The following is a 113161-nucleotide window of genomic DNA, read 5'->3' as shown; positions in this document are numbered from 1 at the left end:
CGTGCAGGTTGCGGCACTGGCTCTTGTGGTCGGGAATCCGGTGTCCGGCATCGAATTCAAGCTTGCGGGTAATGGTCAACATGCTGCGTGTGGATCTTTAAGGAATCTGAAGAAGTTTATGGGTCTGGAGGCTGAGCTTCCATTTCGGGTTGGCGCGGCAGGTCTCGATCGCCAGCTGGAGGTTGCGGGCGGCCAGCGGGCCGTCCATCGCCTGCACATAGAAATGCTCGAAATCGAGCCCTTCATAGGCGGCCAGGTCTTGCCCGACCTGCGGGATGACGACCTTGATCTCGCTGCCTTTATGCACCGCCAGGGTCGAGCCCATCTTGGGGCTGACGCAGATCCAGTCCACGCCTTCCGGCACCGGCAGGGTGCCGTTGGTCTCGATGGCGATGGTGAAGCCGCGCGCATGCATGGCGTCGATCAGGGGACGGTCGAGTTGCAGCAGCGGTTCGCCGCCGGTGAACACCACGTATTTGCTGGCCGGATAAGTGGCTGGCCACAGGCTGTCGATCTCGGCCGCCAGCAGGTCCGCTTCCTTGAACTTGCCGCCGCGTTCGCCATCGGTGCCGACGAAATCGGTATCGCAGAACTGGCACACGGAGCTCGAGCGGTCGGCTTCGCGCCCGGTCCAGAGGTTGCAGCCGGAAAACCGGCAAAACACGGCCGGCCGCCCCGCATGGGCGCCCTCGCCCTGCAAGGTGTAGAAGATCTCTTTGATGCTGTAAGTCACGGTAAGCCTCTCGTCAACCTTCCATTATAGCGCGCCGGGCGCCGTGACGCTGCGGTTGCTGCCGTTCCACAAAACGTGTCGCATAACAGCTGCTTGAGAAGAAACAATATTCCTACAGCAGGACGGCGGTATGGTCCTACGGAATCTTCCGAATCCGGTAAGAGGGCGACTCATGAAAAAGTCTTCGGTTCTCCTAGTGTCGATGTGCTTGCTTGCTCACCGCGCCGAGGCCGGCAACGCGCATGCGCTGGTGCCGCTGCCCTGGCGCAGCGCGGCGCCGGAAGTGCTGGCCAGCATCATGGTCACGCTGGCCGCCCTGGTCCTGGCCTATATCGGCCTGCGCCGCAGCGTCACCAGCGATGAACGGGCGCGCGCGCTGCAGCACCAGCTCGAGGCCGAGCGCGAGGCGCGCTGCCAGGCCGACCAGGCGCTGGCCGACAACCACGACGTGCTGTGCCGCCTGGTGCGCCAGCACGAAGGCGTGCGCGAAGGCGAGCGGACCCGGATCGGCAGCGAGTTGCAGGCCGAGCTGGGCCGCCGCTTGTCGAGCCTGCGCGACGACATGGCGAGCCTGCGCGACTGCGCCCAGGCGACGCCCGCGCCGCTCCTGCTGGCCCGCGTCGACCGCGCGCTGGCCGGCATCGACGGCGCCATCCAGGCGGTGCGCGCCGTCGCCGGCGGCCTGCGCGGCGCCCATCCGGAAGACCGCCTGCGCCAGGCGCTGGAGCGCTGCCTGGCCGAGCATGCGCACCGCCACGGCCTGCGCTACCGCTTCGAGGCCGGCGTCGATCCGAGTTCGCGCGCCGGCCAGGACCGCGCGGCGCGCCTGGCCGTGTTCCGCGTGCTGCAGGACGTGCTGGCCGGCGCCGCGCGCAGGGTCGGACATGGCGGTGATGCGCAGGAGCGCGGGCACGAGCGTGAGCAGAAATGCGAGCTGCATGTGCGGCTGCTCGAAGGGGCCAGCACGCTCGGCCTCGAGATCGACGGCTGCGCCGGCTCGGTGGACGACGTCGCCGCCCTGCCCGCCGAGCTGGTCGAGCACATCCGCGCCATGGGCGGCGTGCTGCGCATGGTCGCCACCGGCGAGCGGCGCGCCCGCTGCTTGCTCTCGGTGCCGGTGCGCAGTGTGGTGCAAGATCCACTACGCAACTCCCTCCATGATCCGGTCCACGACCCGGCGCTGGGCGCGCCTGCCATCATGGCGAAGGTTGCCTGACGCGCCCAGCGTTGCAAAATGCCACCTCGCCATTGTCCTTGCTGAAAATCAATGGCGCGATCCTGCGCAGGTTGCAGAATCGGTCCCTAGCGGCAACTCACCGGTTGTCGCTCTCCGACACCGCAACCACAGAGGACGGCTCATGAGCGCACCCAGCACCGGCACAGGCCCGACAGCCCTGGTCCAGGACGTGGCATTCGTGGGGCAATTGATGGAAAGCCTGTCGGTGCCGGTCTTCGTGCTGGGCACCGACGCCCGCGTCATGATCTGGAACCGCGCCTGCGAGGAGCTGACCGGTGTGCCGGCGCCGGAAGTGCTCGGCACCGGCGACCACTGGCGCAGTTTCTACGAGATCCAGCGCCCCACCCTGGCCGACCTGGTGCTCAAGGGCCGGCGCGACGAGGTCCGGCCGCCCCCTGGCGTGGAGGGCCATTGTCCCGGTCCGCTGTCGATCGAGAGCTGGTGCGACATGCCGCGCGCCGGCCGGCGCCGCTACCTGGCGGCCGACGCCAGCCCGATCTTCAATGCCAGGGGCCAGCTGTCGGCGGTGGTCGAGACCCTGCGCGACCTCACCGACGCCAAGATGGCGCAGATCGCGCTCGAACAGCTGGCCACGCGCGACGGCTTGACCGGCCTGGCCAACCGGCGCTGCTTCGACGACACCCTGCATGCGGAATGGACGCGCGCGCTGCGCCAGATGCAGCCGCTGTCGCTGCTGATGGTCGACGTCGACAATTTCAAGGCCTATAACGATGCCCATGGCCACCTGGGCGGCGACGAATGCCTGAAGCGGGTGGCGCGCGCCGTCGCCAGCGAGATGCGGGCCAACGACCTGGTGGCGCGCTACGGCGGCGAGGAGTTCGCCGTGATCCTGCCCAACCAGTCGCTGAAAGGGGCGGCTATCGTGGCCGAGCGCATCCGCTGCCGGGTCGAACAGCTGCAACTGCCGTGCCGCTTCGCCGCCGGCCACGTGACGGTGTCGATCGGCGCCGCCACCGCGATCGCCGGGCCGGACAACCATGCCAGCCAGCTGGTCGCGATCGCCGACGCCGCCCTGTACCGCGCCAAGCACCTGGGGCGCAACCGCATCAGCCTGCCGATGACGGAAGCGGCGTAAAGACAAGCTTCCCTACGGCTGTTCATTCCTTGGTGGATAGACTATCCTTCGCGATTGTCTATTTCCCAAGGAGACATTGTGTTTCAATCGACCCTGTCGCGCACCACGCTCGCGACATTGATTTCCGGCGTGCTGGTGGCGGGCGCCGTCCATGCCGCCCCGGCCGCCACCGGTGGTGACGTGCTGCCCTTCAAGGCAACCGAAAAACTGCTTCCCAACGGCCTGAAGGTCATCGTGGTGCCGACCGGCTTCCCCAACCTGGTCTCGGTGCACATCCCGGTGCAGACCGGATCGCGCAACGAAGTCGAACCGGGCAAGTCGGGCTTCGCCCACTTCTTCGAGCACATGATGTTCCGCGGGACGCCGACTTACCCGCCGGAGAAATACCAGGAAGTGATCACGAAGGCCGGCGCGCGCCAGAACGCGTATACCAGCGACGATCTCACCAATTACTACACCACCTTCGCCAAGCAGGACCTGGAAACGGTGCTGAAGGTCTAGGCCGACCGCTTCCAGCACCTGTCGTATCCGATCGCGGCCTTCAAGACCGAATCGCGCGCCGTGCTGGGCGAATACAACAAGAACAGCGCGAACCCGATGTCGAAGCTGTTCGAGGTGCAGCGCGACGCCGCCTACACCACCCACACCTACAAGCACACCACGATGGGCTTCCTCAAGGACATCGAGGACATGCCCAACCAGTACGATTACTCGAAGGTCTTCTTCGACCGCTGGTATCGTCCCGAAAAGACCACCATCATCATCGCCGGCGACGTCGAACCGTCGAAGGCGATCGCCATGGTCGAGAAATACTGGGCCGGTTGGAAGCGCGGCGCCTTCACCTCGAACGTGCCGGTCGAACCCGCGCCGCGCGGCGCCCAGTACCGCCACGTGGCCTGGCAGACCCCGACCCTGCCGCTGGTGACGGTCGCCTGGCGCGCCCCGAGCTTCGTCGCCCGGCAGAAGGAGCAGGCGGCGCTGTCGATGGCGCTGTCGCTGTCGTTCGGGCGCACCTCGCCGCTGTACAAGCGCCTGGTGCAGGACGAGCAAAAGGTCGACCAGCTGTTCGACTTCACCCCGAACCGGGTCGATCCGACCCTGGCCACCATCGGCGCGCGCGTGAAGAATCCAGCCGACGCATTGATGGTGCGCGACGCCATCCTGCAGACGGTGGCGAAGCTGCGCGACGAACCGGTCAGCAGCCAGGAGCTGGAAGCGGCCAAGTCGGCCCAGAAGTATGGCCTGATCCGCTCGCTCGACAACACCGAGGCGATCGCCTCGACGCTGGCGTCCTACGTGCATTTCGAGCGCTCCTACGGCACCCTGAACGGGTACTACCGCGCGATCGACAGCTTGACGCCGGCCGACCTGCAGGCCGCCGCCCGCAAATACCTGGTCGACGACAGCATGGTGGTCATCACCCTGTCGCATGAGGCGCTGCCGAAGGGCATCGAAGCGTTGCCGAAGCTGGCATCGTTCGCGCCGCAGGCGGTCGATGCGAAGTTCGACGTGCTGGTGCAGAAGTCGGCCTTGCCGCAGATCCGCTTCAAGCTGCTGTTCGCCGCCGGATCGAGCCACGACCCGAAGGGCAAGGAAGGCCTGGCCGCCCTCACCGCCGCGATGGTGGCGGCGAGCGGTTCGCGCGAGCGCAAGATCGACGAGGTGACCAAGTCGCTGTTCCCGATGGCCGGCAGCTTCACCGAGCAGACCGACAAGGAGATGACGACCTTCACCGGCACCATCCACAAGGACAACTGGGACCAATTCCTCGGCATCGCCATGCCCCTGCTGGTGGACCCGGGCTTTCGCGAGGAAGATTTCCGGCGCCTGAAGGACGCCCAGCGCAACGCGCTGGTGCTGGACCTGAAGGACAACAACGAAGAGGAATTCGGCAAAGAGCGGCTGCAAGCGAATGTGTTCGCCGGCACCGGCTACGGTCATCCTGTGCTCGGCACCGTCGCCGGCATCGACGCCATCACCCTGGATGACGTGAAGGCCTTCTACGCCAAGGCGTATACCCGGGGCGCGGTGAAGGTCGGCATCTCGGGCGACGTGTCGGAAGCGATGACGGCCTCGCTCAAGGCGCAGCTGGCGCGCCTGCCGCAAGGCGCGGGCCTCCCCGTGACGGGCGTGCCGAAAGGCCGCATGCCGAATGGCCTGGAAGTGGAGATCGTCGAGAAGAACACGCGCGCCACCGCGATCTCGTTCGGCCTGCCGCTCGAAGTCACGCGCAAGCACCCGGACTTCGCCGCCCTGTGGCTGGCCAAGACCTGGTTCGGCGAACACCGCTCCTCGAGCGCCCACCTGTACCAGCGCATCCGCGAAGAGCGCGGCATGAACTATGGCGACTACGCGTATATCGAAGCCTTCCCGCGCGGGATGTTCCAGTTCTTCCCGAACCCCAACCTGGGCCGCAAGGCGCAGCTGTTCGAGGTCTGGATCCGCCCGGTGGCGCCGCAGAACGGCCACTTCGCGCTGCGCGTGGCGCTGCACGAACTGGGCAAGATGGTCGATGGGGGCATCAGCCAGGCCGACTTCGAGACCACCCGCGACTATCTGCTGAAGAACGTGTTCGTGATGACCGCGACCCAGGACCAGCAGCTGGGTTATGCGCTCGATTCGCAGTGGTACGGCACGCCGGACTTCACCGCGATGATGCGCGACGCCCTGTCGAAGCTGAGCGCGGCCGACGTCAATACGGCCATCAAGAAGCACCTGTCGGCCAGGAACCTGTCGGTGGTGATCATCACCAAGGATGCGGCCGGCCTGAAACAGGCGCTGGTGAGCGACGCCTTCTCGCCGATCAAGTACGACGCCAACAAGCCGCAGGCCTTGCTGGACGAGGACCAGCAGATCGGCTCGATGAAGCTGAACATCAGGCCGGAGGCGGTGACCATCACGCCGGCGGCGCAGGTGTTCGCCAGGTGAACCGGTAGAGCAACAGGTGTAGTGCCATGAAAAGCGGCGCCCGAGGGCGCCGCGTTCATTTCCCGAGGTGCGGGCTTAACGCATCATGCGATCCCAGCCGTGACGCACGGCCGATTTCATCTTTTCCCAGGTCGACTGGTCGGCCGGATAGCGGGTATCCCAGTCGCTGCGCAGGTCGGTCTCGACGTCGTTCCACGGACGGCCGCGGTACTTGTCGTTGAGCGCCATTTCCGAGCCGTAGCTGTAGGCCGGACGGTATTCGTCATAGGCCTCGCCGGTGGCGCCATACACCGAGTTCCAGTGGTTGCGGTAGTAGGCGTCGTTATCGCCGTCGGTCATGCGGTCCCAGCCGCGACGCACGGCGGACTTCATCTTGTCCCAGGTTGATTGCTCACCCGGATAGCGGCGATCCCAGTCGCTGCGCAGGTCGGTCTCGACCGCGTCCCAGCTGCGGCCGCGGTACTGGTCGTTGCGCGCCATTTCCGAACCGTAGCTGTAGGCCGGGCGGTACTCGTCGTACGAGCCGCCGGCGGCGCCGTAGGTCGAGTTCCAGTGGTTGCGGTAGTAGACGTCATCGTCGTTGTCGTCCGTCATGCGGTCCCAGCCGTGGCGGACGGCGTTCTTGACGCGATCCCAGGTCGACGGTTCGCTGGTGTCGCTGCCGGTGGTGCTGAAGTCGCGGGTGCCGTCGATGCGGTTGTCCCAGCCGGTGCGCAGGGTGCCCTCGACGTCGTCCCATGGCTGGTTACGATACATCTCGCTGCGGCGCATCTCGCTGCCATAGGCGTAGGCCGGCTTCAGTTCCTCGAACTTCGTGCCGCTGCTCGCATAGGTGCTGTCGTAGTGGCTGCGGTACTGGTCGTCGTCATCGTCGCGGGTCATGCGTTCCCAGCCGTGGCGCACCGCGGCCTTCATCTTTTCCCAGGTCGATGGCTCGCCGCCGGTGGCGTGGCGGCTGTCCCAGTCGCTGCGCAGGTCGGTTTCGATGTCGTCCCAGGCGCGGTTGGTGTAGCGGCCGCTGCGCGCGGCTTCGCTGCCGTAGCTGTAGGCCGGCAGGTAGTCGTCGTAGGACGCGCCGGTGGCGCCGTAGGTGGTGTTGAAATGGTTGCGATAGTAGGTATCGTCGTCGTACGAACCCATGGTGCTCGAGGCCGAACCGGCGCTGCCGCCCAGGCCCAGGGCGGCGTCCGACTGGCCGCGCGAGAAGATGCGCACGCCGCTGCGCTGCTTGTCCAGGCTGGCGCTGCCGCTCGCCAGCGAGCCGGTCTGGGTGTCACGCTGCAGCGAGTCGCTGCGGATCGACCCTTCCAGGGCAGAGCCCTGGATGGACGAGGTGCTGCCGGCCGATGCGGTGTTGCCCAGGTTCGAACCCTGGGCGGCGATGCGGTCGTTGTCCAGCTGCGCGCTGCCGGCCGCCAGGCCGCCCTGCTGGCTGCCGTCGAGCGGCGCATTCTGCAGCGGGTCGTCGCGCAGCGTCGAGCTTTGCAGCGAGGTGCCGCCGGTGGCGGTCAGGCCGTTGCTGCCCAGCGATTCCTGGTGGGTGCCGCCGACGGTCTGGCCCTGGTTCAGGGAGCCTTGCTGGAACAGCGCGCGGTCGCCCGGATTGTCGAGTTTGGGCGTCGAGGCCGCCTGCGCATTGCCGAGCGTACCCGACTGGGCCGACATCGACGACGATTGCTGCATGCCGGCGCTGCTGCCCATGCGCATGGCGCCGGCGCTGATGCCGCCCGCTGCGATGTCCGGGGTTCCGGTGGCGTTCTCGTCGATGTCGGTCGGGCCGTAGCGTTCGACGATGTCGGCCGCGCGCTCGACTTCCGGCAGCGAGGCGGCGACCACGGTCAGCACGTGGTGGCCACGGGTGACGGCGCCTTCGTAGCGGCTCACATGTTCCGCATTATCCGAACCAAACAGGTCGCTGAAGAAATTCTTGATGCTGGCGGTGATGCCGGTGTCACCGTCCGCGCTGCGTTCGGTGTCGAGGTCGGAACGGCCGGACACGCTGTCGGTCTGACCGGTCGGGTCGGCGTTGGACAGGCGGACGTCGGTACGGGTAAAGCCCGACGACAGCAGTTCGTTCATGGCGTTCTGCGCATCGGTGCGGTTGTCGAACACCGCGACAAGGGTATGTTGCATGGTCGTTCCTCCGAAAAATGGTGGTACTGGCGCCGGCGACGAGACTGCCGCTCGTTTGCGCTTTGTTGTCAAGATTACTCCAATACTGATGGGGCTCGCACACCATTGACCGTTGGAAAGATCATGTCAGAACAAGGCGAAATGCGGCGTCGGACCACCTACGGATGAGCACGTAGGCGCAGGACGACAGGGGGAGGAACGCCGGGCGGGCGCCCGGCATGGATAGCGCACCGGAGCCGGTGCGCCGTGCTCAGGCGAACGGGTTGTCGATGGTCTTGACCTCGGGCGGCGGCAGCGCGTCCGGCAGATCGCGCGCCTCGAGCGCGGCCACGATCTCGCCCAGCAGCGCGTGCAGGCGGCGCGCCTTGTCCAGCCCGGGCACGTCGGCGGTCAGGTCGACGTCGCCCGAGATCGTGATGCGGTCGACGCGGTTTTCCAGCATCAGGTCGCCGATGCCGGCGACGTCGGCTTCGTTGGCGAACGGGGTGAAGGAGGTCGGTTTCTTCTTGCTCATGGCGTTCCTTTACGATCGGTTCTTGCGCTGCTTGATCTTGGGCAGGCGCAGCATGCGTTCTTTCTGCTTTGCCGACAGGGACGGCAGCAGTTCGATGCCGACGATGCGCTCCAGCTCGGCGACCGGAACCACATTGATCGGCGCATCGGCGCGGTTTTCGGTGAACCAGGCCGCCGCCAGCTTCTGGCGCGGACTGTACACCACCTTGTACAGATGGCTCGGCACGATGACGTTGCCGACCTTTTTCAGGCTGGCGCCGAGGAAGGCCGGGCCGGTGATCACGTACAGCTCCCCTTCCTTCTTCGCCATGGTGCGCACCGCGCCCTCGATCGGCGCCCAGATGTGGCGGTTGTGGTCGCGGTCTTGCGGGACCATATTGGCCAGCGAAAAGCTCTCGCGCTGGGTGCGGCGGTCGGGCATATTGGCGTTCGGCGCCAGGTGGCCGCGATCGAAACCGCTGCGCGCGTAGTCTGACAGCTCGGCGCGCTGGCCGCGCGGCAGGCGCCCTTCGGCGTGGAACTTGTCGTCGCGGTCCAGGCCCTGGGCCCGCTTGAGGTTATCGGCGCGCACGTACTCGGCCGACCACAGCGGCGTGCGGGTCACGCCCGAATGCATGACGCCGAACACGCCGTAGCACAGCTCGCGCGTGGATTTCGCCAGTTTCTGGTTGTGGATCTCGGGCGCGCGGCCGTCGAGGTAGTGGACGGGACAGCTGTCGGCCTGCGCCGCGCCGGCGGACAGCAAGGCGCCGGCGACGGCGAGGCGGACAAGAAGTCTGCCCAGGGTGGAGCGAAGCATGATTGAACGGCAATGGTGAAGAAAGCGGGCATTTTAGCTGAGCAGGTGCTCCCGAGCATTAACTTTGCATCGATCGGCGCGCGCGACGATACCCATGACACTGCGCACGGGGTGCGCACGATTGCATGAGCAATTCCTCACGGAATGTTTTAAAATTAACGCTTTCTCAATAAGATTTTCCATTTGGGAAACAAGTTCGCCACGAATGACCCACCCGCCAATCCCGGAAGACCTACGCCGTTTCGTCCTGACGAGCGTTCCTTCCGTGCCCTTCCTGGAAGCCTTGCTGCTGCTGCGCGCCGACCCCACCCAGCAGTGGGAAAGCGCCATGCTGGCCAGCCGGCTCTATATCCGTGAGCGCGTGGCGGGCCAGCTGCTGTCCGATTTATGCAAGGCGGGCATCGCGCAGCCCTGCGATCCGCCGGCCGCCCACTGTTATCGCTACGAGCCCGTGAGCGACGCCCTGCGCGAGCGGATCGATCGCCTGGCCGAGCTGTATGGCCGGCACCTGGTGGAGGTCACCCACCTGATCCACTCCAGCCTCGAGCGTCAGGCCCAGCAGTTTGCCGACGCCTTCCGACTACGCAAGGACGAATGAGCGGAAGACGTGGCCAGCTGGGCTGTATGCAATACACTAGACGCAATAGTCAGACATAAAATCAGACGCAATGAGCGGGCGCCAGGCGCCGACAAGAATAATGAGCATACCTTCGGGACGATGTGATATATGGGCGAAGTGATCTACACCCTTTGCATGCTGACCTCGCTGACGTGCGCCGTGCTGCTGTTCGCCAGCTACCGGCGCACGCGCCACCGCCTCGTGTTCTGGAGCGGCGCCTGCTTCACGGGCATGACCTTGAATAATTTGTTGCTGTTGTTGGACAAGGTCGTGTTCCCGACCCAGGTCGACTTGCTGTGGTGGCGTCTGGCCAGCGCGCTGGTGGCCTGCCTGCTCCTGCTGTACGGCCTGATCTACGAAAAGGACTGAGGCGATGACCCATCTGCTGGCCGGCGCGATCGCCATGGCTTCCATCACCATCGCCCTGTTCTTCTTGCGCTTCTGGCGCGCCAGCGGCGACCGTTTCTTCCTGTATTTCGCCCTGTCATTCGCGATCGAAGGGCTGCACCGCGTGTATGCGGTATTGCGCGACGGCGGCGGCGAGGATTCGCCGCTGCACTACCTGATCCGGTTATTGGCCTATGGCTTGATCTTGTGGGCCATCCTGGAAAAGAATCTGCCGCGCAAAAAGCGGGGCCCGTGAGCGCCCGCACGCCACGCTCGCGTGCGCCCGGCGCAGGGGCGCTGCGCCATAATCGGACCATGTCTACCATTTCATGGAGGTCCACATGAGCGCTCCCGATCACTCTGACCGCAAGCAGGACGTTCCGGTTCCCGCCGGAGGCCAGGACAACCGTTCCGACAACCTGTTGCCGGGCGACGAAGGCGCCGAAGACGGCCGCTTCGACGTGGCCGAAGAAGTGAACCTCGACCAGCATTCCGACGAGGCGCGCCGCATCGGCCAGGCGCCGTCGCAGGGCATCGCCGACGCCGTTCCCGAGGCGCTGCGCACGCCGGTGCCCTCGCAGCAGGTGCCGGACAAATCCTGACAGGGGGCGCCGGCGCACCGAAAAAGCGCAAAATCGTTGACATGGCCCGGCGACACACTTAGATTGCCGAAATAACCATAACCAATTTTCCGGGCCAAGATGTCCCTGACTGACACCATACCGCACGCCAGCCACAGGCGTGTTCTTTTCATCTGCAAGCGCGCGATCGACGACCCGATCGTCAACCAGGTCTCGCGCGAACTGGACCAGGCCATCGTGCGGGCGACCACCCAGTCCGACGGCCTGGAACAGGCCCGCAAGGGCGATTTCGCCCTGATCCTGGTCGGCTTTTCGGGCGACGCCGAGGGCATGCTCGACACCATTCGCGCGGTGCGCGCGAACCCGCGCTCCAGCCGCACGCCGATCGTGGCGCTCGGCCTGCCGCAACCCCTGCCCTTCCCCCAGGAATTGCTGTACGACGCCGGCGCCATCGCCGTGCTTACCGAACCGCTCTCCCCCACGATCCTGCGCGCCAAGGCGCGTTTCTACATCGAGGCCTTCAACAGCCAGGAAGAGCGGCAGCGGGCGGAGACGGCACTGGAGCAGACCCGTTCGCGCCTGGAACGCATCGTCGAGGCCGCCGAGCTTGGCATCTGGTCGTGGGACATCCTGCAAGACCGGGTCCGGGCCGACGCCCGCATGGCGGCGCTGTTCGGGGTTGCAGAGGAGCGGCGCCTGGACGCGCCGCTCGCCACCTACCTGGCGGCCTTCCATCCGGACGACATCGAACCGACGGTGGCGCAGATCAATGCCGCGATCGACGGCGAAGGCCTTTATGCCGCCACCTACCGCATCCGGGCGGACGCCGGCGGCTGGCGCTGGATGATCGCGCGCGGCCACGTCGAGTATGACGACCATGGCGCGCCGTGCGAGGTGCACGGGGTGGTCATGGACGCCACGCGCCAGCGCGAGGCCGAGCAGCAGCTGCGCGCCACCGAGGAGCGCTACCATACCGTGTTCGACTCGATCGACGAAGGCCTGTGCGTGATCGACATGATCTACGACAGTGAAGGCCAGCCCTGCGACTACCTGTTCGTCGAGGCCAATCCGGCCTTCGTCAAGCATACCGGCCTGCTCGATGCGGTGGGCAAGACGATCCGCCAGCTGGTGCCCAACCACGAGCAGCACTGGTTCGACACCTATGGCCGGGTGGCGCAAACCGGCGAGGCGGTGCGCTTCGAGAACGAGGCGCGCGGCCTGCACCGCTGGTACGACGTGCACGCGACGCGGCTGGGGCCGCCCGAACGGCGCCGGGTCGCGGTGCTGTTTACCGACATTACCGAACGGCGCCGCTCCGACGCCGCGCTGCGGCGCATGGCGGCCGACCTGTCCGAAGCCAACCGCCTCAAGACCGAGTTCCTGGCCACCCTGGCGCACGAACTGAGGAATCCGCTGGCGCCGATCCGCAGCGGGCTGCAGTTCATCCGGCGCTCGCCCGCCGACCGCGAGGCTGTCAGCCGCGTGCACGACATCATGGAGCGCCAGCTCGACCACCTGGTGAACCTGGTCGACGATCTGCTGGACGTGGCGCGCATCACGCGCGGCCAGGTCGAGCTGCGGCGCGAGCGGGTCGAGCTGGCGACGGTCCTGACGGCCGCGGTCGAGACCAGCATGCCGCTGATCGAGGCGGGGCGCCACGCTTTCGACCTGCGCCTCCCTGACGAAGCCCTGGTGCTCGACGCCGACCCGACCCGCCTGACCCAGGTGGTGAGCAATCTGCTGAACAATGCGGCGCGCTATACGCCCAAGGGCGGACGCATCGCGCTCGAGGCCAGGCGCGATGGTGACGAGGCGGTGGTGACGGTGACCGACAACGGAATCGGCATCGCGCCCGAGGCGCTGGAAGAGGTATTTCGCATGTTCACCCAGGTCGGGCAGGCGCAGCAGCCAGGATCCGGCGGGCTCGGCATCGGTTTGTCGCTGGTGCGCAGCCTGGTCGAGCTGCACGGCGGCAGCGTGAGCGCATCCAGCGCCGGCACCAATGCCGGCAGCGTCTTCACGGTGCGCCTGCCGCTGCTCGCCGCTGCACAGGCGGCGCTCGCGGACCAGGACGGGACGACCGGAACGACGCCCGAGGCCGCGCCGACGGGGCGCAGCGTGCTGGTGGTCGACGACAACCGCGACGCGGCCGAGACCCTGGCCGCCCTGCTCAATATGATGGGCCACCGCGCGCCGGTGGCCAACGACGGCCGCCAGGCGCTGCGCATGCTGCCCAGCCTGATGCCGGACGTGGTGTTCCTGGACCTCGGCATGCCGGGCATGTCCGGCTACGAGGTGGCGACGGCGATCCGGGAAGACGCCCGCCTGGCGGGCATCCGGCTGGTGGCGTTGACGGGATGGGGCGGCGAAGCCGACCGGGCCAGGACCAAGGCGGCGGGGTTCGACCAACACCTGACCAAGCCGGCGACGGTGGAGGCGATCGAGGAAGTGCTCAGGCGGGTATGACCCCGCCTGTGCGGGGACGACGTGTCAGGGGCCAGGCCGGGTTCAAGCGGCCTGGATCCAATCAGCCGACCTGGGCCACCGGCAGCGTGTCCGCCGGCGCACGCACCGCTTCCTGGCTGTTGGCGAAGAAGCGTTCGACCTTGTTGCCCGGGACGGCGTTGCCGATCAGCTCATGCATGCGGCTGGCGGTCAGGTCCCACGAGGTGCCGGCCACCACTTCGCGCATGCGTTGCACCATGGCCTGGCGCGCGTCGTCGCTCAGCGCCAGCTGGCGCTCGCAGGCGGCGATGAAGTCGCCGTGCGACTCGGCGATCTCCACCACGTCGCCATACGGCACCTTGACGTCGGTGATCGGGGTCGACACGCATGGCAGCTCGGCCGCCATGTACTCCAGCACCTTCGTCGGGCTGATGAACTTGGTCGAATCGTTCATGGCGAACGGCAACAGGCAGACGTCCCAGCCGGCCAGGAACTGCGGCAGCTGGTCATAGGTGCGCTGGCCCATGTAATGGACGTTCGGCTGCTTCGGCAGGGTCGCCGGGTCGATCTTGACGACCGGGCCGACCAGCACGATCTGCCAGTCCGGATGGGCGTCGGCCATGCTCGAGACCAGGTCGACGTCGAAGCGCTCGTCGATCACGCCGTAGAAGCCCAGGCGCGGATGCGCGATATGGGCCTGGTCCGGGTGCGAGATGGCGCGATCCTGTGCCTGGCGGAAGTGCTTGGCGTCGACGCTGCTCGAGAAGCAGTGGGCATTGGCGTGGCGGTCGCGTTTCGACTGGTACAGGCTCGGGCCGCCGGTGAAGACGACATCGGCGATGTTCAGCAGCGCGCTTTCGCGCTGCAGCAGCTGCTTCGGCGCATTCTTGAACATGGCCAGCTCGTCCATGCAGTCATAGATCACCTTGGACGGCTTGAAGACCTGCAGCAGCGGCAGCGCCATCGGGGTGTAGAACCAGACGATCGGGGCCTCGTCCTTGGGCACCAGGTTGGCCAGCAGCGCCTGCAGGGTCGGCAGCTGGTCGTCGTGGAAGCCGAACTGCTGGATCGGCGTGTGCGGACGGCAGACGGTGATGTTCGGTGCGACGTCGGTCTTTTCCAGACGTGCCTCGCCCTCGGTGTGCATCGGCTCTTCGATGAAGAGGATGTTGTAGTGTTCGGCCAGGCGGGTCATCAGGTGCTGGGGACGCTGGAACACGAAATCCCAGCGGAGGTGGCAAAACACGATCAGGGTCGGCATGTCGATTTCCTTTCGCCTCGGCGGCGTTCTAGTAGTTGGCAAGTAAAACCGGACCGGTCCCTCTCTCTCTCACAAGGCCGTGGCGGCGCCCGGGAAGCCGGTCTGACCACGGAATCGTATCATGCAATTTTCCTAATATTTTCAGTTGTGCAGAGCAACATTGCACCAGATGTAACTAAATATTGCCGCCCTACTGCTGGGCCTCATAGGGAGAGTCCGTCTGGGAGGCAATTTTTTGTAAGGGGCCTCCTACACCAACACAGGAAAATCCACTACGAAAAAACGGCAAAAACTTTACTGTTTGCACTGAAATCGGGGGCCGAAATCGCCGGTTTACCGCCCCGACGGCCGAAATCGGGGGGGGCGGGGCGTTGCGGACGGTTCGAAAACGGGGCGTCAGGCGGGGTGATAAGGCTCGGCGCCTTCGGCGTGCCCGTCGGCGCTGAACCCGGCGGCAATCGATACGCCCTCCAGGCCGAGCGCCAGTAGTGCATCGCACAATTCGTCCACCTCGGCGGCCAGGTCGGCGGCCAGGTCGACCGGCTTCTCGACGGTGCCCCACGGCTGGCCGCCGTCGAGCGCATACAGGTTGGCGCGCAGAACCACGTGCTCGCCCATGTCCAGCGGCGCCACCGCGGCGTGCACCGCGTCCGGCGCCAGGTCCTTGGCTGCCAGCAGGCGCTTGGCCTCGGCCAGCACGCCGAGCGTCGCCAGTTCGGCCACGCCCTGCTCCTTGGCGCCGTAGAACAGGTCCTGGTACAGGAAGTTCAGCTCCAGGCGGTCCGGCTCGCGCGCGAGGGCTCGCGCCACCAGCGGGGCCACCGCCTCGGTCCAGGCGCGGTAGCGTTCCATGCGCGCCGCGAAATAGGCGTCGCTGCCCGCTTCGTCCTGCGGGACCCGGTAGAACGGATCGTCGGCGCGCTTGAGCGAGAAGCCGAGCAGGAAGCGCAGCTCGAGCGCCGTCTCGTCGGGCGCCACCGGCTCGCCGGTCCAGCCGCGCATGCTGGCCTCGATGGTCGGCGCCGGCTGCAGCTTTTTTTCGAGCAGCGAAGCGGCGGCTTCGCGCAGCATCTGGTGCAGCGTGCCGTAGGCGATGTGATCGATCTCGGCCAGGTCGTAGGCATGCTGCAGCAGCACCACTTTCGCGCCCTTGCTGTCCAGGCCGTGCTCCTGGAAGCTGGCCGAGAGACGCTCGAAGGCCTCGGGGTCCTGGAAGTTCTCGCGCCCGTCCAGGCCGCCGCGGCTGCGCACGAACAGCGGCACCAGGAACGCGTCGATCTCGACTTCCGGACCGTCTTCGCGCCGGATGCGCAGGGTGGCGGCTTCTTCTTCCACGCGCGCGCGCAGCAGGCGGCAGGCTAGCGGATCGGTGTAGCGCGCCAGTTCGATGGCCTCGTACAGCACCTCGTCGTGCTTCTTGCGGATCGCCTTGCGCACCAGGCTGGCCAGGGCCTCGGCCTGTTCGTCGCCTTGCGCCGCTTCGTCCTCGCGCTCGGCGATCTCGAGGGCCATGTCGGCCATCAGCCGCGCCTGGGCATCGGTGTCGGGTTCGCGCGTGTTGTTCGAGGTGCGGGGTGCGGGACGCTTGTTCTTCGGCATAGTGTGGACAAAATAGATGGAGGTTCGAGCCGGCATGGTAACACCGCCGCGCGGCCCGGCGTAGCGCCGCGGGCTGCAAGCGACGTGTCCCGGTGTTATGCTTCGGGCAAAAAACGAATCCAGAAAGTCCCCATGCTCGAACGACTCTTCAAACTCAGCGAAAACAAGACCAACATCCGCACCGAGATGATGGCCGGACTAACCACCTTCCTGACGATGGTCTACATCATCTTCGTGAACCCCTCGATCCTGGGGGACGCCGGCATGCCGAAGGAATCGGTGTTCGTCGCCACCTGCCTGGTGGCCGCCGGCGGCACCGCCATCATGGGCCTGTACGCCAACTACCCGATCGCGATGGCGCCCGGCATGGGGCTCAACGCCTATTTCGCCTACGCCGTGGTGCTCGGCATGGGCATCCCGTGGCAGGCGGCGCTGGGCGCCGTGTTCATCTCGGGCTGCCTGTTCATCCTGGTCACCATGGTGGGCCTGCGCGCCATGATCGTGGACGGCATCCCACGCTCGATGCGGGTCGCGATCACGGTCGGCCTCGGCATGTTCCTGGCCCTGATCGCCCTCAAGAACGCGGGCATCGTGGTGGCCAACGAAGCCACCCTGGTCAAGGCCGGCGACCTGCACCAGCCGGCCGCGATCATGGCGATCGTCGGCTTCTTCGCCATCGTGGCGCTGGACCGCCTGCGCGTGCGCGGCGCGATCCTGATCGGCATCGTGCTGGTGACGGTGCTCAGCTTCTTCTTCGGCGGGAACACCTACCAGGGCCTGTTCTCGCTGCCGCCGTCGATCGAACCGACCTTGTTCCAGCTCGACATCCCGGGCGCCCTCGCCGCCGGCATCCTGAACGTGGTGCTGGTGTTCTTCCTGGTCGAGCTGTTCGACGCCACCGGCACCCTGATGGGCGTGGCGCGCCGCGCCGGCCTGCTGGTCGAGGGCAAGATGGACCGGATGAACAAGGCGCTGCTGGCCGACAGCGGCGCGATCGTCGCCGGCAGCGTGCTGGGCACCTCGAGCACCACCGCCTACCTGGAAAGCGCGTCCGGCGTGCAGGCCGGCGGGCGCACCGGCCTCACCGCCCTGACCGTGGCCGCGCTGTTCCTGGCCTGCCTGTTCATCGCGCCGCTGGCGGCCGTGGTGCCCGCCTACGCCACCGCGCCGGCGCTGCTGTTCGTGGCCTGCCTGATGCTGTCCGACCTGGGCGACGTCGAATGGGGCGACAGCACCGAGAGCATCCCGGCCGCCGTCACCGCCCTGGGCATGCCGTTCACCTATTCGATCGCCGAGGGCATCGCCTTCGGCTTCATCAGCTATGCGGTGCTCAAGCTGCTGACCGGCCGCGCGCGCGAGGTCAAGCCGGTGGTGTGGGTGATCGCGGCGCTGTTCGCTTTCAAGATCGTCTACGTCGGCACCTGAGTCGCTCGATAAAAGTGACCGGTCGTTCGCGCCGCTACTGACTAAACAAGCGCCCATTCATGCCCGATTGCATCGCATCGCGCTGTCTTTGCGTTACAATGTCCGCCAACTCGCGGCTATCACCACGGTCGCGCACGATCCACGAACGATGGGCCGGTCGCCCTGCGCATGCCACGCGGTACGGCGCAGCCCATGCGACCGCATAGATGCTGATGAAACCATTTTCGATCCTGGCGCTGGCCCTGGCCGGCCTCCCCGGTGTGGCGCTCGCCGCTCCGGACCTTCCGCAAGTCGGCGACGTCCATGCGCCGCTCACCGTTGCGATGCCGGCGATTCCCGACGGCGGCTGGTTCACCTCCGCCGAACTCGGCGCGATCACGACCTCGGGCAATACCAACGGCACCTCGGTCACGGGCAAGATCGACGCCCGTCACGAGACCGCGCGCTGGAGCCATGAATTCATCGCCAGCGGGTACTTCAAGGAAGACGAGTACGAGGACGAGTTCGGCGAGCCCGTGAAGAGCCGCTCGGCGCAGCGCTGGGCCACCTCGGCCAAGGCCTCGCTCAAGCTGCTGGGCGACGGCCGCCGCGCCTTCGTGCTGGCCACCCACACCGACGACCGGTTCGGCGCCTATCGCAAGTATTCGACGGTCGGCATCGGTTACGGCTCGCGCTGGTACACGGCGCCCGACAAGACGCTCGACGTCGAGATCGGTCCGGGTTACTCGGTCGGCAAGCGCGACAACGAGGAAGAAGAACGCGGCATGACGGTGCGCAGCGCGGCCCAGTTCCGCTGGCAGGTCAGCCCATCGGCCTTCTTCGCCCAGACCGTCAGCGTCGAGAAAGGCACCGGCAACACCCACTCGGTGGCCGAAACGTCGCTCAGCACCAAGATCAACGGCAGCATGCAGATGAAGGCCGGCTTCAGCGTGCGCAACGACAGCGACGTCCCGGAAGACAAGAAGAACACCGATACCCAGACCTCGCTGACGATGGTCTATTCGTTCTAGGCGTTCGTCACCCGCGCCAGGTCATCGCCTGGCGCATCTCGCGGACGCCGCGCGCCTCGATCCGGATGCGCTTCTGTCAGGCGCCACTCGAGTTCCATGGCGGCGTCATCGGCGTGCAGGAGCGTGAAGCCCAGCGCCTCGTACAGCCGGCGTGCGGCCAGGTTACCGCTGCGCACACGCAGCGTGACGCGCGCGCGTTCCTCCTGCAGCGCGCGCAGGATACACCGGGCAATGCCCTTGCGCCGCGCGGCCGGCGCCACCGACAGGTCCACCACGCGCAGCGCGCCGGCCTCTTCGGCCAGCACGATGCGCGCTACCGGGCGCTCCTCTTCGGTCACCAGCCAGGTCTCGAGCGCGGCGAAGCGCCGCGCATAATCGTCGAGCTGCATGGCGCGCTGGTGGCGCGCGATGCCCTCGATGACGCCACGCGGGACCGGCAGCGCGCCGAGGTCGGGACGGGAGTCGAGGTAGAGCGCCTCGAGGAAGGCCTCGTCGTCGGCCGCGGGAGCACGCGCCGCGAGGCGTCCGAAGCTGCGCCCGCTCACCTGGCGGGCGACGGCGCCAGGTCCCTGGCCAGCGCCAGGGCGGCCAGGCTGATGAGCGCCGCGCCGCTCAGATAATAGCCGACGTATTCCAGCCCGTGGTTCGTGGCCAGCCACAGGGCGATATAGGGCGCCACCGAGGCGCCGAGGATGCCGGCGAAGTTGAAGGTGAGCGAGGCGCCGGTGTAACGCACCTCGGGCGGGAACATCTCGGCCAGCAAGGTGCCGAGCGGGCCATAGGTGAAGCCGACCAGGCACATGCCGAGGACCATGAACAGGGTCACCGCGACCCAGCCGCCGGCGCCGAACAGCGGCCCGTACAGCAGGCCGAACACGGCGATCGCGGCGCTCACCAGCATCATCGCGCTGCGCCGTCCGCGGCGGTCGGCCAGCAGCGCCGACGGCGGAATCGTGAGCGCGAAGAACACCACCGCGAACAGCTGCAGCACCAGGAATTCCTGGCGCGTGTAGCCCAGCTGCGCGGTGCCCCAGCTCAGCGCGAACACCGTCATCAGGTAGAAGATGACGAAGGTCGACAAGGCGGTCAGGGTGCCGAGCAGCAGCGCGCGGCGGTGGTCGCGCAGCACCGCCACCATCGGCACCTTGACCCGCGCCTTCTGGTCCAGCACCTTTTGAAAGTCGGGCGTTTCGGTGATCTTCAGGCGGATGTACAGGCCCACCGCCACCAGCAGGGCGCTGGCCAGGAAGGGAATCCGCCAGCCCCAGGCGAAGAAGGCTTCGTCGCTCATCAGCTCGCCCAGCAGCAGGAACACGCCGCCCGACAGGAAGAAGCCGATCGGCGCGCCCAGCTGCGGGAACATGCCGTACCAGGCGCGCTTGCCCGGCGGCGCGTTCTCGGTGGCGAGCAGCACCGCCCCGCCCCATTCGCCGCCCAGGCCCAGGCCCTGGCCGAAGCGGCACAGCGCCAGCAGCAGCGGCGCCGCCACGCCGATCTGGGCATAGGTGGGCAAGAGGCCGATCAGGATGGTCGACAGGCCCATCGTGAGCAGGGCCGCGACCAGGGTCGCCTTGCGCCCGATGCGGTCGCCGAAGTGGCCGAACACGGCAGAGCCGACCGGCCGCGCGAAGAAGGCGATGGCGAAGGTCGCCAGCGACTGCAGCACGGCCGCGCCCGGGTCGGCGGCCGGGAAGAACAGGCGCGGAAACACCAGCACCGCGGCGGTGGCATAGATGTAGAAATCGTAGAACTCGATCGTGGTGCCGATCAGGCTTGCAAACAGGACGGTGCGGGGTTTGTTGCCCGCCGCTTGGCTTTCCAGCGTGGCTTCGCTCATGCACCCGCCTGGGCCAGGGCCTGGCGCACCGCGTCGGCGTCGACCGGACGCACCACGCGCGCGACTTCCTGGCCATCCTTGAGCACCACCACCGTCGGCCACAGCTTGATGCGGAACGAGCGGCCCAGCGGGCGGCCGGGGCCGTCCTCGACCCTGATGTGGCGGGCGGCCGGATAGTCGCCCAGCGCCTGGTCGATCAGCGGCTCGGCGGCGCGGCAATAGCCGCACCAGTTGGCGCCGAAGTCGAGGGCGACCAGGCCCTGGGTGGCGTCGATGGCGCTGCGTTCGGGTTGGTTGCTAGCGTAGGGGGCAGCCATGGAGTCTCCTGGTTTATTGCTATTCGAATACCGCAAGCGTACCTCAAAACGCGCCGCCTGGCATGCCGGCGCGCCAGGCCGCGCTCTTGCCTGCCCCGATCGCCCCCTAGCGTGTGGCACCTAACGGAACCTGGCTCCCGAGGCTGTCACCCTGTGACTCATCGTCTTATCAGGAGCACATCATGTCGGATGACTTGAACAAACGCGGTCAGCAGGACCGTTCCCGCATCAATATGCACGAGGAGCACGAGGTGCGTTACTGGACCGACGCGCTGGGCGTTACACGCGAGGAACTGCAGCGCGCCGTCGACCAGGTCGGCGTGAGCGCCAGCGCGGTGCGCGAACACCTCGGCCGCTGAACCGCTTCCCGTTCGATCGCGCGGACCAGCCGCCGGCCGGTCCGCGCTCTCTATTGCCCGTTCATTTCCCTACCCTTTGCACCCAGACATGGAGCACACGATGGATATTCCGAAGCAACAGCAGCAACCGCCCGGCCATGAAGCCGAGCTGACCCCGCAAGCCGACCACGGCGAAACGAGCTACCGCGGATCAAGCCGGCTGCAGGACAAGGCCACCGTGATCACCGGCGGGGACAGCGGCATCGGTCGCGCGGTGGCGCTGGCCTTCGCGCGCGAGGGCGCCGATGTCCTGATCTCTTACCTCGACGAGCACGACGACGCGAAGGAAACGGCGCGCCTGGTCGAGGAAGCCGGCCGCCGCGCGATCCTGGTGCCGGGTGACATCGCCGACCGCGCGCATTGCCGCGCCATCATCGACAAGGCGGTGGCCGAATTCGGCCGCATCGACGTGCTGGTCAACAACGCCGCCTTCCAGATGTCGCACGACTCGCTCGACGAGATCCCCGACGACGAATGGGGCTACACCTTCAAGGTGAACATCACCGCGATGTTCCACCTTTGCAAGGCCGCGGTGAAGCACATGTCGCCCGGCTCCTCGATCATCAACACCACCTCGATCAACTCGGACAATCCCAAGCCCACCCTGCTGCCGTACGCCACCACCAAGGGCGCGATCGCGAACTTCAGCGCCGGCCTGGCCCAGCTGCTGGCGGACAAGGGCATCCGCGTCAACTCGGTGGCGCCGGGCCCGATCTGGACGCCCTTGATCCCGTCGACCATGCCGCCCGACCAGGTCGAGAACTTCGGCAGCCAGGTGCCGATGAAGCGCGCCGGCCAGCCCAAGGAGGTGGCGCCGGTGTTCGTGATGCTGGCGTCCGATGAAGCGAGCTATATCTCGGGGGCGCGCATCGCCGTGACTGGCGGCACGCCGATCCTGTAGACGGGCGCTCGATGGCCACTCTCCTGCGTACCCTGTTCCTCGCCGTCTTTCTGGTGCTGGCGTATGGCCTGCTGGAGCCCTACATCGAGCGCGCCCTGTACACCATGCGCCTGGCGGCCATGCCCAAGCCCCAGGCGCTGCCGGTGCCGGTCGAGGGCGTGCGTCCACGCGCGCTGCGCGACACCTGGGGCGGCGCGCGCAGCGAGGGCCGCAAGCACGAAGGGATCGACATCTTCGCCCGGCGCGGAACGCCGGTCGTGTCCAGCACCGAGGGCATCGTGACCCGGGTGGGCACCAACCGCCTCGGCGGCCTGGTGGTCTGGGTGCTGGGACCCGGCGGCCAGCGCCACTATTACGCCCACCTGGATGGTTATTCGGACGTCGAACCCGGCATGCGCATCGAGGCCGGCCGGGTGCTGGGCTATGTCGGCGATACGGGCAACGCCAAGGGCACGCCGCCGCACCTGCACTACGGCGTGTACGACACCGGCGGCGCCATCAACCCCTATCCGCTGCTGAAGGCCGATCCGGCCCTGATCGCCGCTCCGGCCTCGGCTACAGCTCCGGCGGAAGCGGCACCGGGACCGGCGCCGAGGTCGGCGGCGCGATAGGCGCGGCCTCGAGCGGCTCGATGACCTCGCTGGGCTCTAGCGGAAGGGGAATCTCGATCTCTTCGGGGCCGCCTTCCGGCGCCACCTCCACCGCCTCGTCGAGATAGATTTCCTCGGGCTCTTCTTCCTCCACGTAGCGGCGCGGCGCCGGCGCGCGCCAGCCGGGCAGCGTGGCCTGGGCGTCCAGGCTGCCGGCATCGAACGCGCCGCGGAAGAAGTCGCCCACCACCAGCGCCGCATTGTGGCCGCCCTGCCCCCAATAGCTGCTGCGGATAGTGACGCGGTTGTCGTTGAAGCCGACCCAGGCCCCGGCCACCAGGTTCGGGTGCATCATGATGAACCAGCCGTCCTGGTTGTTCTGGCTGGTGCCGGTCTTGGCCGCCAGGTCGCCGCGAATGCCGAAGCGGCTGCGCACCCCGTTGCCGGTGCCGCGGGTGACGACGCCGCGCAGCATGTCGATCAGCGCTTCGGCCGACTCGCGCGACATCGCGCGCTCTGGCTGGCCGACGCCGAAATCGGCGATCACATTCCCTTCGCGGTCCTCGATGGCGCGCACGAAAATCGGCGTGCGGTACTCGCCCAGGGCCGCGATGGTGGCGTAGCTGCTCACCATCTCGAGCAGGGTGACCGGGCTGGTGCCCAGAGCCAGCGAGGGCACCGCCTCCAGCCGGCTCTGGCGGATGCCCAGGCCCTGGGCCAGGCGCACGATCGGCCCGATGCCCACATCCTGGCTCACCTGGGCCGTGATCGTGTTCTTCGAGAACACCAGGCCGTCGCGCATCGGCATCGAGCGGCCGCTGTTGCCGTCCATGTCGGTGGGTTTCCATACGCTGCCGTCGTCGCCCTTGAATTCGAGCACCACGTCGCGGTAGGCCTGGTCGGGCGGGATGCCGCGCTCGAGCGCCGCGCCGTAGACGAAGGGCTTGAAGGTCGATCCCGGCTGGCGTGCGGCCTGGGCCACGTGGTCGTACTGGTCACGCTCGAAGTCGCGGCTGCCGACCCAGGCCTTGACCTCGCCGCTGGCCGGGTCGACCGCGACGAAGCCGGCTTCCAGGCGCGACTTGGCGCTCTTGAGTTCGTTCATGAAGCCGCGATCGGCCTTCAGGCGCTTGAGCGCGGCGGCCGGTTCCTCGCCCTCCTCGACCGCGTTGCGGTAGGCGCCGCTCTCGCGCACGAAAGCGTCCAGCACGCGCGCATTGGTGATCCAGTAGTAGGAGAACGGGGCGATGTTCGGGCGGATCGCGGTATAGGTGGCGGTGGCGGTCGAACGCGGCACGTTGGGGTTGGCCCATTCGACGTCGGCGATCGCCTGCAGGATGTCGGCCTGGCGCCGCACCGCGCGCTCGGCCGCCGCCTGCAGTTCCGGGTCGAGCGTGGTGCGCACCACCAGGCCGTCCAGCTGCAGGTTGTAGTCGTTCTCGTCGGCCCAGTCGAGCAGCCACTTGCGCACGTGATGGGTGAAATGGTCGTCCTTGCCGCTGCGGTCGGGCAGGCGCGCGAAGCGCAGGCGCAATGGGCGCTTGACCAGTTGCGCGTAGCGCTTGTCGTCGAAGGCGCCATGCTTGCGCATCTGGCCCAGCACCACGTTGCGGCGCGCCAGCGAGCGCTCGGGATTGGCCACCGGATTGTAGTAATGGGTGCCCTTGAGCATGCCGACCAGGGTCGCCGACTCCAGCACGTCGAGCCGGGAAGCCGGCTTGCCGAAATAGGTGCGCGCCGCCATCTCGATGCCGTAGGCGTTGTACAGGAAAGGCACGGTGTTCAGGTAGGCTTCGAGGATCTGGGTCTTGCTGTAGGTGTTCTCGATCTTGATCGCGGTGATCAGTTCCTTCATCTTGCGGTTCACGCTGCGCGCGCGGCCGATCTCTTGCGGGAACATATTGCGCGCCAGCTGCTGGGTGATGGTCGAGCCGCCCTGCGGGTCGCCCTTGAGGCTGGCCCACAGCGCGCCGGCCACGCGCTTGAAGTCGACGCCGTGGTGCTGGTAGAAGCGGTGGTCCTCGGTCGAGATCAGCGCCTCGACCACGTGCGGCGAAACCTGCGACAGCCTGACGCGTTCCTGCAGGCCTTTCTCGAAGGTGCCGAGCGGCCGCCCGCCGGCGTCCAGGATCACGGTCGGGCGCGAGCGGCTGACCTGTTCCAGGTCGTCGATGCCGGGGGTGAACGGGATCAGGATCAGGAGCCAGGCCAGGATCGCCATCAGGCCGGCGGCCAGGCTCCAGAGCGAGATCAGCGCCAGTTTGACCGGCAGCGGCCGGCCGTGCAGGCGCGCATGGGCGCCGCTCTTGAGGGCGCCGGCCCGGGTCGAGGCTCCGGCCAGCAGGCGCCGGGCGAGGCGCCGCGAGACTTGCTTGATGCGTTGTTGCACGGTGGGCGCGCTGTCCGCGGTTTCCGTGTTCTCGTTGTTCTGTTTCTGGTCCACTCGCTATTCCTGCCCTGATCAAGGTAACAATGTGGGCAAGTATAGCTGACCGCGACCGCCGCGACGGCACGGGACGCGCGCTGACGCGAGCGGCCTAGGCGGTGCTGGCAGCCGGCTCCACCCTCCCCGCGCGCAGCAGCGCCTCGACCCGCGTGGCCGGCTGCGGCCGGCTGTAGACGTGGCCCTGGACCTCGTCGCAGCCGCAGCCGCGCAGGTAGTCGAGCTGCTCGATCGTCTCCACCCCTTCGGCGATCACCTGCATGCGCAGGCCGTGCGCCAGCGAGATGATGGCGTCGACCAGGGCCGCGCCGTCCGGGTTGCCCACGATGTCCTGCACGAAGGAGCGGTCGATCTTGAGCACGTCCACCGGCAGGCGCTTGAGGTATTGCAGGCTCGAATAGCCGGTGCCGAAATCGTCGATGGACAGCTTGACGCCCATGCGCTTGAGGCATTCCATGGTGCGGATGGCGGCGTCGGCGTCGGCCATCATCATGCTTTCGGTCAGCTCGATCTCGAGCGAAGCCGGCGCCAGCCCGGTCTCGACCAGCACCTGGGCCACGGTGTCGACCAGGTCCGGCTCGGCGAACTGGCGCGCCGACAGGTTGACCGCGATGCGCAGCGGCCCCAGGCCGGCGCGCTGCCAGCGCCGGTTCTGGCGGCAGGCGGTGCGCAGCACCCAGGCGCCGATCGGCACGATCAGGCCGGTCTCTTCGGCCAGGGCGATGAAGCGGTCGGGGCGCACCGTGCCCAGCAGCGGATGGCGCCAGCGGATCAGCGCCTCGTTGCCGACCACGCAGCCGGTGGCCAGGTCGACCTGCGGCTGGAAATGCAGCTCGAACTGGTCTTCCTGCAGCGCATGGCGCAGCGCGCTCTCCAGGGCCAGGCGGTCGAAGGCCTGGGCGTTCATGTGCGGCGCGTAGAACTGCACGCCGTTGCGGCCGATGGCCTTGGCGCGGTACATCGCGATCTCGGCGTGCTTGACCAGGGTGTCGGCGTCCAGCCCGTCGACCGGGAACGCCGCCACGCCGGCGCTGCAGCTGAGCACCAGGCGCTGGCCGGCCAGGTGGATCGGTTCGCCCACCGCCTCGCGCACCTGCTGGATGCGGACCGCGGCCTGGCGCTCGTCGGCCACGCCGACCAGCACCAGCACGAAGTCGTCGCCGCCGACCCGGGCCGCGGTGTCCACCGGCCGCAGCGCGCCCTTGATGCGCGCCGCGAGCATGCGCAGCGCCTCGTCGCCGGCGCGCCGGCCGAGGGTGTCGTTGATCAGCTTGAAGTGGTCGAAGTCGAGCAGCACGGTCCATACCGGCATGCCGCCGGCGTTGGCCGTGGCGCGCTCGATGCGGTCGGACAGCAGGGACCGGTTGGCCAGGCCGGTGAGCGTGTCGTAGTGGGCATGGCGTTCGAGCTCGGCTTCGTAGCGCTTGGCGGTGGTGACGTCGTAGACGGTGACCACGAAATGTCCGGCCTGGCCGTCGGCGCGGCGCACCGGCGCCACGTAGACGTCGCTGATCAGCTCCACCCCGTCGCGGGTGTGGGCCGTGATCAGCGCGTGTTCCTCGCGCTGCTGATGCAGCGCGCGCCGCAGTTCTGCTACTTCCGGCTGGTCGGCGTCCAGGCCGGCGAGCAGCTTGAGGGGCTGGCCGGCCAGTTCGCGCGCCGTATAGCCGAAGGTGCGCTCGCAGGCCGGGTTGGCGTACTCGATCGGGTAGCCCGGCTGTTGTGCGTCGACCAGCAGGATCGGATTGGCGCTGGCCTCCATCGCGCGCTCGTACAGCCGCAGCGAGCCGGTCGCGCGCTCGAGCGCCGCGGTGCGCTGCTCGACCAGGGCCTCGATGCGGCGCGTGCGCGCCACCCGCTGCTGCACCAGGCCGGCGGCGGCGAAACTCAGGATCAGCCCCAGCACCATGGCCACCAGCTCGGCCATGTGGGCGCCCAGGGCCGGCGGCTGTTCCTCGACCACCACCTGCCACGGACTGCCGGCGATCTCGAACGCTTCCACGTGGCGCAGGTTCATGCCGTCCAGCAGGCGCTCCCACCAGCCCTCGGGCGCGGCCAGGCTGCCATGCTGGTAGGCGGTGACGACGTTGCCGAGGGCGTCGGGGCCGCGCAGCGACAGCGCGAAATTATCGTCGTCGAGCAGACGCACCGATTCCAGGGTGCCGCCCACCAGCTGGGCGACGTCGATCACGACCTCGGTGGCGCCCACCACGGCCGCGCGCCGCTCCGGCGTCGCCAAAGGCCGGGTGCCGGGCCGGTAGACCGGCAGGATGATCAGGATCCCGTGGCGGGCGCCGCCGCCCTGGAGGAGGGGGATGATGGGACTGGCGGCCGGATCGCCGGTGTCGATCGCGCGTTGGGTATCGACCCGCTGCGGCGGGTTGGACCAGGCGTCGTAGCCGAATGCCACCTCATTGCCGACGATCGGCGCCACGTAGTCGTTGACCAGGTAGCGCCAGCGCATGCCGGCCCGGGTCAGGGCGGGCCCGGCGGTCTTGACGCGTTCGCGGATCTCGAAGCCCGGCCAGAAGGCGCGCCGCTGGGCCTCGAAGGCGGCGCGCTCGGCGTCGCCCACGAAGCGCTGGAATATCATCGCCTGCATGTAGCCGTGGCGCGCCACCAGCGGCTGGGCGAAGGCGTCGAACTCTTCGCGCGTGATCTCGGTCGAGGCGCGGAAGAACAGGTTGACGGCGCGCGCGGCGTCGGTGGCCTCGGCGAAGGCGCGGGTGACGGCCGCGACCCGCACCACGGCGCGCTGGTCGAATTCGGCATGGGCACGGTCGTATTCCATCTTGCGCACCGTGCCGCACAGCAGCGACGTGAGCACCAGGCCGAGCAGGCAGGTGCCTATCGCGGCCCGGGACAGGCCGCGTTCCGGAACACCAGGGCTGGCGGATGCGTTGCGCATGAATCGATGCTAGCGCAGAACAGCGGTTTAGGGTGAACCCGGGCCCAAAAAAACGGTGCGGCCGGCCCCGTTATGCGGCCTGTTGCATTATCATCTCGCCCATGCCGCACGAACCCAATCCAGAATCCCTGCCCGCGCCCAGCGACGCTCCGCCGCAGCGCGTGCTGCGCCAGTTCCGTATCGTCTTCAATGCCGTCAAGACGCATTTTCGCCAGCTCGAGCGTGACGCCGGCCTGGGCGGCGCCCAGGTCTGGGCGTTGTCGGTGATCGAGAGCCAGCCGGGCATCGGCGCCACCAGCCTGGGGCGCGCGATGGACATCCACCAGTCGACCGCCAGCAACCTGGTGCGCGGCCTGGTCGAGCGCGGCTATGTGGCGGCGGCGCGCGAAGGCGTGGACCGGCGCAACGTCGCGCTGCGCATCTTGCCGGCAGGTCAGGAAGTGCTGCGCCGCGTCCCCGGCCCGGCGGCCGGCGTGCTGCCAAGCGCGCTGGCGACGCTGGACGAAGCGACCCTGCTGCGCCTGGAACAGGACCTGGCGACCCTCATCGCCCGCCTGGATGCGGATGAGGCGGCAGGCAAGATCCCGCTGAGCCAATCCTAGCATCTACACCTCGCCGCGGAATTTCCCCAGGGCCAGATTGACCATCGCTTCCACGCTGCCCTCGTGCTCATGCACGATGCGCAGCTGTTCGGCGTCGCCGACCGCCTTCGTCACCCGGGCCAGGTGGGCCAGCGCGGCGCTGGAGCCGAGCTGCTCGGCATGCGGCGCGATGCGCGCCAGGGTGGCCAGGATATCGTCGCGCAGGGTGACCTGCTGGTGCTCCTGCGGCAGCACGATATTGCCGTCGAGTCCGAAGCGGCAGGCCTGGAAGCGGTTGTAGTTGTAGACCAGGTAGTCGTCCTCGCGCGGCGGCGCATCCATGCCTGCCAGCAGGTAGCTGCACAGCGCTTGCAGGTAGGCCGCCAGCGCCGCCGCGTGCTCGACCGTGAGCGGGGTGTCGCAGACGCGCAGCTCGATGGTGCCGTATTCCGGCTTGGGGCGCAGGTCCCAGTAAAAGTCCTTCATGCTGCGCACGATGCCGGTGTCTTCCATGCGCCTGAAGTAATCGCGCTCGAAATCTTCCCATTTCAGCAGGAACGGCGCGCGGCCCGACAGCGGGAAGGCGAACACCGAATTCAGGCGCGAGGAGTGAAACTGGGTGTCGCTGCCCTGCAGGAAGGGCGACGAGGCCGACAGCGCGATGAAGTGCGGGATGTAGCGGTTCAGCGCGTGCAGCAGGAACAAGGCGTTGTCGCCGCTGCCGCAGCCGATGTGCACGTGCTGGCCGAACACGGTGAACTGCTTGGCCAGGTAGCCGTACAGCGCCGACACTTCGCGAAAACGCGGCTTTTCGTAGATGCGGCGCTCGGTCCATTGCTGAAACGGATGGGTGCCGCCGCCGCACACGCCCACGTTCAGGCGGTCGCCGGCGCGCAGCAGGGTGTCGCGGATCAGGCGCAGCTCGTCCACCAGCGGCGCATAGCCGGTATGGATGCTGCTGTTAATCTCGATCATGCTCTCGGTGATCTCGGGCGTGACGGCGCCCGGGAAAGGCGCGCGCGCCAGCAGGTCGAGCATGTCCGGCGAGGCCGGGGCCAGGTCGAAATCCGACAGGCCGACGAGCTGCAACTCCAGCTCGACGCCCATGGTCAGCGGTTCCGAGCGCGCAAATTCAGGCAGCGGCATCCTTGTCCTCCTTCACGACATTCTTAGATTTGGCGAAGCCCGACTCGCGCGCGCCGGTCAGCGCGATCTGGGTCAGGATCGGCGCCAGCACTTCCAGGATCATGGCCATCGCGGCCAGCGGCGCCAGCGGTGCGAGGGTGTCGAACAGGTCGACGCCCGAGCGCCGGGTCTGCTCGATCAGGATGATGGCAAACACGGTCAGCGGCATGATCGCCACCCCGGTCAGCGCGCCTTTGCGCGCCGAGATGCCCGACACCCGCGCGGTGGCGGTGCAGACCGCCACTTTCACCAGCGCGCGCACCAGCAGCAGCAACAGGCCCAGCATCAGGCCTTCGGCAGTCGGTTGCCAGGCGATGGTGGTGGCGACAAAAAAGAACAGCAGCACGGTGAGCAGGTCGCCCAGGGCGCCGAAATTGCGCTGGGCCGGGCTCAGGGTGACGCGGCGGTGGCGCGCCACCAGGCCGAAGGTCAGCGCCGCCAGCACCGGCGACAGTTTCAGCACATGGGTGATCGCCACCAGCAGGAACACGAACACCGCGAACGTCAGGGTCGAATTGCTGCGCACATGGCCGGCCACGCGCTGCCACAGCGGCAGCAGCCAGCCCAGCGCCGCGCCCAGGCCGCTGGACGCCGCCAGCACCACCAGGCCGGTCCAGCTGGCGTGGACCACGTCGCCCGAGGTCTGGAACACGCCGAAGCCCACCGTCACGTTGAACACGAACACGGCCAGCACGCAGTTCAGCGCGGTCAGGTGCATGGCGCGCTCGGTCACCTGGCCGCCGCCGCCCTGCTCGTTGACGATGCGCAGCAGGCCGGCCGGCGAGCTGGCCATGGCCAGGGCCGCCAGCAGGCAGGCCGGCAGCACGGCGAGACCGCAGATCCGCGAGACGTAATACACCGCGGCCCAGGTCAGGCCGGCCTCCAGCAGCGAGGTGAGCAGCAGCCAGGGATTGGTGCGCAGCCAGCGCAGGTTGATGCGGTAGCCGAGCTCGAACAGCATCAGGCCGAAACCGAGGTTGGCCAGCATCATGAAGTTGTCGGCCTGGGCCGGGGGCAGATAGCCGCTCGACAGGTTGCCGAACACGAAGCCGCACAAGCCATAGATGGAAATACGCGGCACGTTGGCCCAGCGGTACAGCAGTTCGCCCGTCATCCAGGCCAGCGTCAGCGCCAGCGGCCAGGCCAGCGCATGCGTGAGTGAAAGCAGCTCGCTCATCCAATCCTCCGGTGGGACGCGCCAACCGGCGGCAGGGAGCCGCGCAGGCACGATGGTCCGATTCGGCGCGGGGAGCGCCAGACGCGGCAGATGTGGGAACGCTGCGCCGCGTGTCGAAAAATGCCCCCCGACGGATGCGGGGGGCGAAAAGAAACGGGTTGAGCCGCCTCATCGCTGATCGGGCATCCGGACGCTACCGGTTGCCACCCAGCTATACTGCACGAAAAATATAATCGTGGCAACCCTATTTGTGCGAATGTACAGACAGGCGATAGGCGCCCCTACCCGCCGGTCAAGGTGGGAATCCCTTTGTTCAGTCGTTCGTGCGCACCATATGTGCGCGAAAATATTATCATGGATGAAATATTCGGAGGTGCTTTGGAGACATTGCCGGGGTGGCTAGAGGCAGGATGCTGGGGATTGCTGGCGGGCGCCGCCCTGCTCCTGGGCGCCTTCATCGGGGTGCGTTTCAAGGTGCCGCAACGGCTGGTCGCGGCCGTCATGGCCTTCGGCAGCGGCGTGCTGATCTCGGCCCTGTCGTTCGAATTGATGGACGAGGCGATCGCGACCGGCGGCTTCGCTTCCACTGCGGGCGGCTTCCTGCTCGGCGCCCTGTTCTACACCGCCGCGAACTGGTGGCTGGCGCGAAAAGGCGCGCGCCACCGCAAGCGCTCGGCGGCGCGCCTGGCGACCGCGCGGCAGGAAGGCAGCGGCGCCGCCCTCGCCGTGGGCGCCCTGCTCGACGGCATTCCGGAATCGATCGTGATCGGCTTGTCGCTGCTGGGCGGCAAAGGCGTCAGCGTGGCGGTGGTCGCGGCGGTGTTCCTGTCCAACCTGCCGGAAGGCCTGTCGAGCGCATCCGGCATGCGCCATGCGGGCCGCTCGGCGGCCCATATCTATGGGGTCTGGACCGGCATCGCGGTGGCGTCGGGGCTCGCGTCCCTGCTCGGCTACACGGTGTTCCACCGCTTTCCGCCCGAAATGCTGGCCGCTACCACCGCCGTGGCCGCCGGCGGCGTGCTGGCGATGGTGGTCGACACCATGATCCCCGAAGCGTTCGACGAGACCCATGACTTCGCCGGCCTGATCGTGGCCGCCGGCTTTCTCGCCGCGTTCGCGCTCAGCAAGCTGGGCTAGCGGCCCTCGCGACTGCCCTGCGTGGCCAGGTAGGCGACGATGTCGCTTGCCTGTTGTTCGCTCATGAAGTTCATGAAGCGCATCTTGTTGCCGGGCACCACCGCCTCCGAATCGCGAATGAACGCGGCCAGGTTGCGTTCGTCCCACACCAGCGTCGACGCCTTCAGCGCCGGCGAATAAGCATAGCCGGCCACGCCGCCCGCCTCGCGGCCCAGTACGCCATTGAGTTGCGGACCGAAGATATTGACCGCGTTCGGCCCGACCTGGTGGCAGCCGGCGCAGCGCGCGAACAGTTTGCGTCCGGCCTCGATCCGGGCCGGTGACGGCGCGCCGGCGGCAGCCACGCTTGCATCGGCTGCGGTATCGCTGCGGCCACAGCCGCCCAGGGCGAGCACCAGGCCCAGCATGGCCATGGGGGTACGCACCTACTTGACCCGCTGCTTTTCGAGCTTGCGCGCCAGCGTGCGTCGGTGCATGCCCAGGCGCCGCGCCGCCTCCGAGATATTGAAATCGGTCTCGGCCAGCACCGCGTGAATGCGCTCCCACTCCAGCGTCTTGATCGAGGTCGAGCGATTGGTGACCTCGACGTCGGTGCTGCCGGCCACGTGGCCGAAAGCGGCTTCGATGTCGTCGGCGTCGGACGGCTTGGCCAGGTATTGCACGGCGCCCAGCTTGATCGCCTCGACCGCGGTGGCGATGCTGGCAAAGCCCGTCAGCACCACGATCAGCATGTCCGGGTCGTGCTCGTGCAGCAGCTGCACGCAGGCCAGGCCCGAGGTATTGCCCTTGAGTTTCAGGTCGACCACGGCGTAGCCGGGGTTGTGGTGGGCCAGCAGGGCTTGCGCCTCGTCATGACCCGTGGCGCCCAGCACGCGGTAGCCGCGCCGCTCGAAGGAGCGGCTCAGGGTGCGGGCGAAGGCTTCGTCGTCTTCGATGATGAGCAGCAGCGGCTCAGGATTCTGCATCGTCTGTTTCCTCTAGTTCGATCGCGGCCAGGGGCAGGCGCACGGACACCTCGGCCCCGCCGCCTTCGTCGTGGCGCCGGTTGCGCGCCGTGACCGTGCCGCCGAGCTTGCGCACGACGTTCACCGCCAGGAACAGCCCCAGCCCGCCGCCGGGCTTGCCCTTGGTCGAGTGATACGGCTTGCCGAAGTGGGCCAGCATGCTGGGCGCGAAGCCCGGGCCGCGGTCGAACACGGTCAGCACCAGGGTGCGCTCGTCGATGTGGGCATCCATATAGACCCAGTCGGGCGAGGCCTCGAGTGCGTTGTCGAGCAGGTTGTCGACCGTCTGGCGCAGCGCCGAGTCGCTCGCCACCGGCAGGTCTTCGGCGATCCGGTTATTGTAGATGAAGGTGCGCACGTGACGGCTGGCCTCCCACCCTTCGGCCAGCTCGTCGAGGAAGCGGCTGACCGTGGTGCGTTCGGCCGACTCGCCGCGCGCCTCGCCGGCCGACAGCAGGATGCCGCTGACGATGGCCTTGCAGCGCTTGAGCTGGGTCTGCATCTCGGTCAGCTCTTCGAGCAGTTCGGGGTCGTCGCGGAAGGCCGGCATGCGCTTCCAGTCGCCCAGGATCACCGAGACCGTCGACAGCGGCGTGCCCAGCTCGTGGGCGGCGCCGCTGGCGAGCAGGCCCATGCGCACGATATGCTCTTCCTCGGCCGCGCGCTGGCGCAGCGCGGCCAGCTGGGTGGCCTTGTCGCGCACATTGTCCGAGATGCGCGAGATGAACATCACCAGCAGCGCGGCGTTGAGCGCGAAGCACACCAGCAGGCCCTGCACGTACAGGCTGCCGATGCCGCGCGCATGGTCGAACGGCAGCGCGAGCGGCTGGGCATAGATGGCCAGGCCGGCCATGCAGGCGATCGTGACCAGCACGATGCTCCAGGTCCACAGCACGTCGAGCAGCACGGCCGAGACGATCACCTGCAGCAGGTAGAGGAAGGCGAACGGATTGGTGGTGCCGCCCGACAGGTACAGCAGCACGGTGAGGCTGGAGACGTCGACCAGGATCGCCAGGAACATCTCGCCGTTCGACACCGGGCGCCGCTCGTGCCAGCGCAGGTGGCTGGCGACGTTGAAGGCGATCAGGCAGGCCAGCACCTGCAGCATGTGCACCAGCGGCAGCTCGATGCGGAAGATCAGGATCGCCGAGGCGATGGTGGTGATCTGGCCGATGACGGCGATCCAGCGCAGCTCGATCAGCTGCAGCATGTTCTTGTGGCCGGCCGCGAACTCGACGTTGGCGGCGGCGGCGGACGGCGACGAGCGCGCCGCCCTGGCGAAGAAATCCAGCGGAGATTGCATCAAAACCCGTTATATCTGAGCTGCGGTCGGTGCTGCGGTCCGTGCGGCGGTTCGGCGTGCGCCGGCCGCTTCAATCGTCGGTGGCGCCGCGCCTGGCCTCGTAGCGGGCGACCCACCACGTGGCGGCGGCCACCATCAGGGCCAGAGCATACCAAGTGAGCGCGTAGACGAGGTGATTATTTGGGAAAGAAATCACGGTCAGGCCGCCGACCGCCGTTTCCGGGGCGTCCTTCGGGTCCTGGCCCTTGCCGGCGTCGACGAAGAACGGCGCGACCTGCGCGGGATCGAGGCCGCGCGCGGCGGCGATGGCGCCGACTTCGCGCGCATACCAGCGGTTGTTGACGGGGTCGTTGTCGCGCAGGAAACCGCTTTTCGGTTCGGCGATGCGCAGCAGGCCGGTGACCGCGACCGGCGTGCCAGCGGCGGCCGCGCACGGGTCGCCAGCGGCCTTGTTGGGCGGGTACTGCTGCGCGATATTGCCGCTCGACGGAATGAAACCGCGGTTGATGAGAACGATGTGGCCCTCTTCCGTGCATAACGGCGTGAGCAGCCAGAAACCGGCGCCGAGCTCGGACAGCGCTTGCACCGGTGTGGTCAATTCGTAGAGATAGCGGCCCGACAGGCGTATGCGCCGGTATTCATCGGACTCGCGTGAGACTTGCGGCCATTGCGACGCCAGGGGCGGCGCAACGGGGTCCGCATGAACGCGTGCGTCGACGCGTTCGATCAGGTCCAGTTTCCATTGCAGGCGAAACACCTGCCAGGTCCCCAGGCCGGCAAACAGCACGAACAGCAGCAGGGCCGCCACCGCCAGGGCGCGCCGCGCGAAGGCGGAGCGCTGAGGATGCGCCGGCGCCGCCGGCTGTTCGTGCACTGCTGCCATTAGGTCATGTCGTGGGTGCTGTTCGGACCCATGCCAGGCATCATATTCGAATTCATATGATGCATGACCCAGATCGAACCGGCCAGCACGATGACCAGGATGACGATGGTCAGGATGGCGGCCATCATGTTCCAGCCGCCTTCCGACTTCGAGTTGAGGTGCAGGAAGTACATCATCTGCACGATCAGCTGCACGCCGGCGAAGGCCAGGATGACCCACTTGGTGGTCTCTGGCGCCAGCACGTTGCCCATCACAAGCCAGAACGGAATGATCGTCAGGATCGCCGACAGGGCGAAGCCGATCATGTAGTCCTTGGCGCTGTAGTGCGTCACGTAGACGTCGTGGCCATGATGGCCGTGGTCGTGGTGGTCGCTCATGGCAGGACTCCCATCAGGTAGACAAAGGTGAAGACGAAGATCCAGATCAGGTCCAGGAAGTGCCAGAACAGCGACAGGCACGACAGGCGACGGAAGTTCTCCGGGGTCAGGCCGTGTTTGCCCAACTGGAAGAACAGGGTCACCAGCCAGATGAAGCCGAAGGTCACGTGCAGGCCGTGGGTGCCGACCAGCGCGAAGAACGCGGTCAGGAAGCCCGAACGCTGCGGACCGGCGCCCATGTGGATCAGGTGCTGGAACTCATAGATTTCCACGCACAGGAAGGCCAGGCCCAGGATGCCGGTCACGACCAGCCACATGCGGGTCTTGGCCAGGTTCTTCGCTTGCGCGGCGATCATGGCGAAGCCGAAGGTCAGCGACGACACCAGCAGGAACGCGGTGTTCAGCGCGATCAGCGGCAGCTCGAACAGCTCGGCGCCGGTCGGACCGCCGGCGTACGAGCGGCCTTGCACCGCGTAGGTCGCGAACAGGGACGCGAAGATGAGGCAGTCGCTCATCAGGTAGAGCCAGAAGCCCAGCAGCGTGCCCTGCTCCGGGTGGTGGTCGCGGACGAAGTAACGTCCGCTCACGTCGTCGGCGACGCTGCCGCCGGTTACAGTTGCTTTAAGTTCAGACATGGCTTTCCAGCATACGGGTGCGCTCTGCTTCAGTACGGGCCACTTCTTCGGCCGGAATGTAGTAGTCGCGCTTGTAGTTGAAGGTATGGATGATGATCGCGGCCATCATGACGACGAAGGAAGCCACGGTCAGCGCCCACATGTGCCAGATGATGCCGAAGCCGACCACGCACGAGATCGCGGAGATCACGAAACCGGCGCCGGTGTTCTTCGGCATGTGGATCGCCACGAAGTCCTTCAGAGGACGACGATAGCCGTTCTTCTTCATGTCGGCGAAGGTGTCGTTGTCATGCACCACCGGGGTGAACGCGAAGTTGTAGTCCGGCGGGGGCGACGAGGTCGACCATTCCAGCGTACGGCCTTCCCACGGATCACCGGTGAAGTCACGCAGGCGAGCGGTGTTGCGGTCACGGAAGCTGACATAGACCTGCATCAGCAGCGCGGCGATACCACCAGCGATCATCAGGGTGCCCACGAACGAGATCTGGAACAGCCACTGCACCGAAGGATCGTCGAAATGGCTGACGCGACGGGTGTAGCCCATGAAGCCCAGGATGTACGGCGGGGTGAACGCGACCCAGAAGCCGATCGACCACAGCCAGAACGAGACCAGGCCCCAGAAACGGTCCAGCTTGTAGCCGAAGGCTTTCGGGAACCAGTAGTTGATACCGGCGAAGATACCGAACACGACACCGCCGATGATGACGTTGTGGAAGTGCGCGATCAGGAACAGCGAGTTGTGCAGCACGAAGTCGGCCGCCGGGATGGCCAGCATGACGCCGGTCATACCGCCGATCACGAAGGTCAGCATGAACGACACGGTCCACATCATCGGCAGTTCGAAGCGGATACGGCCGCGGTACATGGTGAACAGCCAGTTGAAGATCTTGGCGCCGGTCGGGATCGAGATGATCATCGTCGTGATGCCGAAGAACGCGTTGACGCTGGCGCCCGAACCCATGGTGAAGAAGTGGTGCAGCCACACCAGGTACGACAGGACCATGATGACGCAGGTCGCGTACACCATCGAGGTGTAGCCGAACAGGCGCTTGCCGCAGAAGGTCGAGACGACTTCGGAGAAGATACCGAAGGCCGGCAGGATCAGGATGTAGACTTCCGGGTGGCCCCAGATCCAGATCAGGTTGACGTACATCATCGGGTTGCCGCCACGGTCGCTCGTGAAGAACGCGGTGTCGAGCAGGCGGTCCATGCCCAGCATGGCCAGCACGGCGGTCAGGATCGGGAAGGTGACCACGATCAGGATGTTGGTGCACAGCGAGGTCCAGGTGAAGACAGGCATCTTCATCAGGTCCATGCCCGGCGCGCGCATCTTGATGATGGTGACGATCAGGTTGACGCCCGACAGGGTCGTGCCGACACCCGCGATCTGCAGCGCCCAGATGTAGTAGTCGACGCCGACACCCGGACTTGCCAGGATGCCCGACAGCGGCGGATACGCCAGCCAGCCGGTGCGTGCGAACTCACCCACGAACAGCGATGCCATGATCAGCACGGCGCCCATGGTGGTCATCCAGAACGAGAAGTTGTTCAGGAACGGGAAGGCCACGTCGCGCGCGCCGATCTGCAGCGGCACCACGTAGTTCATCAGGCCCGTCACGAACGGCATCGCCACGAAGAAGATCATGATCACGCCGTGGGCGGTGAAGATCTGGTCGTAGTGGTGCGGCGGCAGGAAGCCGGCGTTGTCGCCGAAGGCGATCGCCTGCTGGGCGCGCATCATCAGGGCGTCGGCGAAGCCGCGCAGCAGCATGATCAGGCCCAGGATCATGTACATGATCCCGATTTTCTTGTGGTCGATACTGGTGATCCAGTCCTTCCACAGGGTGCCCCACAGGCGGAAGTACGACAGGATGGCCACGAGGGCCAGGCCGCCGACGATCACGCCTGCGAAGGTAGCGATCAGAATCGGCTCATGGAGCGGGATCGCGTCCCAGCCCAGCCGACCGAAGATGAACTTCGTCAAGTCGAATGATTCTTGCATGATTACTTCATCAAGGTATTAATAGGAGCGACGCACATTTCCAGCGCTTCCGCCAACTGCGACTTGCCACCCTGCGATTGCTGGCGGATCGCGGCAGCCATCTGGTTGCGCTTCTCGTCTTCGTGCATCTGCTGGTTCATGCACATGCTGCCTTCCGCCACGCAGCGGTTGACGACACGGTTGAACAGCGCCGGCTCGACCTGGCCATAGTGGCGCACAGGCTCCTTGGCGGTCGGCTTTTCCAGCACCAGGTAGTCGGCGCGATCGAGGACGGCCGGATTGGCCTTCATTTCCTGCACCCAGGTGTTGAACTCTTCGTTGGTGACGCCTTTATAGGCGAACTTCATGTGCGAGAAACCGTCGCCGCTGAAGTTGGCCGACAGGCCGCGGTAGTCACCGGTCTTGTTCAGGACCGCGTTCAGTTCCGTCTCCATGCCCGGCATCGCATAGATCATGCCGGCCAGGGTCGGGATATAGAAGGTGTTCATCACGGTCGAGGCGGTGATCTTGAAGCGCACCGGGGTGTCGATCGGGGTCACCAGCTGGTTGACCGAGGCGATGCCCTGCTCCGGATAGATGAACAGCCATTTCCAGTCCAGCGCCACGACCTGCACTTCGAGCGGCTTGGTCGATGCCGGGATCGGACGGTGTTCGTCCAGGCGTTCGAGCGGACGGTAAGGATCGAGCTTGTGGGTGCTGACCCAGGTGATCAGGCCAAGGACGATGATGATCAGGAGCGGAGCGCCCCAGATGATGAGCTCGAGCTTGGTCGAGTGGTCCCAATCGGGTTCGTACTTCGCGTTGGCGTTCTTGCGATAGCGCCAGGCGAACAGGACAGTCAGGATCATCACAGGGACGATGATCAACAACATCAGCACAACCGATATGGTGATCAGATCGGCCTGCTGCTTCGCAATATCGCCGGTGGGATTCATGACGACCGTGTTGCAGCCGGCCAGCGCTGCAAGCGGAAGTAATGGGAGTCCGCGGCGGACAATTTTAGGAATCATGCTAGGTATCTAACGTTACATGGAAGGAGAACATGCTACTGTAATGCCAACGGTCGCCGAAGAACATTGGACACATTGTCCCACCTTTGCCGAAATGTAATTTCAACAACAGTGGCGACCGTCGACTTCTCTGGAGAACACAATATGCAAAGCACGACGACGTACGGCGGCGCAGGGGCCGCTCCAATCACACACCCGCACAGCGGGGCTCGCAACATCAATGCCCGGGATGCCCACGTCAGTCCCGGCGACATCGCCGTCGGCGTGGTCATCGGCCGTGCGGCGGAATACTTCGAGTTCTTCACGTACGCAATCGCGTCGGCGCTCGTCTTCCCTGCCATTTTCTTCCCATGGGCCGACCGGCTCGACGCCACGCTGTATTCCTTCGCCATCTTCGCCCTCGCCTTCATCGCACGCCCGATCGGCACGGTCGTGTTCATGGCGATCCAGAAGCGCTGGAGCCGCGACATGAAACTCGGCATCTCGCTGCTCATGATGGGTACCAGCACCGTCGTCATCGCCATGCTCCCGAGCTATAGTGAAATCGGCGCCACCGCGATCATCCTGCTGGCGGGCCTGCGTATCGCCCAGGGTTTCGCCCAGGGCGGTTCGTGGGATGGGCTGCCGTCGCTGCTGGCGCTTAGCGCACCCGAGAACAAGCGCGGATGGTACGCGATGCTCGGACAATTGAGCGCACCGCTTGGCTTCGTGATCGCGGCCGGCATCTTCGCCTTCCTGATCACCTATACGGCCGAAGAAGACTTCCTGACCTGGGGCTGGCGCTTCCCGTTCTTCGTGGCCTTCGCCATCAACGTGGTCGGCACCTTCGCCCGCCTGCGCCTGGCCAGCACGCCCGAGTACTCGCGCCTGCTCGACTCGCACCACCTCGATCCGGCCCCGGTCGGCGAACTGGTGAGCAAGCAAGGCAGCAATATCGCCATCGGCGCCATGGCTGCCCTGGCCAGCTACGCCCTGTTCCACCTGGTGACCGTGTTCCCGCTGTCGTGGATCCAGCTCTACGATACCCGTCCGATGGACGAGTTCCTGCACATCCAGATGTGGGGCGCCGGCCTCGCTGCGGTCGCCATGCTGATCTCGGGCATCGTCGCCGACAAGCTCGGTCGCCGCACCACCCTCGGCACCGCGGCGGCGCTGATCGCCCTGTATTCGGCCTCGATCCCGTTCCTGATCAATAGCGGCACCGGCGGCCAGAACGCCTTCATCCTGATCGGCTTCACCCTGCTGGGCTTCTCCTACGGCCAGGCGGCGGGCGCGACCACCTCGAACTTCCAGAAGGGTTTCCGCTACACCGGCGCGGCCCTGACGTCCGACCTGGCATGGCTGGTCGGCGCGGCCTTCGCACCGCTGGTCGCCCTCGGCCTGTCGGCCCACTTCGGCCTGGGCTACGTCAGCCTGTACCTGCTGTCGGGCGCGGTCGTCTCGCTGGCGGCGCTGAGCCTGAACCGCAAGCTGGAGATTCGCGACTGATGCCTGTCGCTTGACGTGATATGACGGCGGCCCTGCGGGGCCGTCGTTTTTTTATGGGGGGCGCATCGCGGGGCGACTCAGTCGCGCGCCGTACGCCATTCCTGGGGATTGGCCGGCTGCTCGTGTTCATGGCCGCAATTCGTGATCCGCTGCTTGCCGTGTTTTTCGATCATGTCGATGCTGGTGGCCGGCGAGCGCTCCGTGATGCAATAGATGCCGAGCGGCGTCAGGACGCGAAAACGGCGCGCCCCATCGCCGCCATCGTTGACCAGTTCGACGATCTTGGGCGCCTCGTACCACTTGTTCGGCGCCAGCGAGGCCGCTTCCCTGAACTTGTTCGCCATCCGGATCTGCGGGCTGTCCGGCGGCGCGACGATGGTCGGCTTGCTGTCCTTGCGCACGGCGCGGTCCATGGCGCCGGCGTCGCGCATGGCTTGCTCGATCATCTGGCGCGCAGTGCCGGCAGCCGGCTCTGTAGTCGGCGCCGGCGCAGCCACGGCCTCGGCCGGAACGGGGGCCGCAATCGCTTCTCGTGCCGGCGCAGGCGGCGCGGAAGATGCCATGGGTCGTGGCGCGGCATGCGCGCGCGGCCGGTCAGGGATGATTTCGGCCACCACCGCCTCCGGCAGGCGCGGCGCCACCCGTACCCACTGGACGAACTCCGGCTCGCCCTGCACGGGCAGCCGCATCTTGCGCGCCTGCTGCCAGCCGGCCACCAGCGCCGCATGGAGCAACAGCGTGAGGGCAAGACCCTCCAGGCGGCTGTTCGCATCGTGGCGCGGTGGTCGGGCTCGGGGCATATGGCCCGAGTATAGCCGGCGCCGGACCGTGCATTACTCACGCATTGTTGCGCCTGACCTCTTCGGTGTAGATGCCTGGAACGCGCGACAGCCCGGCCTTCACCGCCTGGGTGAGTTCGTCGATCATGACTTCGTCGGCGCCCTCCTCCAGCGCCGCGTAGCCGCGCTCCACCACGGTGGCCGGGGCCAGCTTGGGCAATGCAATGTCGCGCGTCAGGTCGGTGTCGATGAAGCCCACGTGCAGGGCCAGCACCTGCGTGCCCTGCCCGCGCAACTCGTTGCGCAGCGCATTGGTCAGCCCCCAGGCCGCCGACTTCGAAACCCCGTAGGCCGCCAGCATCGGCGAACTGATCCAGCTCGCCACCGACAGCACGTTCAGGAGGGCGCCCCCGCCATTGCGGCCCAGCACGGGCGCGAAAGCCCGGCTCATGCCCAGGATGCCAAAGACATTCGTCTCCAGCATCGCCCGCAGCGCGTCCTCGACGCCATCGGCCAGCACCTGCTGGAAATGGGCGATGCCGGCGTTGTTGATGACCAGGCCGACGTCGCCCAGCTCGCGCGCCGCCGCCGCCACGCTACCTGGATCGGTGACGTCGAGCCGGGCCGGGGTCACGCCGGCCAGGGTGACACTGGCGGGATCGCGCGCCCCCGCATAGACCTTCCTGGCGCCGCGCGCCAGCGCCTGGCGCGCGAATTCGAGGCCCAGGCCACGGTTGGCGCCGGTGACGAGGACGGTGGCATTGTCGAGTTGCATGGCTATCCCTTTCTGGTTGGTCGCGCCATCGAATATGACGATCATCATATTCTAGTCCAGAAAAATGGGCTGCGTACTGACAGGGCTGGATTTGGCGACGCTAGCGCCGGTACTGGGCCAGCAAGGCTTGTCGACTGGCCGCCAGCATCGCACCGCCCTGCGGGTCGGGGCCGAAGGTGCGCGCGATCTGCAGGGCGCCGACCATCGCGCCGGCCAACGCCAGGGCCTGGCCAGCGGCGTCGGTGCGCCCTTCTTCTTCCAGCGCCGCCTGGACCTGCCGCACCAGCCGCTCGATGCGGCTGCGCGCGACCTCGCGCAGCGGCGCTTCCTGGCGCGCCATTTCCGAGCCGAGCGCGCCGACCACGCAGCCCAGGCCCGACTCACGGGCAGCCAGGTGTTCTTCGGACAGGTAGGCCGTGACCAGCGCGGCCAGCGGGCTGGCGCCGTCCGCGCGCAAGGCAGCTGTGCGGCGATCGAGATTGTCCGTGGACGCCGCATCGGCATGCTCGAGCGCCTCGACCAGCAGCGCCTCGCGCGAGTCGAAGTGGGCATAAAAGCCGCCGTGGGTCAGGCCGGCGCCCTTCATGACCTCGGCCACGCCGACGCCCGCGAAACCGTTGCGCCGCAGCGCGCGCGCCGCGACCTCGAGGATGCGCTGATGGGTTTGTTCCCGTTTGGATGGGATGGTCATGCCGTGCTTGCAGGGATGGGATGATCTTTATCCTACGACCATCCCACTACAGCGGTCAACGGTCGCCGGATCTCACGACAGCGCCGTGTCGAGCACCGTCATCAGGATGAAGCCGAAGATCAGCGCAATGCTGGCCTGGGTGCCGTTGCCCGACTGGCGCGATTCGGGGATCACGTCGTTGACGATCACCAGCAGCATGGCGCCGGCGGCGGCGGCCAGCGCATACGGCAGCAGGCCGGCCGAGATGCCGATCAGGGCCACGCCGAAGACTGCGGCGATCGGCTCGACCAGGCCCGAGGCCACGCCCATGGCGACCGCGGTCAGGCGGCTGTAGCCGACGGCGTGTAGCGCGAGCGCCACCACCAGGCCTTCGGGCACGTCCTGGATCGACACGCCGGTGGCCAGCGAGGTGGCTTTCTCGACGTCGATGCCGGCGAAGGCCACGCCGATCGCCAGGCCTTCGGGCAGGTTGTGCAGGGCCACGGCCCACACGAACAGCCAGGCGCGCCGCAGCGACACCTTGTCTGGCTCGTTGGACAGGATGCCCTCGGTGCGCACCGCGCGCCCGAGCAGCAGGATGGCGCCGGCGCCGAACATGATGCCGGCGCCGACCATGAGGCTCGATTCCCAGTTACCGGCGCCGGCCGTCTTGGCGGCGCTCAGGGCGGGGATCACGAGGGAAAACGCGGTGGCGCCGAGCATGACGCCGGCGCCGAAGCCGAGGAAGCAATCGTAGGTGCGCTTGGTGAAATTCTGTGCGAACAGGACCGGCAGGGTGCCCAGCGCGGTCGCCGCCGCCGCCGTGCTGCCGCCCGCCAGCGCCGCCAGCATCTTGGGATTGGCATTCATGATCTGCTCGATCATGCTGCCGAGCAGGACGAGGAAGCCGATGGCGCAGATGCCGAAACCGATGGCGCGGCGTGGGGTCAGCCAGCGCGGAAGGCCACGAGGGTGGTTGCTCTTGTCGGTTTGGATATCCACGCATATTCCTGTCAAAGACCGCGCCAGGCCGCCCCGCTCCCCGCGTGGGCGGCCGCCGGCGCGGCCGTACTACGAGGCGGGTATTACTTCAGCGGCTTGCCGCTGCCCATCGGGTTGCCGACACCGGTATCGTCGAGCGGACCGCCCTTGGAACCGACATTGGCGTCGCCCATGGCATTACCGCCCGATCCACCCATCGTACCACCAGTTGCCGATTGCATCATGCCCAATTCGGAGCCGGTACGCGGCGTGGCCGAGGGGTCGGACATGGTGCGCATCGCCATCTGCTTGAGCACGTCGATGTCGCCGGTCGGCAGGGCCACTTCGGCCTCGCCCGAGCCGCCGTCGACGGCCATCTGCTTCTCGCGGTCGCTGATGAAGTCCCAGTCGGCGCCCTGGTTCCAGGCGCCGCGCACCTCGCCCGGGCCCTGCGACATATTGTAGTAAACGCTGGCGAACGCCGGCACCACAGGCATTTTGCCCGGTGGGAAGTTCGGCTCCATCGCGTACAGCGCCTTCTCGAACGACTTCATGTGCGCCACTTCGCGCGTCATCAGGAAGCCCAGCGCTTCTTTCACGCCCGGGTCGTCGGTCAGCGCGATCAGGCGCTCATAGACGATCTTGGCGCGCGCCTCGGCGGCGATGTTCGAGCGCAGGTCGGCGGTCGGCTCGGTGATCGAGTCGATGTAGGCGGCGGTCCATGGCACGCCGGCCGAGTTGGTCAGCGGAGCGCCGGCGCCATACAGCACCTGCGTGATGTGGCTGTCGTTGCCCGGGCCGGTAATGGCGCGGTACATTTCGGCCTCGGTGTCGATGGCTTCGGCCAGGCGGCCCTTGGCGCCCTTGTTCAGCATGGCGACGATGTGGCCGATCACCTCCAGGTGGCTCAGCTCCTCGGTCGCGATGTCGAACAGCATGTCCTTGCGGCCTGGATCGTCTTCGGCGACAGCCTGGGTAAAGTAGCGCATGGCCGCGGCCAGCTCGCCCTGCGGTCCGCCGAACTGCTCGAGCATGAGGTTCGCCAGGGCCGGGTTCGGCTCGCTGACACGGACTGTATATTGCAAGCGCTTGTTGTGTGCAAACATGACAGGTATCTCCGATTGAAGTGGAAGGTTCGTATCAACCTCGGCAGCCACGCGACCTGCGTGCACTGCCAATGGATAGGCTACCGCCGGGATCGGTAGCGCAATGACCCCATGTTCTCAGGTCGACAGTGGATTGACCGTCAGGAGCACTCCCGTGTCCTTGTAGGACAAATGTGACAATCTGTTATTCCAAATAAACAATCTCCCAATCAAGTCCATCTGCCGTCTCATGCGTGCGCCCGGGTGGGCCGGTCACTGACACGCCTCCGGCACGCGCTCCTACAGTCATCGGTGGCGGGGCCGGTCTACCATATTGTTCAAACAATCACGAACGGGGGTATTACCATGAATCTCAAGCAACTGAGCCCAAGCATTACGGACATGATCCGCTTCGACCACTCGCACGTGATGGTCACCTTCCACCAGTACTCGAAGGACAAGAGCCCGACCGTCAAGAAAGCGCTGGCCGACACCATCTGCGACGGCCTGGAAATCCACGCCACGCTCGAGGAAGAGATCTTCTATCCGGTGATGCGCCGGCGCGACGGCAGCGAGCCCTTCATCCACGAGGCCGAGCCCGAGCACGACGAAATGCGCCGCCTGATCGCCGAGCTGCGCGCCACCTCGGGCTCCGATCCGCGCCACGACGACCTGGTGATGGAATTGATGCGCGACGTGATGCACCACGTGGCGGAGGAAGAAACCAAGCTGCTGCCGGACGCCGAGGCGATCCTGGGCAAGCAGCGCCTGGCCGAGATGGGCGCCGAGATGACGCGCCGCCGCATGCAGCTGGTAGGACCGAAGGCCGGCAAGCTGGCCAAGGAACACCTCGTCGGCTTCTCGGGCAGCACCGCGGCGATGGTGGTCGGCGTGGCCGGCGCCCTGCTGGCGGCGTTCGCGCTCAAGCCGAAGAAGAATACCTGGAAGACGCAGCCGGCGAATACCTGATCGGCTGTTGCGCTGACTGATAACGCCGCCGCTCGCAAGACCGGCGGCGTGTTTACATTCAGATCTGATCCGGGAAGAACACCGGCATCGGGTCGAGCGTCGACTTGACCCCGAGATGGGCGCCCTGCTCCCTGAGCCAAAGGTCGGCGGTCTCGACGCCCCGGTCGTGCAGCATTTGAAGGAAGGGCATCTCGGCATTCATCTTGGCCGAGATGCCGTGATCCTGCAGGTATTCGTTGCCGCTGATGAGGTGCAGGTGTTTGCTGTTGGGCGCCGCGCCGGCCCCGCGGACCTCGTCGGGCAAGCCGTTCAGGTAGCGCAGCGCGCTGACCTCGCGCACGAAGCTGATGTTGAACGCGATCTCGTTCGAGCGGTTGGCGATGTCGGCGATATTGGTCGGCATGTCGCTGCGCGCGATCGGATTGTTCTGGATGATGATCAGGTCGCTGGCGGTCGAGTGCCGCATCAGCGGGTCCAGCGGCGGATTGGCGACGTAACTGCCGTCCCAGTACATCTCGCCTTCCACCTCGACCGCCGCGAACACGGTCGGCAGGCAGGCCGAGGCCACCAGGCGCTGCACGTCCATTTCCTGACGCCGGAACAGCTTGCCGGTGCCGGTGCGCACATTGGTGGCGGCGATGAACAGCTGCAGTTCTTCGCAGTCGCGCACCCGGTCGAAGTCGATCATGCTGGCGAGGAAGTTGCGCAGAGGATTGAGTGTGAGCGGACCTTCACGCACCGGCCCCATCAGCGCCCCCATCATCTCCAGCAGGTGGTAGGCCGGCGAGAATTCCATCGTAAACGTGGGCGCCATGCGGTCGAGCGGGGTGCGTTGCAGCGGACTCAGGACCGCCGCGCTGCCGAGGGTGCGCCAGAACCGGTCGAGGGCGCGACGCGCGCCCTCGCGGCCGCCACCGCGCGCGTAGCCGTCGGCCAGCACCACCGCGTTGATGGCGCCGGCGCTCGATCCGCTCAGGGCGTCGATGACCAGGTCGTCCTCTTGCAGCAGCCGGTCGAGCACACCCCAACCAAAGGCGCCGTAGGTGCCCCCGCCCTGGATGGCGAGGCTGATCGTCTTGTAAGTCGTCAAGATCTGCTCCATCGTGATTGATGGAGCGAGCTTAACGCGACGCCCGATGTTGCGGCGCAGCGTAGCCTCAGGACATCCAGGCCATCACGAGCGGCACCAGCCACGGGGCCAGCAGCGCGGTCAGCGCGCCGTTCAGGCCCATCGCCAGGCCGGCGAAGGCGCCCATCTCCGGGCTGACCTGGAAGGCGCGCGCCGTGCCGATGCCGTGCGAGGCCAGGCCCAGCGCGAAGCCGCAGGCGGCGTCCGAGCGCACGCCCAGCAGCATGAAGACGTAGCGCCCGAACACCGCGCCGAAGATGCCGGTCGCGATCACCAGCGCGGCCGTCAGCGCCGGGATGCCGCCCAGGCGCTCGGACACCGCCATCGCGATCGGCGAGGTGGCCGATTTCGGTCCCAGCGTATATGCCAGCTCCGGCGTCGCGCCCAGCAGCAGCGCCACCACCACGGCCGACACGATGGCCGTCACGCTGCCGGCCAGCAGCGCGGCGCCCAGCGGCAAGGCGGCGCGGCGCAGGCGCGGCAGCTGGCGCACCAGCGGCACCGCCAGCGCCACGGTGGCCGGGCCGAGTAAAAAGTGGACGAACTGGGCGCCGGCAAAATAGCGCTCGTAGGACATCCCGGTGAGCCACAGCAGCGCCACGATCAGGGCGACCGCGATCGCCACCGGATTGGCCAGCGGCGAGGCCTTGCACAAGGCGAAGATGCGCTGCGCCGCCAGGTAGGCGCACAGGGTCATGGTCAGGCCCAGGAGCGGCGAGGCGGAAAGATAGACCCAGAAATGGCTGAACTCGGCGAAATCAGGCATCGCCATCCCTGGTTGGATTGTCCATCCCGCGCAGGATCAGGCCGGTCACGGCCAGGGCCAGCACGGTGCTGACCACGAGCGAGGCCAGGATCGCGATCCAGTGGCCGCTGCCGCTGCTGGCGGCGACCAGGATGCCGACGCCGGCCGGCACGAACAGCAGCGACAGGTGCGACAGCAGCGTGTTGGCGGCCCCCTCGACCAGCGCCTGCAACTTCGGCATGACCAGCAACGCCGCCATCAACAGCAGCATGCCGGCGACCGGCCCCGGCAAGGGAAGATGGAAGACGAATACGATGCCTTCGCCCAGGCACTGGAACAACAACAGGACCGCGAACGCAGCCAGCATACCTCTACTCCTGACGCAGGACGGCGGCCGCGTAGCGCACCCGGCCGCCGAAAAGTGTACAGGATAGCAAATCCCGCGGCCGTGCGTGCGTACGCCGGCCGCGCAAAGCGTCAGGCTTCGGCCGTCGCCTGCGCCCCGGCGATCGCGCCGCGCTTGACCTGGTCGCGCTCGATCGACTCGAACAAGGCCTTGAAGTTGCCTTCGCCGAAGCCGTCGTCGCCCTTGCGCTGGATGAACTCGAAGAACACCGGCCCCAGTTGCGGCACGCCGAAGATCTGCACCAGCAGGCGCGCATGGCCGTCCTTCACGGCGCCGTCCAGCAGCAGGCCGCGCACCTTCAGCGCCTCGGCATCCTGGCCATGGCCCGGAATGCGTTCGTCGAGCATCTCGTAATAGGTGTCCGGCGGCGGCGCCATCAAGGGCACCCCGGCCGCGCGCAGCTTGTCGACGGTGGCGATCAGGTCGTCGGTCAGCAGCGCGATGTGCTGGATGCCCTCGCCGTTGAACTGCATCAGGAATTCCTCGATCTGGCCGCCGCCGGCCTTGCCTTCTTCGTTCAGCGGAATGCGGATCTTGCCGTCCGGCGCCGTCATCGCCTTCGAGGTCAGGCCGGTATATTCGCCCTTGATGTCGAAGTAGCGGATCTCGCGGAAGTTGAACAGCTTCTCGTAGAATCCGGCCCAGTAGCTCATGCGGCCGCGGTAGACGTTGTGGGTCAGGTGGTCGATGATGGCCAGGCCATGGCCTTCCGGGTTGCGGTCGACGCCGTCGATGAACTCGAAGTCGATGTCATAGATCGACTTGCCCTCGTCGAAGCGGTCGATCAGGTACAGCGGCGCGCCGCCGATGCCCTTGATGGCCGGCAGGCGCAGTTCCATGGGGCCGGTCGGGATCTCGACCGCCTGGGCGCCCAGTTCCAGGGCGCGCGCATAAGCCTTGTGGGCGTCCCTGACGCGGAAGGCCATGCCGCAGGCCGACGGGCCGTGCTCGGCCGCGAAATACGCGGCATAGCTCTTCGGCTCGTTGTTGACGATGAAGTTGATGCCGCCCTGGCGGAACAAGGCCACGTCCTTGGAGCGGTGGGTTGCCACCCTGGTGAAGCCCAGCGCCTCGAACACCGGCTCCAGCACGCCCGGCGTGGGCGATGCGAACTCCACGAACTCGAAGCCCATCAGGCCCATCGGATTGTCGAACAGGTCTGCCATTGTCTCTTCCTTTAGTTAAGCATTGTTATTGACTCACGTTTCCGCGAACACGTCGGCCAGGAGTCCGCGCAACCACTGGTTGCCCGGATCCTGGTTGAAGCGGCGGTGCCAGAAAATATTCGTCTGCAGCGGCGGCAGGTCGAGCGGCGGCGTCGCCCAGTCGAGCCCGAACGGCGCGGCCGCGCGCTCGGCCAGTTTTTGCGGCACCGTCACGACCAGGTCGCCCGTGCTCACGATATACGGCACCGCGGTGAAATGCGGCACCCGGAATTTCGTTGTCTGTCCGACCCCGGCCCTGGCCAGCGCCGCGTTCACCCGGTCGTAGGGACTGTCGGCCGCGTCCACCAGCAGATGCTCGGCTTGCGCGAAGCGCTCGAGGGTCAGTTCGCCCCGCGCCAGCGGGTGCCCCTTGCGGAACATGGCCACGAACGGCTGGCGGAACAGATGGCGCTGGTACAGCGCCTCGGACACGTCCTCGAACGGCCCGACCGCCAGGTCGACCCGCCCGCCTTCCATTTCTTCCTTGAGCGACAGCGTCCCCACCCGCACCGAGCTGATCTCGACGTGGGGCGCCAGCTGGCGGCAGCGCTCGATCAGCGTCGGCATGAAATACACTTCGCCGACGTCGGTCATGGCCAGCATGAAGCGGCGGTTGCTGGTGCCCGGCTCGAAGCGGCTGCGCTGGTTCAGGGCCAGCGCTACCTGCGCCATCGCCGCCCCGATCGGCTCGGCCATCTGGCTGGCCAGGGGCGTGGGCTGCATGCCGCTCGCGGTGCGCACGAACAGCTCGTCGCCGAAGCTGCGCCGCAGCCGCGCCAGCGCATTGCTCACGGCCGACTGCGACAGCCCCAGCCGCCGGGCGGCCGACGAGATCTGGCGCTCCCTGTATACCTCCTGGAACACCGAGAGCAGGTTCAGGTCTATATCGTGTGCTTCGATCATGGATTTCCCGGGCTGCCGGCCGGACCGGCGTGACACGCATTGTCCACATCCCGGTACTCGCCCGACAGTAATATTGATGATATAAATAGTCTACATTTATCTATTCATCTCGTAAAACATGGCGGATTATTCTAGAGTGGCGCCATCGAAGATGCTATCCACCGTCCAGGAGACCCCATGAGCCACGAGCCCGGCCATTCGTCAGCCTATATGAGCGGTTTCGGCAACGAGTTCGCCACCGAAGCCCTGCCCGGCGCCCTGCCCCGGCACCGCAATTCACCGCAGCGCGTGGCCTATGGCCTGTACGCCGAGCAGCTGTCCGGCACCGCCTTCACCGCCCCGCGCAGCCATAACCGGCGCTCGTGGCTGTACCGCATCCGTCCGGCGGCGGTGCACGGCAGCTTCGCGCCGCTGGACGCCCCGCGCCTGGTGGGCCGTTTCGATACGCCGGTGCCGCCGAACCAGCTGCGCTGGAGCCCTTTGCCGATGCCTCATGCTCCGACCGATTTCATCGACGGCTGGGTGACCATGGCCGGCAACGGCTCGCCCGAGTCGATGAGCGGCTGCGCCATCCATCTGTACGCGGCCAATCGCGGCATGGATGGCCGCTATTTCTATAACGCGGACGGGGAATTGTTGCTCGTACCACAATCTGGCCGGCTGTCGATCGCGACCGAGCTGGGCCTGCTGGAGGTGGAGCCGCAGGAAATCGCCGTGATCCCGCGCGGCGTGCGCTTCCAGGTATTGCTCCCCGACGGCGCGGCGCGCGGCTATATCTGCGAAAACTTCGGCGCCCTCCTGCGTTTGCCCGACCTCGGCCCGCTCGGTTCCAACGGCCTGGCCAACCCGCGCGACTTCCTGGCGCCGACCGCGCGCTACGAAGACCTGGAAGGCGACTTCGAACTGGTGAGCAAGTTTGGAGGCCGCTTGTGGCGCGCCCCGATCGGCCACTCGCCGCTGGACGTCGTGGCCTGGCACGGCAACTACACGCCTTATAAATACGACCTGCGCCACTTCAATACGATCGGCTCGATCAGCTACGACCACCCCGATCCGTCGATCTTCCTGGTGCTGCAGTCGCCGTCGGACACGCCGGGCGTGGACACGATCGACTTCGTGATCTTCCCGCCGCGCTGGCTGGCGGCCGAGGACACCTTCCGCCCGCCCTGGTTCCACCGCAACGTGGCCAGCGAATTCATGGGCCTGATCCACGGCGCCTACGACGCCAAGGCCGAGGGCTTCGTGCCGGGCGGCGCCAGCATCCATAACTGCATGAGCGGGCATGGCCCGGACGCCGCCACCTTCGACAAGGCCAGCAACCTGGATACCAGCCGTCCGCACAAGGTGGGCGACACCATGGCCTTCATGTTCGAGACCCGCGCCGCCCTGGCGCCGACGGCGCAGGCGCTGGCCTCGCCCCAGCTGCAGGGCGATTACCAGCAGTGCTGGGCCGGCATCCGCAAGCACTTCCGTCTCGAGCCTTGAGGCGCCGGCGCACGCAGCGGTGTTCCCGGATTTTGTCATTTATGCCATGATTCGCGGGCAGGCCATGGTGGCCTGCCCGGCCACGGCCCGGCACGACCGGTCATGGGGCAAGAGCCCAGCATGTCAGACATATTGATCATCCTCGTTCTCATCCTGCTGAACGGGGTGTTCGCGATGAGCGAACTCGCGCTCGTCTCCGCCAAGCGCATGCGCCTGGAACGGCGCGCCGAAGAAGGCAGCCGCGGCGCCCGCACCGCGATCGCGCTGGCCGACAATCCCAGCCATTTCCTGTCCACCGTCCAGGTGGGCATCACCCTGATCGGCATCTTCACCGGCGCCTTCGGCGAAGCCTCGCTGGTGTCGCGCCTGACGCCGCAGATCGAGACCATCGGCTTCCTGGCGCCCTACGCCTACGAGATCGCGCTGTTCGTGGTGGTGCTGGCGATCACCTTCGTCTCCATCGTCCTGGGCGAGCTGGTCCCCAAGCGCATCGCGATGCGCCATCCGGAGACGATGGCGACCCTGATCGCCCCGCCGCTCAACATGCTGTCGGTGATCATGTCGCCGTTCGTCAAGGTGCTGTCGCTGACCACCGAGGCGATCGTGCGCCTGTTCGGCATCCACGACGCCAAGGAAGAAGCGCCGACCGAGGAAGACATCACGGGCATGTTCAAGGAAGGCACCGACGCCGGCCTGTTCGAAAAGACCGAGTACGACATCGTCTCGCGCGCGCTGCGCCTGGACGATCGCCACCTGAAGGCGCTCATGACGCCGCGGGTCGACCTCGTCATGATCGACCTCGATGCCCAGCGGCGCGACATCCTGGAGCTGATCAGCTGCCACACCTACAGCCGCTTCCCCGTGTACCGCGGCGACCGCGCCCAGATCCTGGGCTACGTGAAGGTGCGCGACCTGCTGGCGCAGTCGGTGCGCCATGGCTCGCTCGAGGCGGTGAACATCGAGGATGCGGTGTCCGATCTGCTGTTCGTGCCCGAGACCGTGAGCGCGATGGTGCTGCTCGAGCTGTTCAAGAAGAACCGCGCCGAACTGGCCCTGATCGTCGACGAGTACGGCGACATCCAGGGCATGGTCACCCTGTCCGACGTGATGAGCGCCCTGGTGGGCGACGTCACCGTGATCGGCGAAGAGAACGATCCCGACGCGGTGCAGCGCCAGGACGGCAGCTGGCTGCTCGACGGCGGCGTGGACCTCGACCGCTTCCGCGACCTGATGAACACCGACGTGCGCTTCCCGGACGAAGGCACCGGGGCGTACCACACGCTGGCCGGCTTCGTGCTGTACCAGTTCGGCTACATCCCCAAGACGTCCGAGTTCTTCGAATGGGACGGCTACCGGATCGAGGTGGTCGACATGGACGGCAACCGCATCGACCGCATCCTGGTGGCGCAGCTGCCCGCGCCGGAACCGGTCGCCGAAGAGACCTGATCAGTCGCTCGCACGCCGCGCCCGGCATCCACGTATACTCTCATGCTTTGAACCGCACAAGGATCGGCATGGACGTCGTCAGGCTCGGCCCCCTCATCATTCCCCTGTCGGCGGCGCTGGTCGTGCTGGCCCTGCTGGCGGCGACCACCACGGCTGACTGGTTGCGCCGCCGGCGCGGCCATGACGCCGGCACGGTGCTGTGGCGGATGATCGTGGCGGGCTTCGTCGCCGCGCGCGCCGTGTTCGTCCTCAAGCACCACGACATCTACATCAAGGCGCCATGGAGCGCGCTGGACATCCGCGACGGCGGCTTCGAGCCGGTGGCCGGCCTGATCGTCGCCTGCGTGATCGGCGCCGAACTGACCCGGCGCCGCGCCGAATTGCGCCGTCCGCTGCTGGCCAGCGTGCTGGCCGGCGGCGCGGTCTGGATCGGCGGGCTGGTGGCGGCCCAGGCGCTGGCGCCGCCGCGTCCGCCGATGCCCGACCTGATGGTGCGCCGGCTCGACGGCAGCGAGGTGCCGCTGCGAAGCCTGGCGGGGCGCCCGCTGGTGGTCAACCTGTGGGCCACCTGGTGTCCACCGTGCCGGCGCGAGATGCCCGCCATGCAGGCGGCGCAGCAGGCCAACCCGGACATCGGCTTCGTGTTCGTCAACCAGGGCGAATCCAGCGTGGTGGTGCGGCGTTTCCTGGCCACCCAGCAGCTGCGCCTGCAGAACGTCGTGATCGATCCGGCCGGCCAGGTCGCGGCGCGCACCGGCGCCGCCGGCTATCCCACCACCCTGTTCTACGATGCCGACGGCAAGCTGCGCCTGCGTCACGTCGGCGAGCTGTCGGAGGCGACGCTGAAGGACAAGCTGGCCAGCCTGCGGCCCTGAAGCGCCTACCCGCCGCCGGCGACTTGTGGTACAACAGCGCGGCAACCGAGGAGCTATCCATGCAAGTCAATCCGATCCAGCTGTTCGACGCCGAATCGTCGACCTTCACCTATATTCTGGCCGCGCCGGGCAGCATTGATGCCGTCATCATCGACCCGGTCGACCGCCATTTCACACGCGACCTGGCGCATGTCGAGCGCCTCGGCCTGCGCCTGACCCACGTGCTGGAAACCCATGCCCATGCCGACCACGTGACCTCGGCCGGCCGCCTGCGCGCGCAGACGGGAGCCAAGGCTTGCGTGCCGAGCGGCTGCGACATCCCGCCGGCCGAAGTCCAGCTGCAAGATGGCGACCAGGTCCGCTTCGGCCTGCACGAGCACATCGCGGTGATCCATACGCCCGGCCACACGGCCGGCAGCATGTGCTATCTGTGGCGCGGCAATCTGTTCACCGGCGACACCCTGCTCATCGACGGCTGCGGCCGCACCGACTTCCAGAGCGGCAGTTCGGAGAGCCTGTACGACAGCGTCACGCGCAAGCTGTTCGCCCTGGACGACCACGTGCGGGTGTGGCCGGGCCACGACTACAAGGGCCAGTCGGTGTCGACCATCGGCTGGGAGCGGCGCCACAATGCGCGCCTGGCCAACCGCAGCCGCGACGACTTCATCGCGCTGATGGCCGCGCTCGACCTGCCGCGCCCGCGCATGATGGACGTCGCCGTGCCGGCAAACCGCAACCTCGGCCTGCCGCACAGCGTATGACGGATTAAACGCGACGGATCAGTAGCGCCAGGTGCGCTTGGGCGCCGGTGGACGCTTCATTACCTTCGTTTGAAACTGTTTCCAGATCAGCCCGGCCAGGGCCATCATGATCATCTTGCGCATGGTTTCTCCTCGTTGGTGATCGGCGACATGCCGTTGCCGCCAGCATAGCCCGAGCCCGCACTTCGCGGCGCAGGTTTGCCTGGCCCAAAGGATGCAGTAGAATCCCTGTCTTTCTGGCAAGACCACGAGACGGACCATGGCCGACGGGCACAACGAACTCAAGCGCGGGCTGAAGAACCGCCACATCCAGCTGATCGCCCTCGGCGGCGCCATCGGCACCGGCCTGTTCCTCGGCATCGCCTCCACCATCCAGATGGCCGGCCCCTCGGTGCTGCTGGGCTATGCGATCGCCGGCGCGGTCGCCTTCCTGATCATGCGCCAGCTCGGCGAAATGATCGTCGACGAGCCGGTGGCCGGTTCCTTCAGCCACTTCGCCGACAAGTATTGCGGGCGCTGGGCCGGCTTCGTCTCGGGCTGGAACTACTGGGTGATGTACATCCTCGTCAGCCTGGCCGAGCTGACCGCGCTCGGCATCTATATGCAGTACTGGTTCCCGGACCTGCCGACCTGGGTCTCGGCGCTCGGCTTCTTCGTGCTGGTCAACTGCATCAGCCTGCTCAACGTGAAGGCCTTCGGCGAAATGGAATTCTGGTTCGCCGTGATCAAGGTGGTCGCGGTGGTCGGCATGATCGTGTTCGGCATCTACCTGCTGGTGGGCGGCGGCGCCGGCCCCGAGGCCGGCGTGGCCAATCTGTGGCAGCACGGCGGCTTCTTCCCGCACGGCGTGGCCGGCCTCGCGATGGCGATGGCGGTGATCATGTTCTCCTTTGGCGGCCTGGAGCTGATCGGCATCACCGCCGCCGAAGCCGACGACCCGGCGCGCACGATCCCGCGCGCCACCAACAACGCGCTGTACCGGATCCTGATCTTCTACATCGGCGCGCTGGCCGTGCTCCTGATGCTGTACCCGTGGCAAAAGGTGGTCACCGGCGGCAGCCCCTTCGTCCTGATCTTCCAGGCGCTCGACAGCGGCTGGGTCGCCAACGTCCTCAACCTGGTCGTGCTGACCGCCGCGCTGTCGGTGTACAACGGCTGCGTGTACGCCAACAGCCGCATGCTGTTCGGCCTGGCCGAACAGGGCAACGCGCCGGCGTCGCTGAAGTACACCAACCGGCGCGGCGTGCCGCTGGTGGCGCTGGGCGTGTCGGCCGTGGCGACCGGCTCGGCGATCCTGATCAATTACTTCCTGCCGCGCGAGGCGCTGGGCATGGTGATGACGCTGGCCACGACCGCCCTGGTCCTCAACTGGGCCATGATCTCGTGGAGCCACCTGCGTTTTCGACGCAGCAAGGACCAGCTCGGCGCGACGACGAGCTTCCGCAGCCCCTGGTTCCCGCTGTCGAACTACGTCTGCCTGGGATTCGTCGCCCTCTTGCTGATCGTGATGCTGCTCACGCCCGGCCTGCGCATCTCGGTATTCCTGATTCCGGTATGGCTGGCGGTGCTCGGCGTGGGCTACTGGCTGCGCGAGCGGCGCAAGACCCGCTAGTTGTCCCAACCTGCCGCATTCTCTTCGAGAAGCGACTCCGGCGCACGACCGGAAGGCGGGTCGAGGATGAAGCGCGGCAGGGTCAGCGCGAGGCCCGTATGCGGCAGCGCGACGTCGCGGATACCGCCCGATTGCGAGCGCCTGGCGGCGCCGCCCGCGCCGACCAGGGTCGCGAAGCCGAAATCGTGCATCACGTTGGCGAACAGGATGGCGGACGAATACGTTCCAGGCCCGATACGCACATAGGTCTTGCCCGCGAAGCGCAGCGGATTATCCGGCTGCGGCTGGCGCCAGGTCGCGATCTCTCCCTGCATGGGCTTGGCCGGCGCGCCCGCCGGGGCACGCGCCAGGCCGCGGTAACTCGAGCCGGTCCGATAGGGTTGCGTGGCCAGATACGGCATCAAGCCGTCCAGCCACACCACGTCGTCTCCTCCACCGTTCTTGCTGACGTCGATCACCAGGCTGGTCACGCCCTCGGCGCGAATACGGGCGAACGCGTCGCGCGTAAACGCCAGGAATGACGCGGGATCGGCCAGGCCGAAGGTGTCGACCGTCAGCACCGCGCGGCCATCCCGGTCAATCGCGAGATCGAATGGTTGCCGTGCCTCCTGCTCCAGGACGCGCGGGAGCGTGCGTCGTGCGGACATCGTGACCGTGCGCCGCACGCCCTCCTCTTCCAGCACCAGTTCGTAGGCCTCGGGAGCGCCAAACCTCTTCCAGTAGTACAGCCACCAGCGCTGGCCCAGCAGGTTTGCCCGGAATCGCGGCGTATCGCCGTGCACCATGGGCGACAGGGTCGACACGAGTTCCCCTGCGGCCACGCCATTGACCGAGACCACCCGGGCCGGCGCTGCCGACAGATGGAGTGCGCCATCCGGATCGACGTTCACCTCGACCGGAAACAGGCCGCCGCCCTGCGCCAGCCACGCACGCGTTTCCTTGCGCCAGTCCGGATAGCCGATCAAGAAGTGACCGTCGGCCAGCAGCGCATTGACCGAGGCCAGGCGCCGCCAGGCCTCGTCGCGCGTGAGGGTGGATGGCGCCTCGTGCGCGATCGGTCGAGCGCGCGGTGCACGGCCGGCGGGTCGGTCGAGAAGCCGGGATCCGGATGCATGCGCGCGATCATGGCGCGAACGAAGGCGATATCCTCGCGAAACTGCGCCGCGCTGATGGGTTGCGGCGCACCATCCGCCGCAGCCGCCGGCCCGCAGGCAAGGAAGAAGGTCGCCAGTAGCGGGCTAAATCGGGAAATCGTGGACAGCAGTCGTGGATGCATGCGTGCTTTCAATGGTCCTGTCGGTCAGCTCATCGCGAATGCACGATGCTAGCGCCGCCCCTTCTGCACGGCATGCGGTTTGCGACGAAATGCACGATGGTGCGACGAATGCGGCCAAACGCCGCCCGGGCACCCATATGCTTGCGTCCGTTTAGCCAAGCCCAACGACCTGCCCGCTCAATGCTCTATTGTCATCCGTGCACCCGCGCGCTGTGCGGCGCACCCATGCCGCATGAACCGCCGCAGTCGCGCCAATCCAGGCAACGCCACCCGCAATGGCAAGCAATGGCGGCTTTCTATGGTGCACAGCAATATGAAAATAGTTTCGCGCAGTTGACGTAAACGTCAAGTAAAGGTCTATGATGCCTCTTGCTGCAAAACACCTCAAAAGGGAAAGCATAATATGAGCCAGAGCAATCCTCTGTCGCTGCACGTACCGGAGCCTACCGGCCGCCCGGGCTGCAAGACCGATTTTTCGTTTCTCCAGGTGAGCGCTGCCGGTTCGGTCCGGCGTCCACCGATCGATGTCGCTCCATTGGAGACAAGCGACATCGCCCAACAACTGATCCGCGTGCTCGACGAGCACGGCAACGCCGTCGGCCCCTGGGCCGAGGAACCCGACCGCGAGCTGCTGCGCTTCGGCTTGCGCACCATGATGAAGACCCGCATCTTCGACGCGCGCATGGTGATCGCCCAGCGCCAGAAGAAGATGTCGTTCTACATGGTCTCGCTCGGCGAAGAGGCGATCGGCACCGCCCACGCCCTCGCCCTGCGCGACGGCGACATGAATTTCCCGACCTACCGCCAGCAAAGCCTGTTGATGGCGCGCCAGGTACCGCTGGTCGACATGATCTGCCAGCTGCTGTCCAACGAGCGCGATCCGCTCAAGGGCCGCCAGCTGCCCGTGATGTATTCGGTGCGCGAGGCCGGCTTCTTCACCATTTCCGGCAACCTCGCCACCCAGTACCCGCAAGCGGTGGGCTGGGCCATGGCGTCAAGCATCAAGGGCGACACGAAAATAGCGTCGGCCTGGATCGGCGACGGCGCCACCGCCGAATCCGATTTCTCGACCGCCCTCACCTTTGCCCATGTGTACCGCGCGCCGGTCATCCTCAACGTGGTCAACAACCAGTGGGCGATCTCGAGCTTCCAGGCGATCGCCGGCGGCGAGAGCGTGACCTTCGCCACCCGCGGCATCGGCAGCGGCATCGCCTCGCTGCGCGTGGACGGCAACGACTTCCTGGCCGTGCTGTCGGCCTCGCGCTGGGCCGCCGAAAGAGCGCGCAGCAATCTCGGTCCGACCCTGATCGAATGGGTCACCTACCGCGGCGGCCCGCACTCGACCTCGGACGATCCATCGCGCTACCGTCCGGCCGACGACTATGCCCGCTTCCCGCTGGGCGACCCGATCGCGCGCCTGCGCCAGTACCTGACGAATCTGGGCTGGTGGTCGGATGCCGAGCACGAGGCCGTGCACGCCGAGCTCGAAGCCGAAGTGCTGGCCGCGCAGAAGGAAGCCGAAAGCCACGGCACCCTGGGCGACGAGCGCGCGCCGAGCGCCGCGACCATGTTCGAGGACGTTTATAAAGACATGCCGGAGCACCTGCGCCGTCAGCGTCAGCAGTTGGGAGTATGAGGATGGCACGAGACGATCAACCCAAGGACATCGCATCGATGTCGATGACCATGATCCAGGCCCTGCGTTCGGCCATGGACGTGATGATGGAACGCGACGACAACGTCGTGGTGTATGGCCAGGACGTCGGCTACTTTGGCGGCGTGTTCCGCGTCACCGACGGGCTGCAAGCAAAGTACGGCAAGTCGCGCGTGTTCGACGCGCCGATCTCGGAAGGCGGCATCGTCGGCACCGCGGTCGGCATGGCCGCCTATGGCCTGCGCCCGGTGGTCGAGATCCAGTTCGCCGACTATTTTTATCCGGCGACCGACCAGATCGTGTCCGAGGCGGCGCGCCTGCGCTATCGCTCGGCCGGCGAATTCACGGCGTCGATGGTGATCCGCATGCCCTGCGGCGGCGGCATCTACGGCGGCCAGACCCACAGCCAGAGCCCCGAAGCCTTCTTCACCCACGTGTGCGGCCTGCGCACCGTGATGCCCTCGAACCCGTACGACGCCAAGGGCCTGCTGATCGCCTCGATCGAGAACGACGATCCGGTGATCTTCCTGGAACCGAAACGTCTTTACAATGGGCCGTTCGACGGCCACCACGACCGTCCGGTCGTGCCCTGGTCCGGCCATCCGAAGGGCGAAGTCCCAACGGGCTACTACACCGTCGACCTGGATAAAGCTGCCATCGTCCGCCCCGGCAATGACGTCACCGTGCTGGCCTACGGCACCATGGTCTGGGTCGCCGAAGCGGCGGCGCGCGAGTCCGGCGTCGATGCCGAGGTGATCGACCTGCGCAGCATCTGGCCGCTCGACTTGGGCACCATCGTCGCCTCGGTCAAGAAGACCGGCCGCTGCGTGATCGTACACGAAGCGACGCAGACCAGCGGCTTCGGCGCCGAACTGGCGGCGCTGGTGCAAGAGCACTGCTTCTACCAGCTCGAAGCGCCGATCGGGCGCGTCGCCGGCTGGGACACCCCGTATCCGCATGCGCAGGAATGGGCTTATTTCCCGGGTCCCGACCGTGTCGGCGCGGCCCTGAAACGCGTGATGGAGGGTTGATCCGATGGGTATTCACGTCATCAAGATGCCCGACCTCGGCGAAGGCATCGCCGAAGTCGAAGTGGTGGCCTGGCACGTCCAACCAGGCGACGTCGTAAAAGAAGACCAGGTGCTGGCCGACGTCATGACCGACAAGGCGACGGTCGAGATCCCGTCGCCGGTCGCGGGCACCATCACGAGCCTGGGCGGCGCGATCGGCCAGTCGCTCGCCGTTGGCGCGGAACTGATCCGCCTCGAGGTCGACGGCGCCGGCAACCTGAAGGACAAGGGCGCGCCCAGGGCCGGCCAGGAACCGGTCACCGCCGCCGCCGCCGCCGCGCCAGCCGAAGAAGTGGCCGAGCCGCAGCTCGAAGCCGTGGCGGCCAACGAAGCATCGGGGTCCGCCTCTGCTCCTGTCTCTGCCCCGGCCTCCCGGCCGGCGCCGGTTTCCAGGAGCGCGCCGCTACTGCGCGCCGAGGGCGACAAACCGCTGGCCGCGCCGGCCGTGCGCCAGCGCGCCTGGGACCTGGGCGTCGAGCTGCAGTTCGTGGCCGGCAGCGGCCCGGCGGGCCGCATCACCCACGCCGACCTCGACGCCCACGTGGCCGGCCACCGCGGCGGCGCGGCCAATGGCGGCCCCGATGAACGCTACGCCGAGCAGCATGGCGAACATGCGACGCAAGTGATTGGCCTGCGCCGCAAGATCGCGGAGAAGATGCAGGAAGCCAAGCGCAACATCCCGCACTTCACCTATGTGGAAGAAGTCGACGTCACCGAACTCGAAGCGCTGCGCCTGCAGCTCAACGCCCGCTACGGGGCGGAGCGCGGCAAACTCACCCTGCTGCCGCTGCTGATGCGCGCCGTGGTGCTGGCCCTGCGCGAGTTCCCGATGATGAGCGCGCGCTACGACGACGAGCACAATCTGCTCACCACCTATGACGCAGCCCATATCGGCATCGCGGCCCAGACCGACAACGGCCTGATGGTGCCGGTGGTGCGCCACGCCGAGTCGCGCGACCCGTGGTCGAGCGCGGCCGAGATCGCGCGCCTGGCCGACGCCGCCCGCAATGGCAAGGCCACGCGCGACGAACTCACCGGCTCCACCATCACCATCACCAGCCTGGGCGCCCTGGGCGGCATCGTCACCACGCCGGTGATCAATCGCCCCGAAGTCGCCATCGTCGGCGTCAACCGCATCGTCGACCGACCGGTGATCAGGGATGGCGCCATGGTGGCGCGCAAGATGATGAACCTGTCGTCCTCGTTCGACCACCGCGTGATCGACGGCATGGTCGCGGCCCAGTTCGTGCAGGCGATCCGCGGCTACCTCGAGTTCCCTGCAACCCTGTTCGTGGAGTGAGCCGATGGAGACGATCAACACGACATTATTGATCATCGGCGGCGGTCCCGGCGGCTACGTGGCCGGCATCCGCGCCGGCCAGCTGGGCATCCCGGCCATCGTGGTCGAGGGCGCGAACCCCGGCGGCACCTGCCTGAACGTCGGCTGCATCCCGTCGAAGGCGCTGATCCACGCCGCCGACGAGTTCCACAAGGCCGCCACCTACGCGGCCCAGGAGTCGCCGCTCGGGATCACCGTGGACAGCGCCAGGATCGACCTGGCGCGCACCGTGGCCTGGAAGGACGGCATCGTCAAGCGCCTGACCGGCGGCGTCGGCGCCCTGCTGAAGAAACAGGGCGTGCGCGTGGTGCACGGCTGGGCGCGGGTCCTGGACGGCAAGACCGTCGAAGTCGAGGCCGACGGCCAGGAAACGGTGCGCATCCGCTGCGAACACCTGCTGCTGGCCAGCGGTTCGCAGGCGGTCGAGCTGCCGTTCATGCCGTTCGGTGGGCCGGTGATCTCCTCCACCGAGGCGTTGGCCCAGGACAGTGTGCCGCGCCGCCTGGTGGTGGTCGGCGCCGGCTACATCGGTCTCGAGCTGGGCACGGCCTACCGCAAGCTGGGCAGCCAGGTGACGGTGGTCGAAGCGGCCGAGCGCATCCTGCCGGCCTACGACGCCGACCTGGTCAAGCCGGTGGCGAGGTCGCTCGAACGACTCGGGGTCGAGCTGCGCCTGGCGACCTCGGTGCTGGGGATGGAGGGCGAACGGGTGAAAGTGCGCGACGCATCCGGCGTCGAGGCCTACCTGGAAGCCGACAAGGTGCTGGTGGCCGTCGGCCGCAAGCCGGCGACCACCGGCTGGGGCCTCGAAAACCTGATGCTCGACATGGCGGGCCGCGCCATCAAGGTCGACGAGCAATGCCGCACGTCGATGCGCAATGTGTGGGCGATCGGCGACCTCACCGGCGAGCCGATGCTGGCCCACCGCGCCATGGCCCAGGGCGAGATGGTGGCCGAGATCATCGCCGGCAAGCGCCGCTGGTTCCAGCCGGCGGCGATTCCGGCGGTGTGCTACACCGACCCGGAGATCGTCGTGGCCGGCATGTCGCCATCCGAGGCGCAAGCCGCCGGCATCGACGCCATCCAGGCCAGCTTCCCGTTCAGCGCCAACGGCCGCGCGATGACGATCGAGGGCACGGACGGCTTCGTGCGCGTGGTCGCGCGCAAGGACAACCACCTGATCCTCGGCTGGCAGGCGGTGGGCGTCGGCGTGTCGGAGCTGGCGGCCGGCTTCACCCAGTCGATCGAGCTGGGCGCCCAGCTGGAAGACGTCGCGCGCACGATCCACGCCCATCCGACCCTGGGCGAAGCGGTGCAGGAAGCCGCGCTGCGCGCGCTCGGCCACGCCCTGCACATCTGAACCGGCGCGCCGCCCCGCTCGGGGCGGCGTTCATGCTCAGGCCGGCCGGACGCGCCTGCGCGGCGGCGCGGCCAGGGCCGTGCCCAGGCGCAGCGCCGTCTCGACCGCGCGCTCGATCGGCGGCTGGTAGCCGTCCTCGATCCAGCGCAGGGCGATGTGGATCACCCCGCCGATCACCCCCGCCTGCAGCAACTCATCGTTCGCGGCGCTCGAGCCCAGCAGGCGCGCGACGTCGCGGCCGATGGCGCGCAGCGAGGCGTCGAACGCCTGGTCCACGGCGCGGCTCACGCCCCGGATCTCGACCAGGAACACGCGCGCCGACTGCGGTTCGCGCTGCAGGGCCGCGAAATAGGCGTGCAGCATGGCGCGCGAACGCCCCACCCGGCCGCGCCCGGCGGCTTCGCCGGCGCGCAGGATCTCGCCCAGCACCGCGTAAGTGACGGTGTTGTAGGAATCGATCAGCAGCGCTTCGCTGTTGGCGAAGGACTCGTAGAAATAACGTTCGGTCAGGCCGGCCGCCTCGCAGACCGCCTTCACCGTCGCCTGGTGGTAGCCGCGCTCGCCGTAGACGGCGATCGCGCCCTCGATCAGGCGGGCGCGGCGCTCGGCGCGGCGCTGCTCCTGCGACTGGCCGCGGTAGGACCGCGTCAGCGCGGGCATATTGGAAAGCTCGTGGTTCATCGCCACATTTTGACACAAACTTGCCGAAAGTTATCAAAAAGCGACGAATGTCGGTAAGCGCGCCGCCCGACGGCGCGAGGCGGCCATGGCGTTGTGCCGAACGACCGCTGCTGCGCACCTGACGCATCCAGCCGACTAACCGCGCCGCGCCGTCCCCTGGTCGTACTCGTCATCGTCGGCATCGGCCGCGCCTGCCTCAGTCTGGCCCGCAGTCTGAAGCGTCCCCGCAGGACCCGACTGGCGGTTGGCCCCACCCTGGAAGCCCTGGTCGGACTGTTCGTCGTTCGAACCACCCGCCAGCAGGTCGTCGGTGCGGCCGGCCTGACTGCCCTGGCTGCCTTGTTGCATTGCGCCATCGCCCTGGCGCTGGGCCGGATCCTTGCGCTCGGCGCTGGCGCCGACCTCGCCGGTCGCGCCGGCGCCCATCGTCGCCGCGCTGGTGGTGCCGTCGGTCACCTGATCCCAGCTGCGTCCCTTCACATCCTTGCTTTCGTTGTGCGTCGACATGGCGATCTCCTCATGTTCAATCATGTCGGCCCATCTTAGCCGGTGGGCTCGTGACGGCAATAGGCGGGCGACCTCGCAGCCTGTAGGACTGGGCGTGCAACTGTTCCGATACGGATTGGTCACAAATTGATGCTGCACGGCAACACGCATCCGATTATTGCGATACACTATTGGTTTCGGCATCTCGATTGATGCTTGTTATGCATCGGCCCCGCCTCCGTCTCGCTTCACGCGAGCGGCTCGACGGTCGCGCCGCCAACCACGAAAGACTGATCCAGTGAAGAACCTGAAGATAGGCGCCCGCCTGGGGCTTGCCTTTGCCGTCGTGCTTGCCCTGCTATTGGCCATGGCCGCCACTTCGCTTACCCGCATGCAGACGGCCGGCGACCTGACCTACCGCCTCGTCAATACCAGCACCAAGAACCAGCAGACGGTGTCCGAATGGCGCAAGGCGGTCGAGGTCAATGACGCCCTGATCGACGCCGTCTACCATGCGGGCGACGTTGGCGTGGTCGCGCAACTCGCGCCGCGCCTGCGCGACAACGTGCGCCGGGCCGAAGCCCTGCAAGCCGACGTCGACGCCAACCTGCTCAACATGAAGGTGCGCGTCTTCCTGGACCGCGCCAAGGAACTGCGCGGCGCCTATGACGGCGCCCGCGACGCCGTGCTCGAAGCCAAGCTGTCGGGCGACCCGGCCCGCCTCGAACAGGCCTATAACGCCCAGTTCGTGCCGCGCGCCCGGGCCTTCGAAGCCGCGCTGGAAGAGTTCGCCAACCGCCAGAGCACCGCCACCGGCGCGGTCGGCACCACCATCCTGACCTCCTACGCCGAGACCCGCATCATCCTGCTGGTGCTCGCCGTGGCCGCGATCATCCTCGGCGCCGGCTTCGCCTGGTTCATCACCCGTTCGATCACGGCGCCGCTGCGCCAGGCGGTCGAGGTGGCCGAGCGCGTGGCCGACGGCGACCTCGGCAGCCGGGTCGACGCGCAGGGCCGCGACGAGGTGGCGCAGCTGATGGAGGCGCTGGGCCGCATGAACGCCAACCTGGCCGCCATCGTCGGCCAGGTGCGCGACGGCAGCGCGGCGATCGCGCAGGCGTCCGGCGAAATCGCGAGCGGCAACCAGGACCTGTCGAGCCGCACCGAGCAGCAGGCCGGTTCGCTCGAGGAAACCGCGGCCTCGATGGAGGAACTCACCTCCACCGTGCGCCAGAACACCGAACACGCGCGCCGCGCCAATGGCCTGGCCGCCAGCGCCGCCGGCGTCGCCGGCGAAGGCGGCAAGATGGTCGACGAGGTGGTCGGCACCATGGGCCGCATCGACGCGTCGTCGCAGCGCATCGTCGACATCATCGGCGTGATCGACGGCATCGCCTTCCAGACCAATATCCTGGCCCTGAACGCGGCGGTCGAGGCGGCCCGCGCCGGTGAACAGGGGCGCGGGTTCGCGGTCGTCGCCGGCGAGGTGCGCACCCTGGCCCACCGCTCGGCGGCCGCCGCCAAGGAAATCAAGGGCCTGATCGACGACTCGGTGCATCAGGTCCAGCAAGGCACGCAGCAGGTGGCGCGCGCCGGCGCCACCATGGGGCAGATCGTGGACGGCATCCGCCAGGTGACCGTGATCATGGGCGAGATCGCCGCCGCCAGCGAGGAACAGAGCGCCGGCATCGAGCAGGTCAATACCGCCATCGCCGAAATGGACCGGGTGACCCAGCAGAATGCCGCCCTGGTCGAACAGGCGGCCGCCGCGGCCGATGCGATGCGCGACCAGGCGGCGCAGCTGTCGGCCGTGGTCGGCACTTTCCGCCTCGGAAACGGTGACGCCGCCAGGACCGCGCCGCGACAGCGGCAGGAGCGCGCCGCGCTGCCGGCACTCAGCTGACCAGCCGGGTACACGCAATTGCAACGTCGGAAATCCCGTATGTTGCAAATTTGCCGCACAGCAATTGCTTTGCTGGATTTGCGGGTTATACTGAGGGCCTTCGATCTGGCGCCGCATGTGGGCTTCCTCACGGGAGCGCATGCGGGGCGCCAGTCCGGCCTGGCCGCGTGCGCGGTCAGCCTGGATCCCTAAGCCGCCTGGAAACTACCCTCGTGAAAAAACTCAATATCGGCGCCCGCCTGGGCATCGGCTTTGCCATCGTTCTCGTGCTCTTGCTCGCCATGAGCGCCACCGCCCTGACGCGCATGCAGTCGGCGGCCGACCTGACCGACCGCCTGGTCAATACCAGCATCAAGAACCAGCGCAGCGTCGCCGAATGGCGCCGCAACATCGAGATCAACAGCGCCATCAACGAGACCGTCTATTACGCGGTCGACGCCGGCATCCTCGACGTGATCGGCCCGCGCCGCCAGGCGATCACCAGCCGCTCCAACGTGCTGCAAAAGGAGATCGAAGAGTCGCTGCGCAATCCCGCCGTGCGCGAGCAGTTCATGCTCGTCAAGGAACAGCGCCTGGCGTATATGGCCGCGCGCGACGCCCTGTTCCAGGCCAAGCGCGCAGGCGACCAGGCCCGTCTCGACGCGATCTACCGCGAGCAGCTGAGCCCGCGCACCGTGTCCTACCTGGCCACGGTCGACAAGTTCGCCGCCATGCAGATCAGCGCCGCCGACGGCGTCGCCCAGTCGATCCTGGCCTCCTATGCCAGCACCCGCGTGATCCTGTTCACGCTGGGTGGCGCGGCCCTGCTGCTGGGCGCCGCCTGCGCCTGGTTCATCAGCCGCTCGATCACGGCGCCGCTGCGCGAGGCGCTCGATGTGGCCGAACGCGTGGCCGGCGGCGACCTGACCAGCCAATTCAGCCGCCAGGCGCTCGAGCGCGGCGACGAGGTCGGCCAGCTGATGGCGGCGCTGTCGCGCATGAACGCCAGCCTGGCCGCCATCGTCGGCCAGGTGCGCGACGGCACCGCCACCATCGCCACCGCTTCCGGCGAAATCGCGAGCGGCAACCAGGACCTCTCGAGCCGCACCGAGCAGCAGGCCGGCTCGCTGGAAGAAACCGCGGCCTCGATGGAAGAACTCACCTCGACCGTACGCCAGAACACCGAACACGCGCGCCGCGCCAACGGCCTGGCCGCCAACGCCGCCGGCGTGGCCGGCGAAGGCGGCAAGATGGTGGCCGACGTGGTCGGCACCATGGGCCGCATCGACGCCGCGTCGCAGCGCATCGTCGACATCATCGGCGTCATCGACGGCATCGCCTTCCAGACCAATATCCTGGCCCTGAACGCGGCGGTCGAGGCGGCCCGCGCCGGCGAGCAAGGCCGCGGCTTCGCGGTCGTCGCCGGCGAGGTGCGCACCCTCGCCCATCGCTCGGCCGCCGCCGCCAAGGAAATCAAGAGCCTGATCGACGATTCGGTGAGCCAGGTCCAGCAGGGCACGCAACAGGTGGCGCGCGCCGGCGCCACCATGGAACAGATCGTCCACAGCATCGAGCAAGTAACCGTGATCATGGGCGAGATCGCCGCTGCCAGCGAGGAACAGAGCGCCGGCATCGAACAGGTCAATACCGCCATCGTCGAGATGGACCGGGTGACCCAGCAGAACGCGGCCCTGGTCGAAGAGGCGGCGGCGGCCGCCGATGCGATGCGCGACCAGGCGGCGCAGCTGTCGGCCGTGGTCGGCACCTTCCGCCTGGAGCAAGGCGCCGCCGCGGCGCCGCATGCCCGCCGCGCCGCGCCTGCCGCGCGTCCCGTCCTGGCAGCCTGACTGGGCCGGCGGTCTGTCCGCGGCGCTGCCGGGGCCGACCGCGCGATGCAGCCCACGCAAGACTGTCCGGCGCATTCCGTTGGCTTCTTGACCAGACCCCCGACAGGCGAGCGTTGCATTCTCGTCGCATTCTGTTCAATATCTCTTTCCGGGCCTATTGCCTGTAATCATGTGCTGCTAGACTGGCAGACTTTGCATCCTCTGTCGCAATTTTATTTGCCAAAATAGAACAATTGAGGATGGCTTACCCAGGACGGGTGAGTATCGGTCCAGACAGGGAGTTTTACATGAAAGCAAAGCAGGTCCGACCAGCCCGGAAGCTGCTGGTCGCGGCGGTATCCGGCATCGTCTGCAGCATCGCTCACGCACAGCAGGTCCCCCCCAATCAAAATGACGATTCGGCCGTGCCGGAGGTCGTGGTCACCGCCCAGCGCACCGCCGCGCTGGCGTCGCGCACCCCGGTCGCGGTCAGCGTCGTCAGCGGCGAACAGCTGCGCGACCTCGGCGCCATCAGCCCGGCCGATATCGGCCCGCGCCTGCCGAACGTGCACATCGACCAGGCCTTCTCGGGCCTGCGCGTGACGATCCGCGGCATCAGCAACAACGACACCACTGACAAGGGCGACCCGTCGGCCGCCTTCATGCTCGACGGCGTCTATATCGCCCGCCCGGCCGGCCAGAGCGCCAACCTGCTCGACGTCGACCGCATCGAAGTGCTGCGCGGCCCGCAGGGCACGCTGTACGGCCGCAATACCACCGCCGGCCTGGTCAACGTGATCTCGAATGCGCCGACCGACCGCCTGGAAGGCGCGCTCGGCCTCGAGGCCGGCACCTACGGCAGGCGCAAGGTCGACGGCGTGATCAACGTTCCCGTCAACGATGCGCTGTCGCTGCGCGCCGCGGTCAGCCAGATGCGCCAGGATCCGTTCCTGAAGAACGGCCAGGGCACGCCGCACCGCCCCGGGATGGACCGCGACGAACGCGATGCGCGCCTGAGCGCCAGGCTCCAGCTCAACCGCGACGCCACCCTGGTGATGCGCTACGACCATGGCGAGACCGAGGGCAATAACGACCGCATGGTCCCCGACACCAACTTCTTCACCGGCGTGGCCAGCGGCCGGCCGGTCTGGCGCGACAGCACCACCGACGAGCGGCTGACGAACAGCTTCCGCCCGCCGAACATGACGCCGGTGCAGGGCTGGCACGACCGCCGCGCACGCGGCCTGTCGGCCGACCTGAGCTGGAACCTGGGTCCGGCCACCGTGTATTACCTGGGTTCGCACCGCAAGCTCGACCAGGCGATCCGCCAGAACTACTATTACCGCGTTGCCCCGACCGTCGCCCTCGGCGTGGTCAACGACTACGACGGCCACAACGAACAGGATTCGCACGAGCTGCGCGTCGCCACCAATGGCAGCGGTCCGCTCAGCGCCCAGGCCGGCCTGTACTACTTCAGCGAAGACTCGAACACCTCGTATGCGTTCCAGGGCCTGCGGCCGGTCGGTTTGCCGCCGTATTACTCCTTCCCGCTGCACACCCGGGCGGAAAGCCGCGCCGTGTTCGGCCAGCTGACCTGGCGCGTGCTGGACGCGCTGCGCCTGACCGCCGGCGCGCGCCGCACCGAGGACGACAAGGACCGCGTCGGCTCGACCGACTTCCAGCAGGGACCGGTGTTCAATCCGGCCACCGACCGCCGCCTGCCGAACGCCGCCGCGCTGTCCACCGCGCGCACCACCTGGCGCCTGGGCGTCGAAGTCGACCTGGCGCCGACCACGCTGCTGTACGGCAGCCTGGCGACCGGCTACAAGGCCGGCGGCTTCAACGACGGCTGCGTGGCCGGCGCCGACGTTGGCGGCGTCGCCTGCCCGGCCGCCGCCGCGGTCGATCCGGATTACCTGTATTACCAGCCCGAGGAATTGCGCGCCTGGGAGGCCGGCCTCAAGTCGCGCCTGCTGGACGGGCGCCTCAGCTTCAATGCCGCCGCCTTCTACTACGACTACACCAACCTGCAGCTGAGCAGCAATGCGATCGTCTCGGGCGCGCCGCGCCTCCTGACCGGCAATGCCGGCCAGGCCCGCTCGCGCGGCCTGGAACTCGACGGCGAGCTGCGGGTCGGGGCCAACGGCCGCCTGCGCTACGGCGCCACCTTCCTCGACGCCCATTACGCCGTCTACAGGCCGACCGCCGGCGTGTCCTGGGCCGGCCGCAAGCTGGACCGCACGCCGAGCCACGTCTACACCCTGGGCTACGAGCACCGCTTCCAGGCCCTGGGCGGGCAGTTGCATGCCGGCGTGTTCGCGCGCCGCAGCGCCGAATACGCGATCACGATCCCGAGCAACCTGCTGGAATACCGTATACCGGCCCACACCACGACCGACGCCACCCTGCGCTACCAGCCGATGGCCGCGAACTGGAGCCTGCTGGCGCGCGTGCGCAATCTCGAGAACTCGGTGCGGCCGTCGCTGATCGACAGCTTCGGGATGGCCACGCCGACCGCGCCGCGCACCGCCGACCTGCGCCTGGATTGGCGATTCTGACCCGGGGCCGCGTTCCGACGCTTCCCACCGCCGCACCAGGAGACCGTATGCACCGCGATGCACCCCATCCGCCGTCCCCGTCCATGCGGGCCGACCCGCCCGCCGATCTCGCCGTCGCCGGCATGCTGGCCGGGGCCGAAGGTCCGCACCAGCTGGCCGAGCGCATCGCCGCGGTCAATCGCGAGCTGGCGCGCTGGGACAGCAACGGCGCCCTGGCGCACTGGGAACCGGGGCCCGGCCTCGATCCGCGCGCCGGGGCGGCGCTGAAGGATTACCTGGGCGCCTGCCTGGCCCTGCCCGGGTGGGCCGAGCCGGCGCGCATCGCGCGCGCGGAAAGCCTGTTCATGGACATGAGCATGCTGTCCTGCACCCTGCTGTTCTGCGCCAGCCTGCCCGAATGCTACGTGCTGCCCGACCTGTCGGCGGTGCTGCACGCGGCCGGCCAGCTCGAGGCGCACACCGACTACCGGGTGCGCTCCACCGCCGCCATGATCTTCCCCGTCATGCTCGCCGGCGGGCTGACCGGCCGCGAGGGCGCCGGCGTGGCCCAGGCGCTGAAGGTCAGGCTGATCCACGCCACCATCCGCCACCTGATCCTGCGCGGCTCGCCCGACGACTCGCTCGGCGCCGGCCCCGTGCGCCCGCTGCTCCCCGCCGGCGGCGGCATCTATCACACGCTGTATGCCCACGGCTGGGACACCGCGCGCAACGGCCTGCCGTGCAACCAGGAAGAGCTGGCCTACACCCTGCTGACCTTCCACTATGTGTTCCTGCGCAGCCTGCGCAAGCTGGGCCTGGGCCTGGAGCGCCAGGACGAAGAAGACTACCTGCATGCCTGGAACGTCCTGGGTCACATGCTCGGCATCGAGCGCTCCCTGATGCCCGACACCATGGCACAGGCGCAGCAGGCGTTCCTCGACATCCAGGCGCGCGGACGCGAGCTGGCGCGCGCGCCGGATCCGCGCCCGGCGCTGGCGGCGGCGCTGATGCGCGCGATGGAGGACGAAATCCCCCTGCGCCTGTTCAAGCCCTTCCCGACCCTGCTCACGCGCCACCTGTGCGGGCGCGACGCCAGCGCCGACCTCGGCTTGAACCGGCGCCAGCCGCTGTTGTCGCGGCTCGTGTTCACGGCTGGCCTGGGCCTGGTGCGCGCCGTCGACGCCCTCGTGCGCCTGGCCGTGCCCGGCTTCTCGATCAGTCGCATGCTCACGCGCACCTTCGGCTACCGCCTGGTGACCCGCTTCCTGATGGACCAGACCCGGCCCCTGCGCCTGCCCGACGCGCTGCTGGGGAGGCTGAACGACGCGCTCGGCCAGTGGCGCCACGACCCGCGCGCGCCGCGCTGGCTGAACCGGCTCGAAGCCAGGCTCGCCGGGCACCGCGCCGCGCCGGCGGCGGGCGCTGGCGCAGACGCGGACAAACGGGCGGCCTGAGCATGCGCGCGCTGTCCATCTTCCTCGGCCTGGCGCTCTGCCTCTTCCTGTGCGCCGGCGCCGGCGCTGCCGGCGCCGGCGCGGCGATCCTGGCCGCCGACACGCCGGCGGTCGAAGGCTGGCCCGCGGCCAGCCTGCTGCGCGACCCCGGCAAGGCCCTGGACGCGGCCGCCGTCCTGGCCGCGCCGGAGCGCTTCACCGCGCCCGACAAGGCGTACGCCACCCTGGGCCTGAATCCGGCGCCGAGCTGGATCCGGATTCCTTTCCGGGTCGCGCCGGATGCGCCTTCGGCCTGGGTGGTCGAGTTCGATGTCGCCGTGATCGAACACCTCGACGTCTATCTGGTCGAAGGCGGGGAGCCGAGAAAGCTGGCCGCCGCCGGCCGCCGCCAGGACATGGAAGGGACGCTCAAGGGCCGGGTGCCGGCCGTCGCCCTCAAGCTCGTCCCGGGCCAGGAGTACACGCTGCTGGTGCGGATCGAATCGCGTGGCCCCAAGCTGCTGCCGGTGACCTTCTATCACGAGGACGCCTTCCACCGCGCCTCGCTCAAAGGAGCAGATGCTGCAAGGGCTGCTGTTCGGCATCGCCGCCTGCCTGGTCGTCTACAGCCTGGGCCAGTGGGCCACCCTGCGCGACGCGCTGTTCCTCAAATATGCCTTGTTCATCGGCGGCCTGACCGTCTACCTCGCGAGCTGGTACGGGACCGCCGAGCAGTTCCTGTGGCGCGAGCACCTGTGGTTCAGCGCGCACATGATGGGAATCGCGTCGATGATCGGTTCGGTCGGGGCCTACCTGTTCGTCGAGCAGATCATGGCCCGGCCCGGCAAGGACCGCATCTTCAGGATCATCATGCGCAGCGGGGCGGCGATCTGCGCGGTGACCGGCGTGGGGTGGGCCTTCGACTGGATCAGCTACCTTCCGATGATCTTCATCACCACGACCATCGGCGCGGTCCCGATGCTTCTCGGCGTGCCGGCGGCATTCCGCCGCATGCGCCAGCGCGACGCGATCGGCGCCTATTTCCTCATCAGCTGGGTGGCCAGCTACGGCGGCACGATCACGCAGACCCTGATCGCCGCCGGCGAGGTGCCGGTCAATTTCTGGACCGCTCACGCGCTGCAGTTCGGGATCACCTTCGACATGCTGGTCTTCATGCGCATCCTGAGCCTGCGCGCCAAGGCGCTGCGCGAGGCCATGCAGCGCGCCGAGACCGAAGCGCGCATGAAGTCCGAATTCCTGGCCAATATGAGCCACGAGATCCGCACCCCGATGAACGCCATCATCGGCATGAGCCGGCTGGCCCTGATGGCCGATCCGAACCCCAGGCTGCGCAACTACGTCTCCAAGATCCTGGGCGCCGGCGAACACCTGCTGGGCATCATCAACGACATCCTCGACCATTCGAAGATCGCGGCCGGCAAGATGTCGGTGGAGGCGGCGCCGTTCTCGCTCGACGAGATGCTCGAGCAGCTGTCGAACCTGATCGGAGTGAAAACCGACGCCAAGGGCATCGAACTGGTGTTTCGGGTCGGGCCGGGCGTGCCGCAACGGCTGGTGGGCGATCCGCTGCGCCTGGGCCAGGTGCTGATCAACCTGACCGGCAACGCGGTCAAGTTCACCGAACGCGGCGAAATCGTGGTCGCGGTCGAAGTCCGCCCGGGCGCGGCGGGCGACGGCCGGGTCATGCTGGCGTTCTCGGTCAGCGACACCGGCATCGGCATGACCGCCGGCCAGCTAGAACACCTGTTCGACTCCTTCACCCAGGCCGACAGCTCGACCACCCGCAAGTATGGCGGCACCGGGCTGGGCCTGTCGATCTCGCGCCAGCTGGTCGAGCTGATGGGAGGGCGGATCTCGGTCCAGAGCACGCCCGGCGCCGGCAGCTGCTTCACCTTCACGGTCGCCCTCGGACTCGACGACGGCCAGGGCGACGCCGGCGCGTTGCGCCCGGCGATCCTGACCGACCTGCGCGCGCTGGTGGTCGACGACAGCGCCAGCGCGCGCGCCGCGCTGTGCGAGATGCTGGACACCTTCGGCGCGCAGGCCGACAGCGCCGCCTCGGGCGAGGAGTGCCTGCGCATGCTCGCCGCGGCCCAGGCCGAAGGACGCCCCTACCAGATCGTGCTGATGGATTACCTGATGCCCCACCTCGATGGCGTCGCCACCATCCGCCGCATCCCCGCCTGCGTGGCCGGGGCCACGCCGCCGGCGATCCTGATGGTGTCGGCCGTCGGCCGCGAGGCGGTGCTGGAGACCGCCGGGGAACTGCCGGTCGACGCCTTCCTCAACAAGCCGGTCGGCCCGGCGCTGCTGTACCACAGCATGCTGCAGGTGCTGCATCCGCACGCCGCGCCAGCGCCGGACGGCGTCGACGACGGCGCCGATGAGCGTATGCCGCCGCACATCATGGCCGACCTGCCGCGCCTGGACGGCGCGCGCATCCTGCTGGCCGAGGACAATGCGAACAACCGCGAGGTAGCGCTCGACTTCATGGCGGCGGCGCGCATGCAGGTCGACGTCGCCTTCAATGGCGTGGAGGCGGTGCGCATGGCGCGCGAGGGGGACTACGACCTGGTGCTGATGGACATCCAGATGCCGGAGCTGGACGGCCACGCCGCCGCGCGCGCGATCCGCCAGGATCCCCGCCTGCGCGCGCTGCCGATCGTGGCCATGACGGCGCACGCCATGGCCAGCGACCGCGAGCAAAGCCGCCTGGCCGGCATGAACGACCACGTGACCAAGCCGATCGACCCCGACCTGCTGTTCTGCACCCTGCTCAAGTGGATCGACCCGGCCCGCCTCGTCGGCCGCCCCATCGCGCACGTTCCACAGGCGGCGCCGGCTCTGCCCGCGACCACCGCGCGCGCCCTGCCGGCGGTGCCTGGAATCGACTGGGGCCTGGCCCTGGACAACGTCGACGGCCAGCGCAGCCGGCTCGAGAAACGCGCCGGCAGTTTCGTGCGCGAGTACGGCAATGCGCCCGAGATCCTGCGCGAGGCGCTGAACGGCGGCGACCATGCGCGCATGCAGTCGCTGGCGCACAACCTCAAGTCGAGCGCGGCCTATATCGGCGCCTTCGCGCTGTCCGCCGCCGCCGGCCGCCTCGACCAGGACCTGCGCGCCGGACTGCATGAACGGATCGGAGTCCAGGTGCCGGCGCTGATCGCCGCCGCCGAACCGGTGCTGGCCGGCCTGGCCCAGGTGGCGACGGCCGGCCGGCCGCAGCCGGCCGATCCGCAGGCGCTGGCGGAGGTGTGCGCCCGCCTCGAAGCCTGGCTGCGCGCCGACGACGCCCGGGCGGAGGACGCGCTCGATCAGCTCGAGGCGCTGCTGGCCGGCGGCCCCTATGCGCAGGACCTGGCGCCGCTGCGGCGCGCGATCGACGAGGTGGAATACGGCGCCGCGCTGGCGCCGCTGGCGCGCCTGGCGGGGCAGCTCGCGCCCCGCACCGGGAGCCGCGCCTGAGGCCCCGGCCGCGCGCCGGCCACGGGCACGGTACCGGGTCGCGCTACCGCGCGCCGCGGCGCGCCGGCCCGGGGTTGCATTATCACTGTCCACGGCAGAGCCTTCCTGCTAGACTGCCGGGCGGTTCGCCCGCCGCCTCTACCGAAAGATCCATGACCTCCACGTCATCCGCCGCCCACTGCCCGGTCCCTGGCGCCGTCCCGCGCCTGGCGTTGACGCTCGCGCTCTTGTTCACCCTCCTGCTGCTCTGCGTGCGGCCGGCGCCGGCGGCGCCGCTGCAACTGGCGCGCGACGCCCAGGTGATCGAGGCCTGGACCGCCGTGGCCGTCCTGCACGACCCGGACAGCCGCCTGGACGCGGCGGCCGCGCTGGCGGCGCCGCAGCGCTTCGAGCGGCCGCGCACCGCCCGTGCCAGCCTGGGCATGCTGCCCGGGACCACCTGGCTGCGCATCCCGGTGACGGTGCCGCAGGACGCCACCAATGGCTGGGTGCTGCAGGTCGACTACGCGCTGCTCGACGAACTGGACGTCTACCTGGCCCGCCCGGAGGGCCTGGAAAAGGTCGCCAGCCTGGGCCGCATGCAGGCGCCATCCGGCGAATCGCTCGCCGGCCGGGTGCCCGGCGCCCTGCTGCGCCTCACGCCAGGCAACGACTACACGGTCTTGTTGCGCGTGCGCTCGGTGGGCCCCAAGATCCTGCCGATCACCTTCATGCAGCCGCACGCCGTGCTGCCCGAGGCGCTGGGCGAGCAAATCCTGCAAGGGATGCTGCTGGGCCTGCGCATCACCCTGTTTCTGTACGCGATCGGCCAATGGATCACGCTGCGCGACCACCTGTTCGGCAAGTACGCGCTGCTGGCGGCCGGGGTCACCGTGTACTCGGCCGCCTGGTTCGGCATCGCCGGCCAGTACGTCTGGCCCGGCAACGCCTGGCTGCTCGAACACGGGGCCGGCCTCGCCTCGATCCTGGCGTCATGCGGCGCCTACCTGTTCGTCGAGCAGTCGCTGGCCCGCCCCGGGCGCGACCGCATCTTCAGTGTGCTGATGAAGACGCTGGCGGCGCTGTGCGTGGTGACGGCGCTCGGCTTCGGCTTCGGCCTGATCAGCCATCGCTACCTGGTCATGATCGTCGGCACGCTCGGCATCATGCCGATGCTGCTCGGCCTGCCCGGCGCCTTCCGCCGCGCACGCAACGGCGACATGGTCGGCACCTATTTCCTGATCGGCTGGGCCGGCGCCTTCGCCTGCGCCTTGATCACCGCCCTGCTGATCAACGGCAGGCTGCCGGCCAACTTCTGGACCATGCACGCGCTGGTGTTCGGCAGCACCTTCGACATGCTGGTCTTCATGCGCATCCTGGGCCTGCGCACCAAGGCGATCCGGGAAGCGATGCTGCGCGCCGAAGCCAGCACCCGCATGAAGTCCGAATTCCTGGCCAATATGAGCCATGAGATCCGCACCCCGATGAACGCGATCATCGGCATGAGCCGGCTGGCCCTGATGAGCGAGCCGGCGCCCGCCTTGCGCAACTACCTGGGCAAGATCCTCGGCGCGGGCGAACACCTGATGGGCATCATCAACGACATCCTCGACTTCTCGCGCATCGAGGCCGGCAAACTGCACCTCGAGGAAGTGCAGTTCGACCTGGACGAGCTGCTCGAACACCTGTCCAGCCTCACCGCGGTGAAGGCCGAGGCCAAGGGCCTCGAACTCGTGTTCCGGGTCGGGCCGGGCGTGCCGACGCAACTGGTCGGCGACCCGCTGCGCCTGGGCCAGGTCCTGATCAACCTGACCGGCAACGCCGTCAAGTTCACCGAGCATGGCGAGATCGTGGTGGCGGTCGAGGCGGTCAAGACCGTGGCCGGACGCGTGACGCTGGCGTTCTCGGTCAGCGACACCGGCATCGGCATGACCGAGGAAGCCATCGGGCGCCTGTTCCAGTCGTTCAGCCAGGCCGACAGCTCGACCACCCGCAAGTATGGCGGCACCGGGCTTGGCCTGTCGATCTCGCGCCAGCTGGTGGAACTCATGGGTGGCGACATCGCGGTGCGCAGCGCGCCGCGCAAGGGCAGCCGCTTCACCTTCAGCGTGCCGCTCGGGATCGCCGACGGCCAGGCGACCGCCGCCGCCTCCACCGTGCGCCAGGCCCTGCTGCAGGACGTGCGCGCGCTGGTGGTGGACGACAGCGCCAGCGCCCGCGGCGCGCTGTCCGAGATGCTGGCCGGCCTCGGCATGCGCGCCGACGCCGCGGCCTCGGGCGAGGATTGCCTGGCGTTGCTGGGCCGCGCCGAGGCCGCCGGCCAGCCCTACCAGGTCGTGCTGATGGACTACCTGATGCCGGGGCTGGACGGGATGGAGACGATCCGCCGCATCCGCCGCTGTGCGCAAGAACACGGGCACGACTGCCCGCCGCCCGCGATCCTGATGATCTCGGCCTGCACCCGCGAGACCGTGATGGAAGAGGAAGGCGAACTGCCGGTCGACGCCTTCCTGCACAAGCCGGTCGGTCCCGCCCTGCTCTATCACAGCCTGCTGCAAGCCCTGCACCCGCAGCTCGGCCCCTTCGAACCTATGGAAAAATATTTGCCGGCCATGGCCGACCTGCCGCGCCTGGACGGCGCCCGCATCCTGCTCGCCGAGGACAATGCCAACAACCGCGAGGTGGCGCTCGAGTTCATGGCCGCCGCCCGCATGCAGGTGGACGTCGCCTTCAACGGCGTGGAGGCGGTGCGCATGGCGCGCGCCGGCGACTACGACCTGGTGCTGATGGACATCCAGATGCCCGAGATGGACGGCCTCACGGCCACCCGCGAGATCCGCCTCGACGCGCGCCTGCGCGAACTGCCGGTCGTGGCGATGACGGCGCATGCGCTGGCCAGCGACCGCGCATTGAGCCGGCTGGCCGGCATGAACGACCACGTGACCAAGCCGATCGATCCCGACCTGCTGTTCTGCACCCTGCTCAAGTGGATCGATCCGGCGCGCCTCGAGGGACGCCCGGCGCCCGAGGGCAGCCAGGGCGCCGCCGCGCCGCAGGCCGCGCGCCGGGAGCCGGACCCCGCTGCGGCGGCGCTGCCGGCGGTGCCCGGCATCGACTGGCGCCTGGCCCTGGACAAGGTCGACGGCCAGCGCCGCCGCCTGGAAAAGCGCGCCGGCAGCTTCGTGCGGGAATACGCCGCCGCGCCGCGCATCCTGCGCGACGCGCTGGCGGCCGGCGACCACCCGCGCCTGCAGGCGCTGGCGCACAACCTGAAGTCGAGCGCGGCCTACGTCGGCGCCTTCGAACTGGCCGGCGCCGCCAGCCGGCTCGAGCAGGACCTGCGCGCCGGCCAGCTGGAACGGGTCGGCACCCAGGTGCCGGCGCTGGTGACGGCCGCCGAATCGGTGCTGGCGGGCCTGGCCCAGCTGGCCGCCGCCACCCTGCCGAAACCGAGCGATCCCGAGGCGCTGGCGGCCGTCATCGCGCGCCTCGACCGCCACCTGCGCAATGACGACGCGCGCGCCGAGGACGCGCTGGCGCAGCTCGAGGCCCTGCTCGCGGTGAGCGTCGACCCGAACCTGTACGACGCCGCGCTCGATGGCGTGCGGCGCGCGGTCGCCGATATCGAGTATGCTGCCGCGTTGGCGCCGCTGTCCGCGCTGGCGACGCAACTCGACCTCAGTCATAGCCTGAGCCCCAGCCTCAGCCTCGAAAGCAGCCGATGAACGTAGTGGAGACGCAGAAAGTCCTGGTGGCGGACGACGACGCCATCAACCGCGAAGTGCTGGGCGAATTGCTCAAGCCCGAATACACGGTGCTGCTGGCCCGTAACGGCGCCCAGACCCTGGAGCGCGCCGCGCGCCACCTGCCCGACCTGATCCTGCTGGACGTGATGATGCCCGACATGGACGGCTACGCCGTGCTGCGCAGCCTGCGCGACGACCCGCGGACGGCCCAGATCTCGGTGATCTTCATTTCGGGCCTCGACCGCCCCGAAGACGAGGCCAACGGCCTCAAGATGGGCGCCTCGGACTATATCGTCAAGCCCTTCAACCAGACCGTGGTGATGGCGCGCGTGGCGCTGCACCTGCAGGTGGTGCGCCAGCGCCGCATGCTGGAACGGCTGGCGAACATCGACGGCCTGACCGAACTGGCCAACCGGCGCCGCTTCGACGAGATGTACAACCTCGAATGGCAGCGCGCGCGGCGCTCGAGCCGGCCGCTGTCGCTGGCCCTGCTCGACATCGACGCCTTCAAGCAGTTCAACGACCGCTACGGCCACCCGGCCGGCGACCGCGCGCTGCGCTCGGTGGCGCGGGTGGCCGGCGCCGCCATGCGCCGCCCGGGCGACCTGGCGGCGCGCTACGGCGGCGAGGAATTGCTGCTCCTGATGCCCGACACCGACACGCTCGACGCGCGCCGGGTGGCCGAAGGGGTGCGCGAGGCGGTGGCCGCCCTGAACATCGCGCACGAGGCGTCGAGCGTGGCGCCGCTGCTGACGGTGAGCATCGGCGGCGCCACGGTCGATCCGGACAGCGACGAACAGCAAGCCGAGCTGTTCGAGGCGGCCGATGCCGAGCTGTACCGCGCCAAGCAGAACGGTCGCAACCAGGTCTGGTGGCGCGACGGCGGCGCCGCCGTCTGAAGATTACTGGGCCTTCGCCCGCTTCTTGAAGGTCGCGACCCGGTACAGGTACCAGCCGAGCAGGCCGATCAGGATCGCCTTCGACACTGGATCGACATACTGCGCCACCCGTTCGTACTGGCTTTCGAGCATATAGCCGGCGCCGGTCAGGATGCCGGTCCAGACCAGCGAGCCGACGGTCGAATACAGCAGGAACTGCCCCATCGGCATGCCGGCAAGGCCGGCCGGGACCGAGATCAGGGTGCGGATGGCCGGGATCAGGCGTCCGAACAGCACGACCTTGCGCCCATGTTTCTCGAATGAATCCATCGCATGCTCGATGTCGCCGTGGGTGACGGTCATCCAGCGCGCATGCTTGTCGGCGAATTTTTCCAGTCGCTCCTTGCCGTAGACCTTGCCGGCGTAATACCAGGGCAAGGCCCCGGCCACCGAGCCGGCGGTGCCGGCGATCAGCACGCCGATCACGTTCAGGTCGCCGCGCGCCGCCACGAAGCCGGCGAACGGCATGATCAGCTCGGACGGGATTGGCGGGAAGATATTTTCCAGCGCCATCAAGGCGAACACGGCCAGATAGCCGCCGCTCTGCATGAATTCGGTGATGAAATCGAACACGGGGCACTCCCACTGGTTAGGCAGTCTCCACCATATCCGCTTCGATCGTGCGCTTCTGTTCGCTTTCGTACGGATCGACGCCGACGCCCGGCCGGTGCAGGCAGCGCCAGACATGGGGCGACAGGCCGATCACCTCGTGGAAAGTGCGGGTGAAATGCGACTGGTCGCAGAAACCATGGGCGTGGGCGATGGTCGTGAGCGGCGTGTCCGAGCTGACCATCGCCTCGCAGGCCGCCGCCAGCCGGCGCCGGATCACGTACATGCGCGGCGGCACGCCGACGCTGTGCTTGAAGGCGCGCGTGAAATGGCTGACGCTCAGGCCCAGTGTCGCCGCCAGGCTGGCCGTGCGCAGGGTGGCGCCCAGGTTGGCGTCGATGTAGTCGGTGATCCGCCTGACCTGCCAGCGCGGCAGGCCGCCGTGGCAGGGTTTGGCGGCTTGCCCCCCGGCGGCGGGCTGGAAAGAAAGGGCGACGGGGATCGATAGCGCGGTCTGCATGGTGCTCTCCATGGTGGTCGTGTTCGAGACGATCTGGGCAGAATGTTGCCGCCCGCTGGAGATGTTGCACAGACAAGATAGGGCCCCCGCCTACCCCCACTAAAGTGGGGGGGGGCGGGTTCAGGCCGCGCCGGCGTCCGGGAGTACCGCTCAGAAGGTTACCTCGATCAGTTGTGGCGGCAATGCAAGGCGCGTGACGCCGATGAGGTTGCTCGCGCATTGTGGTTGGTCCATGCCGTAGAATTCTTTCCTGACCTTGCCTGCCACGGCAAAGGCAGCGGCGACGTCCAGCACGTACAGCGTTTCCTCGACGACGTCGTCGAGGGTCGCGCCAAATCGGGCCAGCAGGTCGACCGCATTGCGGTAGGTCTGGCGCATCTGTTCTTCCATGCCGCCGAAGTCAGTTGGCCGGCCCTGGGCGTCGAGCGGCGCAGGCGCGACCAGTCGGCCGTCCTTGTCGTGCCCCAGCTGGCCGGACAGGTAGACCACGTCCTTGACCTGCACCGCCTGGCTGTAGCCGTAGATGGATTCCCATGGGACGCCATGATTGGCGGTTTTCTTGCTAAGCGTAGGGTTCTTGCTCATTCTGCGTGCTCCAGGTTCGTTATCGAAGTCGGTGTGCACACCGGGCAGTCCGGCGCCGCAACCGTCATCGATTCTGGCAAACGCAGTGCCCGGCCGTATTGCAGAAATCTGCTGTCGCGGTCAGTCCCGGTCAGATTTCGAGGAACCCGCGCTCGATGCCGATGGTCACCGCATGGGTGCGATTATTGGCGCCCAGCTTGTCCATGATGCTGCGCAGGTGGCCCTTGACCGTGTCTTCGGACAGGTTCAGGGCGGCCCCGATCTGCTTGTTGCCGTTGCCGCGGGCGATCAGCTCCAGCACCTGCAGCTCGCGCACCGTCAGGCTTTCCTGGCCCAGGTGGCGCGCCAGCTCGCCGGCGATCTCGGAGGGGATGTAACGGTGGCCGGCGGCCAGCATGCGGATCGCGTCGGTCAGTTCCTTGCGCAGGGAGCTCTTGAGCAGGTAGCCCTGGGCGCCGCTCTTGATCGCCTGCATGGCGCGGGCGTCGCCGCGGAAGGTGGTCAGGATGGCCAGGCAGGCCTGGGGGAATTCGGCGCGGATCGCGGCGATCGCATCCATGCCGTTCAGGTGCGGCATCTGCAGGTCGATCAGGGTGACGTCGGGCCGCAGCTTGCGGTAAAGCGCGACGGCCTCCAGGCCGTCGGCCGCTTCGCCCGCCACCCGCATGTCGGGCTGGCTGGAGATCACGGCCGCGATCCCCTCGCGCATCAGGGGATGGTCGTCGGCGATCAGGACATCGATGGTGCGCTGTTGACTGTTCACGGTGCTCCTCTTCTTGTTCTTGGCTGGCGACGGGCATCATGCCAGCGCCGCCATGCGGCGTCCAGTCAGGACTGCCCGCCTTCTATCCGGTTCGGCACCAGCCACAGCGCCGCCAGCAGCACGTGGATCACCGCCGCCAGCGGCGGGTGCCACAGCGCCACCACCACCGCCAGCGCATACATGGCCAGCGACAGCCGGTTCTTGGCGTTCTGCCAGGTGTGGGCATGGTCCAGGCCGGCCAGCGCGCCCAGGCGCCACGACAGCAGCATGAACGACACCGAACACAGGAACAGCACCACGCCGTACAGGGCCACCGGCGCCGGCGCGGTCGGATGCTCGGCCACCCAGGCGGTCACGAACGGCATCAGGGACATCCAGAACAGCAGGTGCAGGTTGGCCCACAGCGTGGCCCAGTCGACCCGTTCCACGCGCTCGAACAGCGCGTGGTGGTTGACCCAGTAGATGCCGACGTAGACGAAACTGAGCGCATAGCGCAGCCAGCCCGGCACCACGGCCAGCACGTCGCTGGCCGCGGTGCCGTGCGGAGGCGTCAGCTCCAGCACCATGATGGTCAGGATGATGGCGATCACCCCGTCGCTGAACGCCTCCAGGCGGGTCTTGGTCATGCCGTTGCCCGAGCGCCGTCCAGGCCGGGCCGCAGCAGGTGCAGGCACAGGATCGCCACCGGCACGATCAAGGCCACGAAGCCGGCCGCCAGGAACAGGAAAGCGCCCGCCGCGCAGCCGATCGCGAAGCCGAACAGCGGCCAGAAGAACTTGCTGCAGCGCGCCGTGGTGGCGGCGTCGCCGGCGCCGCGCAGCTGGTCGACGGTATCGATCACCAGCTGGGTCACGTTACCGGTCATCATCGAGGTCGGCGCCAGGTGGGCCAGCAGCAGCTTGCTGGCCGCGCTGTGGGCGCCCATCGCCGCGGTGCCGAGCAGGCCGGCCGCCATGGCCAGCGCCGACATGTCGCGCGCCACCGGCTCGGACAGCATGCCGCAGGCCATGAAGCCGATCAACAGGACCAGCTGCAGCAGGTACGAGGGCCGGTGCGCATCGACGCCACGCCGCTCGCACGACGCCACCAGCAGGCGCGCCGCGGCGATGCCGAGGATGAAGGCCGGGAAGGCCAGGATCTTCAGCAGCGACGGAATGTTCGCCGGATCGGCCAGCGAAGCGCCGAGCAGCACGAAGTTGCCGGTGACGTGGGCCGTGAACAGGCCGAACAGGCCGATGAAGCCCAGGGTGTCGACATAGCCGCCGAGGAAGCCCATATTGAAACCCTGCAGGCGCGATGGAACTGGAGTAGCGGCCATCATCAGAACGCGAAGCAGCTGCAACCCAGCGCGCCCCAGAAGCCGCTGAAATCGGATACCGGCATGTTCGAACGCCGCGCCGTGTCATGACTGTGGGCATGCACGCCGCATGGACCGCTGCACTGGTGCGGCAGCGCCTTCTGCTGCGCCTGCGGCTCGACCTTCCTCCAATGGCCCGGCACCTTGCTCACCGGCGACCACTCGGGCAACACCGGAATCGGCGGCGGTCCGAGGCTGGTGAATTCGGCGGCGCCGTACACGATACGGCCGCCGACCACGGTCAGCACCGATTCGATCGCCTTGATCTCTTCGGCGTCGATGCTGAAGAAGTCCCGCGACAGCACGGCCAGGTCGGCCAGCATGCCTTCGCGGATGCGCCCCTTGCGCTCCTGCTCGCTGGAGAACCAGGCGCTGCCCGCGGTCCACAGTTCCAGCGCGACCTGGCGCGGCAGGTGGCCGGCGCTGCCGTACAGCGGCAGGCCGCCGACGGTGCGTCCGGTCACCAGCCAGTACAGCGAGGTCCACGGGTTGTAGCTGGCCACGCGGGTGGCGTCGGTGCCGGCGCCGACCGGCACGCCGGTTTCCAGCATCTTCTTCACCGGCGGCGTCGCCTTGGCGGCGTCGGCGCCGTAACGGTCGACGAAATACTCGCCCTGGAACGCCATGCGGTGCTGGATCGCGATGCCGCCGCCGAGCGCGGCGACGCGGTCGATATTGCGCTGGGTGATGGTCTCGCAGTGGTCGAACATCCAGTGCAGGCCGTCGAACGGGATGTCGCGGTTGACCTTCTCGAACACGTCGAGCATGCGCGAGATCGATTCGTCATAGGTGGCATGCAGGCGGAACGGCCAGCGCTGGGCCACCAGGTGGCGCACCACGCGTTCCAGCTCGTCTTCCATGCCGGGATCGAGGTCGGGCCGCGGCTCCAGGAAATCCTCGAAGTCGGCCGCCGAGAACACCAGCATCTCGCCGGCGCCGTTGTGGCGGTAGTAGTCGCTGCCCTGCCCCGGCGTCACCATGCCGGTCCAGCGCTGGAAGTCTTCCAGTTCCTGGCCCTTGTTCTGGGTGAACAGGTTGTAGGCGATGCGGATGGTGAGCTGGCCGGCCTTGTCGAGTTCCTCGATGACGGCGTAGTCTTCGGGGTAGTTCTGGAAGCCGCCGCCGGCGTCGATCGCGCTGGTCAGGCCCAGGCGGTTCAGTTCGCGCATGAACTGACGGGTCGAGTTCAGCTGCAGGTCATAGGGTAGCTTGGGGCCCTTGGCCAGGGTGGCGTACAGGATCATCGCATTCGGACGCGCGATCAACATGCCGGTCGGGTTGCCGGCGCCATCGCGCACGATTTCGCCGCCCGGGGGATTCGGCGTGTCTTTCGTATAGCCGACCGCGCGCAGGGCCGCGCGATTGAGCAAGGCGCGATCGTACAGGTGCAGGATGAACACCGGCGCATCCGGCGCGGCGGCGTTGATTTCGTCGAGAGTCGGCATGCGGCGCTCGGCGAACTGGAATTCGTTCCAGCCGCCCACCACCCTTACCCATTGCGGATGCGGCGTGCGGTCGGCCTGTTCCTTCAGCATGCGCAGGGCGTCAGCCAGCGACGGCACGCCTTCCCAGCGCAGTTCGAGGTTGTAGTTGAGCCCCCCGCGGATCAGGTGCAGGTGCGAGTCGTTCAGGCCGGGCACCACGGTGCGGCCATTGAGGTCGATCACCTGGCTGCCGTCGCGGCGGTGGCGCATCACGTAGTCGGTGTCGCCCACGGCCAGGAAGCGGCCGTCCTGGATGGCGACCGCGCTGGCCTGGGGCTGTTCGCGGTCGATCGTGTTGAAGCAACCGTTGATCAGGATGAGCGGCGGGGTCGATTGCCCGCCCGCGCTGGACTGTGCTTGGTTCATGCGTGTACTCCAAATGTCGCCGGGCGCGACGCGTCCGGCGGGTTTGCGGCAACCGCCGCGCGCTTTGGAGGGCGTGCGGCGGCGAGGACTTCTATGCTTGCGGGCCGATCAACGGGCCGATCAACGGGCCGGGACGGGCGCCAGCACCTCGTGCGTGCCCTGGGCGCGCGCCGGCGCCTTGTGCACCATGGTGTAGGCGTAGTCGACGCCCATGCCGTAGGCGCCGGAGTGCTCGGTGACGATCTTCATCACCGCGTTGTAGGTGTCGCGGTGGGCCCAGTCGCGCTGCCACTCGAGCAGCACCTGCTGCCAGGTCACCGGCACCACGCCGGCCTGCACCATGCGCAGCATGGCCATGTCGTGGGCTTCCTTGCTGGTGCCGCCCGAGGCGTCCGACACCATGTAGATCTCGTACTCGCCTTCGAGCATCGCGCACAGGGCGAAGGTGGTGTTGCACACTTCGGTCCACAGGCCGGCCACGATGACCTTCTTGCGGCCGCTGGCCTCGAGCGCGTCGCGCACCTTCTGGTCGTCCCACGAATTCATCGAGGTGCGCTCCAGGATCTGGTGGCCCGGGAACACGTCCAGCAGCTCGGGATAGGTGTTGCCGGAGAACGATTCGGTTTCGACGGTGGTGATCGTGGTCGGGATGTCGAACACCTTGGCCGCCTTGGCCAGGCCGACGACGTTGTTCTTCAGGGTCTGGCGGTCGATCGACTGCACGCCGAACGCCATCTGCGGCTGATGGTCGATGATGATCAGCTGCGAATTCTGCGGGGTCAGGACTTCGAGTTTTGGACTGCTCATGATGTTCTCCTTGTTGGTGATGAAACTTGACGGATCAGCCCTGGCGCCGGCCGTCATCGACGCCAGGCTCCGGCGCCTTGGCGGCGACGCCGGTGATCTTGGGCTTGCATTCGCTGGCGAACCAGCTGGCGGTGACCGGCGCGCCGTCCATCAGGCGCTTGGCCACCGGGACGATCTGTTCGCCGATCAGCATGCCCAGCAGGCCGACCAGCGCGATGGCGGGCGGCGCCGGCGAGCGTACGTTGATCAGGCCGTACAACAGGCCGGCCAGGATGCCGGCGCCCAGTGAAATCAGATACATGTTCAGCTCCTAGTCGCGGGTGACGCCGCACCGGCGCCCATTCATTCCAGTATCGTTAGACCATCGCCGCGGCGATAGAATCAGATTGCTATTTTCAGCAGCCGGGGGCTTGGTGCGGAGCGGGCCTTGGCGCTACCATGGCGCCATCACGCACCATGGGACAGACAATTGCTCAAGCTCAGCCTCGACGCCCTCCAGATCATCGAAACCATCGCCCGCCGCGGTTCCTTCGCCGGGGCCGCGAAAGAACTGTTTCGCGTGCCATCGACCATCTCCTACACCGTTTCCAAGCTCGAGGACGACCTGGGCGTGCGCCTGTTCGACCGCTTCGGCCCCAAGGTGACGCTCACCCCCGCCGGCCAGGAACTGCTCAAGGAGGGCCGCTACCTGCTGCGCGCCGCCGGCGACCTCGAATCGCGGGTGCGGCGCGTGGCCTCGGGCTGGGAGACCGAGATCGCCCTGGGCATGGATTCGGTGTTATCGAGCGGCGCCCTGCAGCCGGACATCGAAGCCTTCTATGGCGTGGCCGACCAGACCCGGCTGCGCATCGTGCGCGAGTCGCTGTCGGGCACCTGGGACGCGCTGCTCGACCGCCGCGTCGACCTGCTGGTGGGCGCCGCCGGCGAGGGCCCGTCGGGCGGCGGCTATACCGCCGAACCGCTCGGCACCAGCGCCTTCGTGTTCACCGTCGCCCCGCACCATCCGCTGGCGCGGCTCGCGCATCCGCTCGACAAGACCGACCTGCTGCCCTACCGGGCGATCTCGGTCTCGGACTCGGCGCGCGTGCTCGGCGCGCGCACCGTCGGCCTGCTGTTCGGGCAGGAGACGCTGGCGGTGCCCGATATGCGCACCAAGTACGAGTTCCAGGTCCAGGGCCTCGGCTTCGGCTTCCTGCCCGAGGCATGGGCGCGACCGGCCATCGACCAGGGATTGCTGGTCGAAAAACAGGTGGTGGAACCGAAGGCCGACGAGACCTTCTATCTCGCCTGGCGCAGCGGCGAGGATGGCGCCGCGCTCAAGTGGTGGATCGAGCGCATGCGGACCGGCGCGACGTTCGCCCGCATGCTGCCCGATCCCTGCGCGGGGCCCGCAGGGGCTTAGTTTGCCGCTTGAACGGCGTCGGTGTGGATGTGGATCGTGCCGGACAGGGTCTTGTGGACCGGGCACTTGTTGGCGATGTCGAGCAGGCGCGCGCGTTCGTCCGCGCTCAGCTGGCCGACGAATTCGATATGGCGGCGCAGCTCGTAGGCGCCGTCCTGCTGGCCATGGTCGATGGCGACCCGCACGTCGTCGAGCTGCATGCCCTTGCGTTTGGCATACATCGTCACGGTCAGCGCGGTGCAGGCGGCCAGGGAGGCGGCCAGGAGATCGTGCGGCTCGGGACCGCTGGCGTCGCCGCCGAAGGCTTCGGGAGCGTCGGCGATTAGCTCGTGCTTGCCGATCCGGATCCTGTATTGAAGCTTGTCGTTGCCGCGGGTGGTCGTCACTTGCATGGTTATCTCCTGTTATCGTGGTGTTCCCGGCGCCGCCCCGCTGGCGGGGCGGCGTATGACGCGGCTGCTTATTGCGGCAGGTCGAACAATAATACTTCGGCGCCGGCGGCCTGGGCCAGGGTCACGGCCTCTTCACCGGTCACCTTCAGCGCGTCGCCGCCTTCCAGGGCGATGCCATTGACCGTCACCTGGCCGCGCACCACGTGGACATAGGCCTGGCGGCCGGCGCCCAGGGCATGCTCCACTTTATCGTCGCCATCGAGGATGGTCGCATACAGGGCGGCATCCTGGCGGATCGAGACCGAGCCTTCGCGGCCGTCGGGCGATCCGATCAGGCGCAGCTTGCCGGTCTTGTCGGCGGTGTCGAAGTGCTTCTCTTCGTAGCGCGGCTCGGCGCCGCCCACGTTCGGCATGATCCAGATCTGCAGGAAGTGCACGCCCTCGGTCTTCGAGTGGTTGTACTCGCTGTGCACCACGCCCGAGCCCGCGCTCATGATCTGCACGTCGCCGTAGCGCAGCACCGAGCCGTTGCCCATGCTGTCCTTGTGTTCCAGCGCGCCGTCGAGCACATAGGAGATGATCTCCATGTCGCGGTGGCCGTGCGAATCGAAACCGCGGCCGGGCTGCACCTTGTCCTCGTTGATGACGCGCAGCGGACCGAAGCCCATGTGCTTGGGATCGTGGTAGTGGCCGAAGGAGAAGGTGTGCTTCGAGTCCAGCCAGCCAAAGCTTGCGCCGCCGCGTTCATTGCTTTTACGTACGTTCAACATGGTGTCATCCTTTCGTGGTGGTGATCATCGATCCACTCGATCGCCAGGGCGGGGAATCCGCCGGCCGATACGTCTTGTGTTCGATGCGATGGAGTCATTATGCTCGCGCCACGAGGACTTGAAAAACGGATAATTTCACAGCCTTTCATCGAAATTTTCGAACATAGTTAAGAGACCCGGTGGGCGGCCACCACACCGCCACCCACCGGGCGCCGGGCGCCGGCCGGTTAGAACTTCAGGCTGGCGCGCGCATGGTAACAGCCGCCATTTATGCCAATGGGAAAGAACGCCAGGTACCTTGGCCGCGAGCAGGTCGCCGAATGCCAGCGGGTCGGACGGTGTGCCCGCGCCCGGCACCAGGCGGGCGCCCGGACTGGTTGCGTAGCCGCGCCCGCTGCGGCCTTTGCAGGCCAGGTCGCACGCGCGGAGGGCGCCTTCGCGCGCCAGTTAGTCGAGCAGCATCTGGTCCTCGCTGCTCAGCCGAACGTCGAGCTGGCGCGACTGGACCGAGTTGGCCAGCAATTCGGCGACGTGGCCGCGCATGTCGGGCTTGATCTGCGCCTCGCGCAGACGCCGCGAACAGCGCCCGTCATTTCTGCGCCAGGATCCATTTGGCCAGCGTCTTTGCCTCGGCATCGCTGACCTGCGGGTTGGCCGGCATCGGAATCGGGCCCCAGGTGCCGCTGCTGCCTTTCTGGATCTTCAGCGCCAGGCGCGCTTCGGCGCCGGCATCCTTCGCGTACTTGGCGGCGACGTCCTTGTACGAAGGGCCGACGAGCTTGCTCGCGACGGTGTGGCAGGCCATGCAGGCCTTGGCCTTGGCCAGGTCGGCGCTGGCGTGGGCCGAAGGGATGGCGGCGGCGGCGGCAAGGCTCGCGGCCAGGATCATGGTCTTCTTCATGTGTACTCCTCGATGGGCTGTAATGACAATGGGGCGCTGTGGCCGGGGACCGACAGCCTCGTCCCTGGCGCACCCGGCATGATAGCCGACAACAGGTCTTCATTGCGACCACCGGCAGAGATAGCCCTATCTGACTCCCTCATCCATCCGGCATGGCTAAAAATAAGAATGGGAATGATTCGTATTTGTGTTTAGAATGTTGCCGGCCTGACCTCTTTACATATCTTTACACCTGTAAATACACGCTCTTAACTACAACTACGGATAAATGATGCCTACCCCAACCCTTCACGCCCCGCTGCTGCGCCGTTCGCTCCTGAGCCTCGCCATCGGCGCCCTGCCCTTCGCCGCCCATGCCAATGCGGTCCCGGCCGACATGGCGACCGTCGTCGTCTCGGCCTCGGGCTTCGAGCAGACCATCCGCGAAGCGCCGGCCTCGATCACCGTGCTGACCCGCGAACAGCTCGAGCAGGAACGCTTCGGCAACCTGGCCCAGGCCCTGGAGAGCGTGGAAGGCATCGACGTCGCCGCCGCCGGCGACAAGACCGGCGGCTTGAACATCAGCGTGCGCGGCATGCCGAGCGACTACACCCTGATCCTGATCGACGGCCGGCGCCAGAACGCGGCCGGCAACGTGACCCCGAACGGTTTCGGCGGCACCTCGACCAGCTTCATGCCGCCGGTCAGCGCGATCGAACGCATCGAGATCATCCGCGGTCCGATGTCGACCCTGTACGGCTCGGATGCGATGGGCGGCGTCATCAATATCATCACGCGCAAGGTCGGCAAGCAGTGGGGCGGCACGGTGTCGGCCGACTACACCCTGCAGGAGGAATCCAGGTTCGGCGACGTCAAGGGCGCCAAGTTCTACCTCAACGGTCCGATCGCCAGCGACGTGCTGGGCCTGGCGCTGCGCGGCAGCGTTCTACGCCGCGACGAAGCGACGCTCAGCTACGACAACCAGAACGGCGAAGTGAACCTGAACATGGGTTCCAACCCGGTCAAGGCCGAGGTCGACAACGTCGGCGCGCGGCTGGCGTTCACGCCCAACCGTTACCACGAATTCACCCTGGACGCCGACCGCACCCGCCAGACCTACGACAATTCGCGCGGCCAGGTCGGCACCCAGAGCGTGCAAGGCGGCTACGGCCCCGAACAGAAGTACAACCGCGACCAGGCGACCCTGGCCTACAAGGCGCGCCTGCCGTTCGGCACCTGGGACAGCAGCTATATGGTCAACCAGACCGAAACCATCGGCCGCACCATCCCGCCCGGCACCCCGGGCATGGTGGCGGGCAGCGCGCGCACGCTGGAAGTCGAAAGCAAGGTGTTCGACACCAAGCTGATGGTCCCATGGGGAAATCACCTGACCACCATCGGCGCCCAGCACTGGGATGCCGAGATGATCGACGGCGTCGCGCCCGAAGCATTCGCTTTCACCCAAAAGGCGCTGTTCCTCGAAGACGAATGGCGCTTCCATGAGCGCTTGGCCCTGACCCTCGGCGCGCGCTACGACGACCACAGCATCTTCGGCGGCCAGACCAGCCCGCGCGCCTACCTGGTGTGGACGGCGTCGCCGCGCTGGACCGTCAAGGGCGGCATCAGCAAGGGTTACAAGACGCCGCGCGTCGAGCAGCTCTCGCCCGGCATCAACGGCTTCGGCGGCCAGGGCACGATTCCCCTGGTCGGCAGCCCGAACCTGAAACCCGAGACCAGCGTGACCACCGAACTCGGCGCCTATTTCGACAATGGCGCCGGATGGACCGCCAACGCGACCGTGTTCAACAACGAGTTCGAGGACAAGATCACCAGCGGCACCGGCCTGCTGAACTGTTCCTACCGCCTGGCGCCCAACCGCCCGGGTTGCGTCAGCTTCGGCAACTGGCCGAACGTCGACGCCTTCGGCCAGTCGATCAACGTCGACGAGGCGGTGACGCGCGGGCTGGAACTGGCCACCCGCTTCCCCATCGCCGCCGGCTGGGCCGCGAGCGCGAACTATACCTATACCGAGAGCGAGCAGAAAAGCGGCGCCAGCGCCGGCAAGCCGCTATCCGACACGCCCGAGCACGCGTTCAATGCGCGCCTGACCTGGGACATCACGCAGCAATGGAACACATGGCTGCGCGCCGAGTACCGCAGCGAGCGCTATCGCGACCCGGGCACCTCGGCCGCCACCCGCGCTGCCAAGGCGACGCTGGGCGACTACAAGGCCTACGGCATGCTGCACCTGGGCACCGCCTACCAGCTCAGCCCGGCCATCTCGATCAATGCCGCGATCTACAACCTGCTCGCCAAGGACTTCGTCGACTACCGTCCTTACCAGTCGTCGCCGACCGCGGCGCCGACCTATAGCAGCGTGTATGTCAACAATATGGATGGCCGGCGCCTGTGGGTGTCGATGAACGTCGACTTCTGACGCACACCGGTCAGCGCTTCTTCTTGCCCGGCTTCGGGCAGGGGAAGCGCCGGCGCAGCTCGGCCAGCACCAGCGGCGCCGCGTTCTCTTTGAGTTCGGCCGGTTTGCGCGTCGCCTTCAGGCGGCGCACCACGGCCAGGTTCAGTTCGTCGGGCAGCACGGGCCGCGCCAGGCACCATTCGCGGCCGTGGGCGCCGTCCTTGATGCCATTGAGGTAGGCCTCGACCTTCTCGCGGTTGATATAGTCGAGCTGGGTCTTCGGTTCCTTGAGCCGGTGCTCGACCACTTCCTGGCCGCTCATCGCATTGAATGGGTAGACGTAGGGAATCGATGCCTGCGCCCACAGCGGAAAGCAGGCCGCGATCCCGATCCAGGCGCACGCTGTCATTGCCGCTCCTGACAAACATTCGGCCTTCCATCGTGCTGCGCCGCTCCCTGCCGCCGCTTGCGGACCCTCAATCGTGCGCCAGCCGCAGGTCCGGGTCGGCCTCGAACACCTCGGCCAGCCAGTCGGCGAAGGCGCGCAGACGCGGATTGGCGATACGCCCCTGCGGATACAGCAGCGACACCGGCATCGGCGTCGGAGGCACGCCCGGCAACACCTCGACCAGCCGGCCCGCATGCGCGCGCAACTGGTAACGCGCCAGCTGGGTCAGCCCCAGGCCCTGCAAGGCGAGAATCAGGTTGGCGTCGGCGTCGTTGATGGCGATTCCCCCTTTCACGGCGACCTTGCGCAGCCCATCCGCTTCCTGGAATTCCCACTCGAAGGCGCGCCCGGTGCGGCCCGAGAAGTGAACGATGCCCTCGTGCCCCGCCAGCTCGTCGAGCGAGGCCGGCACGCCGCGCCGCGCCAGGTAGTCGGGCGTGGCCGCGACGGCGAAGCGCATCAGGCCGATGCGGCGCGCCACCAGGCTGGAATCCTGCAGCTCGCCCACCCGCAGCGCGCAGTCGATGCCTTCGCCGGTCAGGTCGACCAGGCGGTCGCCCATGCCGATGGAGAGGTCGATGCCGGGCCAGGCGCGGCGGAACTCGGCGATGCGCGGCAGCACGATGGCGCGGCCCAGTGCGCCCGGCAGGTCGATCCGCAGCCGTCCCTGCATGCGGCGCCCGTCGACGCCCAGGAAATCGGCTTCCGCCGTCTCGATCGCGGCCAGGATCGCGGCGCATTGTTCATAGTAGCGCTCACCGTCCTGCGTGAGCGACAGCCGGCGCGTGGTGCGCTGCAGGAGCTGGGCGCCAAGGTGACGCTCGAGGTTCTGCATGGTCGCCGTCAGCGAGGCGCGCGGCAGGTTGAGCGATTCGGCGGCCTTCGTGAAGCTGTTCGCCTCGACGATCCGCACGAAGGTCCGCATCGCCTTCACCTTGTCCATGATTGTTCAGATTATATGAATTGTATGTGGGCATTATGCACTAATTATCTTTGCCTCATGCCTGCCTAGAATGGAACTGTTCGACTACCCTATCGAGGAGCAAGCCATGACAATCAACACCGAAGCACGGATATCGAGCGACATGACGCTGCTGCTGGCCGCCGCCGCCGGCATCATCGTCGCCAACCTGTATTACGCCCAGCCGCTGGTCGGCCCGATCGGGGCCGCCCTCGGCATGCCTCCGGGCGCCGCCGGCCTGATCGTCACCCTCACCCAGATCGGCTACTGCCTCGGCCTGCTGTTCATCGTGCCCCTGGGCGACCTGCTCGAAAACCGGCGCCTGATCGTGAGCGGCCTGGTCGCCACCGGCGCCGCGCTGGCGCTGGCCGCGAACGCCGGCACGGCCTGGCAGTTCCTGCTGGCGGCGCTGGCGATCGGGCTGGGCGCCGTGGTGGCCCAGGTGCTGGTGCCGTTCGCGGCCCATCTGGCGCCGGAGGCGACGCGCGGCCAGACCGTCGGCAAGGTGGTCAGCGGCCTGCTGCTGGGGATCATGGTGGCGCGGCCGGTGGCCAGCGTGCTGGCCGGCTTCGGCGGCTGGCAGGCCGTGTTCGGCATCGCCGCGGCGCTGGTGCTGCTGCTGGCCGTGGTGCTGCACCTCAAGCTGCCGCAGCGCCGGCCGGCCGCCACCCAGCGCTATGGCGCCCTGATCGCCTCGCTGTGGCCGGTGCTGGCCAACACCCCGGTCCTGCGGCGCCGCGCGCTGTACCATGCCGGCCTGTTCGGCGCCTTCAGCCTGTTCTGGACCGTGGCCCCGCAAGCCTTGTCCGGCCCGGACTTCGGCCTGAGCCAGAACGGGATCGCGCTGTTCGCCCTGGTCGGCATGGCCGGCGCGGTGGCCTCGCCGATCGCCGGCCGCCTGGCCGATGCCGGCCATACCCTGGGCGCGACCGCGATCGCGCTGGCGGTCGGCGCGCTGAGCTTCCTGCTACCGTTGTTCGCTCCCCATTCGAAGCCGCTGGCGCTCGGCCTGCTGGCCGTGGCCGCCATCGTGCTCGACGCCGCGGTCGCCGCCAACCTGGTGCTGGGCCAGCGCGCGCTGTTCGCCCTCGGCGCCGAGATCCGCAGCCGCCTGAACGGCCTGTACTTCGCCCTGTTCTTCGCCGGCGGCGCGCTCGGTTCGGCGCTCGGCGGCTGGGTCTATGCCCAGTATGGCTGGCATGCGGCGCTGGTGACCGGCATGCTGCTGCCGGCGCTGGCCCTGCCGGCCTGGCTGTGGGAAGCGGCCGAGCACACGGCCAGCCGCCAGCAAGCCTGAAGCGCGCCTGCGTGTCGCAGCCGGATGTGATTTAATCAAGCATCGCACCGACACCAGGAACACGCATGCAAGCCAATGACACCACCCCGCCGGCCGCGCCGGCGGAACTCGACGAAGCCACCCTCGAATGGGTGCGCAAGGTATTCCAGCACGCCCGCGCCGGCGAAGCCGAACCGCTCGGCGCCCTGCTGGCCCAGGGCCTGCCGCCCAATCTGCGCAACGAACGCGGCGACAGCCTCCTGATGCTGGCCTGCTACCACGGCCACCACGACGCCGCGCGCGTGCTGCTGGAGCACGGCGCCGATCCGCAACTCATGAACGACGCTTCCCAGACCCCGCTGCATGGCGCCGCCTTCAAGGGCGACCTGGCGGTGACGAAGCTGCTGCTGGACCACGGCGCCATCGCCGACCATGCGGGACCGTCCGGCAAGACCGCGCTGATGTTCGCCGCGATGTTCAACCGGGTCGAGATCGCCCGCCTGCTGATGGAGCGCGGCGCCGACCCGTCACGGCGCGATGCCGACGGCGTCAGCGCCTTCGACGCGGCGCAGCGCATGGGCGCGGCCGACACCGCGGCGCTGCTGGCGCCGACAGCCTGAGTCAGCGCCCTGGCCGCCGGCGCAGGGTGAGCCAGGCCGCGGCCAGGCCCAGGCCGGCGAGCAGCACGCTGGACGGCTCGGGCACTTCGCCCTCGAGCGGCTCGCCCACCAGCAGGCCGGTGGAGCCCGAGCAGGCCGGTCTTTCGTAGGCGCAGCCGAACGGCTCGTCGCTGTGCGCGTTCAGCACCGTGAACAGGCTGCCCGTGCTGCCCAGCGTGAAGTGCGAATTGCCGTCGGTGGCGAAGATCTCGCCGCTGAGCACGCCGCCAGGCAGGAAGGTCACGTCCAGCCTGATCTTGTCATAGTAGTGCTGCGGCAGCTGGCGGTAGCCGTAGTCGATGTAGTTGTGCCGGTACTCGCCCGAGAACGGCTCTTCGTACCAGTAGCGCAGCGACAGCAGGCTGTCCTGGGGATCCAGGCACGGCCCGTCCAGGTCGCACATATTGGTGAAATCGAGGTAGAGGCTGCCCTGCGCGACCGCCGCATCGGAAAACACCAGCTCCAGGTTGAGGCCAGGCGGCATCGACTCGGATGCCTCGACCTGCTGCCAGGAATAGGTCACGGTGGCCTGCGCCGGCTGGGCCAGCAGTGCGGCCGCGAACAACAACGGGGTGATACGCCACATCGACATGCTCCTCATGGTTACTCACTATGGATGAGCAAGAACCGGGCCTGTGACCTTCGCCTCAGCAACTCCTTGATTTGACGAAAGATTTTTCGCCGATTGTCAATACGTAGGCGGCGAGTGTTAAATATCTCGACAGCTCATCCGTTCGGACCAGGTCCAGACAGTGGCTGCCGGCGAGGCCCTCCCGCCTTCAGCCGGCGGGCGTGTACTTGCGCACCGCCACCGGGCGCTCGACCAGCGCCGGCAGGTCGGCCACCAGGGCCGCCATGTGCGCGCTGGCGTCGTGCAGCGCCACCGCCTCGGCATCGCGCCAGTATTCCACCATGATGAACTCACGCGGGTCTTCGGTCGAGCGCTGCAGCTCGTACAGGATGCAGCCGGCTTCCTTGCGGGTTTCCATCGTCATCGCGTGCATGCGCGCCGCGAGCGCGGCTTCCTGGCCCGCCCTGGCGTACAGGGTGGCGATGATCGTCACTTGCTGGTTCATATTCTTCCTTCGTGTCGGAGGCGCCATGGCTTGGGAGTGCCTGGCGCCGCCACGCAGTATAGGATGAACCGCGCGCATCTGCCGGCCGGCCCGCGATTTCCACTCCGGCATCAGCATCCCCTATAATCGTAGCCGCCCCGGCCCCGCCCGCGGGCGAGCTTCCACCACTACTTAGGATTCCGATGAAAGCCCTGCCTCTTGCCGTATTGCTCCTTGCCTCCGGTTCCGCGCTCGCCAACGACGCCGCGCTCCTGAAATGCCGCGCCGTGAGCGACGTCGCGGCGCGCGTGGCCTGCTATGACGCGATTCCCCTTGGCGCGGCCAGTCCCGCGGCAGGCGCGCAGGCGGCTGGCGCGCCAGTGGCGGCGGCCCGCGCCGAGCAAAACTTCGGCATGGAAGCGGTGAAACAGCGCGAGGAGCAGCCCCAGTCGGTGCAGAGCACCATCGTGGGCAGCTTCGAAGGCTGGGGCCCGGGTTCCCGGATCCGCCTGGCCAACGGCCAGGTGTGGCGCGTCATCGACGGCAGCGACGCGGTCCTGGCGCCGCGCACCGACGTCAAGGTCAGCATGGAACGCAATCTGTTCGGCACCATCTTCATGCGCGTGGACGGCACCAACGCCTCGGCCAAGGTGCGCCGCGTCGAATGATCCAGTGAGTCAGGCCAGCGGGCGCGCCATGTAGAGCGCTCCCGCCGGATACGTGAGCAGGCCCGCATCGCCGGTGGCCCGCGCCGCGAAGCCGAAGCAGCTCCAGAAGCGCGTGCTGTCCTGCACCGAGACCAGCGCGGCATGGGACAACGCCAGATCGCGGCCGAGGTCCAGCAAGCGCTCCACCAGCGCCCGCGCCAGCCCGCGTCCGAGCGCGCGCGCATCGACCGCCAGGTCGTGCAGGTACAGCGTGTCGGCGTCCGGGGCGATCTCGAACGCCGCCCCCAGGTCGGTGACCCGCCCCAGGCGCGACGGGTAGGCGAACAGGTAGCCGCACACGCCGTCGGCGTCGCATGCGACCAGGCAGGTGGCGGCCGCCGCATCGAGCCGCGCCTGCACCACGGCCGCCGCTTCCTGCATCGCCGGCGGATAGCAGGCCGCCTGCACGCGCAGCACGGCATCGAGATCGGCGAACAGCATCGGACGGATATGCGTTGGCGTCGGCATCGGAACTCTGGAAAAAAGCGCGCATGGTAGCACGCCTGACATGCACGCTTGACGACATCGGCCACATCCATCATTCTATACATTCTGACAACATCGCCTTGCCGGCGCTGCCGACCCGGCGGCGCCGGAAACCAGAGCTGCCGCCGTCCCACCTGGCCGGTGTCGCGTGACGGACGGGCACTTCGCATCCAGCCCCTAACCGACAGGAATCACCCATGAGCAGCATCGCCCCGGCGCCCGCCGGCCGCATCGAATACATCCTCAACGCCAGCTGCCCGGCCGGCACCGGCATCGTCGCCGCCGTGGCGACCTTCCTCGCCGAGCGCGACTGCTATATCTGCGCGCTGGAACAGTTCGACGACGATTCGACCGCGCGTTTCTTCATGCGCGCCGTGTTTCGCCAGCAAGAAAACTCCCCACCGATCGACCGCATCCGCAGCGAGTTCGCCGACCTGGTCGCCGGCCGCCTCGAGATGCAGTGGAAGATGTTCGACCCGCTCGATCCGGTGCGCACCGTGATCATGGTCTCCAAGACCGACCACTGCCTGGACGACCTGCTGTACCGCCGCCGTAACGGCGAACTGAACATGCAGATCACGGCGGTGGTGTCGAACCACCTCGACCTGCGCCCGATGGTCGAACGCGAAGGCATCCGCTTCGTGTTCCTGCCGGTCACCAAGGACAACAAGACGCAGCAAGAGGCGCGCCTGTTCGAGATTTTCGAGGAGACCGGCTCTGAACTCGTGATCCTGGCGCGCTATATGCAGATCCTGTCGGACGAGCTGGCGCGGCGCCTGGCCGGCAAGTGCATCAATATCCACCACTCCTTCCTGCCCGGCTTCAAGGGCGCCAAACCCTACCAGCAAGCCTTCGACCGCGGGGTCAAGCTGATCGGCGCGACGGCCCATTACGCCACGCCCGATCTCGACGAGGGCCCGATCATCGAGCAGGTGCTGACCAGGGTCGACCACAACTACCGGGTCGACCAGCTGACCCGCGTCGGCCGCGACAACGAGTGCCTGGCGCTGGCGGCGGCGGTCAAATTCCACATCGAACGCCGCGTCTTTGTCGACGGCAACAAAACAGTGGTATTCCGCGGTCCCTGAGCAAAATAACAAGTTACCTCAAGAATAGGTGCGTCACCTAACTGTGACGCACCCGGCTGCACGGGTAAGGTCATGGCTTCTCATAGAGGGGAATGACCATGGAACTTCACCAGCAGTATCCGGTCCGCCTGCGTATCAACGGGCAGGACCGCGAATTCAACGTCGAGTCCTGGGTGACCTTGCTTGACCTGTTGCGCGAGCGCGCAGGCATGACCGGCACCAAGAAGGGCTGCGACCAGGGACAATGCGGCGCATGCACGGTGCTGGTGGACGGCAAGCGCATCAATTCCTGCCTGACCCTGGCGGTCATGCAGGACGGTAAAGAGATCACCACGGTCGAAGGCCTGGCCAACGGCGAAGACCTGCACCCGATCCAGCAAGCCTTCATCGACTGCGACGCCTTCCAGTGCGGCTACTGCACCCCTGGGCAGCTGTGTTCGGCCGTGGGCCTGATGAACGAGGACCAGGCCAGGTCGCGCGATGACGTGCGCGAACTCATGAGCGGCAATATCTGCCGTTGCGGCGCCTATCCGCAGATCGCGGACGCCGTGGTCCAGGTGATGGACCTGCGCAAGAAAGATAGCGGCGACAAGCCCGCCTTCACGACCGGGGCGGTGCTCGCATGAATCCATTCACCTTCACCCAATCGAAGGACCTCGACGGCGTGCTGGCGGCCTTGAGCGCCGGCGAAGCGCGCCCGATCGCGGGCGGCACCAACCTGCTCGACCTGATGAAGGAAGGCGTGATGCGCCCTTCGCAACTGGTCGACATCAATGGCCTCGGCCTGGACAAGGTGGAGATCGGCGACGACGGCGGTCTGCTGCTGGGCGCCCTCGCCCGCAACGCCGACACCGCCTACGACCCGCTGGTGCGCAAGCGCTTCCCGCTGCTGTCGAGCGCGATCCTGGCCGGCGCCTCGCCCCAGCTGCGCAATATGGCGAGCAATGGCGGCAACCTGATGCAGCGCACCCGCTGCGTCTACTTCTATGACGTCGGCACCGCCTGCAACAAGCGCGAGCCCGGCACCGGCTGCCCGGCCAGGGATGGCGTCAACCGCCAGCATGCGATCCTGGGCACCAGCGAAGCCTGCATCGCGACCCACCCGTCCGATATGTGCGTGGCCCTGCGCGCGTTGGATGCGACCGTGCACGTCCAGTCCAGCAGCGGCAAGCGGCAAATCCCCTTCGCCGAGTTCCACCGCCTGCCGGAAGACCGTCCCGAGATCGACAACACCCTGCAGCCGGGCGAACTGATCACCCACATCACCGTCCCGCAGGCCGACCGCTTCATCGCCCACAGCGCCTACATCAAGGTGCGCGACCGCCTGTCCTACGCGTTCGCGCTGGTGTCGGTGGCGGCCGCCCTCGACCTCGATGACGACGGCACGATCAAGGCTGCGCGCATCGCGCTCGGCGGCGTCGCCCACAAGCCGTGGCGGATCGAAGCGGCAGAAGCGCAACTGGTGGGCAAGGCGGCCGGCGAGGAAGCCTTCGCCGCCGTCGCCGACACCATTCTGCAGGGCGCGCGCAGCTTCGGCCAGAACGACTTCAAGCCGGCGCTGGCGAAGAACGCCATCGTCCAGGCCTTGACCAGCGCCGCCCGCGGCACCGATATCGCCAGCGGCAGCGACCGCCATCCAGAAGGAGACCGAGCATGACCGACCTGATTCCAGAACTGCGAGCGCCGAGCGCGCCGGCCGGCACCGGCCGCGTCAAGAGCGGCATGGCCGTCTCGCGCGTCGACGGCCGCGCCAAGGTCACCGGCCAGGCCCAGTACGCGGCCGAGGTGTTCGCGCCCGACCTGTGCTATGGCGTCGTCGTCAGCAGCACCGTCGCCAAGGGCCGCATCACCCGCATCGACACCGTCGACGCCCTCACCGCGCATGGCGTGATTTCCGTCATGACCCACGAGAACCGCCCCAAGATGCGCTCCCTCGACATCGCCTGGAAGGACATGACCGCTCCCGCCGGCTCGCCCTTCCGGCCCCTGTTCTCGGACCAGATCTTCTACAGCGGCCAGCCGGTGGCCCTGGTGATCGCCGACACCTTCGAGGCGGCGCGCCACGCGGCCCAGCTGGTGCGGGTGCACTACGACGTCGAGGAGCACGAGACCAACCACCTGGAACGCCTGGGCGAAGCCTATGAGCCGAAGAAGATGAAGGCCGGCTTCACGCCGCCGAGCAGCACCGGCGACGGCGAAAAGGCGTTCGCGAATGCCCCGGTCAAGGTCGACTCGCAGTACTACAACGGGGTCGAGCACCACAATCCGATGGAGATGTTCGCCTCCACCGTGATCTATGGCGAGGATGGCCACCTGACCATTTACGACAAGACCCAGAGTTCGCAGAACAGCCGCTGGTACGTCTCGCACGGCTTCGGCATCTCGAAGGACAAGGTGACGGTGCGCAATCCCTACGTGGGCGGCGCTTTCGGTTCCGGCCTGCGTCCGCAGTACCAGCTGCCGCTGGCCGTGATGGGCGCGCTGCAGCTGAAACGCTCGGTGCGCGTGGTGCTCACGCGCCAGCAGATGTTCAGCTTCGGCCACCGTCCCGAGACCTGGCACCGCATCCGCCTGGGCGCCGACCGTGACGGCACGCTCAAGGCGATCTGGCACGAGGCGATCCAGGAAACCTCGCGCCTCGAGGACTACGTGGAAGTGATCGTCAACTGGTCCGGCCAGCTGTACGCCTGTCCCGACATCAAGCTCGGCTACCAGGTGGTCGCGCATGATCGATTCACGCCACTCGACATGCGCGCGCCCGGCGCCGCCCACGGCGTGCACGCACTCGAAGTGGCGATGGACGAGCTGGCGTACGAACTCAAGATGGACCCGCTGGCCCTGCGCCTGAAGAACTACACCGACGTCGCCCCGATCGAGGACAAGCCGTTCTCGACCAAGGAGCTGCGCGAATGCTACCGCCAGGGCGCCGAGCGCTTCGGCTGGGACCAGCGTCCGCTCGAGCCGCGCTCGATGCGGGACGGCGACGAGCTGGTCGGCTGGGGCATGGCGACCGGGATCTGGGATTCGCTGGTGATGGTGGCGCGCGTCTCCGCCGTGCTGCATGCCGATGGCCGCCTGGTGGTGAGCAGCGCCGCGAGCGACATCGGCACCGGCACCTATACCGCGATGTCGATCGTCGCCGCCGAACAGCTTGGCCTGCCGCTCGAGCAGGTGACCTTCCAGCTGGGCGATTCGACCTTGCCGATGGCGCCGATCGAAGGCGGCTCGTCGCACATGGCCACGGTCGGCTCGGGCGTGCATGGCGCTTGCGAGAAGCTCAAGAAGCAGCTGCTCAAGATGGCGGCGGCGATGCAGGATTCGCCGCTGGCCAAGGCGCGCATGCGCGACGTCGAGTTCGGCGACGGCGCAGTGTTCTTGAAGAAGGATCCGGCGCAGCGGGTCGAACTCTCCGCCGTGCTGCGCGACGCCAACCTCGACCGCCTGGAGGAGAAATTCTTCATGACGCCGCAGATGCTCAAGCAGCGCAAGTACACGCGCGCGGTGCACTCGGCCGTGTTCTGCGAGGTGCGCGTCAACGAGAAGCTGGGCATGGTGCGCGTGACCCGCGTGGTGAGCGCGGTCGCGGCCGGGCGCATCATCAGCGCCAAGACGGCGGCCAGCCAGATCAGCGGCGCGGTGGTGTGGGGCATCAGCCAGGCCCTGCATGAAGAAACCCATACCGATGACAGGTACGGGCGCTTCATGAACCACAACTACGCCGAATACCACGTGGCGGTGAACGCCGACATCCACGACATCGACGTGATCTTCGTGGAAGAGGACGACCGCATCGTGAGCAAGCAGCTCGGCGCCAAGGGCGTGGGCGAGATCGGGATCGTGGGCGTGGCGGCGGCGGTGTCGAACGCCATCTTCCACGCGACCGGCAAGCGCCTGCGCACCACGCCGATGACCCCGGCCAAGCTGCTGATGGGAGATCGCGAACTGCCGGTGCAGGCGCCGGTGTAACCCGAGTCTCTCGACGGCATCGAAGCGCCGACGGCCACCGCCGTCGGCGTTATCATTTTCGAATTTTCGCCTTCGGCTGTACAGCTTTTACTGAACCTCGTCACACCCATGCGACATACGTATTTCCACGTAGTTGCATATCAATATGTTTACTGGTACAACCCTAGCTGCGTAAGACAACGCTAGAGCGCAGCGACGCACCGCAAAGGTGCGCACTGCCATCCCATACCAAGAACGAGATAACGAGGACGACAAACATGAAGCTCAAGATGCTGTGCGCTGTCGCGTGCCTGGCCGCTTTCGGCAGCGGCCTGGCCCAGGCCCAGAACTACCCCAACAAGACCATCACCATGATCGTGCCGTTCGCGGCCGGCGGCCCGACCGATACGGTCGCGCGCCTGGTGGCGCAGTCGATGGGCACCACCCTCAAGCAGCAGATCATCATCGAGAACGTCGGCGGCGCCGGCGGCACCATCGGCGCGGCGCGCGCGGCCAAGGCCGCTCCCGACGGCTACACCCTGTTCCTGCACCACATCGGCCAGTCGACCGCCCCTGCCCTGTACCGCAAGCTGCCGTACGACGCGATCACCAGCTTCGAGCCGATCGGCCTGATTACCGACGTGCCGATGACCGTCGTCGCGCGCGGCAACTTCCCGGCCAAGGACATGAAGGAGCTGATCACCTACGTCAAGGCCAACAAGGACAAGGTGACCTACGCCCACGCCGGCCTGGGTTCGGCCTCGCACCTGTGCGGCATGCTGCTGCAGACCGCGATGGGCGTCGAGCTGACCACCGTGCCCTACAAGGGCACCGGCCCGGCGATGAACGACCTGCTGGGCGGCCAGGTGGACTTCATGTGCGACCAGACCACCAACACCACCAGCCAGATCAAGAGCGGCAAGATCAAGGCCTATGGCGTGACCACCAAGACCGTCGTGCCGTCGCTGCCCAACCTGCCGACCCTGGCGTCCGGCGCCCTGCCGAACTTCGAAGTCGGCGTCTGGCACGGCCTGTACGCGCCGAAGGGCACGCCGAAGCCGGTCGTCGATGCGCTGGCGAACGCCCTGCGCGCCTCGCTGCGCGATCCGAACGTGATCAAGCGCTTCAGCGACCTGGGCACCGAACCGGTGCCGACCAACCAGGCGACGCCGGAAGCGCTGCGCACCCACCTCAAGCAGCAGATCGACCTGTGGGGTCCGATCATCAAGAAAGCCGGCGCTTTCGCCGACTGAGCATGAGCATCTGATATCACGCACTGTGCCGGTTCCACCGGGACGGTGCGTTTTGTTGTAGCTGTCGTACCTGCCGCACCCGCAGCACCGTCGTTGAAACACACTTCGAACCATTGCATCTGTACCACCGCATTTGCATCACAAAAAAAGGGGACCACCACGTGCCAGCATTCATACGCCACCCAAAGGATTTTTGGAGTGGCATCGTCTTTCTCTTCTTCGGCCTGAGCGCCATCGTCATCGGCCAGGACTATGAAATGGGCACGGCCGGACGCATGGGCCCGGCCTATTTCCCGACCGCCCTCGGCGGCCTGCTGTCGCTGGTCGGCGCAGCTTCCTTGCTGCGCTCCTTCTTCCGCCAGGGCGAGCCGATCGGCCGCCTGTACTGGAAAGAGCTGTCGCTGGTGCTGGTGGCCGTGCTGCTGTTCGGCTTCCTGGTGCGCGACGCGGGCCTGGTGCCGGCGGCCTTCCTGCTGATCCTGATCAGCAGCTACGCCGGCCAGAAATTCAATCTGGGCAAGGCCGTGGCGCTCGCCGTCGGCGGCGCCCTGTTCGCGGTAGGCCTGTTCGTCAAGCTGCTCGGCTTGCCGATGCCTATCTTTGGTCCTTGGCTCGGTGGGAATTAATAGAATATGGAACTCTTCAGCAATCTCGCCCTCGGCCTCGAAACGGCCTTCACGCTTCAAAACCTGTTCTACTGCCTGGTCGGCGTCTTCGTCGGCACCGCGGTCGGCGTGCTGCCGGGTCTCGGCCCGATCGCCACCATCGCCATGCTGCTGCCGGCGACCTTCGGCCTGCCGCCGGAATCGGCGCTGATCATGTTGGCCGGCATCTACTATGGCGCCCAGTACGGCGGCTCGACCACCGCGATCCTGGTCAACCTGCCGGGTGAATCCTCGTCGGTCGTGACGGCCCTGGACGGCTACCAGATGGCGCGCAACGGCAACGCCGGCAAGGCGCTGGCCACCGCGGCGATCGCCTCGTTCTTCGCCGGTTCGGTCGCCACCGTGCTGCTGGCCCTGGCCGCGCCGCCGCTGGCCGACATGGCCCTCGAATTCGGCCCCGCCGAATACTTCTCGCTGATGGTGCTCGGCCTGGTCGCCTCGGTGGTCCTGGCCAGCGGCTCGCTGCTCAAGGCGATCGGCATGGTGCTGCTCGGCCTGCTGCTGGGCGTGGTGGGCACCGACGTCAACTCGGGCTCGGCGCGCTACACCTTCGACCTGCCGCAGCTGGCCGACGGCATCAACTTCGTGATCGTCGCGATGGGCATGTTCGGCATCGGCGAGATCGTCCGCAACCTGGAGCACGACGAGTCGCGCAACCTGGTGATGAAGAAGGTCAAGGGCCTGATGCTGAGCAAGGACGACTTCAAGCGCATCATCGCCCCGGTCCTGCGCGCGACCGGCCTCGGCTCGATCCTCGGTATCCTGCCGGGCGGCGGCGCGATGCTGGCGTCGTTCGCCTCCTACTCGCTGGAGAAGAAGGTGTCGAAGAACTCGGCGCAGTTCGGCAAGGGCGCGATCGAAGGCGTGGCGGCCCCGGAAGCGGCCAACAACGCCGGCGCCCAGACCTCGTTCATCCCGATGCTGACCCTCGGCATCCCGTCGAACCCGGTGATGGCGCTGATGATCGGCGCGATGATCATCCAGGGCATCCAGCCGGGTCCGGCCGTGATGACCGAGCAGCCCGGCCTGTTCTGGGGCCTGATCGTCTCGATGTGGATCGGTAACCTGTTCCTGGTCGTGCTGAACCTGCCGATGATCGGCATCTGGGTGCGCATGATCATGGTGCCTTACCAGCTGCTGTATCCGGCGATCCTGATGTTCTGCGCGATCGGCGTGTTCAGCCTGAACAACAGCAACTTCGACGTCTACCTGATGGCGCTGTTCGGCCTGCTGGGCTACCTGTGCGCCAAGCTGGAACTGGAACCGGCGCCGATGCTGCTCGGCTTCATCATCGGACCGATGATGGAAGAGTACCTGCGCCGCGCCCTGCTGCTGTCGCGCAGCGATCCGATGGTGTTCATCGAGCGTCCGATCTCGGGCGTGATGCTGGGCCTGGCCGCCGCGGCGATGATCGTCGTGCTGCTGCCGTCACTGCGCAAGAAGCGCGAAGAGGCGTTCCAGGAAGACTGATGCGCTGAACGCGGAGCGAACCCCGTGCGCCGCCCGGCGCCGGCCTTTCCAGGCTGGCGCCGGGCGTTGTCATTCCGGGCCGCGCCGAACGAGGCCGGCGACGAGGGCCAGCGCCGCGAACGACGCCACGGCGGCGTTCGGCGAGGCGCGCTCCATCAGAAAGCCGAAGCCCAATGCGCCCAGCGTCTGACCCACCGCCAGCGCCAGGAAGGCCAGCGTCACGCCGGTCGCGGGCCGCGCGGGCAGCGCTGCGATGCTCCACACCAGATAGACACCGGTCAGCATCAGGTAGGCGGCGCCGAACAGGCCGCCGCCCATGAACACCAGCCACGGCGGCGCGCCATCCAGGCCGACGGCGGCAACCGCCAGCCCCAGCGCGACGTGGAACACAAGGTGCACCGCGCGCATCCCGTAGCGAGCGATCAGCGATCCGGCCATGGCGCCGGCCACGCCCGCGCACCCCATGACGGTCCACAGCATGCCGACCTGGCGCCCGCGCCAGCCGAGATTGGCCTCCAGCAGGTCGGCCCCGAAACTCCAGACCACGGTGCTCGCCGCTCCGCTCAGGCCGGCGGCCGCGGCCAGCCGCATCAGGTCGGGCGAAAGCCGGGGCAGCAGCGGCGCAGCGACGACGGGCCGCGGCGTGCCGGCGGACAGCACCTTCAGGGTCGCGCCGACCATCAGGAGCGTCGCGCCGGCGAAGCCGGCATAGGCCAGCCGCCACTCGGCCCCCATCAGCGCCGCCACCGGGCCGGACAGGGCGACGCCGGCGCTGGTGCCGGCGTTGATGAAGGTGTTGGTCGTGTCGTGCCTGGCGGGCGGCAGCATCGCCGTCACGGCCGCGGCCAGCGCCGGCGACGCCAGGCCGGTGCTCGAACCGGCCACGATCACCGCAACGGCCAGCCAGGCGGGCGACGCGGCGCTGGCGATCCCGATCATGCCGGCGGCGCCGGACACCCCCGCCGCCACCGCCACGAAGCGCGGCCCGCGGCGTTCGGTCAGCCAGGCCGCCAGCACGATCGCCAGGCAAAAACCAAGAAAGGACCCCGCCGAGATGATCCCCGCCAGCGAGGACGAGAGGTCGAAATCGGCCGAGATCGCGGGCAGGAACAGGCCGAAGGCGAAGCGCGCGAAGCCGTAGCAGACCGCGATCAGGCCGAAGCCGGTGGCGCCGAGAGCGAGGGCCTGCTTCACGCCGCGCGCGCCATCGCAACCAGGTCCACGGCGGCCCCGCACGCCGCCTCGATCGCGCTCGCCCCCTGCCAGGCGCTGGCGGCCACCGCGCCTTCGAACAGCAGGACGATGCGCCCGGCCAGGACGTCGTCGGCGCGCCCGAGATCGGCCTCGACGATGCGCGCGACGTGCTGGCGCAGCCTGGCCTTGTGGGCCTGCACCGCCGCCACGATCGCCGGCTCGGCGCCGCCGGTCTCGCCGAGGATGCGCAGGAACAGGCAGCCGCGCGCTCCTTCGTGCGCGATCCAGCCGGCCAGCGCGGCGAACAGCGCGCGCACGTCGAGTCCATCGACCTGCTCGAAGAAGCGCCGGTCACGCGCGGCGAGCACCTCGCCCACCAGGGCGGCCTTGCTGCCGGCATGTTTATAGAGGGTGCGGCTCGACATCCTGGCGGCGCGCGCCAGGGTGTCCATATTGGTGGCCATGTAGCCGTGTTCGTAGAACAGGCGCTCGGCAATGGCAAGGAGTGCTGGGTTGGTATCCATGGCCCCAGTGTAAAACGATCGTTTTACACCCGGGCGCACGCTTGCCCCCCCTAGTCGAACCGGCGCTGCATGGTCAGCAGCACGGCCCCGACCAGGCCCACCCACATCACGACCCAGAACAGGTCCTGGCCCGCCAGCAGTCCGGCCTGGCGCGCCAGCTCCAGCCCGCCGTCGCCGATCGGGCCGGCCTTCTCGGCCAGCCGCGAGGAATGCAGCGCCGTGCGCTCCTGCAGCGCGATATTGGTCACGCCGACGCCCAGCGCCAGGCCCACCTGCCCCAGCATGTTCTTGAGCTGCTGGGCGTGCGCGAACACCACGTTGTCCGCCTGCAGATCCTTGAACGAGTGGATCGCGGCGGTCGCCATGCCGAGCGTCAGGAAGCCGCCGAACAGGCCCATCCACAACATCACCGTGTCCCAGGCGTTGGCGCGCGGATCCAGGGTGGCGAAGCGCCAGCCGAGCGCCGCCAGCATCAGGAAGCCGGTCACGAAGAACCTGGTCGGATGCGGATTGCGCTTGACCATCTGCAGCATCACCACGAACACGACGAAGGTCGACAGCAGCCCCACGCCTTGCAGCACGCCGGCCTGCTCCAGCCCCATGCCGAGGCCCTTCTGCACCGCCTGCGGCAACAGGGTATTGACCATTCCGAGCACCGCGTAGCAGACCGCGAAGATGACCAGGCCCAGGCGATAGCGTGCGCTGGCGAGGATGTTCAGGTGCAGGAAGGGTTCGTGGCGGCGCGCCTTGACGAGGCCGAAGGCCAGCAGCAAGGCCAGGCCCAGCGCCAGGTGGCCGAGCAGCGCGCCGCGCTGGCCGCCATGCCAGTCGTAGGTCAGGTGCTGCAGGGCGAACAGCGTGATCGCGGCGCCGCCGCCCAGCAGGATCGCATCCGGCACGTGCAGGCGCGTCGGCGTGCCGTCCAGCGTGTCGGCGCCGAGCGGCAGCCAGCGCGCCGCGATGCCGGCGCCGATCGCGGCCAGCGTCGCCAGCAGCAGGAACATCCCACCCCATGCCTCGTGGCCGATGAACTTCGCCGCGGCCAGGGGGCCGAGCGCCAGGCCGAGCGACAGCGCGCTGCCGAATGCCGCGATGCCCTGCAGGCGCTGGGGCGAAGGCGGAATCAGGTTGACCATCATGCGCGAGGCGGTCATGAACACGCCGCCGCCGATGGCCATCAACAGCCGGCCGCCGGCGAAGGCGGCGACGCTGCCGCTGCCCGCGCAGATCCAGGCGCCGACCATGTAGAACACCACGCCGCCCAGCAGGTAGTTGCGCCAGCCGAGGCGCTGCACCATCACCGTCAGCTGCGAGATCGACAGCACCGCCACCGCCGCGTACAGCGCCGAGACGGTGGCGTATTCCTCGGGCGAGGCGCCGACGTGGCCCATGATGGCCGACGCCGCGAACACCGTCATGCCGGTCGAGAGGAACTCGATGAAGTTGAACACGAAGATCGCGGCCAGCAGCGCCGGACGTGGAATCGCAAGTTTAGCGGGGGCGTTCATCGCCTGCCCTTTCCATCAACGCGACGCCACCGCGCCCGGGTGACCGAGCGCGCGCCGGATCGCCTCGTCGGCGCCATGCGACTCGGTCTCGAACACGACGGTCTTGTACTGCTGGCGCGCGGCCCCGGCCTGCATCAGGCTCAGGCCCTGCTTGCTGCTGGTGTCGATCGCCACCTTCATCGACAGGCCCAGGCGCAGCGGATGGCGCGCCAGGTCGGCCGGGTCGAGCGCGATGCGCACCGGCACCCGCTGCACCACCTTGATCCAGTTGCCGGTCGCGTTCTGGGCCGGGACGGCGGCGAAGGCGCTGCCGGTGCCGGCTTCCTGGCCGACCACGCGGCCATGGAAGACGACGTCCTTGCCGTACACGTCGGCCGTCACCGCCACCGGCTGGCCGATGCGCACGTCCTTGAGCTGGGTTTCCTTCAGGTTGGCGGTGACCCACATCTGGTCCAGCGGCACGATCGCCATCAGCGGCGTGCCCTGGGCCACGCGCTGGCCGATCTGGACGTTGCGGCGCGCCACGATGCCGCCCACCGGCGCGGCCAGCGTGGTGCGCGCCAGACCCAGCGAGGCGTCGCGCAGCTGGGCGATCGCGGCCTGCACGTCGGGATGGCTTTCGACCGTGGTGCCGTCGACCAGGGCCAGCGCCGAGCCGACCTGCTGGCGCGCGGCGGTGAGCGCTGCGCGGGCGGCGGCCACGGCATCCTCGGCATGGCGGATGTCCTCGCCCGACACGGCGCCGGTGTCGGCCAGCTTGCGCCGGCGTTCGAGGTCGCTGGCGGCCTTGCCGAGATCGGCCTCGCGCTGGGCGACCGTCGCGCGCAGCTGCTCGACGCCGGCGAACTGGGCCCGCACCTGGCGCGCCGACTTGGCCAGCGCCGCCTCGGCGCGGTCCTGGGCCAGGCGCGCGTCGACCTCGTTAAGCTGCACCAGCACGTCGCCGGGCCGCACGAAATCGGTGTTGTCGGCCGCGATGCGGGTCACGGTGCCGGCGACCTGCGGGGTCACCTGCACCAGGTTGCCCTCGACGTAGGCGTCCTCGGTGTGCTGGCTGTTCCAGCCGATGCCCAGCACCTCGGGCGAGGACCAGGCGATGCCGCCGGCGGCGGCCAGCACGGCGACAGAAAGGCCGAGCGCCAGCTTGCGGCGGCCCTGGGGAGCGTTGTTCGTATTATTGGTGTCCATAGCGTTCTCTCGATTCTTCAATGTGCGGCCAGCGCGGGCCTGGCGGCCGGGGCCTGGTAGCCGCCACCCAGCGCGCGCACCAGGTTCACGTCCAGCTCGTAGGCGCGGGCGTCCAGCTCGGCCTGGGCGCGGCGCTGGGCCACGACCTGGGTTTCGGCGATCAGGACCTGCACGAAGTTGCCCAGCCCCGCGCGGTAGCGCTGCTCGGCCAGCTCATAGGCCTGCTCGGCGGCGGCCAGGGCCTGGTCCTGCTCGCGCACCCGTTCGCCCAGCCAGCGCAGCGACGTCAGTTGCGCCGTCACGTCGCGCAGCGCATCGATCACGGCGGCGTTGTAGTTCTCGACCGCGACGTCGAATTCGGCGTTGCGCGCCGCGAGATTGCTGCGCAGCCGGCCGCCGTCGAGCAGCGGCAGGGTCACCAGCGGGCCGGCCGCGAAGCTGCGGCTGCCGCCCTGCAGCAGGCGGTCGAAGCCCAGGCTGGCCAGGCCGCCGGACACGCTCAGGTTCACGGTCGGATAGAACTGCGCCTTGGCGACGTCGATCTCGCCGCTGGCCGCCTCGACCTGCCAGCGCAGCGCCACCAGTTCCGGACGGCGGCCCAGCAGCGCGGCCGGCACGTCGGCCGGCGCCGCCGCCGGGCGGTCCAGGCGCAGTCGTGGACGGGCGATCGACTCGGCCGCGTCCTGGCCTTGCGCCCCCAGGGCCGCGATCTGGCCCCGGGTCAGCGCGATCGCCTCGTCCAGCGCCGCGATCTGGCCGCGCGCGGCTGGCACGCCGATCTCGGCCTGCTTCAGCTCCGCCTTGCTGTCGAGCTGCGCGGAGACGCGCTGCTGCACCAGCTCGAGGATGCGGCTGCGCTGGCGCAGCTCCTGCTCGGCCAGGTCGCGTTGCGCATACAGGTGGTCCAGGCGCAGGTAGGCCTGCACCACGGCGGTCGACACCGCCAGGCGCGCGGCCTGGGCTTCGGCCTGGCGCGCATTGACGCGGCCGGCGGCGGCGGCCACGCTGGCCGCGTTCTTGCCCCAGAAATCGAGTTCGACACCCAGGTTGAGGCTGGCGTCGTTGACCCACTGCCAGCTACCGGCCAGCGGCTTGGGCACGCTGCCGTTCTCGCTGTAGCGCTGGCGCGCGGAACGGACCGAGGCGTTGGCCTGCGGCCCCAGGCTCGCTGCGGCCAGGCCTTCGAGGGCCGCCGCCTGGCGCACCCGCGCGAGCGCGCCGGCGATCGTCGGGCTGGCATCGCGCGCGCCCTCCACCAGCCGGTCGAGCTGGGGGTCGCCATAGGCGCGCCACCAATCCTGGGCCGGCCAGGCGGCGGTCTCGGTCGCCAACGACCCAATAGCGCGCGATGAATTTGCAGCCGCGTCCTGGTTCAGGCGGGCCAATTGCGGCTGCGCGCCCATCGACACGCAGCCGCTGAGTACGAGCATTGCAGAAACAAGCGCCAGGCGGGTCGAACACCGGCCTGGCGCGGGAAGGGATTGAAGCATGGTGTGCCTCGGCAAAAATACAGGGATAGCCGAAGCATAGTTGCTCTGAGTTATTTAGGCCATGCCATAAGCGGCATGGACATCATGCAGAATCTGCATAACCGGTCCCGGCCCCCAGCGTATTGGTCAGGGTCGTCAGCACGAACTCGCGCAGCCAGCGGTTGGCCGGGTCGCGGTGGCTGCGCTCGTGCCAGTACAGCGCCAGCTGCAGCGGCGGCAGCTCGACCGGCATCGGCGCCAGCACCAGGCCGAGGTCGCGCGCCAGCGGTCGCGCCAGGCGCAGCGGAATGGTGGCGATGGCGTCGGTATGCAGCGCGATGTGCGCCGCCGAGGTGAAGCTCGGCACGTGGCACAGGATGCGGGTGGGCTCCAGCAGCGTTTCCAGCTTGCGGGTCACGGCCACGTTGTGGTGGCTGGTGTGCTCCATCTCGATCAGCACGTGGCGGTGGGTCAGCCAGGTGTCGCGGTCGAGTTGGCCGGCCCAGGGATGGC

General features: G+C 67.7%; 104 protein-coding genes and 1 pseudogene (2 of these 105 only partly in view). 47 read left to right on the top strand and 58 right to left on the bottom strand.

Going from position 1 to position 113161, the window contains the following annotated elements:
* Together queD and queE are read right to left on the bottom strand one after the other, a co-directional pair.
* Positions 1-82 carry the 5' end (the start) of a 6-carboxytetrahydropterin synthase QueD gene (gene queD, locus ABIB42_RS06725; RefSeq protein ID WP_005670817.1) on the bottom strand. It extends 362 nt beyond the left edge of the window, so only the first 82 of its 444 coding nucleotides appear in the window; its start codon is at positions 80-82; its stop codon lies beyond the left edge, outside the window.
* Between the two features lie 15 nt (positions 83-97).
* Positions 98-733, bottom strand: a complete 636-nt coding sequence (gene queE, locus ABIB42_RS06720; RefSeq protein WP_005670815.1) for a 7-carboxy-7-deazaguanine synthase — start codon at positions 731-733, stop codon at positions 98-100.
* A 172-nt stretch (positions 734-905) separates the two neighbouring features.
* Here queE and ABIB42_RS06715 point away from each other — a divergent pair, with 172 nt between their 5' ends.
* The 4 genes from ABIB42_RS06715 (at position 906) to ABIB42_RS06700 (ending at position 5994) form a co-directional block, all read left to right on the top strand.
* The gene (locus ABIB42_RS06715) at positions 906-1949 is read left to right on the top strand and encodes a hypothetical protein (protein ID WP_429248112.1); all 1044 of its coding nucleotides are present in this window, start codon (positions 906-908) and stop codon (positions 1947-1949) included.
* 142 nt (positions 1950-2091) lie between these two features.
* Positions 2092-3066, top strand: coding sequence for a sensor domain-containing diguanylate cyclase (locus tag ABIB42_RS06710; RefSeq protein ID WP_229520430.1), 975 nt, complete (start codon positions 2092-2094; stop codon positions 3064-3066).
* Positions 3067-3144: 78 nt separating this feature from the next.
* Positions 3145-3567, top strand: coding sequence for a M16 family metallopeptidase (locus ABIB42_RS06705; protein ID WP_429248111.1), 423 nt, complete (start codon positions 3145-3147; stop codon positions 3565-3567).
* Between the two features lie 60 nt (positions 3568-3627).
* Positions 3628-5994: a M16 family metallopeptidase gene (locus ABIB42_RS06700; protein ID WP_429248110.1), complete on the top strand. Its 2367-nt coding sequence runs from the start codon at positions 3628-3630 to the stop codon at positions 5992-5994.
* A gap of 75 nt (positions 5995-6069) precedes the next feature.
* Here ABIB42_RS06700 and ABIB42_RS06695 read toward each other — a convergent pair whose 3' ends face one another.
* The 3 genes from ABIB42_RS06695 to ABIB42_RS06685 form a co-directional block, all read right to left on the bottom strand.
* The gene (locus ABIB42_RS06695; protein WP_429248109.1) at positions 6070-8127 is read right to left on the bottom strand and encodes a hypothetical protein; all 2058 of its coding nucleotides are present in this window, start codon (positions 8125-8127) and stop codon (positions 6070-6072) included.
* Positions 8128-8377: 250 nt separating this feature from the next.
* Positions 8378-8641 carry a hypothetical protein gene (locus ABIB42_RS06690; RefSeq protein WP_071362752.1) on the bottom strand — a complete coding sequence of 88 codons (264 nt, stop codon included), beginning with the start codon at positions 8639-8641 and terminating at the stop codon, positions 8378-8380.
* 9 nt (positions 8642-8650) lie between these two features.
* Positions 8651-9439, bottom strand: coding sequence for a DNA/RNA non-specific endonuclease (locus ABIB42_RS06685; RefSeq protein ID WP_184236160.1), 789 nt, complete (start codon positions 9437-9439; stop codon positions 8651-8653).
* Positions 9440-9644: 205 nt separating this feature from the next.
* Here ABIB42_RS06685 and ABIB42_RS06680 point away from each other — a divergent pair, with 205 nt between their 5' ends.
* The 5 genes from ABIB42_RS06680 to ABIB42_RS06660 all read left to right on the top strand — a co-directional run bounded on the left by ABIB42_RS06680 (position 9645) and on the right by ABIB42_RS06660 (position 13492).
* Positions 9645-10037 carry a hypothetical protein gene (locus ABIB42_RS06680; protein WP_184236157.1) on the top strand — a complete coding sequence of 131 codons (393 nt, stop codon included), beginning with the start codon at positions 9645-9647 and terminating at the stop codon, positions 10035-10037.
* A gap of 129 nt (positions 10038-10166) precedes the next feature.
* Complete coding sequence (locus ABIB42_RS06675; RefSeq protein WP_184236155.1) at positions 10167-10427, top strand: DUF5985 family protein; 261 nt, start codon at positions 10167-10169, stop codon at positions 10425-10427.
* A gap of 4 nt (positions 10428-10431) precedes the next feature.
* A complete protein-coding gene (locus ABIB42_RS06670) occupies positions 10432-10701 on the top strand; it encodes a DUF5985 family protein (protein ID WP_219864142.1) in 270 nt (89 codons plus the stop codon).
* 85 nt (positions 10702-10786) lie between these two features.
* Positions 10787-11047 (top strand): hypothetical protein, encoded by a 261-nt coding sequence (locus tag ABIB42_RS06665; RefSeq protein WP_005670796.1) that lies wholly within the window; start codon positions 10787-10789, stop codon positions 11045-11047.
* 99 nt (positions 11048-11146) lie between these two features.
* On the top strand, positions 11147-13492 hold the full coding sequence (locus ABIB42_RS06660) for a hybrid sensor histidine kinase/response regulator (RefSeq protein WP_313634345.1): 2346 nt from the start codon (positions 11147-11149) through the stop codon (positions 13490-13492).
* A gap of 61 nt (positions 13493-13553) precedes the next feature.
* Here the strand turns inward: ABIB42_RS06660 and ABIB42_RS06655 are convergent, their stop codons facing one another.
* The gene (locus ABIB42_RS06655; RefSeq protein ID WP_314442501.1) at positions 13554-14732 is read right to left on the bottom strand and encodes a glycosyltransferase; all 1179 of its coding nucleotides are present in this window, start codon (positions 14730-14732) and stop codon (positions 13554-13556) included.
* A gap of 396 nt (positions 14733-15128) precedes the next feature.
* Entirely contained in the window at positions 15129-16367 is a 1239-nt protein-coding gene (locus ABIB42_RS06650) for a hypothetical protein (protein WP_429248108.1), read from the bottom strand.
* A gap of 96 nt (positions 16368-16463) precedes the next feature.
* Between ABIB42_RS06650 and ABIB42_RS06645 the strand changes: the two genes are divergently transcribed.
* Both ABIB42_RS06645 and ABIB42_RS06640 read left to right on the top strand, forming a co-directional pair.
* Positions 16464-17756, top strand: coding sequence for an NCS2 family permease (locus ABIB42_RS06645; protein ID WP_143054569.1), 1293 nt, complete (start codon positions 16464-16466; stop codon positions 17754-17756).
* Positions 17757-17962: 206 nt separating this feature from the next.
* Positions 17963-18766 carry a DUF481 domain-containing protein gene (locus ABIB42_RS06640; protein ID WP_005670787.1) on the top strand — a complete coding sequence of 268 codons (804 nt, stop codon included), beginning with the start codon at positions 17963-17965 and terminating at the stop codon, positions 18764-18766.
* Here the strand turns inward: ABIB42_RS06640 and ABIB42_RS06635 are convergent.
* Genes ABIB42_RS06635 through ABIB42_RS06625 form a run of 3 tightly spaced genes read right to left on the bottom strand, consistent with a single transcriptional unit; the run spans position 18763 to position 20920 of the window.
* Positions 18763-19311, bottom strand: coding sequence for a GNAT family N-acetyltransferase (locus ABIB42_RS06635; protein WP_184236139.1), 549 nt, complete (start codon positions 19309-19311; stop codon positions 18763-18765). The two genes, ABIB42_RS06640 and ABIB42_RS06635, sit on opposite strands and share 4 nt — an antisense overlap.
* On the bottom strand, positions 19308-20603 hold the full coding sequence (locus ABIB42_RS06630) for an MFS transporter (RefSeq protein ID WP_429248107.1): 1296 nt from the start codon (positions 20601-20603) through the stop codon (positions 19308-19310). The genes ABIB42_RS06635 and ABIB42_RS06630 overlap by 4 nt, the downstream gene beginning before the upstream one ends.
* Entirely contained in the window at positions 20600-20920 is a 321-nt protein-coding gene (locus ABIB42_RS06625; protein WP_005670781.1) for a thioredoxin family protein, read from the bottom strand. The genes ABIB42_RS06630 and ABIB42_RS06625 overlap by 4 nt, the downstream gene beginning before the upstream one ends.
* Before the next feature lie 182 nt (positions 20921-21102).
* On the opposite strand from ABIB42_RS06625, the gene ABIB42_RS06620 reads away from it, so the two are divergent.
* The 3 genes from ABIB42_RS06620 to ABIB42_RS06610 all read left to right on the top strand — a co-directional run bounded on the left by ABIB42_RS06620 (position 21103) and on the right by ABIB42_RS06610 (position 22830).
* Entirely contained in the window at positions 21103-21279 is a 177-nt protein-coding gene (locus ABIB42_RS06620; RefSeq protein WP_005670779.1) for a DUF3606 domain-containing protein, read from the top strand.
* Positions 21280-21379: 100 nt separating this feature from the next.
* Positions 21380-22219, top strand: coding sequence for a glucose 1-dehydrogenase (locus ABIB42_RS06615; RefSeq protein WP_429248106.1), 840 nt, complete (start codon positions 21380-21382; stop codon positions 22217-22219).
* Positions 22220-22230: 11 nt separating this feature from the next.
* Entirely contained in the window at positions 22231-22830 is a 600-nt protein-coding gene (locus ABIB42_RS06610; RefSeq protein WP_184236133.1) for a M23 family metallopeptidase, read from the top strand.
* Here the strand turns inward: ABIB42_RS06610 and ABIB42_RS06605 are convergent.
* Together ABIB42_RS06605 and ABIB42_RS06600 are read right to left on the bottom strand one after the other, a co-directional pair.
* Complete coding sequence (locus ABIB42_RS06605; RefSeq protein ID WP_429248105.1) at positions 22775-25252, bottom strand: penicillin-binding protein 1A; 2478 nt, start codon at positions 25250-25252, stop codon at positions 22775-22777. The two genes, ABIB42_RS06610 and ABIB42_RS06605, sit on opposite strands and share 56 nt — an antisense overlap.
* A gap of 94 nt (positions 25253-25346) precedes the next feature.
* The gene (locus ABIB42_RS06600; RefSeq protein ID WP_429248104.1) at positions 25347-28160 is read right to left on the bottom strand and encodes a bifunctional diguanylate cyclase/phosphodiesterase; all 2814 of its coding nucleotides are present in this window, start codon (positions 28158-28160) and stop codon (positions 25347-25349) included.
* 101 nt (positions 28161-28261) lie between these two features.
* On the opposite strand from ABIB42_RS06600, the gene ABIB42_RS06595 reads away from it, so the two are divergent.
* On the top strand, positions 28262-28762 hold the full coding sequence (locus ABIB42_RS06595; RefSeq protein WP_429248103.1) for a MarR family winged helix-turn-helix transcriptional regulator: 501 nt from the start codon (positions 28262-28264) through the stop codon (positions 28760-28762).
* Positions 28763-28765: 3 nt separating this feature from the next.
* Here the strand turns inward: ABIB42_RS06595 and ABIB42_RS06590 are convergent, their stop codons facing one another.
* Both ABIB42_RS06590 and ABIB42_RS06585 read right to left on the bottom strand, forming a co-directional pair.
* Positions 28766-29887 carry a YbdK family carboxylate-amine ligase gene (locus ABIB42_RS06590; protein WP_071362735.1) on the bottom strand — a complete coding sequence of 374 codons (1122 nt, stop codon included), beginning with the start codon at positions 29885-29887 and terminating at the stop codon, positions 28766-28768.
* Positions 29874-31103, bottom strand: coding sequence for a cation:proton antiporter (locus ABIB42_RS06585; RefSeq protein WP_429248102.1), 1230 nt, complete (start codon positions 31101-31103; stop codon positions 29874-29876). Before ABIB42_RS06585 ends, ABIB42_RS06590 begins: the two co-directional genes overlap by 14 nt.
* A 420-nt stretch (positions 31104-31523) precedes the next feature.
* Between ABIB42_RS06585 and ABIB42_RS06580 the strand changes: the two genes are divergently transcribed.
* A complete protein-coding gene (locus tag ABIB42_RS06580; RefSeq protein ID WP_429248101.1) occupies positions 31524-32240 on the top strand; it encodes a ZIP family metal transporter in 717 nt (238 codons plus the stop codon).
* On the opposite strand, the gene ABIB42_RS06575 is transcribed toward ABIB42_RS06580, so the two are convergent.
* From ABIB42_RS06575 to cyoA, 8 genes are all read right to left on the bottom strand, one after another.
* Positions 32237-32665, bottom strand: coding sequence for a c-type cytochrome (locus ABIB42_RS06575; RefSeq protein WP_229520433.1), 429 nt, complete (start codon positions 32663-32665; stop codon positions 32237-32239). The two genes, ABIB42_RS06580 and ABIB42_RS06575, sit on opposite strands and share 4 nt — an antisense overlap.
* Positions 32666-33205 (bottom strand): response regulator transcription factor, encoded by a 540-nt coding sequence (locus ABIB42_RS06570; protein WP_005670764.1) that lies wholly within the window; start codon positions 33203-33205, stop codon positions 32666-32668.
* Positions 33192-34547 (bottom strand): ATP-binding protein, encoded by a 1356-nt coding sequence (locus ABIB42_RS06565; RefSeq protein ID WP_005670761.1) that lies wholly within the window; start codon positions 34545-34547, stop codon positions 33192-33194. The genes ABIB42_RS06570 and ABIB42_RS06565 overlap by 14 nt, the downstream gene beginning before the upstream one ends.
* A gap of 70 nt (positions 34548-34617) precedes the next feature.
* Complete coding sequence (locus tag ABIB42_RS06560) at positions 34618-35430, bottom strand: SURF1 family protein (RefSeq protein WP_429248100.1); 813 nt, start codon at positions 35428-35430, stop codon at positions 34618-34620.
* Positions 35430-35807, bottom strand: a complete 378-nt coding sequence (cyoD, locus tag ABIB42_RS06555) for a cytochrome o ubiquinol oxidase subunit IV (RefSeq protein ID WP_005670758.1) — start codon at positions 35805-35807, stop codon at positions 35430-35432. The genes ABIB42_RS06560 and cyoD overlap by 1 nt, the downstream gene beginning before the upstream one ends.
* Positions 35804-36442, bottom strand: a complete 639-nt coding sequence (gene cyoC / locus ABIB42_RS06550) for a cytochrome o ubiquinol oxidase subunit III (RefSeq protein WP_005670756.1) — start codon at positions 36440-36442, stop codon at positions 35804-35806. The genes cyoD and cyoC overlap by 4 nt, the downstream gene beginning before the upstream one ends.
* Positions 36435-38444, bottom strand: a complete 2010-nt coding sequence (gene cyoB, locus ABIB42_RS06545) for a cytochrome o ubiquinol oxidase subunit I (RefSeq protein WP_005670755.1) — start codon at positions 38442-38444, stop codon at positions 36435-36437. The genes cyoC and cyoB overlap by 8 nt, the downstream gene beginning before the upstream one ends.
* A gap of 2 nt (positions 38445-38446) precedes the next feature.
* Positions 38447-39454, bottom strand: a complete 1008-nt coding sequence (gene cyoA / locus ABIB42_RS06540; RefSeq protein WP_005670754.1) for a ubiquinol oxidase subunit II — start codon at positions 39452-39454, stop codon at positions 38447-38449.
* A gap of 144 nt (positions 39455-39598) precedes the next feature.
* Here cyoA and ABIB42_RS06535 point away from each other — a divergent pair, with 144 nt between their 5' ends.
* Positions 39599-40942 (top strand): MFS transporter, encoded by a 1344-nt coding sequence (locus ABIB42_RS06535; protein WP_005670752.1) that lies wholly within the window; start codon positions 39599-39601, stop codon positions 40940-40942.
* 77 nt (positions 40943-41019) lie between these two features.
* Here the strand turns inward: ABIB42_RS06535 and ABIB42_RS06530 are convergent, their stop codons facing one another.
* The 5 genes from ABIB42_RS06530 to ABIB42_RS06510 all read right to left on the bottom strand — a co-directional run bounded on the left by ABIB42_RS06530 (position 41020) and on the right by ABIB42_RS06510 (position 45253).
* Complete coding sequence (locus tag ABIB42_RS06530) at positions 41020-41742, bottom strand: hypothetical protein (protein WP_313634396.1); 723 nt, start codon at positions 41740-41742, stop codon at positions 41020-41022.
* Positions 41743-41779: 37 nt separating this feature from the next.
* The gene (locus ABIB42_RS06525) at positions 41780-42496 is read right to left on the bottom strand and encodes an SDR family oxidoreductase (RefSeq protein ID WP_313634400.1); all 717 of its coding nucleotides are present in this window, start codon (positions 42494-42496) and stop codon (positions 41780-41782) included.
* Positions 42497-42596: 100 nt separating this feature from the next.
* On the bottom strand, positions 42597-43187 hold the full coding sequence (locus ABIB42_RS06520) for a TetR/AcrR family transcriptional regulator (RefSeq protein ID WP_005670746.1): 591 nt from the start codon (positions 43185-43187) through the stop codon (positions 42597-42599).
* A 72-nt stretch (positions 43188-43259) separates the two neighbouring features.
* A complete protein-coding gene (locus ABIB42_RS06515) occupies positions 43260-44168 on the bottom strand; it encodes a ZIP family metal transporter (RefSeq protein WP_071362729.1) in 909 nt (302 codons plus the stop codon).
* 83 nt (positions 44169-44251) lie between these two features.
* Positions 44252-45253, bottom strand: a complete 1002-nt coding sequence (locus ABIB42_RS06510; RefSeq protein ID WP_005670742.1) for a manganese catalase family protein — start codon at positions 45251-45253, stop codon at positions 44252-44254.
* A gap of 345 nt (positions 45254-45598) precedes the next feature.
* Between ABIB42_RS06510 and ABIB42_RS06505 the strand changes: the two genes are divergently transcribed.
* Positions 45599-46201: a hemerythrin domain-containing protein gene (locus ABIB42_RS06505; protein WP_005670741.1), complete on the top strand. Its 603-nt coding sequence runs from the start codon at positions 45599-45601 to the stop codon at positions 46199-46201.
* 58 nt (positions 46202-46259) lie between these two features.
* Here ABIB42_RS06505 and ABIB42_RS06500 read toward each other — a convergent pair whose 3' ends face one another.
* From ABIB42_RS06500 to ABIB42_RS06480, 5 genes are all read right to left on the bottom strand, one after another.
* Positions 46260-47291: a patatin-like phospholipase family protein gene (locus tag ABIB42_RS06500; RefSeq protein WP_429248099.1), complete on the bottom strand. Its 1032-nt coding sequence runs from the start codon at positions 47289-47291 to the stop codon at positions 46260-46262.
* A 67-nt stretch (positions 47292-47358) separates the two neighbouring features.
* Positions 47359-48096 carry an LrgB family protein gene (locus tag ABIB42_RS06495; RefSeq protein WP_005670736.1) on the bottom strand — a complete coding sequence of 246 codons (738 nt, stop codon included), beginning with the start codon at positions 48094-48096 and terminating at the stop codon, positions 47359-47361.
* The gene (locus tag ABIB42_RS06490) at positions 48089-48442 is read right to left on the bottom strand and encodes a CidA/LrgA family protein (RefSeq protein ID WP_005670734.1); all 354 of its coding nucleotides are present in this window, start codon (positions 48440-48442) and stop codon (positions 48089-48091) included. The genes ABIB42_RS06495 and ABIB42_RS06490 overlap by 8 nt, the downstream gene beginning before the upstream one ends.
* A 110-nt stretch (positions 48443-48552) precedes the next feature.
* Positions 48553-49647 (bottom strand): 4-hydroxyphenylpyruvate dioxygenase, encoded by a 1095-nt coding sequence (gene hppD, locus ABIB42_RS06485; RefSeq protein ID WP_429248098.1) that lies wholly within the window; start codon positions 49645-49647, stop codon positions 48553-48555.
* Positions 49648-49680: 33 nt separating this feature from the next.
* On the bottom strand, positions 49681-50589 hold the full coding sequence (locus ABIB42_RS06480; RefSeq protein ID WP_005670729.1) for a LysR family transcriptional regulator: 909 nt from the start codon (positions 50587-50589) through the stop codon (positions 49681-49683).
* A gap of 177 nt (positions 50590-50766) precedes the next feature.
* Between ABIB42_RS06480 and hmgA the strand changes: the two genes are divergently transcribed.
* From hmgA to ABIB42_RS06455, 5 genes are all read left to right on the top strand, one after another.
* Entirely contained in the window at positions 50767-52074 is a 1308-nt protein-coding gene (gene hmgA, locus ABIB42_RS06475) for a homogentisate 1,2-dioxygenase (RefSeq protein ID WP_429248097.1), read from the top strand.
* A gap of 120 nt (positions 52075-52194) precedes the next feature.
* A complete protein-coding gene (locus ABIB42_RS06470; RefSeq protein ID WP_429248096.1) occupies positions 52195-53520 on the top strand; it encodes a hemolysin family protein in 1326 nt (441 codons plus the stop codon).
* A gap of 68 nt (positions 53521-53588) precedes the next feature.
* Positions 53589-54395, top strand: a complete 807-nt coding sequence (locus ABIB42_RS06465) for a prolipoprotein diacylglyceryl transferase family protein (protein ID WP_429248095.1) — start codon at positions 53589-53591, stop codon at positions 54393-54395.
* Positions 54396-54454: 59 nt separating this feature from the next.
* Complete coding sequence (locus ABIB42_RS06460; RefSeq protein ID WP_005670722.1) at positions 54455-55156, top strand: MBL fold metallo-hydrolase; 702 nt, start codon at positions 54455-54457, stop codon at positions 55154-55156.
* A 259-nt stretch (positions 55157-55415) separates the two neighbouring features.
* Positions 55416-56768: an amino acid permease gene (locus tag ABIB42_RS06455; RefSeq protein ID WP_429248094.1), complete on the top strand. Its 1353-nt coding sequence runs from the start codon at positions 55416-55418 to the stop codon at positions 56766-56768.
* Here ABIB42_RS06455 and ABIB42_RS06450 read toward each other — a convergent pair.
* Positions 56765-57733 carry a S41 family peptidase gene (locus ABIB42_RS06450; RefSeq protein WP_429248093.1) on the bottom strand — a complete coding sequence of 323 codons (969 nt, stop codon included), beginning with the start codon at positions 57731-57733 and terminating at the stop codon, positions 56765-56767. The two genes, ABIB42_RS06455 and ABIB42_RS06450, sit on opposite strands and share 4 nt — an antisense overlap.
* 714 nt (positions 57734-58447) lie before the next feature.
* On the opposite strand from ABIB42_RS06450, the gene ABIB42_RS06445 reads away from it, so the two are divergent.
* The 4 genes from ABIB42_RS06445 to lpdA are packed head-to-tail and all read left to right on the top strand — an operon-like array spanning position 58448 to position 63467.
* Positions 58448-59680: a 3-methyl-2-oxobutanoate dehydrogenase (2-methylpropanoyl-transferring) subunit alpha gene (locus ABIB42_RS06445; RefSeq protein WP_005670714.1), complete on the top strand. Its 1233-nt coding sequence runs from the start codon at positions 58448-58450 to the stop codon at positions 59678-59680.
* A gap of 38 nt (positions 59681-59718) precedes the next feature.
* Positions 59719-60729 carry an alpha-ketoacid dehydrogenase subunit beta gene (locus ABIB42_RS06440; RefSeq protein ID WP_005670712.1) on the top strand — a complete coding sequence of 337 codons (1011 nt, stop codon included), beginning with the start codon at positions 59719-59721 and terminating at the stop codon, positions 60727-60729.
* Positions 60730-60733: 4 nt separating this feature from the next.
* Positions 60734-62068, top strand: a complete 1335-nt coding sequence (locus tag ABIB42_RS06435) for a dihydrolipoamide acetyltransferase family protein (RefSeq protein ID WP_429248092.1) — start codon at positions 60734-60736, stop codon at positions 62066-62068.
* Positions 62069-62072: 4 nt separating this feature from the next.
* On the top strand, positions 62073-63467 hold the full coding sequence (gene lpdA, locus ABIB42_RS06430) for a dihydrolipoyl dehydrogenase (RefSeq protein WP_429248091.1): 1395 nt from the start codon (positions 62073-62075) through the stop codon (positions 63465-63467).
* Positions 63468-63503: 36 nt separating this feature from the next.
* On the opposite strand, the gene ABIB42_RS06425 is transcribed toward lpdA, so the two are convergent.
* Together ABIB42_RS06425 and ABIB42_RS06420 are read right to left on the bottom strand one after the other, a co-directional pair.
* Complete coding sequence (locus tag ABIB42_RS06425) at positions 63504-64148, bottom strand: TetR/AcrR family transcriptional regulator (protein WP_429248090.1); 645 nt, start codon at positions 64146-64148, stop codon at positions 63504-63506.
* A gap of 135 nt (positions 64149-64283) precedes the next feature.
* Positions 64284-64655 (bottom strand): hypothetical protein, encoded by a 372-nt coding sequence (locus tag ABIB42_RS06420; protein WP_005670705.1) that lies wholly within the window; start codon positions 64653-64655, stop codon positions 64284-64286.
* A 277-nt stretch (positions 64656-64932) separates the two neighbouring features.
* Here ABIB42_RS06420 and ABIB42_RS06415 point away from each other — a divergent pair, with 277 nt between their 5' ends.
* The 8 genes and pseudogenes from ABIB42_RS06415 to ABIB42_RS06380 all read left to right on the top strand — a co-directional run bounded on the left by ABIB42_RS06415 (position 64933) and on the right by ABIB42_RS06380 (position 80422).
* Positions 64933-66537 (top strand): methyl-accepting chemotaxis protein, encoded by a 1605-nt coding sequence (locus tag ABIB42_RS06415; protein ID WP_219864166.1) that lies wholly within the window; start codon positions 64933-64935, stop codon positions 66535-66537.
* A 212-nt stretch (positions 66538-66749) separates the two neighbouring features.
* A complete protein-coding gene (locus ABIB42_RS06410) occupies positions 66750-68363 on the top strand; it encodes a methyl-accepting chemotaxis protein (RefSeq protein WP_184236076.1) in 1614 nt (537 codons plus the stop codon).
* A gap of 287 nt (positions 68364-68650) precedes the next feature.
* Positions 68651-70900, top strand: coding sequence for a TonB-dependent receptor (locus ABIB42_RS06405; protein ID WP_429248089.1), 2250 nt, complete (start codon positions 68651-68653; stop codon positions 70898-70900).
* 47 nt (positions 70901-70947) lie between these two features.
* Positions 70948-72333 (top strand): oxygenase MpaB family protein, encoded by a 1386-nt coding sequence (locus ABIB42_RS06400; protein WP_429248088.1) that lies wholly within the window; start codon positions 70948-70950, stop codon positions 72331-72333.
* A 2-nt stretch (positions 72334-72335) separates the two neighbouring features.
* Positions 72336-72791 (top strand): annotated as a pseudogene (locus ABIB42_RS06395) (7TMR-DISMED2 domain-containing protein); the annotation flags it as partial.
* A gap of 100 nt (positions 72792-72891) precedes the next feature.
* Positions 72892-75798 (top strand): response regulator, encoded by a 2907-nt coding sequence (locus tag ABIB42_RS06390; RefSeq protein ID WP_429248087.1) that lies wholly within the window; start codon positions 72892-72894, stop codon positions 75796-75798.
* 152 nt (positions 75799-75950) lie between these two features.
* On the top strand, positions 75951-79502 hold the full coding sequence (locus tag ABIB42_RS06385; RefSeq protein ID WP_429248086.1) for a response regulator: 3552 nt from the start codon (positions 75951-75953) through the stop codon (positions 79500-79502).
* Complete coding sequence (locus ABIB42_RS06380; RefSeq protein ID WP_005670689.1) at positions 79499-80422, top strand: diguanylate cyclase domain-containing protein; 924 nt, start codon at positions 79499-79501, stop codon at positions 80420-80422. Before ABIB42_RS06385 ends, ABIB42_RS06380 begins: the two co-directional genes overlap by 4 nt.
* Positions 80423-80425: 3 nt before the next feature.
* Here ABIB42_RS06380 and ABIB42_RS06375 read toward each other — a convergent pair whose 3' ends face one another.
* From ABIB42_RS06375 to ABIB42_RS06335, 9 genes are all read right to left on the bottom strand, one after another.
* Positions 80426-81034, bottom strand: coding sequence for a DedA family protein (locus ABIB42_RS06375; RefSeq protein WP_005670687.1), 609 nt, complete (start codon positions 81032-81034; stop codon positions 80426-80428).
* Between the two features lie 16 nt (positions 81035-81050).
* Positions 81051-81530 (bottom strand): helix-turn-helix domain-containing protein, encoded by a 480-nt coding sequence (locus ABIB42_RS06370; protein WP_005670685.1) that lies wholly within the window; start codon positions 81528-81530, stop codon positions 81051-81053.
* A 150-nt stretch (positions 81531-81680) separates the two neighbouring features.
* Positions 81681-82115 (bottom strand): Rid family hydrolase, encoded by a 435-nt coding sequence (locus tag ABIB42_RS06365; protein ID WP_273028765.1) that lies wholly within the window; start codon positions 82113-82115, stop codon positions 81681-81683.
* 130 nt (positions 82116-82245) lie between these two features.
* The gene (locus tag ABIB42_RS06360) at positions 82246-82878 is read right to left on the bottom strand and encodes a response regulator transcription factor (protein ID WP_005670682.1); all 633 of its coding nucleotides are present in this window, start codon (positions 82876-82878) and stop codon (positions 82246-82248) included.
* A gap of 65 nt (positions 82879-82943) precedes the next feature.
* Positions 82944-83504, bottom strand: a complete 561-nt coding sequence (locus ABIB42_RS06355; protein ID WP_273028766.1) for a TMEM175 family protein — start codon at positions 83502-83504, stop codon at positions 82944-82946.
* On the bottom strand, positions 83501-84196 hold the full coding sequence (locus ABIB42_RS06350) for a YoaK family protein (protein WP_370659622.1): 696 nt from the start codon (positions 84194-84196) through the stop codon (positions 83501-83503). The genes ABIB42_RS06355 and ABIB42_RS06350 overlap by 4 nt, the downstream gene beginning before the upstream one ends.
* 2 nt (positions 84197-84198) lie before the next feature.
* A complete protein-coding gene (locus ABIB42_RS06345) occupies positions 84199-86085 on the bottom strand; it encodes an amidohydrolase (RefSeq protein WP_429248085.1) in 1887 nt (628 codons plus the stop codon).
* 120 nt (positions 86086-86205) lie between these two features.
* On the bottom strand, positions 86206-86892 hold the full coding sequence (locus ABIB42_RS06340; RefSeq protein WP_005670671.1) for a hydrolase: 687 nt from the start codon (positions 86890-86892) through the stop codon (positions 86206-86208).
* 34 nt (positions 86893-86926) lie between these two features.
* The gene (locus ABIB42_RS06335) at positions 86927-87193 is read right to left on the bottom strand and encodes a XapX domain-containing protein (RefSeq protein ID WP_005670669.1); all 267 of its coding nucleotides are present in this window, start codon (positions 87191-87193) and stop codon (positions 86927-86929) included.
* Between the two features lie 168 nt (positions 87194-87361).
* Between ABIB42_RS06335 and ABIB42_RS06330 the strand changes: the two genes are divergently transcribed.
* Positions 87362-88294 (top strand): LysR substrate-binding domain-containing protein, encoded by a 933-nt coding sequence (locus tag ABIB42_RS06330; RefSeq protein WP_005670667.1) that lies wholly within the window; start codon positions 87362-87364, stop codon positions 88292-88294.
* On the opposite strand, the gene ABIB42_RS06325 is transcribed toward ABIB42_RS06330, so the two are convergent.
* From ABIB42_RS06325 to ABIB42_RS06315, 3 genes are all read right to left on the bottom strand, one after another.
* Complete coding sequence (locus ABIB42_RS06325; RefSeq protein WP_005670666.1) at positions 88291-88686, bottom strand: OsmC family protein; 396 nt, start codon at positions 88684-88686, stop codon at positions 88291-88293. The two genes, ABIB42_RS06330 and ABIB42_RS06325, sit on opposite strands and share 4 nt — an antisense overlap.
* A 68-nt stretch (positions 88687-88754) precedes the next feature.
* Complete coding sequence (locus ABIB42_RS06320; protein WP_429248084.1) at positions 88755-89456, bottom strand: pirin family protein; 702 nt, start codon at positions 89454-89456, stop codon at positions 88755-88757.
* Positions 89457-90045: 589 nt separating this feature from the next.
* Positions 90046-90357 carry a c-type cytochrome gene (locus ABIB42_RS06315; protein WP_005670663.1) on the bottom strand — a complete coding sequence of 104 codons (312 nt, stop codon included), beginning with the start codon at positions 90355-90357 and terminating at the stop codon, positions 90046-90048.
* Between the two features lie 271 nt (positions 90358-90628).
* On the opposite strand from ABIB42_RS06315, the gene ABIB42_RS06310 reads away from it, so the two are divergent.
* The gene (locus tag ABIB42_RS06310; RefSeq protein ID WP_429248083.1) at positions 90629-92773 is read left to right on the top strand and encodes a TonB-dependent receptor domain-containing protein; all 2145 of its coding nucleotides are present in this window, start codon (positions 90629-90631) and stop codon (positions 92771-92773) included.
* A gap of 10 nt (positions 92774-92783) precedes the next feature.
* Here the strand turns inward: ABIB42_RS06310 and ABIB42_RS06305 are convergent, their stop codons facing one another.
* A complete protein-coding gene (locus ABIB42_RS06305; RefSeq protein WP_429248082.1) occupies positions 92784-93161 on the bottom strand; it encodes a Rap1a/Tai family immunity protein in 378 nt (125 codons plus the stop codon).
* Positions 93162-93228: 67 nt separating this feature from the next.
* Complete coding sequence (locus tag ABIB42_RS06300; protein WP_429248081.1) at positions 93229-94143, bottom strand: LysR family transcriptional regulator; 915 nt, start codon at positions 94141-94143, stop codon at positions 93229-93231.
* 106 nt (positions 94144-94249) lie between these two features.
* Here ABIB42_RS06300 and ABIB42_RS06295 point away from each other — a divergent pair, with 106 nt between their 5' ends.
* Positions 94250-95458 (top strand): MFS transporter, encoded by a 1209-nt coding sequence (locus ABIB42_RS06295; protein WP_429248080.1) that lies wholly within the window; start codon positions 94250-94252, stop codon positions 95456-95458.
* A gap of 65 nt (positions 95459-95523) precedes the next feature.
* On the top strand, positions 95524-96057 hold the full coding sequence (locus tag ABIB42_RS06290) for an ankyrin repeat domain-containing protein (protein WP_184236022.1): 534 nt from the start codon (positions 95524-95526) through the stop codon (positions 96055-96057).
* A 1-nt stretch (position 96058) separates the two neighbouring features.
* On the opposite strand, the gene ABIB42_RS06285 is transcribed toward ABIB42_RS06290, so the two are convergent.
* Both ABIB42_RS06285 and ABIB42_RS06280 read right to left on the bottom strand, forming a co-directional pair.
* Positions 96059-96682 (bottom strand): PEP-CTERM sorting domain-containing protein, encoded by a 624-nt coding sequence (locus tag ABIB42_RS06285; RefSeq protein ID WP_429248079.1) that lies wholly within the window; start codon positions 96680-96682, stop codon positions 96059-96061.
* 193 nt (positions 96683-96875) lie between these two features.
* Positions 96876-97172: a putative quinol monooxygenase gene (locus ABIB42_RS06280; protein WP_005670652.1), complete on the bottom strand. Its 297-nt coding sequence runs from the start codon at positions 97170-97172 to the stop codon at positions 96876-96878.
* A 182-nt stretch (positions 97173-97354) separates the two neighbouring features.
* Between ABIB42_RS06280 and ABIB42_RS06275 the strand changes: the two genes are divergently transcribed.
* The gene (locus ABIB42_RS06275) at positions 97355-97819 is read left to right on the top strand and encodes a hypothetical protein (RefSeq protein ID WP_312485027.1); all 465 of its coding nucleotides are present in this window, start codon (positions 97355-97357) and stop codon (positions 97817-97819) included.
* Between the two features lie 9 nt (positions 97820-97828).
* On the opposite strand, the gene ABIB42_RS06270 is transcribed toward ABIB42_RS06275, so the two are convergent.
* Positions 97829-98326, bottom strand: coding sequence for a GNAT family N-acetyltransferase (locus ABIB42_RS06270; RefSeq protein WP_429248078.1), 498 nt, complete (start codon positions 98324-98326; stop codon positions 97829-97831).
* A gap of 215 nt (positions 98327-98541) precedes the next feature.
* On the opposite strand from ABIB42_RS06270, the gene purU reads away from it, so the two are divergent.
* The 7 genes from purU (at position 98542) to ABIB42_RS06235 (ending at position 106765) form a co-directional block, all read left to right on the top strand.
* A complete protein-coding gene (purU, locus tag ABIB42_RS06265) occupies positions 98542-99432 on the top strand; it encodes a formyltetrahydrofolate deformylase (RefSeq protein ID WP_005670647.1) in 891 nt (296 codons plus the stop codon).
* A gap of 98 nt (positions 99433-99530) precedes the next feature.
* A complete protein-coding gene (locus ABIB42_RS06260; protein ID WP_005670645.1) occupies positions 99531-100058 on the top strand; it encodes a (2Fe-2S)-binding protein in 528 nt (175 codons plus the stop codon).
* Positions 100055-101089, top strand: a complete 1035-nt coding sequence (locus ABIB42_RS06255) for an FAD binding domain-containing protein (RefSeq protein ID WP_429248077.1) — start codon at positions 100055-100057, stop codon at positions 101087-101089. The genes ABIB42_RS06260 and ABIB42_RS06255 overlap by 4 nt, the downstream gene beginning before the upstream one ends.
* Positions 101086-103398, top strand: coding sequence for a xanthine dehydrogenase family protein molybdopterin-binding subunit (locus tag ABIB42_RS06250; RefSeq protein WP_273028776.1), 2313 nt, complete (start codon positions 101086-101088; stop codon positions 103396-103398). The genes ABIB42_RS06255 and ABIB42_RS06250 overlap by 4 nt, the downstream gene beginning before the upstream one ends.
* Positions 103399-103655: 257 nt before the next feature.
* Positions 103656-104630, top strand: coding sequence for a tripartite tricarboxylate transporter substrate binding protein BugD (locus tag ABIB42_RS06245; protein WP_005670638.1), 975 nt, complete (start codon positions 103656-103658; stop codon positions 104628-104630).
* A gap of 161 nt (positions 104631-104791) precedes the next feature.
* A complete protein-coding gene (locus tag ABIB42_RS06240) occupies positions 104792-105256 on the top strand; it encodes a tripartite tricarboxylate transporter TctB family protein (protein ID WP_005670636.1) in 465 nt (154 codons plus the stop codon).
* Positions 105257-105262: 6 nt separating this feature from the next.
* On the top strand, positions 105263-106765 hold the full coding sequence (locus ABIB42_RS06235) for a tripartite tricarboxylate transporter permease (RefSeq protein WP_005670634.1): 1503 nt from the start codon (positions 105263-105265) through the stop codon (positions 106763-106765).
* 69 nt (positions 106766-106834) lie between these two features.
* On the opposite strand, the gene ABIB42_RS06230 is transcribed toward ABIB42_RS06235, so the two are convergent.
* From ABIB42_RS06230 to ABIB42_RS06205, 6 genes are all read right to left on the bottom strand, one after another.
* Positions 106835-107959 (bottom strand): MFS transporter, encoded by a 1125-nt coding sequence (locus ABIB42_RS06230; protein ID WP_429248076.1) that lies wholly within the window; start codon positions 107957-107959, stop codon positions 106835-106837.
* A complete protein-coding gene (locus ABIB42_RS06225; protein ID WP_429248075.1) occupies positions 107956-108483 on the bottom strand; it encodes a TetR/AcrR family transcriptional regulator in 528 nt (175 codons plus the stop codon). Before ABIB42_RS06225 ends, ABIB42_RS06230 begins: the two co-directional genes overlap by 4 nt.
* Positions 108484-108533: 50 nt before the next feature.
* Positions 108534-109991 (bottom strand): MFS transporter, encoded by a 1458-nt coding sequence (locus tag ABIB42_RS06220; RefSeq protein ID WP_273028779.1) that lies wholly within the window; start codon positions 109989-109991, stop codon positions 108534-108536.
* Positions 109992-110006: 15 nt separating this feature from the next.
* The gene (locus ABIB42_RS06215) at positions 110007-111179 is read right to left on the bottom strand and encodes an efflux RND transporter periplasmic adaptor subunit (protein WP_005670626.1); all 1173 of its coding nucleotides are present in this window, start codon (positions 111177-111179) and stop codon (positions 110007-110009) included.
* 17 nt (positions 111180-111196) lie between these two features.
* Positions 111197-112609, bottom strand: coding sequence for an efflux transporter outer membrane subunit (locus ABIB42_RS06210; protein WP_429248074.1), 1413 nt, complete (start codon positions 112607-112609; stop codon positions 111197-111199).
* Between the two features lie 142 nt (positions 112610-112751).
* A protein-coding gene (locus ABIB42_RS06205; protein WP_429248073.1) for a LysR family transcriptional regulator crosses the window boundary here: on the bottom strand, positions 112752-113161 show its 3' end. The gene runs 532 nt beyond the window's last position; only the last 410 of its 942 coding nucleotides appear in the window; the start codon falls outside the window, past its right edge — the gene reads right to left on this strand; its stop codon occupies positions 112752-112754.

Origin of the sequence: Massilia sp. UYP32, from assembly GCF_050434365.1 — a bacterium.
GTDB lineage: Bacteria > Pseudomonadota > Gammaproteobacteria > Burkholderiales > Burkholderiaceae_D > Telluria > Telluria timonae.
The sequence above is the reverse complement of the archived record's forward strand: the minus strand, read 5'-3'. Positions and strand labels throughout refer to the sequence as shown.

Excerpts from the sequence above, each read along its gene's own strand:
- ABIB42_RS06560 (WP_429248100.1), bottom strand. The coding sequence starts at position 35,430 with ATGGCAGCAGTGCACGAACAGCCGGCGGCGCCGGCGCATCCTCAGCGC.
- cyoD (WP_005670758.1), bottom strand. The coding sequence starts at position 35,807 with ATGAGCGACCACCACGACCACGGCCATCATGGCCACGACGTCTACGTG.
- ABIB42_RS06315 (WP_005670663.1), bottom strand. The coding sequence starts at position 90,357 with ATGAAGAAGACCATGATCCTGGCCGCGAGCCTTGCCGCCGCCGCCGCC.
- ABIB42_RS06325 (WP_005670666.1), bottom strand. The coding sequence starts at position 88,686 with ATGCAAGTGACGACCACCCGCGGCAACGACAAGCTTCAATACAGGATC.
- ABIB42_RS06350 (WP_370659622.1), bottom strand. The coding sequence starts at position 84,196 with ATGGCCGCTACTCCAGTTCCATCGCGCCTGCAGGGTTTCAATATGGGC.
- ABIB42_RS06695 (WP_429248109.1), bottom strand. The coding sequence starts at position 8,127 with ATGCAACATACCCTTGTCGCGGTGTTCGACAACCGCACCGATGCGCAG.
- lpdA (WP_429248091.1), top strand. The coding sequence starts at position 62,073 with ATGGAGACGATCAACACGACATTATTGATCATCGGCGGCGGTCCCGGC.
- ABIB42_RS06380 (WP_005670689.1), top strand. The coding sequence starts at position 79,499 with ATGAACGTAGTGGAGACGCAGAAAGTCCTGGTGGCGGACGACGACGCC.
- ABIB42_RS06310 (WP_429248083.1), top strand. The coding sequence starts at position 90,629 with ATGCCTACCCCAACCCTTCACGCCCCGCTGCTGCGCCGTTCGCTCCTG.
- ABIB42_RS06690 (WP_071362752.1), bottom strand. The coding sequence starts at position 8,641 with ATGAGCAAGAAGAAACCGACCTCCTTCACCCCGTTCGCCAACGAAGCC.
- ABIB42_RS06215 (WP_005670626.1), bottom strand. The coding sequence starts at position 111,179 with ATGGACACCAATAATACGAACAACGCTCCCCAGGGCCGCCGCAAGCTG.
- ABIB42_RS06520 (WP_005670746.1), bottom strand. The coding sequence starts at position 43,187 with ATGACCATCCCATCCAAACGGGAACAAACCCATCAGCGCATCCTCGAG.
- ABIB42_RS06615 (WP_429248106.1), top strand. The coding sequence starts at position 21,380 with ATGGATATTCCGAAGCAACAGCAGCAACCGCCCGGCCATGAAGCCGAG.
- ABIB42_RS06355 (WP_273028766.1), bottom strand. The coding sequence starts at position 83,504 with ATGACCAAGACCCGCCTGGAGGCGTTCAGCGACGGGGTGATCGCCATC.
- ABIB42_RS06610 (WP_184236133.1), top strand. The coding sequence starts at position 22,231 with ATGGCCACTCTCCTGCGTACCCTGTTCCTCGCCGTCTTTCTGGTGCTG.
- ABIB42_RS06290 (WP_184236022.1), top strand. The coding sequence starts at position 95,524 with ATGCAAGCCAATGACACCACCCCGCCGGCCGCGCCGGCGGAACTCGAC.
- ABIB42_RS06480 (WP_005670729.1), bottom strand. The coding sequence starts at position 50,589 with ATGATCGAAGCACACGATATAGACCTGAACCTGCTCTCGGTGTTCCAG.
- ABIB42_RS06505 (WP_005670741.1), top strand. The coding sequence starts at position 45,599 with ATGAATCTCAAGCAACTGAGCCCAAGCATTACGGACATGATCCGCTTC.
- ABIB42_RS06435 (WP_429248092.1), top strand. The coding sequence starts at position 60,734 with ATGGGTATTCACGTCATCAAGATGCCCGACCTCGGCGAAGGCATCGCC.
- ABIB42_RS06595 (WP_429248103.1), top strand. The coding sequence starts at position 28,262 with ATGCCGCACGAACCCAATCCAGAATCCCTGCCCGCGCCCAGCGACGCT.
- ABIB42_RS06600 (WP_429248104.1), bottom strand. The coding sequence starts at position 28,160 with ATGCGCAACGCATCCGCCAGCCCTGGTGTTCCGGAACGCGGCCTGTCC.
- ABIB42_RS06370 (WP_005670685.1), bottom strand. The coding sequence starts at position 81,530 with ATGCAGACCGCGCTATCGATCCCCGTCGCCCTTTCTTTCCAGCCCGCC.
- ABIB42_RS06660 (WP_313634345.1), top strand. The coding sequence starts at position 11,147 with ATGTCCCTGACTGACACCATACCGCACGCCAGCCACAGGCGTGTTCTT.
- ABIB42_RS06320 (WP_429248084.1), bottom strand. The coding sequence starts at position 89,456 with ATGTTGAACGTACGTAAAAGCAATGAACGCGGCGGCGCAAGCTTTGGC.
- ABIB42_RS06455 (WP_429248094.1), top strand. The coding sequence starts at position 55,416 with ATGGCCGACGGGCACAACGAACTCAAGCGCGGGCTGAAGAACCGCCAC.
- ABIB42_RS06590 (WP_071362735.1), bottom strand. The coding sequence starts at position 29,887 with ATGCCGCTGCCTGAATTTGCGCGCTCGGAACCGCTGACCATGGGCGTC.
- ABIB42_RS06640 (WP_005670787.1), top strand. The coding sequence starts at position 17,963 with ATGCTGATGAAACCATTTTCGATCCTGGCGCTGGCCCTGGCCGGCCTC.
- ABIB42_RS06685 (WP_184236160.1), bottom strand. The coding sequence starts at position 9,439 with ATGCTTCGCTCCACCCTGGGCAGACTTCTTGTCCGCCTCGCCGTCGCC.
- ABIB42_RS06305 (WP_429248082.1), bottom strand. The coding sequence starts at position 93,161 with ATGACAGCGTGCGCCTGGATCGGGATCGCGGCCTGCTTTCCGCTGTGG.
- ABIB42_RS06210 (WP_429248074.1), bottom strand. The coding sequence starts at position 112,609 with ATGCTCGTACTCAGCGGCTGCGTGTCGATGGGCGCGCAGCCGCAATTG.
- cyoB (WP_005670755.1), bottom strand. The coding sequence starts at position 38,444 with ATGCAAGAATCATTCGACTTGACGAAGTTCATCTTCGGTCGGCTGGGC.
- ABIB42_RS06250 (WP_273028776.1), top strand. The coding sequence starts at position 101,086 with ATGACCGACCTGATTCCAGAACTGCGAGCGCCGAGCGCGCCGGCCGGC.
- hmgA (WP_429248097.1), top strand. The coding sequence starts at position 50,767 with ATGAGCCACGAGCCCGGCCATTCGTCAGCCTATATGAGCGGTTTCGGC.
- ABIB42_RS06460 (WP_005670722.1), top strand. The coding sequence starts at position 54,455 with ATGCAAGTCAATCCGATCCAGCTGTTCGACGCCGAATCGTCGACCTTC.
- ABIB42_RS06675 (WP_184236155.1), top strand. The coding sequence starts at position 10,167 with ATGGGCGAAGTGATCTACACCCTTTGCATGCTGACCTCGCTGACGTGC.
- ABIB42_RS06510 (WP_005670742.1), bottom strand. The coding sequence starts at position 45,253 with ATGTTTGCACACAACAAGCGCTTGCAATATACAGTCCGTGTCAGCGAG.
- ABIB42_RS06340 (WP_005670671.1), bottom strand. The coding sequence starts at position 86,892 with ATGAGCAGTCCAAAACTCGAAGTCCTGACCCCGCAGAATTCGCAGCTG.
- ABIB42_RS06490 (WP_005670734.1), bottom strand. The coding sequence starts at position 48,442 with ATGCTGGCTGCGTTCGCGGTCCTGTTGTTGTTCCAGTGCCTGGGCGAA.
- ABIB42_RS06655 (WP_314442501.1), bottom strand. The coding sequence starts at position 14,732 with ATGCCGACCCTGATCGTGTTTTGCCACCTCCGCTGGGATTTCGTGTTC.
- purU (WP_005670647.1), top strand. The coding sequence starts at position 98,542 with ATGAGCAGCATCGCCCCGGCGCCCGCCGGCCGCATCGAATACATCCTC.
- ABIB42_RS06285 (WP_429248079.1), bottom strand. The coding sequence starts at position 96,682 with ATGTGGCGTATCACCCCGTTGTTGTTCGCGGCCGCACTGCTGGCCCAG.
- ABIB42_RS06385 (WP_429248086.1), top strand. The coding sequence starts at position 75,951 with ATGACCTCCACGTCATCCGCCGCCCACTGCCCGGTCCCTGGCGCCGTC.
- ABIB42_RS06565 (WP_005670761.1), bottom strand. The coding sequence starts at position 34,547 with ATGCAATCTCCGCTGGATTTCTTCGCCAGGGCGGCGCGCTCGTCGCCG.
- ABIB42_RS06440 (WP_005670712.1), top strand. The coding sequence starts at position 59,719 with ATGTCGATGACCATGATCCAGGCCCTGCGTTCGGCCATGGACGTGATG.
- ABIB42_RS06670 (WP_219864142.1), top strand. The coding sequence starts at position 10,432 with ATGACCCATCTGCTGGCCGGCGCGATCGCCATGGCTTCCATCACCATC.
- ABIB42_RS06280 (WP_005670652.1), bottom strand. The coding sequence starts at position 97,172 with ATGAACCAGCAAGTGACGATCATCGCCACCCTGTACGCCAGGGCGGGC.
- ABIB42_RS06625 (WP_005670781.1), bottom strand. The coding sequence starts at position 20,920 with ATGGCTGCCCCCTACGCTAGCAACCAACCCGAACGCAGCGCCATCGAC.
- ABIB42_RS06275 (WP_312485027.1), top strand. The coding sequence starts at position 97,355 with ATGAAAGCCCTGCCTCTTGCCGTATTGCTCCTTGCCTCCGGTTCCGCG.
- ABIB42_RS06470 (WP_429248096.1), top strand. The coding sequence starts at position 52,195 with ATGTCAGACATATTGATCATCCTCGTTCTCATCCTGCTGAACGGGGTG.
- ABIB42_RS06585 (WP_429248102.1), bottom strand. The coding sequence starts at position 31,103 with ATGAGCGAGCTGCTTTCACTCACGCATGCGCTGGCCTGGCCGCTGGCG.
- ABIB42_RS06390 (WP_429248087.1), top strand. The coding sequence starts at position 72,892 with ATGCTGCAAGGGCTGCTGTTCGGCATCGCCGCCTGCCTGGTCGTCTAC.
- ABIB42_RS06620 (WP_005670779.1), top strand. The coding sequence starts at position 21,103 with ATGTCGGATGACTTGAACAAACGCGGTCAGCAGGACCGTTCCCGCATC.
- ABIB42_RS06345 (WP_429248085.1), bottom strand. The coding sequence starts at position 86,085 with ATGAACCAAGCACAGTCCAGCGCGGGCGGGCAATCGACCCCGCCGCTC.
- ABIB42_RS06335 (WP_005670669.1), bottom strand. The coding sequence starts at position 87,193 with ATGTATCTGATTTCACTGGGCGCCGGCATCCTGGCCGGCCTGTTGTAC.
- ABIB42_RS06365 (WP_273028765.1), bottom strand. The coding sequence starts at position 82,115 with ATGAGCAAGAACCCTACGCTTAGCAAGAAAACCGCCAATCATGGCGTC.
- ABIB42_RS06715 (WP_429248112.1), top strand. The coding sequence starts at position 906 with ATGAAAAAGTCTTCGGTTCTCCTAGTGTCGATGTGCTTGCTTGCTCAC.
- ABIB42_RS06400 (WP_429248088.1), top strand. The coding sequence starts at position 70,948 with ATGCACCGCGATGCACCCCATCCGCCGTCCCCGTCCATGCGGGCCGAC.
- ABIB42_RS06645 (WP_143054569.1), top strand. The coding sequence starts at position 16,464 with ATGCTCGAACGACTCTTCAAACTCAGCGAAAACAAGACCAACATCCGC.
- cyoC (WP_005670756.1), bottom strand. The coding sequence starts at position 36,442 with ATGTCTGAACTTAAAGCAACTGTAACCGGCGGCAGCGTCGCCGACGAC.
- ABIB42_RS06235 (WP_005670634.1), top strand. The coding sequence starts at position 105,263 with ATGGAACTCTTCAGCAATCTCGCCCTCGGCCTCGAAACGGCCTTCACG.
- ABIB42_RS06535 (WP_005670752.1), top strand. The coding sequence starts at position 39,599 with ATGCAAAGCACGACGACGTACGGCGGCGCAGGGGCCGCTCCAATCACA.
- ABIB42_RS06465 (WP_429248095.1), top strand. The coding sequence starts at position 53,589 with ATGGACGTCGTCAGGCTCGGCCCCCTCATCATTCCCCTGTCGGCGGCG.
- ABIB42_RS06710 (WP_229520430.1), top strand. The coding sequence starts at position 2,092 with ATGAGCGCACCCAGCACCGGCACAGGCCCGACAGCCCTGGTCCAGGAC.
- ABIB42_RS06255 (WP_429248077.1), top strand. The coding sequence starts at position 100,055 with ATGAATCCATTCACCTTCACCCAATCGAAGGACCTCGACGGCGTGCTG.
- ABIB42_RS06525 (WP_313634400.1), bottom strand. The coding sequence starts at position 42,496 with ATGCAACTCGACAATGCCACCGTCCTCGTCACCGGCGCCAACCGTGGC.
- ABIB42_RS06245 (WP_005670638.1), top strand. The coding sequence starts at position 103,656 with ATGAAGCTCAAGATGCTGTGCGCTGTCGCGTGCCTGGCCGCTTTCGGC.
- ABIB42_RS06495 (WP_005670736.1), bottom strand. The coding sequence starts at position 48,096 with ATGCCTGATTTCGCCGAGTTCAGCCATTTCTGGGTCTATCTTTCCGCC.
- ABIB42_RS06420 (WP_005670705.1), bottom strand. The coding sequence starts at position 64,655 with ATGTCGACGCACAACGAAAGCAAGGATGTGAAGGGACGCAGCTGGGAT.
- ABIB42_RS06260 (WP_005670645.1), top strand. The coding sequence starts at position 99,531 with ATGGAACTTCACCAGCAGTATCCGGTCCGCCTGCGTATCAACGGGCAG.
- ABIB42_RS06665 (WP_005670796.1), top strand. The coding sequence starts at position 10,787 with ATGAGCGCTCCCGATCACTCTGACCGCAAGCAGGACGTTCCGGTTCCC.
- ABIB42_RS06220 (WP_273028779.1), bottom strand. The coding sequence starts at position 109,991 with ATGAACGCCCCCGCTAAACTTGCGATTCCACGTCCGGCGCTGCTGGCC.
- ABIB42_RS06650 (WP_429248108.1), bottom strand. The coding sequence starts at position 16,367 with ATGCCGGCTCGAACCTCCATCTATTTTGTCCACACTATGCCGAAGAAC.
- ABIB42_RS06225 (WP_429248075.1), bottom strand. The coding sequence starts at position 108,483 with ATGGATACCAACCCAGCACTCCTTGCCATTGCCGAGCGCCTGTTCTAC.
- ABIB42_RS06630 (WP_429248107.1), bottom strand. The coding sequence starts at position 20,603 with ATGAGCGAAGCCACGCTGGAAAGCCAAGCGGCGGGCAACAAACCCCGC.
- ABIB42_RS06570 (WP_005670764.1), bottom strand. The coding sequence starts at position 33,205 with ATGCAGAATCCTGAGCCGCTGCTGCTCATCATCGAAGACGACGAAGCC.
- hppD (WP_429248098.1), bottom strand. The coding sequence starts at position 49,647 with ATGGCAGACCTGTTCGACAATCCGATGGGCCTGATGGGCTTCGAGTTC.
- ABIB42_RS06425 (WP_429248090.1), bottom strand. The coding sequence starts at position 64,148 with ATGAACCACGAGCTTTCCAATATGCCCGCGCTGACGCGGTCCTACCGC.
- ABIB42_RS06445 (WP_005670714.1), top strand. The coding sequence starts at position 58,448 with ATGAGCCAGAGCAATCCTCTGTCGCTGCACGTACCGGAGCCTACCGGC.
- ABIB42_RS06300 (WP_429248081.1), bottom strand. The coding sequence starts at position 94,143 with ATGGACAAGGTGAAGGCGATGCGGACCTTCGTGCGGATCGTCGAGGCG.
- ABIB42_RS06530 (WP_313634396.1), bottom strand. The coding sequence starts at position 41,742 with ATGCCCCGAGCCCGACCACCGCGCCACGATGCGAACAGCCGCCTGGAG.
- ABIB42_RS06295 (WP_429248080.1), top strand. The coding sequence starts at position 94,250 with ATGACAATCAACACCGAAGCACGGATATCGAGCGACATGACGCTGCTG.
- ABIB42_RS06405 (WP_429248089.1), top strand. The coding sequence starts at position 68,651 with ATGAAAGCAAAGCAGGTCCGACCAGCCCGGAAGCTGCTGGTCGCGGCG.
- ABIB42_RS06680 (WP_184236157.1), top strand. The coding sequence starts at position 9,645 with ATGACCCACCCGCCAATCCCGGAAGACCTACGCCGTTTCGTCCTGACG.
- cyoA (WP_005670754.1), bottom strand. The coding sequence starts at position 39,454 with ATGATTCCTAAAATTGTCCGCCGCGGACTCCCATTACTTCCGCTTGCA.
- ABIB42_RS06270 (WP_429248078.1), bottom strand. The coding sequence starts at position 98,326 with ATGCCGACGCCAACGCATATCCGTCCGATGCTGTTCGCCGATCTCGAT.